Raw genomic sequence first — 115,343 nt, 5'->3', positions numbered from 1 at the left:
GCTTGACGATTAATGGCATAGTCAATGGCTTCTCGGTTGTGAACATTGTTTAGTGGCGATGCCTGCGTATTAAGTTCCATATCGGCATATCCCAACCCTGGATTTTCCGCATACCGCAACGACGTGTTCGACGCGAGGCTGTTCACATCTTGATACGGCACACTATCAATCACGTTGACCTGCCCCGTCACCAATGCATTATATTCCTGAACGGGATTGGTGATAGGTGTGTAGACAATTTTGTTTAGATAGGGTTGGTTCTTTTTCCAATACAGCGGATTGCGTTCCAAAATCATGTGATCGTTCTTAATCCATTGCACAAACTTAAATGGCCCGGTGCCGACGGGATGAAGCCCATACGCACTCCCCCATTTTTTCATGGCCGTTGGCGATGAAATCATTCCTGTTCGTCCTGTCAGCACAGAGAGAAACGCCGAATAGGGGGCCTTAAGCGTCACGACGATTTCATAAGGATTGGGCGCCGCCAAATGTGTCACGAGTGACAAGTCGCTCAGTCGCGGCGATGCGTTAGCTGGATTCATTTCCCAATCCCAGTTGTAAATGACAGCCTGCGCATTAAAGGGGGTGCCATCTTGAAACTTGACACCGTGGCGCAAGAACAAGGTGTATGTCGTGCCCCCATTGGTCACGGTCCAGTGTGTTACCAGATTGGGTTCCACTTGCATGGTGGGGGACAATTTTAGCAAGGGATCAAAAATATTGATGAAGGCTTGACGGTCAATCAAAGCCGATGACATAGCAGGATTCAACGTCACGAAATCGGAATCAATCCCCACATTTAACGTTCCGCCCCGCACGGGTGAAGCCTCAACAGGGGCTCCAGAGTGGCTAGATACCGTACTTTGCGCGGAAGATGTTCCGCAACCAGCCAGCATGCTGCCTGTTAGCAATACTGCTGCCATACCTAATCCTTGTTTCTTGTTCATGCGCTTCCCTCCCACTGTTTGCTCAGAATGATGAAACTTACGCATCCGCGTGGTCTTGCAACCGTTGCAATAGGGCTTTTCGTGTACTCGCAACATGCTGCCGAGCTAAACGCTCAGCATCGTCAGATCGTCCATCGCGAATGGCCTCATAAATCGATCGATGCTCTTCCAACGATCGCGTCACGCGTGTCTTCGGAATCCAGTCTAGGGACACCATGCGTGTCCGAAACGCCGCGAGTTCGCCTAAATAGCGGTCTAAATATGCGTTATGCGCCATATTCCGCACCGTATCGTGAAACTCCCCATGCACGGCATCAAAGGCTTTCGGTGATAGCCCTCCTTGCTCCATGGCATCCAAAGCCCGCTGGAGTTTCTGGAGATCAGCAGGGTCGTATGGATGCTCGCTAGCCAAACGTGCCGCGAGACCTTCCAGGACTTCTCTAACCATATACGCTTCTTCAATCACTTCTAGAGAAAGACGAGATACCACCAAGCCTCTTCGACCATCGACCGTCACAAGGCCTTCAGCTGCTAAATGCTTTAACGCCTCCCGCACTGGTGTGCGCGAAACGCCCAATTCGTTGGCCAAAGTATGCTCAATTAGCCGTTGGCCTGTCTAGGATCTGCTCCTAGCAAGCCGACACGGTACCCTAGACTTGGCCACATCAAACCCCTCTTAAGAATTTGGGCGTTGTGCCCAAATCTGTAGCCCCTTGCCCCATGGCTTTGTGGTACCATAATCCCACATCTCTTAAGAAGGGCGGTGCCTTATGCGCATTGGCCATCCCAATAACTGGTGGGAGGTCTCGGGTGACACGATTGATATCAGCCGGGCGGCCCCTCCCCGTCATCAAATACTTCATAGCGAGGGCTCTCTCATCTTTTCACCATCTCATTCGGCCTTGTTAATTATTGACATGCAAAACTACTTCTGCGCAACCGAGCTTAAGAGAGCACCAACATCTGGCCTTATCCCAGCCATTCAACAAGGTGTAGCCGCTGCGCGCTCTATCGGTATGCATATTGGGTGGGTCAACTGGGGAAACCGCCTCGATCTTGCCAACCTTCCTCCTAGTGTTTTGTATGCGTTTCAGCGCAATAGCGAATGGGGCGGCATTGGCGGATCGCTCCCACAAGATCTCGGCCCTGCCCTCGTGAAGGATAGTTGGTCAGTGCAGTTGGTTCCAGGATTGATCCCTGACGCTTTGGACTGGCGCATTGACAAATATCGATTGAGCGGCTTTCAAGGGACAGTATTAGATCAAATTCTTCGTAGCCACCAGATCACCACGCTCTTTTTTGCCGGGGTGAATGTCGACCAATGCGTCTTTGCCACATTGCTTGATGCGTCTGCCCTAGGCTACGATACGATTTTGCTTAGCGATTGCGCAGCCACGACGTCCCCCGCCTTTGCCGAGCAAGCAACCCACTACAATATTGCAAGGTCTGGCGGTTTTCTTACAACCAGCGCCAGCCTAAATACCACACACATTTTGCCGCACTAACACGCCCGTTATCGCCTAAGTCCACCACTCCATGCTTTCTTGCGAAAAGCGCTTCTCACAACTCCCATCTGTTCTGAATCCCATAGCACCTTGAGCCTAGGCTCAAGGTTAAAGTCTCTTAAAACTCCTGAGTAAGACCCGTGTAGCTTGCCCTGGCAGCTGCACACCCCGATAATTTCTTCGCCCCACCCCACCTCACTCAGCTTCATAAATTTTTGTCAGGTCAGACAGGTCCCTTTCGTTTAGCTCACAATAACCACCTCACCCGCTCTGCGTGAGCCTTTGGCCCACGTACTAAGAGGACACCTTATAGCAATGTCCCGTTTGGAGACTAAAACATCCTCATTGATGTCGCATAAAAACCACTTCACGGCCAACAATCGGGTCCATTAGAACCCCCTGAACTAGGCCATTTGAACGATTTCATGTTTCTGAAAAAAGGCGACAATATCCTTAAGGAGGCGGTTGGGATGAAACTGTTACAAAAAAGCATCGGTTCGCTGCTAGTCGGTTTGGGTTTGACGGGCTTAGTCTTTCGTTTTAACAGTCACGTTTCGCATAGCCCTTTGATAGCGGTTCTTTTGACTCTGGTATTAGGATATCTTGTTTGGACATTGACCCTTCTCATCACATGGGGCTATTGGGCTAGGCATCCCCACACCTTGACAACACGGCGGCCCGCTGCACCTCCCATTTCATTCGCACACCACCAGCACCACCCGCAGCACTTTCCCGGTGGGAGTCACCGCGCATCATAATGTCCTCACTCGCGCGGCAGGAATGAATCAGCGCTCTCATTCAGCCCATTCGCCACGAGGGCGCTGCCAATATCTTTTTCTTGTTGTACTTATCAGATCTTTTATTATTGACTTACTTGTTTTCGTTTAAATTCCCTTAAGGTTAGAGACCCTCGTCAAGACTTTCCTAGAACTCATTGAAGAGGAGATGGTTCCCATGACGACACAAACAGGAAATTGGATTGTTGAGGGCATTTTTCTGTTGACGTTTTTAGCTGGGCTGTTGTGGCCCAGTCGACACCATTAACATCTGTTCATTCACTACTTAATTAGGAGGGATCTACCATGGCCAATTGGACCAAGCTGTCTCGTCAGGCGTTAACCGAGGTCATGTCGATTGATACGTGGCTCCCCGAAACAATGCCCGAATATGCCCAAGGCTTCATGTACATGCTTGGCTCCTTAACGGCGTCAAGCTTTGTGGCACTGATTATCTCAGGGGTTATTCTCGCCGCCAACGGCCCTGCTAGCTGGTCATATAATGGGGCCGACCGCTTCGCCGCAGCTGTACATTTTTGGTCGGTGCAAGCCTTTTTCTTCTTCATGATGTTGCATTTGTGGCGCGTGTTCTTTACGGGAGCGTGGCGTGGAGGACGGCGTGAAACTTGGGTGTTGGGTGCCCTCGCTCTACTTATTGCCATTCCCACGGCGTTTACCGGATTCTTAATCAATGGCGATTTCTATTCACAGTGGAACGCCGTACAAGCCAAAGATGGGCTCAACGCCCTAGGCCTCGCATGGATTAACCTCCCCAATGCAGGCCAAATGATGGGTATGCATCTGGTCGTACTCCCGCTTACGTTAAGCGCCATTATATTTGGCCATATTGTTCGGGTACGCATTAAGGGTGTCGTCCCCCCCTATCCTCTCAAACAACCTCCTCACACGGCTGAAAGGAGCTGACAGATATGGCCGCTAGACCAACGCAAGACGTTGTAACGGATTACCGTTATGTCCCGGAAGACTTCATGAAGCACCTGATGGGCACCTTAGGGATTGTAACGATTCTGGTACTCGTTTTATCCGCGCTCTTTGGGGTCCCAGAAAAGCCTCCGTTAACCATTCAGAAATACGCCACACAAAATCCTGTGACCTTCGAGCAAGTTTCTCTGCGGGCCCTCGATGGTCAAGGCGCCATCGCCAATTACGGCCCTCCCTATAACAATGGTACGGGCAACGTGGAGTCTATCTTGCAAAAATGGACAGGGATAATCCATCCGGTCAACGCCGCACAAGACTTCATCCTCAAACCACTGACGATGGCCGCAACGCTTAATCCCTCCATTAAACCAGCGCTCACCCAATTTGAAAGCGCATCTCCGGCTCTTCAAACCCTTTGGGAACAAAATTATACAAAAGCTTTAGACCACGCCCGAGTCGTCAATGGGCAAGTTGTCGTGCCCAAAGGCGTTTACGGCCCCGTCGCATCCCTCATGAATGCCACGCTTCGTTTGGGGAAGAGCGGATTAATGTCTGGCGCTTTAATTCGCAATCCCAATGTTGTGAACCGCTTTGACAACCAAAACTATCTCCTTTTCCTACAGGGGCAGCCCCTGCAAACGGCTGCTGCGCCATTGCAACTCGGCGGCACTCAATGGGGTATCATCCATTCAGCCATCCCAGGCTATCCCGCTGCGTGGTGGATGACAATTCCCACATGGATCTACCAATGGCCGTTTGTGGCAAATTCGTCGGCGTCTGATGCCATTGCATTAAGCATCGGCTTCTTGTTCTGGCTAGCGCTCGCCTTTACCCCGTGGATCCCAGGATGGAATCAAGTGCCCCGTTATCTCGGACTCTACAAATTGGTGTGGAAAGACTACTACCGAACACATCGCACGCGGAAAAACCAAGGGGATCACACCCGCGGTATCTCATGATGAACACACTAACCGCCATCCGCTATTAAAAAGCGCGATGGCGGTTTCTCTTACCCCGGTCTAGCTCCAGTAGAGAGGAAACCGCTTATGGGTTAGATGAGACCCATTGCGGATTTTTCCTACAAGGGGGCAACTTTTTTCCCATTTATTGCTCAAACAAAGGACGCCACGTTTGATGATCTTTAGACGACAGTGGCGCTCTTTTTTCGCGTTCGGCCGTATGGACCCGTCTTGAAGCGAAGCCTATCTAAACGGGCTTCGCAGACAGAAAGACAATACCCGCATCATGATGATGAACCGTCCACAAAGTATTCTTCGCGCTTGAATCCCCACGTCGTATGCAGCAGCAATGTCGATGTTATAGCCCATGCCTGGCCCTCTTTAAAACTAGGCTTGGTGGGTGCTTGCCTTGCCATGAATCGAGCACCGACCAAGCTTAGCTTTTAAGCGAAAACACCTCATCGCAATTTATTGCTCTACTAATCACAACTTTATCGAAGAACCCCGTCTATAGGGCCGCCCCGGCTCACGGCGGACGGGCGACGGGGTTTTGGGTTGATCGGCAAACCACACCCGCGAGCTATGTGTCGCATCCGCAAAGAACATCCAGCGGCTGAGCGCTACCCCCAGCCACGCGCTCCCTGCGCCCCACACCAGGCCTGTGGTCCCCTGCGCGGCCGCCAGACACGGCCCCACCACGGCCAAGACCAAGACAGCGGCATAGCCACTGGTGCGAACCGCGGCCGGCAGGACCGGCCAGATTTGTGTCTGCGTGCGGTACGGCGGCCGACTCCCGCCCGCGTCTTGCAACCGGTAGGGCCGCCCCGCGAGCCCCGTCCCCGTCGCCGCCAGCACCCCGGCGGCCGCCACGCGAAACGCCCGAATTTGCAAACTCACGAGCGCGCCAAAGACCAGCGCGAATGCCGCGTCCAGCCCCGGCCAGCCGCCCCAACCCGGTCCCCCGATGATCACGGCCACCGCCCCAGCTCCGGCCCCGCCACTCAGCAGCGCGGCCGCAAAGAACACCACCACCGTGAGCGGCGAATGCCAACTCCGCATCGCCGGAATCGTCGCATATAGCATGGCGGTGATATACACCGCCACCGCGCCGAGCCCCGCCGCGAGCAGCGTCGCGGCTTCCCACAGGCCGCGCGCCTGCGGCCACAGCACACGCAGGGCGACCGCGACCGACAACACGGCCATGTATCCTCCCGTGCTCAAGGCCTCGCGACTCAGCCAGGAACTGCGTAACCGGCGTAAGACATAGCGGGCCGCCGCCAACCGGTGCATGTGAAACACCGACGCGCTGCCCCCGAGGGCGCCCGTGCCCCACGCGAGCCACTCCCATGCCTGCACCGTGCCCGTCGACACCGGCCACCCGCCCACCAGCGCCGCGGCCACGACCGCCATCACGCCCCACGACACGCCTTGCAATAACGTTAATGCCAATAATGGCCACGTCGGACGCATTACGATCCCTCCCCAAGGACCCGATCAATCGTCTCGGGATCCACGATCCCCGGCGCATGCCGCCGGGGCAGATAATGGATGGCCGGGCGCGCGCCCAACTCGGGCAACAAGACAAACCCTTGCCGCTCGGCCACCAAATGCGCGACGGCCGAATCCGGGTCCTCTAAATCGCCAAAGGTGCGGGCGTGCGTGGGACAACTTTGCACGCACGCGGGCTGCCGGTCTTCGGGCGGCAGGCTCTCATCTTCGATCCGGTCTATGCACAGCGTGCATTTCTTGACCACGCCCTCATGCTCATCAAATTCCCGCACGCCATAGGGACACGCCCACATGCACAACTGACACCCAATACAGGCCTCGTAATCGACCAGCACCACCCCGTTATCGTCGCGCTTGTACGAGGCGCCGGTCGGACAGACCGGGACGCAGGGCGCGTCATAACAATGCATGCAGGCCTTGGGCAAGTACATGACCCCGACGTGTGGGTATTCCCCCGCCTCCATGCCGATGACCCGGTTCCACCACATGCCTTCGGCCTCCCGGTACGGGTCGTGATCGGGCACGGGCCCAAAGTCGCCGGAGGTATTGTGCTCTTTACAGGAGACTTGGCAACTCTTGCAGCCCACACATTTGTTCAAGTCCGTGATAATCGTCAGTTGCATTAACGTCCTCCCCCTTTGCGGGTCGTATACCGTAAGTGCGGCAAGTTCACCATGTCCGCCCGCCGGGGTTTCAGCGGGGCCACTTTCGGCCATACCTCGTGCAGCTCCGAGGGGTACACGCGGACCTTCGTGTCATACCATCCCGCTTGCCCGGTAATCGGATCATTGTTAAACGTCACCGTGCCATCACGCGACGTCAAGGTGTCGGGCACAATATGATTGACTAAAATGGCCTGCTGGCTTTCCGGGGCGTCGGGATGCAGCCCCCAGGCCCCCGGCGCCTTGGCAATCGCATTCCACGTCCACACGGTCCCCGGTTCCACCGCATCCGAGAAGCGCAGCTTCGCCGTCATCCGCCCCTGGCGCGATTCTATCCACACCCATTGCCCGTCCGTCAGTCCTAACGCGTGGGCCGCTTGCGGATTGATAAAGAGCGGATTCTCCATCAAGAGTTGCCGCAGCCACGCATTTTGCGAGCCCCACGAATGATAGTGGGTCATGGGCCGCTGCGTAATTAATATCAACGGATACGCCGCCGCCGTCGTCTCCTGCTCTTCTAAGGGCGGATACCAAAACGGCAAGGGATCACAGTAGGTGGCCAAACGCGCGCGAAGAGCGGGATGGGTCGGCTGCTTCCCGGGCCACAGGCCTTGCCCGGCCAGCCGAAAGGTCTGTAAGGGCTCGGAATAAAATTGCAGCACAATCGGATCGGCTGTCGGCACAAACCGCACACTCTGGGCCCAGTCCAGATACGCTTGGTTGGCCATCCGGTAATATTTGCGCTCCGCGGGAATCTCGTCATACCAAAAGGCGTGATGGGTCGCATACGCCTGCAACTGCTGGGGATTGGGGGCGCCGACATACTGGTCGGTACCTTGCGGCCCCCGAAAGCCCGCTAAGAGCCCCACGCCCGAGCCGGGGGATGTTTCCCATCCTTGCAAAAAGTCGGCGTAGGTCTGGTAGCGGCGCTGCCCGTTTTCCACAAATCCCGGCAACTGCAGCCGGTTGGCTAATTCAATCAGCGTGTCGGCCGCCGGCCGCACGCCCGGCGGCGGCGCGACGACGGGCTGGCGGATCGAGTCCGCTGGGCCATCCGGTTCCGAGATGGGCCGATCCTGTAACGAGGCCGCATCCCACCGTTCGAGGTACGTCGTATCGGGAAAAACAATATCCGCAAAGGCCACGGTTTCCGAATCATACGCGTCGAACACGACCACATGGGGAATGACATAGTTGCCGTCATCATCCTGGGCCTGCAGCATCGCCCGCGTCTCCAACGTATTCCAGCTCGAATTCCACGCCAGATTCGACATGTAGATCATCAGCGTGTCAATCCCATAGGGCCTCCGGTCATAGGCATTGCGAATCACGTTTTGAATCACGCCGTGGGCCGCCAGCGGATATTTCCACGAATACGCCTCGTCAATCCGCAACGGCGTATCGCCGTCGACCAATAAATCGTCGGGAGTCTGGGGATACCCAAGTAACGGCCCCGGCGCCGGCTGGCCCGGCTGATAATCACGGCGGTTAGCGGGAGGGGTCCACGGAGGCGGCGCTGCTTTGGGATAGGGGCTCTTATACCGAAAGCCGCCCGGCCGGTCAATCGTCCCCAACATCATCATTAAATCAAACAGCGCGCGCACGGTCTGAAAGCCGTTGGTATGCGCCGCCAAGCCCCGCATCGCATGAAACGCCACGGGGCGGCCCACGGTCTGCGGATGCGTCACTCCATAAAAGTCGGTCCAAGGCTGCGGCACCACCACCGGATGCTGCAAGGCCGTCGTCCCCATTTCCAAGGCCAGCCGGACGATCGTCCGGCGGGGGATGCCCGTAATCGCTTCTGCCCAGGCGGGCGTACAGGTGGTCAACCGCTCTTGGAACACCGCAAAGGCCGGCCGATAGGTCCGACCGGCGTGGGTGTAGACCCCCTCTAAGCGGCCGTGGCCACCCGCTTGCCGAAAGGGGGTAAAGGTCTGCGCCCCGGTGGCCACCAGCACCTCCCCGTGGGCATCCTTCCACAGCAGACCATCCTCCGGCTGGCCCGGTGCCACGGTCACCAATCCCGCGGCATTCGTGTACCGCGTCAAGAATTCCCGGTCATAGAGCCCCTCGCGTTCCAGCACATGCATCATGGCCATGAGCAACGCCCCATCGGTCCCGGGACGAATAGGCACCCATTCGTCCGCCAACGCGCCATAGCCGCTCCGCACCGGATTCACGACCACAAACCGGCCCCCGCGGTCTTTCAGCCGGCCAATCGCCAGCTTCAACGGATTGGAGGGATGATCTTCCGCCACCCCCAGCAACATGAACCACCGGGCCGCGTCCAAATCCGGCCACCCAAACTCCCAAAAGCTGCCCCCGACCGAATACATCCCCCCGGCCGCCATGTTGACCGAGCAAAACCCGCCATGCGCTGCCCAGTTCGGCGTCCCAAACTGCCGCGCCCAATAGCCATTGAAGGCCTGCATTTGATCCCGGCCCGTAAAGTACGCCAACTGCGCCGGATCCGTGTCCCGAATTTGCTGCAACCACCCGGCCACCGTGCGGAGCGCTGTTTCCCAGTCGACGGGCACTAAGTCCCCGCTCCCGCGTTGGCTGCCCGGCGCCCGCATCAAGGGCGTCATCAGCCGCGCCGGCGAATATTGGGTCATGATGCCCGCGCCGCCTTTCGCGCACCACACCCCCTTATTCACGGGCGAGTCTTTGATCCCGGCAATAAAGCGAATCTGTTCCTGTTCGACGGTCACTTCAATCCCGCACCGGCAGGCACACATAAAACAAGTGGTATGGACTTTTCGCGTTCTGCCTAAACCTGAGACATTTTCGAGCAGAAAATGCATGGTGATGCCTTTAGTCAATGCCATCGTAAAACCTCCTTGCCGCCATTGGAATGTAAATGCATCATCGGCAGCCATGTTTGGAATGGACATTTATAAAGGTGTTCATAGCCCTCGCATTACGCAGAAGTCACACATTGCGGTTCACCGACATTAGCAGGTTTATAAGATGAGGGAGGCGACCAAGTATTACCTGATGACGCCTCCCTTTGGCAAACTGCATGGACATAGCCGGCCCTGCGGCTATAATTAAGCCTGTCTGGTTCCTAACATAATCGGAGCAGGGCCCGTACTCCCCAAAGGGCTCACAGCAGCTTGCGTGCTTGTAGCTCCATGACCTGTGTGGATGGGCACAACCCCCACAAATGCAGCCAATCCGGCCATGACAATTATGGCCCGTAAAATTTTATTCATTGTTCTCACCTCACGTATAATGATACTAGTACTCGAGTACAATGAAACTTACCAGAGGGTAGACAATGAGTTTAAATACCATCGTCAAACGCCGTCGGCAGAAAATGGGGCTGACTTCAACCGAGGCGGCCAGGAAAACGGGAATTTCAAAGTCATATCTTTTAGCCATCGAGGCGGGTACACGTATTCCCTCCCCCAGCGTGATGCGACAGCTCGCCATTGTGTTGACGTGGCCCGATGATGATTGGTATTTGGAATATTTGCAGGTTGAAAGAAGACCTCCCACTCTTTGTCGCCTTGCGGAATTGATGCTAGAAGCCGACAACATAAAACTAGCGGAAGCCATTGCCTTACACGCTCTAGCGTTTAGCCAAGGCTCCTACAATGGCCGCTATAATAGCAAGGTCTATTATCTCATGGAAAAGATTTCTTTAAAAAAACAAGACTTCAAACAAATGTTGCAATGGAGTCAGTTAATGGTCAATGCACTGAATCATGTAGCCATTAGTTATCGCAAAGGCGTTGCGTTGTATAATCATGCGTTAGCACTCTCTCTTGCGGAACATCATAACGGCCGTCAATGCCAACCATTGTTGGCCCAAGCGAAGGAAATTTTTTTAGCCCTTCACCGGCCTCGTGAAGCCAACCTGGTTGACTACACGAAGGCCAATATTCTATTAGCAAATAAAAACTATAAGGACGCCCTAACCCTCTATTGCCAAGTCAAACGTCATCCCTTCGCCGATCCTGTCATTAATGTCGAAACGCATCTCGGTGAACTGATTTGTTATTGGGCCCTTCACGGAAAAGACAAAGGCCTTATCCAACAATTCGAAACCCTTATCGATAAGGCCACGCCGTTACAAACTGCACGTATCTACCACAATATGGGTGTCTTGCACCGACAATGCGGGGAATTCGCCTTGGCCATTGAGCAATTAGAGAAGGCTTTGGCCTTGTACGGCGACACCCAAACCCGACAGCGGGGATCGACCATTGCCGAGCTCTGTCTCACGCACATCTTGGCGGGTCACTTGCCAGAAGCAGCTGCCTATGCCCAACAATACGCCTTAGTTCCAGACCCCAAAGACACTCAGGATACGGCATCAATGATTTTGTTGGCTCAAAAGCTAGGGCTGCCGACCCCGCCTTTTCAGACGGATAACCTAGTCCTTGACGATTATGAACAACGCTTGACATGTTGCTTTCACATCATTGCCGGTCAACCCTAAACCCTTTCCTTCCCCCAAAGGCCGTTAAGATTCATGGCCATGCTGCGATATGCGTGAAAGCGCTCGGCATAGATCCCTTGATTTTGACTGGGCTCAACGACTTTTCGCACACGCCGCGACAGCTCCTTAACGTCCCCGCCGACAGCGCGCCGGGCTAGCCATGCGGCGCCGACAGCGGCTCCCGGATCGTCCACGACGGTTACCGGTATTTGAAAGACATCCGCCAAAATTTGCATCCATAATGTGCTTTGGGCGCCGCCCCCGGTCGCCACCATGCGCTCTAATGACTTTTTCTGCGCTGGCTTCATCATTAGCCATGCATGAAAGAGACTAAACACCACACCTTCCAATATCGCTCGCACAATGTCTGCGGCCTGGTGCTCCGGTCTTAATCCCATCAACGTGCCTTGCGCTTGGGCATTCATTAAAGGAGCCCGTTCCCCTTGCAAATAGGGAAAAAACAAGAGCCCACGGCTACCGGCAGGGCTTGACGCTGCGAGTTCGTCTAAGTCACGGTAGGATAATGTGGGCGCAAAGGCGTCACGGTACCAGCGCAAAGATAAGGCGGCTGATTGCGTAACCGCCATCCAGTGCCACATCCCCGGGACCGCATGGCAAAAAGCATGAATCGACGGGTGAGGAGGCAGAGAAAAGCCCGCCCGTGGCCAAAAAATAACGCCCGAGGTACCGATAGAGACCCCTAAATCGCCTTCGTTGGTTAGCCCCGTGCCAACAGCACTCGCCTCTTGATCCCCTGCTCCGGCGACCACGGGAATAGACTGCAGTGCTTCTGGACCGCGCCTTAAGTCTCCAACCACGGTAGGAGACTCCACCGCATCCGCCCACCATTCGCGTGGAATCGATAACGTTTGCATCCATTCCCAGTTCCATTGCCTTCGTCCCACATCAAACAAATACGTCCCTGACCCATCCGTGACGTCCGCCATGAAAGTTCCCGTGACTTGATCCCGTACCCAGTCCTTAGCCACGGCCACCCGTTGAATGGTTCGGTAGTGTTGGGGTTCATGATCTTTCATCCAAAGCAAACGCAACACAGAAAAATTGGCCAGCGGTTTATTCGCTGTTTGGCGCACAAGGGTATCTAGGCCATATCGCTGCTCCAGCGCTTCCCCGTACCCAGCTGCCCGCGTATCAGACCATAATATGGCAGGGCGCACTGGGACTCCATTGGCGTTACATGCCACCGTCGTATGCATTTGCCCTGTGAACCCAATGCCCCGGTATACGACCGGCAGATGTTTTGCCATAAGGCGTTGCAACACCTCATCATAGGCCATCAACCAATCTTGCGGATTTTGCTCCTGCCAGCCAGGCGCGGGACTTTGCGTCGGATAGGGAGCATACGCCGTGTCTAAAACGCTCCCCGCGTCATCCACCACCACCCCTTTCATCCCTTGCGTTCCGACATCGAGCCCAATATATGCGTCCATACTTCTTCCTCCCTTCGCGTCTGACCATGCCGCTTCGTGCTCTATCGATCTTTGTACACTCCATGCATAACCTGAGTCTTAAATCCGGGCAATAACGGCGTCACACGCAAGAGCCGCCGCCCCGCGGACTGCGGCATCTTGATAATGGGGCGACGGCGTGACGATAAGGTCTTGGGTTGTGGCAGAAAGTCCTGCCTGACTAAGCACTGCCATCATTTCGGGTTCTAAGAACTCCCAAGCTTCGACCATCCCATTTCCGACCACCAGAGTCTGGGGGTTCAATAGGTTTGCAATATTGATGATCCCTTGGCCAAGAGAACGGCCTACCGCGCGTAAAGCCTGACGCGCGCACGGCGCCCCCTGCCGCGCCTGTTGTATTGCCCAGTGCGTCAGGTCCCCTTCGTTGACGGTGAGTGCAGGCGTGCAGCCACTCATCATTCTCTGCAAAGCTTTTTCGGAACTATACATTTCCCAGCAGCCATGGTTGCCACACGTACACAAAGGCCCCGCAGGGTCTAAGACCATATGCCCCATTTCTCCGGCCATTCCTTTGTGTCCCCGATACACGGCACCATTCATCAACATCCCGCTGCCTAAGCCATAACCCACACTCAAATAGACAGCATGATCCACATCGCGCAAGATGCCGTGTCCATGTTCATAGGCTAAGGCCGCATTCGCCTCATTATCGACAATAATTGGCACGTGAACACAGCTGGCGAGACGTTCTTGCAAAGCGAGCGGTGCCCATGTCATATTGGGTGCAGCCACGACCACGCCTTGCGCGAAGTCGACCCAACCACTGATGGCAATGCCTACCGCCATCAATCCATAACGGCTCTGAGGTAGATGGGTTCGCGCTTTACTAATGAGGGCACATAGGGCCCTAATCAGGTCGTCCCCCGCCGCTGCTACGCCAGACTCCTCAAAGGTTGCCACGACATCTCCCATCAAGTCGGTCACGATCAACCGCACGATACGTGGTGCCACTTCTATTCCCAGCACAAACCCTGCTGACTCCTTAAACGCCATGAGCATGGGTTTTCGGCCCATTTCTGCGGTCCCTAAACCCACGGCACGCAAATAACCTTCGGCCACTAAATCGTCGACGACTTCTGATACAGTCACCTTGCTTAAACGTGTCAAGCGTGCCAATTCCGCTCGCGACAATGATCCGTAGCGTCTCATGATATCGACAATGACCTGACGATTATGATGGCGCAACGTGTTAAGGTCTGCTCGGGTTGGGCGTGTCATGCATGCCTCCTTCGTAAACAGTCCTAACTATCTGCTGATGCCATCCTACCATGGACAAGACATGGTCACAAGCGATGATTACGTCAGCGCCTGACTCTTGCGTTCAAAATAAGCATGCAGACGATAATCGGCAATTTGCTCGGTCCAATTCGCTAATATCGTGAGTGTCCGAGCATCCGCCGCCCCCACACGAATTTGCAGCGTATCGCCGGTGAGCTGCACCCATCCCGCACTGCTCTGACTCCATTGTTTCATTGGCATACGCTGAATCAAATTCGCCATGCGTTCCGGGTGATAGGTTCTAAGGGGCATCGTCGTTTTGTCGGAAAAGTCTATGCGCATGCGGTGGGGCTCGGCCGTCAGATATTGGTGAAAATAAGCCGCCACATCTCGCGCGGTCACGGGTGCGGCCCACTGCAGCGGGCCACGCGCCAACATAGCCTTAAGCAAAACCATCTTATAGCTTTTCACCATCAGCGTGGATTCAACTTCGAGCAACCATTTCTGATATTTATCCCAGACCTGAACTTCGTCTGGCGTTAAGACACCTAACAAGTATTTCAGCCCAATATACGTGCCAAATTCCTGATGTTCCTGAATCACTTGATGGCGTTGCCCCAATCCCGAACCAGCATAAACCCACGTGCTGCGCACTCCCCGTTTGGCAAACTGTTCGGCCAAGAATTCGGCATGGCGGATAGAACTACAGAACCCAAGTGTACGTGTTTGATGATAGGCCTGCCATGCTTGATAGACCGCAGCAACATGGGATTCCGATAACTGGGCACGCAGAAGATCGTTCGGATCATAATGGGTGCGGCGCCACCGCAGTGCGCTGTAATCGATCGGATCATAAACCCCCACATACCAAAAAGGCGACAACCATTGACGTGTGATAGCATCGGGCAATGATACCTGAAACGCCACATTCCCATCGCATAGCGAAAAGATATCGCGTCCATCTGTCCGGTCAGGTGTCGCCGTAAGCCCTAATAAAAATTGGGGGCGAAAATACGTTAGCAGCCGTTGATACGATGCGGCTGCCGCATGATGAAATTCATCAACAACCATGAGATCAAAGGCCGTGGGTGAAAATTGCCGGCGATGCTTTTCGCTTGCCAACGTAAACACCGAAGCAAAAATACTCTCACGTCCATCATCGTGCTTTCCTGTATAGACAGCAAATGACCGCTGGTGCATCACGGACTGAAACGTCGCCAATGCCTGGCGAAGAATTTCATCACGGTGGGCCACAAACAAAATACGGCGAAACTGTTGGGCAAAAAATGCTGCCAGATACGTTTTGCCGAGTCCCGTAGGCAATACCACCAAGGCTTTAGAATAGCCTTCTTGCCGCGTGTCTGACAATGCGGCAAGTGCTTCCGCTTGCACTGGCGTTGGCAAGAGCGTCGGCGTTACCTGCGCATCAGGTGAAGGACTCTGAGCCATATCTTCCGGATCGAACATCAAGGTCAATGCCTCGCGCTCAGTCCACGTCGCCAGATGATCTGGATGCTGCTGACGAAATTGATGCCAATCCTTCACATAGTGTGCCAGAGTTATCGCATTAAGAGGCACGGTGCGATCCGCGTAGAATAACCGCATAAAATGTTCCACAGCTTGCGTTGACCGGTCGTAGGCTAAAAGATTCCATTCGATCCCACTCGTCATTGCCGATTGCGACAGATTCGACGACCCCACGATCATCGTATCCGCCGCGTTCGCATGTTCAAAGAGATAAGCTTTAGCATGAAAAGATTGGCCTTGGCTCTTCCATAGACGCAGTTCCGCGTTCGGCAGTGCGTCAAGCAGCTGGGCCAAAGCCTCGGGCTCCGTGACATAAAGATAGTCGCCCACTAAAATTTTGATATCGGTTCCGGCCGCTTCTGCGGCTTTCAAATCGCGCAACAGTAGCTCCACCCCAGACTGCATGGCAAATGCAACCAGCCAATAAACCGCTTGGGCTTCTTTCAACTGGGAACGGATAACCTTCACTAAATTTCGGGTTAAAAGCGTTACATCAGTCATCGACATCGATTAAAAAGATGCGGTCTTCAAACCCCCCGCGCATGTGATGTTTCTGGTTTTGAATCGTAAGCAACTGTTCAGGGGTGGCTCCGTGCTGTTTTGCCAGGGCCCACATGACTTCTAGCATATCCGCCAGTTCTTCTAACGCTTCCACATCGGTCGTTGCGCTCGAATATTCTTGCACTTCTTCGTGCAACTTGCGTTGCAGCATGAGTCGCATTTCTTCATCGTTGAGTGTCCGAATGCGGCATGTTTTTCCCGCTGCTTGAATGATGTCAGGGATTTTATCCCGAACCAACTTGTTATACGTCGCCACCGCAAATCCTCCTAACCGCCGATTACCACTCTATTCGTGGCACCCCGCAGGTTTTCCTGCTCGGTACCACTCGGTATTTGATTGGACTTACAGTGCGGCTGTAGTGGCTAATGTGCGCACCATAATCTTGGCATCTTCCAACCCCTCCCGCAATGCCTGGGCTATGGACCGTGCCCCAGGTGTGTCGCCGTGCACACAAATTGTGTCCACCTGTACGGGCAGATGTTGACCGGAGACGGTTGGGATAGCTTGATCTTGCACCATCTGCACAGCACGCGCCACGATTCGCTCCACATCATGGATAACGGCATGGGAATAAGAGCGCGGCACTAGCTGTCCGTTATCCAGATATTCACGGTCCGCGTATACTTCGTGCGCGACCCGCAAACCCCTTGCTTCCGCCGCACGCATAAGCTCTCCCCCATAAGCGATAACGATGAGAGAGGGGTCAAATGCCCAGATGGCATCCACAATCGCTTGCGCTAATTGAGCGTCTGTCACCGCCATATTGTTCAGTTGGCCATGTGGCTTGACATGCTGAAGAGATAGCCCCTGGCTCTTCGCTACGCCATAGAGGCTGCCTATTTGATACAGCACGTCGGCATAGGCTTCCTCATACGTCAAGGTCATGTTTCGACGTCCAAACCCTACCAAATCCGGAAAACTAGGATGCGCACCCACCGCGACGCCGTGGGTTTTGGCTAAGGCTACTGTACGCTGCATGACCTGCGGATCTCCGGCGTGAAATCCACATGCCACATTCGCCGACGTGATAAAAGGCATAATGCCGGCATCATCTCCCAAATGGTAGACGCCAAAGCTTTCGCCCATATCACAGTTGATATCAATAGTATCCCGCATCATATAGCCCCCTCTTTATTATCTCTTTGAATAACTATCCGGTCACCGGCAATCCTAGGCCTTATGGTATGCTGAGAGTAAGCACGTCCTACCCCTTTGCATAGGAGGCGATCCCCATTCTTCCCCTGCGAGAAGTCCGGTTGACATGGCCTACACCACGCCCATCAACGTATCCATGGAATCTGACCGTCCTCAAACACTTAAACGTCCTATCCTTTCCGACAGCGGTCACCTTCTTCATTGGGGATAATGGAAGCGGCAAATCTACAATCCTCGAGTCTCTTGCCATAGCTTCCGGGTTTAACCCCGAAGGCGGCAGCCGCCATGCCGCGTATCACGCCGCCCATACCGATGGGCAACTGTCCCAAGCTATGCGTCTAACATGGAACCATAAGGCGTTACACGGCTTCTTCTTTCGGGCAGAAAGTTTTTTCAGCTACGCCAGCTATCTGGAAGAATTAGAGGACGACAGCGTCTTTGCGTCATATGGCGGCAAATCTTTCCATCAGCAGTCGCACGGGGAATCCTTTTTATCCTTATTTCGCAACCGATTGCAACCGTTCTATCAGACCTACTCGAACCTGCTCAAACAGGTTCAAAGCTGATTTCCTGCTTCGCTGAGGCCGGTTTCACTCCAGTCTTACGACTAGAGCCAGAGCCTTCCTCTCCACAGGCTTCACATCCGGCGGAACTCGCCGTAGAGCCGCTTAGGGCGGCCAAGCCATACGCCAGAAGATTCCTGGCCGCATTCTCATCCCGGTCGTGGATGGTTCCACAATCCGGGCACGTCCACTGGCGTACCGCCAGAGGCATTTTGTCCTGTTTTACGGCACACACTGAGCAAATCTTGCTGCTGGCAAACCATCTGTCCGCCACCACAACGATGCCGCCGCGCCGTTCGGCCTTGTATTCCAGTTGCCGCCGGAACTCGAAGAAACTCATATCGGCGATGGAGCGTGCCAAGCGATGGTTCTTCAGCATCCCGCGCACATTCAGGTCCTCGATGCCGATGGTATGAAACCGGCGAGTGAGGTCGGACGTGAGCTTGTGCAAAGCGTCGGCCCGGATATTGGCGACACGGGCATGGAGCCTGGACAGTTTAGCCCTGGATTTTTTCGCATTCTCCGACACCGGCAGCCTTACGCCCTTTGGTATAGGCGCATTGGCTGCCAAGCCGAGCTTGGCTTTAGCGGCTCGGTGCTTACGCGACAGACTGCGGGACAACCGCCGCAACCGCTTGCGCAACGCCCTATGGGGCTTGGGGCCTATGACCTTTTCTCCCGTGGAGAGCGTTGCCAACGCCGATACCCCCCAATCCACCCCAACCGCGCCTTGGTTTTCAGCGCGGCGTTGGGGTGGTTCTTCGGGATCCACGGCGATACTGACAAACCAACGGTCGGCCACACGGGAGATGGTGGCGGACAGGAGCTTGCCAGTGAAACGCAACGACTCCCGCATCCGTACCCAGCCCAGATTAGGGATGCGGATGCGGCGGCCGTTGAGAGAAAACTGGTCGTTGGTCAGGGTGAAGCGGTCGTGTACGCCTTTCTTGCGGAACTTCGGATACTTCGCCCGTCCCGCCCAGAAATTCTTGAAGGCTTCGCCTAGCTGGATGATGGCCATCTGTGGTGCGTTTTTGGTGACTTCCAGCATCCACGGGAACTGGTCGCGCTTGATGGCGTTCAACTGGCGGCGCAACGATTGTTGCGCGGGCTGGGGTAGGCTGGGGTTGGCTTTCCATGCCTCGTACTGCCGCTGCCACTCGGCCAGCGCCCAGTTGTAGGCGAACCGGGCGGTTCCCGCGGCCTTGGCAAAGTAGGTTGCCTGCTGGTTGTTCGGATCCAGCGCGATTTTATGGGCCACAATCATGCCTGCGATTCCTCCACAACACGTTTCACGCCATCCAGTAGCTTTGGGTTTTTGCGGCTGCGCGAGCCGTACAACCGAGCACTCAACACCGTGATGATTTCGCGCACGTCCTGGGCCCAATCTTCCTCAAAGGTCGTGTCCTCGCCTTGGTTGAGAATCACGACTTCCACCTGCTTCGCCTCGCAAATGGCGAAAACCAGTTCCGCGCCGAACCGCAGCAGGCGGTCCTTGTGGGTGATCACCAACCGTCCGACCTCACCCCCGATGATGGCATCCAGAAGCCGTTTCAGGCCCTTCTTGTGGTAATTCATGCCGGAACCCAGGTCGGCAATAACCTCAAATGTCCAGCCTTGCCGCGCGCAGAACAATGCCAAAACCTGCTTTTGCCGTTCCAGATCATCCTTCTGGTCGTGGCTGGAGACTCGCGCATAGGCAACGGTGCGCCGGTTTGCCGTATCAGCACCATGAAACCACTCAGGGCGCAGCTTCGCCAAGTCATAGCGCCGGTGGCCGCCGGGCGTATGTTCGGCCATGAGCCGGCCTTCCGCCTCCCAGCGTCGCAGAGTGGTAATGGATACGCCCAAGGCTTTGGCCGCCTCCCTTATGCTAACTAATCTCTCCATTTTGTATAGTATAAGTTAGCTTTGGTTAGTTATCAACCGAACTGTTAAAGCCCCGTTCTTCTGCCCTCTACCTTTTTGACGAACCGGAATCCGCCCTCTCCATTACCGGTCAATTGGCTTTTCTTCGTCTGTTAAAGCAATGGTCCGGGACCGGCCAGACCCAAGTCATCATCGCTACCCACTCACCCATCCTCCTAGCGTTTCCCGGTGCAACCATCTACTCTTTTGACGCTGCCCCTATCACGTCTATACGCTACGAGGACTCTACGCCCTACCAATTAACGCTGTCCTTCCTGAAGTCTCCAGACGTCTTTCTCCGAGAACTCTTTCGTCATAACGACTAGCCCTCGCGAGCTTCTTCGCGAACATTGCGGTCGTGGATAGCCAAAACAGCTTGCTCCCACAACTGACGCGATGTCTCGCGGCTCACCCGCTCAAAGCGAACCTTGCGACCGGGCTTGATTTGGGCCAATCGCCCCAAATCGACGGTGGCAACCATGGCCACAACGGGATATCCGCCCAAAGTCCCTCGAGCCGGCAGCAAAACGAGTGCCGTGCCGTCAGGCGTAATCTGCACGGCTCCTGGCGCCATGCCTTCTGATATCATGGGGGCAAGAGGGTCAGGGCGAAAGGTGCCCTGAAGCCGGATACCCATGCGGTTACTGGCCGCTCCGACTACAAACTCTTGAGAAAAGAACTTCGTCCACAAATTTTCGCCCATGACCTCATCATGAGGACCTGCCAACAGCCGAACAGGAGCTAAGATCTCTTGACACAGCATCGGGGCTCGCCGAAGCATTCTCCGGTAAGCCCAGTCATCCAACGCCGTGGAACCGACCGGAATTTTGTCCCCCGCCTGTAACGCACGACCGGCATATCCCCCGATCCCTGCGACTAAATCCGTACTGCGGCTGCCCATCACGGTGGGGACTGCACATCCCCCGCGTACCGCCAAGTACGCGTACACGCCTGTGAATTTTCCCAATCGAACCGTACTGCCCGCTTGCACCCAAAAAGCACTCCATGCCGGCAATCTTTCCTTGTCATTCACTACCACTTCACAAACAGCGCCGGTTACGGCAACCCATGTACTTTCTTCAAAAGACCACTCTCCTCCTTGCAAAACTATTTCAATAGCGGCGGCCTCTGGCGCGTTGCCGACTAGTGCATTAGCCCAACGATATGCCAGGGCATCAACAGCACCGCCCGAAGCAAAACCTAGCGCCTGATATCCGTAGCGGCCCAAATCTTGAATGGTTGCTTGGACCCCTGGCTTTCGGACCACGATCATTGCCTCACCACCCCCCCTCCCATAATTGATCGGGCCACGGGCCGTTTTGAATGGCAGGATCATTCGCCAAAACCTGATACATTTTGGCGTCAATGGGCCAAAACCTCACCACGTCTCCAGGTTCATAAGGAATGGGAGCATCCAATTCGGGTCGAAATAGCCGAATCGGCGTCCGTCCGATGATTTGCCACCCTCCTGGCGTTGCAGTGGCATAAATCCCCGTCTGCTGCTCGGCAATGCCAACAGAACCAGCTGGGACTGTCGACCGCGGAGTGGGTCGGCGGGGAGCCCGTATGGCTTCGAGAACAGGGCCTAAAAAGGGAAAGCCTGGAGAAAATCCTAGACAATACACACGGTAATCCTTCCCGGCATGTGCAGCGATTACCGCATCCCGCTGCATCTGATGCATCTGAGCCACGTCATTCAAATCAGGCCCAAACTCTTCCCCATAAGCCACAGGCAACGTCACACGCCGGCCCCTTGTGTCTTGCGCAGGCATTGTGGCCAAAGCCTCTGCCACCAAACCGTTCCAATCTAGCCCTCCCATTTCCGGGGAATAGAGTACAAGAACCGTCGTATAGGCGGGGATCACATCACGAACCAACGGCATCTGTGCGCGAATCCAGTGAGCGATGTGGTGCACCTGCCTATTAATCTGCTCATCTATGGCAGAACCGAACTCGATGAGGACCGCATATTCGCCTACCGGGCGAATCCTCCAAGTCGCCAAAATGTCTCACCTCATCGTTGCTTTGCTTGAGCTGTCCTCTTTAACTCATTTTACCAAGAGGTGCCTTGCGATACCGTTTGTGTGAGCAATTCGGCACTTTTACATTGATCGCCACACGCTGATTCTGATCCACAGCACACCGAGCACAACGGCCCTTGATGAAAGGGACAACCCACCATATCTAATGCCTCGAACGCGTGATGACATTGGATACAATTTATCACCTGGTCCTGCCCAGATTCCAGTGACGCCGTTGAGCGCACATGGTAGGTGCGTCCTTTAGTCACGCCGGCAATTATTGGCGGGAGCAATAATCCTAATCCCGCCGAAACAAAAGGGGCCCAAGTTTCACCAAGAGGACCTGCCGCACCAAAGGCTAAGGGACCCGAGACCAGCAGGGCAATCACCAGCGCGCCCACGCCTACTACGTTGAATTGCGGCAAAAAGGCCCGTTTATATTCATAACCTGCGGGGCTTAGTTTGAATAGCCATTTGTTAAAAAGGGTGTCAGATACCACCGTCATCGCCCACGCGATGATAAAGACGCCCTCAAAAGTAAGAATTTGGAGCATGTGGGCAAAAATATTTCCCATCATTAACACGGTCCCCAAGACTGCCGTAAGAACTCCCCACCATTGGCGGCCGGGCGTGAAATGAAAGACACGCGAAAAGAAGTTCGAATAGGCAAGAGAACCACTGTACACATTGACCGTATTAATGCGCACTTGGGTGATCAGCACAATGAGTAGCCCGACCGGCCCTAAAATAGCCGTAAAATAATCCCCAGGATTGGTCTGATGCAGCTCTAGTCCAAAATACGAGCCAAGTAACACCACCCCTAAGAACGTGACAATCATCACGACATACCCGTTGAAGAAGGCACCGATGGCGGTATCTTTGGCACGCACAAAGCGTCCTAAATCTGCCCCTTGCGTCCCCATGCTAATCAAGGCAAACACCGTGGCAGCTAATTGCAGCAAAATCGGTCCCGCCGTAAGCGATGGAGCCTTAGCAGGCCGATAAGCCAGCCATGGTACGGGATGGAGAACATGGGCCACATGGTACCACACGAACGCCACGGCCACTGCGTAGATAGGAAGAGTCACCCACATCAACCAACTTAAAAACCGCATGCCCTTCGTGGCCAATACGATAAAGAGCAGCCCAATCAACGTTTCCCACAGCAAAGCAGGAACGCGAGGCATACTCGTCTGCAAAGCTCCTACTAAAATGGAGCCTTCAAACGCAAAGAACATAATATAATTGAAGCTATACAAAATCGAAGCAATGGCGGAACCCATAAACCCATACCCGCTGCCCCGTGTAATCAGATCACTATCGAGCCCCGTTTTGGCCCCGACCCAACTAAAGAAGAAACCAACGGATCCAATAAACAGTACGCCAAACACCATACCCCAAATTGTTGGCCCAGTCCCGTACTCTAAGGTCAATTCACTTCCCCATGACAAAAAGAACATCGCGGTGGAAACACCAATCAAGACACTGAAAATGCTCGACCAGTGCCAGATCCGAAAACTCGCTGGAACAAAACGTAACGCATAATCTTCCCGTTGATCTCTTGGTTGTGGTTTAGCCACGTTGTCGACCCCCTAACTCTGATGTGTTGTCCCCTTTGGCTACCCCATTACCGAAGAACCGCTTCGAAATACCGTTAGGAAACACCATGATAGCCCTTCCCAGTAACGCAGAAACCCTCAAGACATGTAATCAAAAAACGAAGACAAAAACAGAGGAAAACTCTTCCTTACCCCTCTAGAGTACCATCTGACAGACCCTTCAATCTCTCTCATATCTGTGCCTTTTCACAAAAACTTCTCAAATCGACCGCATTTGAGGAGAAGACATAACAGCCTCTTGGCGTTCCGGTTCATCCTTTCGTGGAACTTGCTAAATCACTCGCCGATTCGATGAGTCCATGCCCATCGTCATGAATCGGTATCCGTGCACACCGGACCTGTATGAGAAGGGAAACGAACGTCATCCCACCTTCTTTGCAGCGTTTTCGTAAAGCCAAATTGTCAACATCTTTGCCCATAGGGGAAGCTACCGGATTGGAACATCATCCCCAAATCCCCATCAATTTCCTAAAAACGCCAAAATTAGGCAGGAATTTAACGATCTTTTGACGAAAGCAACATGAGCATATATGACCCGACTTAATACAATTTGAAAATCTATAGGAGGCCCTTTGTGATACCTGCATTCAACACTTCACCCAGCACCCAAACACAACCACGTTGGTCATGGCCGCAGGTTACGACCATCGTGGTCACGTGTTTGTTTGTGTCTTTTCAACTCATCGTGTCGGTTCATAAATTTTATAATATGGAAGCCACGACCATGGATTTAGGTGCCTTTGAGCAAGAAATGTGGAATATCTCGCATGGCAATTGGTGGGCTTTTTCGAGTGTCTTTCAAGCGCCCGCGGTATCGATCGATGGATTTCTATGGATTTATCCCATCGCCTATGGCTTCCGTTTTTTGGGGGGGGCCGTCTTTTTGTTTACTTTACAAAGTACGGCAACCGCAATCAGTGCTTGGGGAATTTACCGAGCAGCACGGCTCCATGGTTTGTCGGAATGGCAGGCAGCAGTTGTCTCGATGGCTTTTCTTTTATATCCAGCCATTATTGGCGGCAGTCAGTTTGACTTTCATCCCGATTTCATTGCGCTACCGTTTTTAATTTGGGCTTATGTCGCCTATCAGGCCGAATCGAAAATTCTTTCCTACATCCTTTTTCTATGTGCAGCGCTATCCAAGAATGTGGCCATCATCTCTATTGGTGCGTTCGGTTTTGGCTTGATACTTTGGCAACACCGTATTCGCGACGGCCTGATCACTTTAGGCGGCAGCCTTCTATTCTTCTTCGCCGAAATGGATTGGATTATTCCTCAGTATTTTGACGGCGGCATGACGCAACATAATAAACACCTATACGCCTATCTCGGCCATGGATACATAGGCATGTTGGCTGGCATTGTCACTCACTTTTCCCTTGTTGCGCACCATTTATCTCATGAAGGGTCCTACTTTATTTGGATTTTAGGCCCTGTACTGGGCTTGTCACTCTTGGGGGCAGCCTCCACACCAGCCATGCTCTCCTTGCTTTTTCTCAATGCGCTCTCGTTATTCCCTAATCAACGGTACCTCACGTCTCAATATCAAGTGATACTTGCGGGCTGGCTTTTTCTGGCCTTAATCGAAGCTCTGGCGCGATTCAAAAACCGTCGATCCCGTCTCCTTTTTGGCATAAGTCTCACCACCATGATCTTAGAAACCAGCTTCTTAAGCGTCAACATCCTGCCCCTTCTGTCGGTCACGCATCCGCGCACATGGACCGCCACCCAGCAAGCCAACCGCCACCTGTCACGAAACAGTGTGATATGGACTCAAAACCGACTCGGTCCTTGGCTGTATCGCTATGATTTGCTAGGTGTTGACCGGCAAGTCGCATTAGGTCTAGCCACAGGCACCTTACCCGAGCTTTGGCATGAAGCCGGTTCCAACCATGTCACCACAGATATTGTTGCCGCCCAGCCCACCACGCCTTATTTAGCGGACGTTTTAGCTCACGCCCTGCACTCAGGCTACCACGTGTCGTTCCATCAAGGACCCTTGTTTATTGTCTCTGGAATGCGCCATTTCCGCATCCCGCCACAGGCACCGTTCGCCGCTGGATGGCAGCCACGGACACGGTCATGGGACATTCCTATTTGGACTCAGAAGATTCTACTCGGCCATTTAAATTGGAACACGCAAAGCCTGCAGGTTTCTCAAAGGACACGCGGCATGATTTTCGCCCCCATCGCCGTCGCATTTACTCCAGGACTGTACCATATTGCCGTCACTGTCCATAGCCCTAGACCTACGGAGTCGGTCGTTTTGGGCAAGATTATAGCCGGGCGTTATACCGCTGACATCATGTCGGGCATGCCCCATGACACCTTAACGATCGACGTGCGCCACCATGAGAATCTCGCTATTGCGCTTTGGACCTCTGGACACCAAAACTTTTCTCTGTCAGGTCTGACGATTAGTCAATAGAGGCTCTTACTCATCGGCAATAATACTCCCGACCCGATCAGCCAAATCGGGAATGTGGCGCAAGCGCCACAGCGCATAGGCCCAGGCCACCATCAACAATCCCAAGACAATCCACGGAAAGGCGTTAAATGGAGCGGGCTGCCCTGGCTCAATCAAACCCCATAAAGGAAGAATTAAGGCTAGGGTGCCTGCAATGGGGATAACAAGGTGACGAAGCCATGAGAACTGAGAACGGCACTCCCGCAAATAATAGACGGGAACCGCCAGATTCAACACCAAATAAACCAGCGCCACGGGAATTGTGGAGCAACTCAAATGCAAACATGGCTGCCGCCCATTTTGTGGAGATTTTGACCCCGCGATAAACTAAATACCCCACGACTAAAACAAAAAGAATCGAGAAGAACTGCCATGCTACAGTCACGTGAAGAAACTGCTGCAAAATCAGAGATGTCCACCCGCCAAGAACGGCAATGACAAAGCCCACCGCGACAATGAACCCAAAGCTCAAGGCCCATGCTGCCATTACCCCCGCAACGGGACCAAATGTTTTGCCAATATAGGAGATATATGATCCGGTACTCGGCGTAACCCGGGTAAACTCCACCAAACTATTGATTTTTAAAAGAATCACAATAGCGGCCACAACAATCGCTAAAGGGCTCGCAATACCAGCCGCCGCGGCAATCGTGGCGAAGGAAAAGAAAAAGCTCATGGCAGGTGCCGTATTAGCCATAGATACCGCGGTAATATCGGCGGTCGTTAAGCTATTCTGCTGTAGTCGCTTCACAACCTTCGTCCCGTGTCCCATCTCTCATATCCTCCCTAGACGCCCCCATAGCCTGTTTAGAATCCATATCATCGTGATGTGCTTGATATTGACAATATGGCCAAACCCCACCGACTATGCCTAACCAGACCGGCTTATATAAAAGCGAATGGCAAAGAGACTGAGAACCCTGGATATCGGCACACAGGCATGGACTTCGGATATTGGCACAACTACAGCCTACGGCCAGTACGGATGTACTGCGAAACTCCCTGCATTATCTAAGGGTTCGACCATCAGCCAATAGGCAAGGAATTCCCTCCAAGACATCCGGCTCTGAAATATCCGCCTTGGCCCGTCAGAACGAAAACGTCCGGAAATATGGCGTAAACCATATCTCCGGACATTGAAAGATGATATTAAGAAAAGGGCCAAGCAGCACATTTCTCCCAGCAGCAACCCGTATCCAATATAGGGTTTGCTATCTCTAGGACCTAATACCGTCCGCGAATGGTAGGCGCGACGGCCTCTTGATAAAATTGCTGCAATTGTGCCCGTTCCTCTTCAGTAAACGAGGGAACCGTTAACGCGGCTAGATTGTCTTCAACTTGTTTAGCCGATTTAAAGCCCGGAATGGCGCAAGTCACCCCTGGGCTATCAATAACCCAGCGCAAGGCTGCTCGGGCCATCGTTTCGCGCCCTTGCGCAATCCACTGCAACTGATGCGCAAGCGCCACCCCGGTCTCAAAGGGAATTCCTGCAAACGTTTCTCCGACATTAAAATACTCGCCATTTTTATTAAAGGCTCGGTGATCATCCGCGGCGAATTGATGGTCCACACGAAACTTGCCCGTCAATAGACCACTAGCCAATGGGACGCGGGCTAAGATTCCAACGTTTTGCGCCTGAGCCTGGGGAAACAATTGATCCAACGGCTTTTGCCGAAACAGGTTGAATATCACCTGCAACGCTTTGACTCCCGGGTACTGCAGCGCCAGGAGTCCCTCGTCTACAGTCTCGACGCTTACACCGTATGCGCGAATTTTGCCTTCTTGCTGAAGCTGGTCCAAAATAGCAAAAACGTCCCCACGCTCAATCACCCATGTCGGCGGACAATGAATTTGATATAAATCAATCGTGTCCCGCTGCAAACGCCGTAAACTCGCTTCACAAAAGGCTCGAATCGCCGGTTCTTGATAGTTGGCAGGATCTTGCCAATCTCCAGAGCGTCCAAATTTGGTGGCAATCGCGATGCGATCCGCCATGTGATGCGTCATGTCACCTAATAATTGTTCCGATCGCCCATTCCCGTAAACATCCGCCGTGTCAAAGAAATTGACCCCAAGTTCTATAGCTCGCGCAATCCCTTCTCGGGCTTGCTCATCTTCGACGCTTCCCCATGAGCCTCCAATGGCCCATGTCCCAAAACTTAACGCACTGACCTCAAGTCCCGTCGTACCCAAGGGCCGATATTGCATCAGACTCCGCCTCCCCCTATCTCATTCTATGCCGCCGTCAAAATCGTCTTCCATCTTCGGCTGTTGGAAGGCCGCCCAAGCCGCTTGATAGACATCCTTCAGTGGCACCCCAGCTTCATGAGCCTGCCTTCTACAGTCTTCATATTCAGGTGCGGCGTTCCAAATTTGACCATGGCGGCCGGCTATTTTCATCCGGACCGCTCCATAGGGAGTCGAGACCACCTCCCACGAGCGCTCCAGCACCGTGCGCTGGCGCTCCATCCGCCGCACCCCGAGTGTGGTGGTCTGACGCAGCATAACCTCGGTGAAAAATTCTTCGTGGGCAAGATCCGTCAGTGCTGATACAATCCAGCCCGGCCGTCCTTTTTTCATCACCACCGGCGTGACCCACGCATCAAGAGCCCCTTGTTTAAGCAATACGTCAATGATATCCCCCATCCACTCGGGCGACATATCGTCGATATTGGCACTTAGTTCCACTACGCTGGCATCATCCCGAGAGCGCACCGCTTGTCCCATACGAATACGAAAAACGTTGGCGACAGGAAATTCCCGGGAACCCGCACCATATCCTCCTCTTTGATCCCGCATGGGAGGCACAGGCTTTCCCAAGGTCCCCGAGTGTTCGACCAGGGCACGCAAAATCGCCGCGCCAGTCGGTGTGACCGTCTCCCCCCAATTTCCGGAGGAGTAGGTTACGAAGCCTTGCAGCAAACGGGCTACCGCCGGGGCCGGTACCGGCAACCGTCCGTGGGCGCAAGAGACCGTCCCTCCCCCGACTTCGATAGGAGACACATAGCAACGGGGCATGCCGGCCAAATACCACCCACAAAACGCGCCCACAACGTCGATAATCGCATCGTAGGCTCCCACTTCATGAAAGTGGACTTCTTCAGCAGGTACTCCGTGCACCGCCCCTTCAGCTTCGGCTAGCAGCCGAAATGCCCGCCGACTCAGAGTTTTTACGATCTCCGGAAGTCCCCCCGCTTGTGTCAGCAAGGCATCAATCTCTGCCCAATGTCGGTGGGGATGCAACGTGGACTCGGGCGCCGGATGAGTTTCATACCATGGGGCCTCCTCGTCGACCACGACATCCACGAAGGTAGCTTGAATCCCTTTGGGGTAAACGGTCGTACGATTGACGCTAACGCCTTTCAGCATCAAAGACGCCAACATCTCCCGCCACCGGTCTTCTGCGACGCCAGCATCCAACCATGCACCCAAGAACATGTTGCCACTGACACCTGCTGGGCACTCCAAATATGCCAAGAGCTCATTCATGGGCAACCCCCACGGTTAATCAGTCCAGCCAGATAGCCGGCCCCAAATCCATTGTCAATATTCACGACCCCAATCCCAGCGGCACAACTGTTCAACATCGTTAAGAGCGGTGCCACTCCCGCGAAATTAGCACCATATCCCACACTCGTCGGTATCGCAATGACCGGAACATCCACAAGCCCTCCGATGACACTTGGCAAAGCTCCGTCCATTCCCGCCGCAACAATAATCACCCGCGCGGCATAGAGGGTATCTAGATGGCCTAACAGGCGATGCAGTCCCGCAACGCCCACATCGATTAACCGGTCGACCTTCGCGCCCATTAACTCTGCTGTGACTTCGGCTTCCCGCAAGATGGGTCCATCTGCCGTTCCTGCCGATACCGCAAGCACTTGCCCTTGAGGCTCAGGAACACCTCGGCGCAGAACCACCAAATGCGCCTCGTCATCATATTCAAAATCATAGCCACGGCCTTCGAGGTGGTCATAGACCGCTCGGGGTGCACGTGTCCCCATCAATGGTCCCGATCCGACCTGAGCTTGCCGCAATAAAATGGCAACCGATTGTTCGACGGTTTTGCCTGCGCAATACACGACTTCAGGCAATCCTTGCCGCCAAGCCCGGTGATGGTCAATCTGCGCAAATCCTAAGTCATCCGCATTAAGCCGCTTGAGAGCGTCCAAGCCTTCCTCGACACTCAACTGGCCCTGTTGCACGGCTTGCAACAATTCTTTGTGATTCGTTGGTGTCCCCTCCACTTGGCAAACGCTGTTTGTCTTTGCTTATAGCTGCCCATTCGCGCCCGTTACCACGAGCGGCAGTCCTGCATTCATACTGCCACTACGGTAGCCGTTGAGATCCAGCGCAATATGATGGTAGCCCAGCGCCAAAAACTTTTCGGTGATAAGCGCGGTTAAATCTAAAATGCCCACGCGGTCTTCAGGAGGTACTTCAATGCGAGCGACATCGCCATGATGACGCACACGCACCTGACGAAATCCGAGCTGCAACAAGAACAGCTCCGCTTGGTCCACTTGAGACAAAATTTCCCGTGTAATCCGGTGTCCGTAAGGAATACGCGATGATAAACAGGCGAGAGACGGTTTATCCCAGTTGGACAGCCCCAATGCATGCGCTAAAAACCGCACTTCGCGCTTGATCAATTGGGCTTGCTGCAATGGCGCCAACACATTCTTTTCCCTAGCGGCCATCAGTCCAGGGCGAAACTCGCCTTCGTCATCAGCAATCGCACCAAACGCCACATGCCTAATCCCGCGTTCTTGCGCAACCGCCACCAATTGCGTAAATAACTCTTGTTTACAAAAATAACACCGATTAATGGGATTCTCCGCATAACCAGGAATAGCCAATTCCTCAGTATGAATCACCAACTGGGGCGCACCGATTTCTCGTGCGACCTGTTCGGCAGCCAAGCGTTCCCGTTCAGGGTACGTCTCAGACGCGGAGGTCACCGCCAAAACCCGCTCGGGTCCTAAGGCTTGCACGGCAGCATAAAGAAGCAAACTGCTATCCACTCCCCCAGAAAAGGCGATGGCCACCTGGTCTAAACGTGCAAGCATATCTTTGACCCTCTGGTATTTTTCCCAAGCCTGCTCCACAGCTCTGCCCTCCTTGACAATCCGTATTCTTTAGGGGTGTGAGAATTCCCCAAATGGCGACGCATAGCGGTCTGCTGTCGCCATCAACGCCTGTTGCTCCGCGTGCGTCATAGGCTGATACTGCTCCGCCGCGCGGATAATGCTGGGTCCTGAAGACACGCCCAAATAGACATTTTCAACCTCCTGGGCTTGGCGAATAATGGCCATGGGCTCAAAATCCTGGTGGTTTAAGCTATACGCCGTAGCTAACAAGGCCAGTGACAAAGCCGCCGACGAAGACAACCCACTGGCCACCGGCACATCTGTCGCAATCCACAAATCCGCGCCCATTGCGCACTTTGTGATCTCCCATGTCGCGCTTAAAAAGCCGGTCAATCCCGATAGCGTGGTCGCGCTCGCCACCAAAGCGCGGCGCTTCGCATAAGGCAGAACCAGCTGCTCTTGATGGTAGTCGGTCGCCACATGAATGTCTTGATCCGACCGAGTCCGACTCGCCACCCATGTGGCATAAGGCAACGCGATGGGCAACGCTAATCCGCCTTGATAGTCCGTATGATCGCCAATTAAGTTCACCCGGCCAGGCGCCCGCCAGATATATTCGGGTTCTCGACCATATAATCGAACAAATTGTTCTGCCATGCTGTTGGGCGTGATCTGCATGTTATCCATTCGTCTCCCCCTTGGCTATTTCACGGTCAAGAAATGGCTGAAGCCGCTCTTGCACCTGTTCGGGCACCATATCCACCACAAAAGCTTCCATCGCCAACTCCGATCCCGCTAAGTACTTGATCTTGCCCCCGCCTCGGTCTATCGGCAAAAATTCCCAACGAAAATGATAAGGCACAGGTGGCGTCGGCCTTTGATACAAAGCCATCACCAAGGCCGTGCGAAATCCAAAAAATCGGTCATAGGCGCGAATCAGACTTTGCATCAGTCTAGCCCCTTCTTGTCGCTCCTGTTCGCTGAGGTCAACAAAACTTGCCAGGTGTCTTTGGGGCACCAAGCGCACCTCATATGGCATGCGCATGGCATAGGGCACTTCGAGTCGCCAATATTGACCATTAAAGAGCAACGGGTTCTCAGCACGGACGTCGCAAAGTGGACACGCATCCACAAAGTGAGGCAGCTCTTTGACGAGGCGCGGAGGAATATACGGATAGGCATAAATTTGGCCGTGCGGATGGGCAATGGTCGCACCCACTTTCTGGCCGCGATTCTCAAAAACAAACACAGACGCGGTGCCTGGCTCTTCTTCTAAGGCTTTAATACGCTCAGCCCAGACATTCCACACTAGTTGCACGCGGTCTTTGGGCAGGTACGCTAAATCATCGTGATGGCGCGGAGAGTACACTACCACTTCGGCATTTCCAGGATTGTGAAACGACGGGTAGCGATTGTCAAAAACCGCCACATCAAACAGTTGGTCCCCCACCTCTGCATGAGGCCCGGGACAAAACGGACACGCATCGTGCAATTGGGTGAGCGGACGGGATTGGCGGTTGGCATTTAAACTCACCCAATCCCCAGATAGCGGATCTTGCCGCAATTCGATCATGCGTCACCCTCCGGAGGTGTGACCACACCACTTTCCGCAGGGATGGCGCCGTCGTCGGGCCACGAGTTGCGGTGCTGCAAGGTAATGTCCATAACGTGTGACGCGCCTCCTGTCTGAAGATATGCATGAGCTCGGATAATACCGTCAACTGCGTTCCCCAAGGCGATTTGGTCACGCTCAGTCCGTTTTTGGACAATGCCCACCACAGTCCCCCATAAATCCGTGTAGCGCTGACCTTGAGCCACGACCACCGGAGGCAGTCGTAAGATCACGAACGGGATTCCAAGGCCGTCCGAAGTCAGCATCAGCTGCCGTGCAAATTGATGGACACTGGCCGCATACGCTGTTTCTTGCTGCGAACCTTGGAGATGGTCAGACACCCGCGGTTCAACCGCCGCATAGACGAAAGATTTGGGCGGCAGCGTCTTCAGCCACTGGAGCATGGCCATTCCCTCAGCCACAATCTGCGTAAAACATGCGTAAGGATTATGGGGATCGATCTCGTCGAACGCGGCCAAATGCATCACATGGGCAATGGTATATTGATGAGCAATAGCATTCCATACATCACTCGACCCCACCGTTCCGAAATACACCCTGTCTTGGGAGGGCGCCGGGTTCATGGCTGTTTGTATTAGGATTACGCGCTCTCCCTGCTCTGTTAAAACCCGCGCGGTCTCTGTCGCCAGCATATTGCTCCCGGTCACCACCGTCACAGACTCTTTGGCTACCTCCAGTGGGTGAGGCAACTGGTACTGAATAAGGTGGCGACCATCAGACAGGGGTTCCTGGGTGCGATAGATGGTCATACGGGCTCCTCCTTTGAACCCTGATCAGGCAAAGTCGCTGTAAAGACCTCAATGCCCAAGCGCTCGCACGCCGCAATATGTGCTTGTACATGGGGTGTGCGCGTGGTAATAATGGCATCAACCATTTCGATCGGCGCGATCCGCGCCAGCGCTTTAATGCCCCATTTGCTATGATCCATGACGACGACAACTTTTTGGGCCTGCTCGATCAGAACACGGTCAATGGCCGCCTCCTGAATATTAGGTGTCGTCATGCCCGCCTCTACGTCCAGCCCATGAACGCCTAAAAAGAGCACATCGGTATGCAAGTGCCGCGCTGTGTATTCGGCAAATGGTCCCACCAAAGCATCGGACGGCGTTCGAAAATTACCCCCGGTCAAGACAATCTGTGTCCAACCATTTTGCTGTAATTCCAAGGCAATATTCGTGGAATTCGTCACAAAGGTCAGCTGTTGAAAGCCGCGTATACGGTGGGCCACAGCCCATGTAGTGGTGCCCGCCGAAAACGCAATCGTCATGTCGGAGTCAATCAGTTCTAAGGCTTTAGCCGCAATCGCTTCTTTCTCGTCTCGATGCAGACGCCGTTTTACGTCAAAAGCCAGCTCCGTGGCACTTTTCTTGACTTCGGCACCGCCTGGAATACTCTGTAGCAGATGGGCTTGTTGTAAAATACGTAAGTCTCGGCGCACGGTCATTTCTGACACATGCAAGACCTGCGCCAACTGCTGAATCGACGCGGTGCCGTGGCGCGCAATCCATGTTAACAGTTGTTCCCGCCGTTCCTGAGGGTTCAACGCGGTTCCCCCCTAATTAGCTTGTCGCCTTGGCTATATCCCAATAGCTCTTTTAAAAATGATAGTTTTTGTTATCCATTTTCGTTATACCCCATCTTGCCAGATGTCCCGAATCATCTCGTCAATGTGTTGGGAATGCTTCGGATCAAAATCTGTCATACCCCGCCTCCTTGTTGCTGGCATAAAAATGATAGGCTGACCGTGTCAGCCTATCACAATATAACATATTTTTGTTTCAATATGATATTTAATCTAAGACCCTATCACCGGATTGACCAGCGTTCCAATGGACGTTACGCGCGCTTCCACTACATCACCCGCATGAATCACCGCCGCCCCAGGCGTTCCCGTGCTCAGCACTGCCGTCGCCCCCACGGTCGCGGCCGTCGTAATGAACGCCACTAATCGGTCCAATCCATAGGTCATATGGGCCAAATCGCTTCGCGCCTTAACGACACCGTTCACCACCGTCTCGATGACGATAGATGTCCAGTCTCCTAGCTCATCGATCGTGACGATCCATGGTCCGAAGGCGAAAAAGGCATCATAGCCCTTAGAACGCGTCAGAAATCGCGGATTCTTGCGCAAGATGTCTTCGGTTGTCATATCCAACACCGGAACCACCCCGAAAATGACATCTCGCCAAGATCCGAGAGGTACGTCTCGGCACATCTGCCCAAATACCAAGGCGATTTCTGCTTCAGCCGTCGTGCGTGTGGATACGGGCGGAATACGAATAGCCTCTTCGGGTCCAATAATGGTATTGTTCGGTTTGATAAACGTCGCCGGTTCTTCCGGCACGTTTTCACCCAAGTCCTGCGCATGGTCGCGGTAATTGAGCCCAATGCCGACAATACGCTCTGGATGCGCTAAAGGGGCCGCCACCCGAACTGTTTCCAACGGCAAGGCCGCAACATCTTTTCCCAATGCAACGACGTCAAGGCTTAGCCGCTGTGTAATGATCGACTCCAAATCGGATGGATAATGAGTATGATATTGTTTATTGATCTGTTCGACAGTGACTACGCCGTCTTCTCGCAAAAACGCGGCCGTTATCGCTCCGCTAGGCAACACCACGGTCCCCCACCGCATATCTCCACTCTCCTTTGCGCCTTCATTATACACACCCCGCGGTCTAAATTTGGACAAAATAACTGTGTTTACGTTCACGTAAATTTGCTGTATATTTTGTTAATAGGAGGGCTCTGTATGCCACGGTCAAAATCTGCAAGACCTCGGGTCTATTCCATTAATGAACTCAGCACGCTCTGCGACGTTACCCCACGCACCTTACGTCACTACGAAGATATGGGTTTATTAAATCCCGAACGCCAGGGGGCCAAGCGCCTATACCATGAGCGCGACCGTGTACGCCTTCAGCTGATCTTGCGCGGACGCCGTTTGGGTTTTGGACTGAAAGACATCCAAGACATGCTGGATCTGTACGATGCAGATCCCACAGAAGTCACACAATTAAAAGACGTCATCCGTCGCGGAGATGCAAAACTTCTTGAACTGCAGACACAAGTGGAAGCACTACAAGCCATCATCACGGAAATTAAAGAACTCCGGTCCGTGATGAAAAACCGCCTCGATCACATCACAAAAGGAGGAGAGTAATATGGAAAGCATTTCCTATGCTTATGGCACCAATCATTTCGACAACGACCGCGAATTGCAGGCCGTCCTTCGTCACTTTTGGCCAGCTTCTCAAGAACAATGGCCACGCCTGCAGGAGTTCGGAGCATGGGCGGGCCGTGACGTCTATGAAGCGTGCTACCATATTGACCATGATGCACCGCCAGTATTAGTCGCCCATGATCTCGATGGCCGCCGCATTGACCGTGTGCGTCTTAGTCCTAGTGAACGCAGCGTTTTATCGCAAAGTGCATGGATTACCTCCCCCCCTTACCAGCACCAAGGCTGGCCTTTTCACTACGCCCTTCTCTATTTGCTTGGAGACCCCGGCATAGGCTGCATTTTGACGATCACCGGTCAAACCGCTTATGCGCTGCACAAATATGGCGACGACAGCATTCCCGGCAAAGACGCCATCATATCCCACTTGCTATCGGGTGCAGCATGGGGAGCCACGTGGATGACAGAATCGCAAGGCGGCAGCGACTTAGGTGCCAATGAAACCCGTGCCAATGGATGTCTGATATCACGGTGCATGAGGGTGGTCTTGAATATGAGTCACTGATTGACGAGGGTAAATTCCAAATGCCGCGCGCCGCATCCCATGTGCGACCCGAAGACATCTACTCCATCTTTTATACGACAGGGACCACAGGCCAACCCAAGGGTCTACGATATAGCCATCAACAGATGCTGATGGGGTCCTTACAAATTGCGCACCACCTAGCACTCCATGATACCGGTGCCACCCTAAGCGCACAGGACGTCATGATGCCCTTGATTCCCTTCTTCCACATTCATGGCTGGGGCACTCCATTTGTCGCCCCCTACCTCGGCACCCCCTTAATCCTCCCCGAACGCAGTAATGCGCTTGAACAAATTAGCCTAATCCAGCGCCACGGCGTGACATGGATTAATATGGTGCCCACTCAATTGTTCATGCTTCTTGAAGCGGCCCAGAGCGCTGGTGTGCAAGACCTTCCCCTCAAAATCCTCACGGGAGGAAGTCCCTTGGCAATGGGTCTGGCGCGCAGGGCCGCGCAATTTCACGTTGGTTCCGGTCAGGGGATTTAGCTATACGCTATCCCGATGGCAGCATCAGCGTCGTGGACCGAATGCGCGATGCGATTAAAAGTGGCGGAGAATGGATTGCCTCAAGTACCATTGAATCGATCTTATCGGAAGTCCCCGGTGTCAAATCGGTGGCTGTTATCGCGGTTCCTGACGCCCAATGGGGCGAACGACCCAAAGCCATTGTAGAAGCCTCCCCGTCAGTGACCGAGAGCATACTGCAAGAATTTCTTAGGCAAGCGGTAAAGCAGGGCCAATTGGCCAAATTCGCGGTTCCGGACGTTTTTCAGTTTATCCACCAGATGCCCGTCACAAGTGCAGGAAAAATCAATAAAGCGGCTTTGCGAACCCAATAGAGAGATTACAAAGCGCGTCAGGAGGTTTTCCCCATAGTGGAGGTGTGAGCCCTCCTGACACGATCACCATAATTTCTCTCGAGTAAATTCATTCAGCACACTCCGTATGATTCCTCTTCATATGCACTAAAAACCCCTAATTGACACTAGGCAATTGAGCCCCTTATCATAAATTATCCCCAAGAGCCCAAAAAGTTTTCTGGTGATACGGTATGCCTATCTGCCCACATGGGACTTTTGGCTAGGGCCCGTCACTTTATGGCGAACAATGGTTTTAGGAGGAAAATAACATGTCAATATGGGCTCAATTCATTTTTTAGGGTATGCGGATTTTGTGATGGATCTCGGCTAGTTTTCCCGGGATCACAAGCGGATCCATAAACGGAGTTTGTGATGGATCTCTCGCTGTTGTTGTGTTAAAGTAAAAACGGATTTTATGATGGATCGAATAGATGGCGTAATTAGTTGGAGGCATAATGGATGATCGTATGGCGGCACCCGTGCCGAACCTGCTCAACTTGCCCGACTACCGCGTCATCGCGGTGGATGAAACCGATGACGCCTATCATATTGCCGCCGAGACTCTGGTAGCCCCGACGATGTGTTCCCATTGTGATGGTGCGGCCATCGTGGGTTATGGCCGTCGTGAGCAATGGATTCGGGATCTGCCCATGCATGGGAAGCGCGTGGGTCTCTATTTTCAAACGCGCCGCTTTCGCTGCAAAACGTGTGGGAGGACCTTTTACGAGGATTTGCCCGGCGTGGATGCCCAGCGGTTTATGACAGAACGGTTAGTCGCATGGGTCGGACCGACGGCCATCCGACGGCCCTTTGCCCACGTGGCGCAGGAGGTTGGGGTCTCGGAGCGGACCGTACGCGATATTTTTCACGATCATGTGACCGCGTTAGAAGCCCATCGGCACGTCGAGACTCCGCAATGGCTGGGCCTCGATGAAATTCATCTCATCCGTCCTCGGGGCGTGGTGACCAACGTCCAAGAATGTACGCTGGTCGATTTGCTAGTGAACCGCAATAAGGAAACCGTGACGGCGTACCTCATGCGATTGCCGCATCGACAGCGCGTGCAACTGGTGACGATGGACATGTGGCGTCCCTACCAGGAGGCCGTCACATCCGGGCCCATGATCCTTGTAATTTCGTTGGCCATGGTATTCCGACGCCGAGTCAATACGTGCTGCAGGCGTTGCCGTTGCTCCTCCCAGCTACCCATGGCAATCAATCTCTCAGCGATGACCTGGCTAAGAGAACTCACACCGAGGTCCATTTGTTATTTCGCTCCGGCTAGACGTTCGATTACGTTATGGGGACCGGTAATCCAGCCAATTCTCAGTCCGGGCGCAAAAGTCTTGGAAAGAGTACCGACGTGGATGATCTGCCCTTGGGCCTCAGGAAGTGTGGCCAGCGGCGGGGGGGTGGCAGGTGCCCTTTCGAGTTCAAGACCTCCGTAAGCATCGTCTTCCACAATCGGTATTCGACTGTCTGTACAGATGGCCAGCAAACGCTGTCGTCGGGACTTCGTCAATGTTGTGCCAGTCGGGTTTTGAAAGGTGGGACTTACGAAGATCATTTGGATCTTGTGGTGTCTGTGTAATGACTTAACGGCTTCGGGTTGTAGCCCTTCGTTATCTACGGGGATTGGGAACAATCGTAACCCCGCCGACGCGAAGAGCGATAACGAATAGGCGTAAGATGGCTTCTCAATGGCCACGGCATCCCCAGGTTTTAACAGAAACTGCGATATTAGCAAAAGACCTTCCTGAGCCCCGACCGTAATGAGGATTTCGTCTGCGGACACGTGTAAGCCTAATCGATGAAGTAGATGTCGCCCTAGCGTCGAGCGCAATTTGATCAAGCCCCGTGGGTCACTATAACCCATGGGAATCGGAACGTCGGTAGACGTCAGCAGATCCCGAATGCTCTCATGGGGCCAAAGATCGGGAGAGATTTCACCACGCGCCAGGTTGACAATGTCTGGATTACTATTCGCCTCCCAGATTAGCTTGAGAATTGATAACGTAGGTCGAAACAATCCTTGGGAATTATACTTGTTCCAGTCCGGAAGCCCGGGATTGAGTCCCCATGCGTCTTCACTGACGTGTGTGCCGGACCCTTGAGTCGAGCGAATCAACCCCACTGCACGTAATCCATCATAGGCTGCTGTTATCGTGCTCCGATTCACCCCAAGCTTCCTTGCCAACTCGCGCTCGGTGGGTAATTTTTGCCCGGGAATAAGGCCCCCGCTAAGGATGAGACGTTCGAAATGCCGCCGAATCTGACGGTACATTGGTTCATCGTCGGATGTGTCGATTTGCCACAAGGAAGAGGCCTCCTTGCCTCATATCTTAGCACAATTGCCTGGGAAAATTTTAATCCAATTGGTTGGATCCCAAGCCGAACCAAAATTCTATTATTGGGAAACGCCAAAGGTTAGGAGGTCATTGTAATAACATCTCAGAATGTAATGATTGTCGACGGTTGGCAAAAGCATTACGTGGAAGAAACGCACATCGAAGAGGGAGTTCTAGGCCCAGACGTAAACGTCTCTCTTGTGCGTGTTGATGATCCCGGAGAATTGGAAGGGCAGATCGATGAAGCGGATGTCGTAATTTCTTGGCATACCGTGCCATTGACCGCACAGACTCTGTCCAAGCTGAAGCATTGTGCAGGGATTGTCCGTGCCGCCGTCGGGTTCGATAATATCGACATTCGGTACGCAGCTGAACATGGAATCCCCGTGTGTAATGTGGCGGATTACGGTACAGAAGGAGTGGCAGACCATACAATCGCGTTGATTTTGTGCGGTGTACGCCAGCTGAAAAATCTCGACCAACAATTTGAACCGCCCAATTTACGAGAAGACAGCCGTCTTCGGCCATTTCGGCCGTCAGGACGTGGATTTGCCTTGGGAACAGGTTGATCGTCAGAGTGACCTCCGTCAGGCTGCGCAGAGCCGAATTGGCTAGAACTACGGTCGGATTTTTCCGTAGGTACCGATCATCAGAGAAACATGCTGTTTATATAAGAAAGCGGGGAACGTGTGGTGCCTCATCTAAGTCGTGAAGCCCAGGGAATTGGGTTTGGTATTTTAGGAGTTGTCGGGTTTAGCTTAACATTGCCAGCATCCCGGGAAGCCGTTCCCTACTTTGGGGCTATCATTGTTGCATTTGGGCGTGCGGTAATCGCTGCCATCTTAGCAGCGGGCGTTTTGCTGGCTCGGCGGGAACCATTGCCTAAACGTAGACAATTACTAAGTCTCGTGGTTGTCGCTGCGGGGGCGATTGTGTGTTTCCCGCTGTTGTCCGCATGGGCTATGGACCGACTTCCCGCGTCTCACGGGGCGGTTATTTTGGCCTTGCTTCCATCGTTTACCGCCGGTGCGTCGGCTGTTCGGAATGGCGAGCGTCCCTCGGTAGCCTTTTGGATCGCCAGTGTGGCGGGGGCTGCTACGGTTCTTGGTTATGCCATCTTCACGGGCTTTGGTCGGCCACAACCCCCGGATTTAGCGTTGATTCTCGCCGACCTCATTTTAGCGGTCGCTTATGCGGAAGGTGGGCGATTGTCTACCCAGTTGGGAGGGTGGCAGGTGATTGCCTGGGCTCTTGTCCTTGCGGGACCGTTTTTGCTGGTTCTGGCCATCATGGCTATTCCCGCGCATATAGAGAGTATTCCTGTCAAGCCTTGGGTGGCCCTCTTATACCTGGGTATCGGGAGTCAGTTTCTGGCCTTCGTAGCGTGGTATACGGGTATGTCGTTGGGTGGCGTGGCCCACATCAGTCAGATGCAGTTCCTACAGCCGTTTCTTACTATTGTGTTTTCGGCCCTGTTGTTGCATGAGCGGATTACCGCCGTTACTGCAGCCGCTGCGGTGGTTACGGTTGGAGTCGTAGTCTTAGGCAAGAAGACGGCTGTTCGAACTTCGATACTTCGTGATACGAACGGTGTCACTGTCCCCCCGACTGACTGCAATACATTTCAGTGTGGAGTCGAATCGGAGACGTTTTTATTCACCCTGTATACTGCTTCGCTATGCTTCATCCGTTATTGTGATTCTGAAAGCCGATGAACGTCAGCGTAGAAAAAGGGGGAGCTCAAATGAATCAATGGACGGAACGACATACGGCCTCATTAGTACCAGGTGTGAAGCCGTATTACAAGCAACCGCTGGTATTGACACGCGGTAACGGTCGTCAGGTCGAGGATGATCAAGGGCACATTTATCTGGATTTTTTCGGCAGGGTTCTAACCGTCTCGGTTGGCCACGCTCATCCTATCATTACCAAGGCGGTCATTGAACAGATTCAAGACATTGTGCACACGTCAACATATTACATCAGTCCCTCAATGGTTGAGCTGGCAGAACGTCTTGGAACAATAACGCCGGATGGGCTCAACCGCGTCTTTTTTACCAATAGTGGTACTGAAGCTAACGAGACGGCAATTGCCATGGCTCAAGTCGCGACACAACGACAGGAAGTGGTAGCCTTGCGCTACAGCTACTCCGGTCGTTCGCATTTGGCGATGGGGCTAACGGGGCAGGCTCCATGGAAGATGGGAATTGGAGGGCTTGGGGTTTCGGTTAGACATGCCCACAATGCCTATTGCTACCGTTGTCCATTCGGCAAGGAGCCTCGTACCTGCGGTCTCGAATGCGCCAAGGATTTCGAGGAGTTCTTTAAGACCTCAACGACTGGTTGCCCCGCTGCCTACATTGCCGAACCGATTCAGGGCGTTGGGGGATTCATCACACCGCCCAACGCGTTTCTTTATGAGACGGTGAGAACAGCCCGACGTTATGGTGCTCTTTTCATTGATGATGAAGTACAAACGGGATTCGGGCGCACGGGTAAGCGGTTCGGTATTGAGCATGCAGGAGTGACTCCGGATATTATGACGTTCGCAAAAGGATTGGCCAATGGATTTCCCATTGGAGCGACGATAACACGCAATAAGGTGGCAGAAGCCTATGGTGGTCCTACATTCTCCACATTTGGCGGCGACCCTCCAGCGATGCGGGCTGCATTGGCAACACTAGATGTTATCGATGAAGAAGACCTGACCACCCGCTCTGCTGATTTGGGAGCAGTACTTCGCCAAGGGCTCGAGGAACTATCTGACCGTTTCCCGATGATGGGAGATGTACGCGGCAAGGGATTGATGCAGGGGATCGAGTTCGTGAAAGATGAGAAAGAACCAGCTCCTGATTTAGCATCGGAATTTCTCGAGGGTACTAGAGATCACGGGCTCCTTGTGGGGATGGGCGGGCTCCTTGCAAACACGATTCGCATTGCCCCACCGATGACTGTTACCCGTCCGGAAATATTCCAAGCTCTAGAAGCGGTTAAGGCCGCTTTGGTGCAAATGCAGACCAACCACCCAGAGTTAAGCCACTTAAGGCCAACGAGGGTACATCTGCCGGAGTAGTCACAGCACGGGGCTGTTCCAAAAAGGTTGTCGCTGAGCTGTCAATGGGAAACCCGCCCAAATATTAGGCTTGGACCTGTGCCTTAGGTCCCTTGGTTTGGGGAAGGCACGACCCCTCCCCAAACGGGCCCGATCGGGAGAAATCTGTCTTGCTTCGCAAGACCCGGTCAATGATTCTGGATGGACGGCCAAGCTAGTTTCCCCCCTTCTGGCCAACCGACCTCCGACGATTTTACCTCTGCGCGCAAGAGCAACTCTTCGCCTCATGGAGTTTGTCCGATTTCGTCGTCCAAGCGATGAACAAGCTCAGTGATGTGCTGCTTAACGATGTCTATCCCAGCGGCGGGTAGCAGTCGCAATCAAGGGTTCTAGTTTCACTTCCGGTCGGGTGCTGCAGGAGCCCCGAGTCTACTCCCCCAATCAACCACTTATGATCGATCGTTATTCGTGCGCAAACGGGTTCGGATCAACACGAATGGTGCTAACGCTTCTTGAACTTAGATCTCAACCGTCCCATCACAAACTCCGCATACCCGCCCATTCTTGTCGCAGGGTGGTTAGTCCCATAGGGAATTCCTCCTCGTTTTCGATTTATCCTAAGGACCGCAGAAATTGGAGGGGCATTCGAGGTGTGGAGTATTTGACGCATACGCCTTACCTGAGTATGATTGGATTATCGTCGATACAGCGCCGTCGGAATCACGATGGGTCCATGCACTATTAGCGTGCGCTGATGCGGTTCTTGTGCCTGTAGACTTTTCGTTGTATTCCATCGAGGGAGTCGCAGAGCTTATGTCAGAATTCGATCGGTCACGCGTCATTGGTATCGTACCGGTACGATATGATTTACGGAACAATCGTTCAATCGAACTGTTGGATGTATTAAAGCACGCGGGTGGAGATCTGGTATCGCCCCCGATTCGCATTGGGGTGGATGTGGATCGAGCTGTGGAGCAAGGAAAGGCCATCATGGAATATAATCCACGCTCTGTGGTTGCCATTGACTATCAGACGTTGAAAGATTGGGTGGTGGAGACTCTTGCTGAACGGCAGTGATAGTGAAACGACACAAATGCGTCTAGAGTCGGGTAGGTCGGGAGCCTTGCGGCTCCCTTCCCCCCTAAGAACCGGACGTGACAGTTTCCCGTCATCCGGCTCAAGCCACTCGGCAGCATCCACGCCTCAATGGTGGGTCGGCGAGGATTCGGCACGGACGACGTGGCCATCTAAGATGGTCTCGCCCGACGTCAAGAAGCGCGCCGGGTCGCCCGGCATATGATGGTGTCCGTAGCGTCGGTGATATTGCTGCTGGCACCATCGGTGTGTGACGAACATGTTGGCCAGCGTTGCCTGTCCCCCCAACGTGGCGGGAATCATTAAGTGGAACCGAATTCCGCTCTCCCGGTTGGACTGCCCGGGGTTCGCAGGTTCCGCAATGGGTCGGGTACACAGAGCACAGCGTCCTTGGGTTTTGGCCGCGACTCGCTGCTGAAAGACGGTCCAGCGTTTCGCCAGGAGCTGGTGACGCCGGCGCTCAAAGTAGGCGGCGTCTGTCGGCCGGTAGGGTGACCGTCGCCCTTGCACCTTGACATGGCTTTCCACGACGGGGGTCCATGATGGGAGCCTCAAGAATGCGTCGGATGTACGTACGGTCCTCTGGCGCCAAGCGCGCCAGTAGTAGATGATGCTGTACGTTATCGAAGAATCCTTTGATATCTCCTTCAATGACCCATTGGGGAGCGCGTCGGGGTGCCAGTAGCTTGAACAATTGCTCGATGGCGTCCCATGCGGACCGATTCGGACGGAACCCGTAGGAATTGGGTTCGAACTGCACGTCCCATTCCGGTTCCATGGCGAATTTGTGTAGGGCCTGCGCGACGCGATCCGAGATCGACGGGATGCCGAGAGGTCGGAGTTTTCCGTTTTTCTTCGGGATGAACACACGACGGACGGGCAGAGGTCGACGCTGTAGGTCCACTTCCTGCAACAGGAGGTCTCGTTCGTCCGGTGTGGTATACGTACGACCGTCCACACCGGGCGTTTTGCGCCCCGCGTTCTCTTGGGTGACCATGCGAATGGCGAGAAGTTTGGCGTGGTAGCTGTGGCGCAAGAGCCACTTGTAATGGCGAATTGCTGGGCGATGGTGCTGTTCGACTGCGTGGGCGAGTTGGCGCTGTAACCGGGCCACGTGGGCCTCAATGGCTTCCCAGTCAATGCCCGTAGCGAAGGACTGACCCGAGGCGACATCGGCTTCCGTTCGGAACTTCGGCGCGTTTCGGGGTATCGTAGGAGCCTGACCGAGGGACGCTGTGGGCTCGCTTATCGCGGTTAATGGGTTCATCACAGGCCCTCCTAACGTGGTTCTGCTAATCGTTTCTCGCTGAGTGACCTCGGGCAAGTCAGCACGCTTTCGCGTCGGAGTACGTGCCGAGTCCGGCGGGGCTCCTATCCATCCCGTTACGGGGTGGCGTTCGCTTCTTACCCATTCCGTTACCCCCTGTGGACTTACGTCGGCCTTACGGCCGACCTACTGTCGTTCAAGGACAGACCCCATGGGGCTTACCACGTTGTGACGGTCGTCCCTACATGACGTGTATCCACGAGTTATCGCTCGATAAAGGCTGTGTGTATGGTTTGTTGCGCTTGTATCGTAACGTGCCATTACGTGTGGGGATTGATGATGGCACCATTAACGGCAAGAAGATTCTCAAACCGCTCAATCGCTTAATCACGGACACGGGGGACGAACGCTATCCGGGATTGGTCGATAAGTCGCTACGGCTGATAGCCCAACAACACCCGTCGGTCGCGGCATTAAATGCGGCGATCGACGATTGGATCACAGAGCTTGATTACAATCTTACTGAGTTCAGCCGAAGACGGCGCAGTCCGGGATCAGCGTGGGAACGAGAACGTCGCCGCGTCCAAGAATTCGTGGCTAAATCCGTGAAAAATCTCGATCATGAGGCCATTATGGAAATAGCGAGGGTGTACGATGAGGTAGCAAAGGATTTGCAAAGACTGGCAGCTGAGAGCAATAGATCTGTGTCAACCATCTCCACTTGTCAGCCGGGGTAAATCAAGAACGGGGAGTAGGACCGGTTCTACAAGTTCTAGTCTTTAAACGGATGAACCCTTAGTTGTGAGATGACTCCATTATTCTCCTTGTCGTTTGCATTTCGGTTGTGACCACAGAAAGAATTGCTGAAGCGTGGTAGTCAAAACGCCGGCAACAGCCAGAGGGATCGGTATAGGCGAGCATTTTAGGAAGGGGAGATTATCGTAGATATTTATCTGTCATCTGTATCGTTTTGGTACTCTGACGAAGATATCGTTCTGGACGGAGTTACGGCATCAATAAAGCAAGGAGACCGGGTTGCGCTCATCGGTAGGAACGGAAGCGGAAAGTCGACGTTACTACGTCTACTTCTTAGTCACCTCACTCCGATATCCGGTTATGTCAAGAATGAATTCGTGCCTCATGCGGCTTTTTTTAGTCCTCAAGAGGAGGATGTATCATGGGGGCAGGCGACATGGAAGCAAATCTCGGACCTCCTGATTGAAAAGCCATCGTTTCTCGTGTTAGATGAACCAACGCGTCATCTCGATCTTTCTCGACGCCGTCAATTATCTCGATGGCTCAACCAAACGGGTTACACCATGGTGTTGGTTAGTCACGACCTTGATTTTTTGGATGCCGTAGCCAACCGCACTTGGCACCTCGACGGCGGAAAGTTAAGGACTAGCGATGGTCCACCCTCCGATTATCTTGAGACGTTGCAATTAGAGCGCGATTCCTATAAACGGCAGTACAGTCAGCAACAACGGCGGATACGAGCGTTGAAAGAGGACATTGCAGAGACTAAGAGGCAAGCACAGCGTACGGAATCAGAAACGCACAGCGCCGGATCTAGAAAGAAAGCAAAAAAAGTTGCGCAAAAAGCTCGCGCTCGTGAGTCGAGACTCAACCATTATGCAAAGTCTGGTGAACAACTAGAACCCCTAAAGGAGGACCATTCCTTGCGGTACACGTGGGATCATGTCGCGGCGTCATCGGGCGTCATCGCGAAATTAGAAAGCGTCTCTTTAGACTGGTCTTCTCCCTGTTTAGAGAACATCTCGCTCGAAGTCCGTGCTGGGGAACGAATTGGGATTACCGGCGACAATGGGTCCGGAAAATCCACCCTACTAAACGCCATTTTAGGCCGCTTTCCGGGCACGATATCTGGTTATGTAAGACCTGTTAAGGAGTACGGATATATTGGTCAAGTCTTCCATCGTCCAAGATGCCAGACTTCTTGGGAATTTTTCCAGGACCATTCTTCTTTACCGCACGGTATGGGGCGGGCGTGGCTCCAGTCATATGGATTTAAGGAACGTCAACTGTTCTCTTCCCTCGCAACTCTTAGTGATGGTGAGTTGGTTAAGCTCCAAATTGCTGCATGGAGTGCTGCAGGAGTCGGGGTTTTGGCGTTGGATGAACCGGAACATCACCTTGATATGTTGAGTCTCGACACAATATCGCACGGGCTGCGACAGTTTCCAGGAACCATGCTGGTCGTCTCTCATCATCCCCGTTTTCTTACGGAACTCGGCGTGAACCTTATATGGCACGTGGCAGACAGGAGAGTGACTATCGAGTCGTTTTGACGATTCCCGTATGAATGGTTATAACAACCGGTCGAATAATGTAGAACAATGTCGAGAAAATTTTCCCGAAATTTCCCTGCCATGGGAAGGATTTTTACTAATGTTGATATAATTAACTAGTGCGGAAGAATTAGCCTAATGGGACACACGCCGCGCAGGAGGTGCAAAATGGACGAACGTTTGCGTGATGGGTCACGTTGGGGCCGATGTTTGGTTGATGGGCGTCGCGGGTGTACAGATCGAAGAACAAGGAAGTACGATGACGTGGACTAGACCAGATATCAAAATATCGTTTCGATCCAATCCTAGAGCAGTTGGAATCGCCTTAAAGATTTTTCGTGAACCGTTGCCGCGAAACCATTTCCCAGCAAATGACAGCGTGGTCGGGACTCTTATATCGCACGGATTCTTGGTGGAAGGTACGAATCCGGCCGAGACGCTTGCGTTGTCCATGCATTACCATGCCACAATTCCACTCAACGAGTTTCGTGCCTATTTCCCTGATACGATAAAAAGTCTCCAGGAGCGTGCAGCCGCAAAGACATGGGTTCCACAGCCACAGTGCTCGACGCCGTTGACCTCGACCGGGATTTTACGAGCTTCTGGCTTTATTCCCGTCCAGTCTTATTACGAGGCAGTATCTGATTCGTTGGTTGATGCCATACTTTCAAGTCTTTATGATGGTGCAAACCACAAGTTTCCGTCAGCCGGGGGGTTGTATCCTGTATATGTGGTTGCGGAACAACAGTCTAAAGATGGAACATGGCATTCACGCCAAACACAAGAAAATGGCTCGACGGAGTACCTGGGGCCAGACCTAGAGAACGATGGAAGTTTTGACGAAAACTTGTTGCGAGCATCTACCCGGTTTTGGGTATGCGCCAATTTGTCTGATGTCACGTTTAAATATGGGTCCCGAGGATACCGTTATGCGTTGCTTGAGGCCGGGCATGTGGCACAGACGCTCGTGCAGATCCTAAACGTAAACAACATCGATTGTCGTCCGTTCGGCGGCTTTCGTGATGACGTGATGCGCCGGCGCCTAAAATTACCAGCGTCTCACATCGTCATCTATGCTATAGGGGCTTTCCCTTTTCGACGATCGCGTCAGTGGATCGTCGGTGAGCAGTCGCGATTTGCTCGATTCGGGGCGACAACGATTCACTATTTTGAAGCGCACGGCGAGCGCGACAAGAGGGGTCGGAGGACTATAGGGTTTGCGGTCAATCGCGATTTCGCGTTGGCCCGGACAAAGGCGCATGCGGAATTGGCTGAGAGGATAGTTTTGGTGGAAGATGACACCTTTGGAAACAGCAATGGAATAGCGGCTCATGCGACATATGATGCTGCAGCGGCCCATGCAATTTTAGAACTGTACGAGCGCCATTGTGTTCTTCGCGCGTGGCATACGATGGTCGAAGTCCGACCGATAAAATTTCCGAAAAATGAAGTGACGAATGTAACTTATACATTAGCCGCTCGAGACCATGGACTAATTCGCTTATTGGATATCCGAGATCCCAAGTTTGACATTCCGTGTGTTTTGGCAGTAGTTTTTTCTCCCAGTCATGGAGGCATTCTGACCGCCTCTGCAGCAGCTCTGTCAGAATATGATGCTTCTGTCCAAGCCCTGTATGAATTAATTGTAGATAAATCTGAGACTGAGTTTCTGACTCGCTCGCAAAGGCAACCACGATCGATTTCCCCAAGATGGACGTCGCTCGAACGACTAGTCAGCGTCGCAACATTCACTGACTTATCGTTTAAGAGTCCGAGCAGCCTATATCACGTAGTTCGCGCCGAATCTGATCAACTTGTTCCGCTGTATTTTGGAGATCCTCCAAACGGTTTCTTTCAACTGGCCGAGCGTATCTTTGGAGAGCCGATTAAAAACGCACGCTTTCATCCGATTGGGTAGATTAGGAGGGAAAAACCTATGGCTAGTCATTCACTGTTGCAACAAAAAGACCGAATGGCCTGTGTGGATAATCTGTTGTCGTACCATGAAAGCGGAAATCAGGCGTGTGTTTGCGGGTTCCATCCTCCAAATGTGGTGCAGGCAATCATGGCAGAGGGAAAACGTCGTACAGTGTGCCGGGATATTCCTCGGATAAAGCAAACTCTCCCTAACACCGTAGCCCGAATTCCTGGAATCTCTAAGGCCGTCTTGGACTTTCTACGCGTATTGGCAACTGGTGAATTTGATGGATCGGGCCTGCCCATAGAAGTTGCCTTCGCGCGATATATCGTTTTATCTCCTCTATTTACTGCGGAGGTAAAGCAATATGCTGACTTTGAGGGAACATGTCGATATCTGGTTTCAAAACCCGGGATTACAGTTCGGATCCAGTGCCTAGGGGAAGTAGCGGTTCAATGCGTATCACAGTTAGCCCGATTGATCAAGCCTACAGATTTTATCACATTGAGGATCAGCAGTAAAAGCCATACCTTAAAGTTTTGGATGGAGGCTCGCCAATGAAATTGACCCGACTCTTTCACTCCTTCTTTAATATAAGCGAAGGAGCTCACAACATATTGATTGATCCGGCTATAGACTTCGAGTTTGAGTTTTGGTTGACCCGCGAAACCACGTATCCGGACCCTGCGGGCTATTTTGTCAATGCCGACGCAATAGTCCTTAGCCATGCCCACAGTGACCACTATCACATACCATCGCTCCTTAGTGTCGACCGTAGCGTTCCGATATTCGTGCCCGATGTGGATTGGGAAACCCCTCTCCCCATAGCTGAGGAACTTGTTGTGATGGGGTTTCAACATATCTACCGACTCAAGACTTGGGAGCCAGTGGCTATCGGCACGTTGCATGTGATAGGTATTCCGGCAAAGGCGTCCGTAGAAGGCACGCCTCAAATTTCTGTCGCGGTATTCTGCGAAGATCACGGTAACGTTTTTTATGATGCAGTAGACACCCTAGAGGACAAGAATATATTGCGCCAGATAAATGAAAATTTCTCAGCGGTAGATGTTGCAGCACTACCTGTTGGTTGCAGCTTTAACTTTTTAAATGTTCGCAATCAAATGTCCCCAAGCGTGGCGGCGCAGGTTTTGGACCTTTTACGTCCGCGCTTTTTCATTCCCACAGGTTTGAACACGGCACCCGTCCGATATGTTTCAACGGACTTTCCGATGTTTCCGTTCGACAACTCATTATTGGAGTTGCGATCTTTCGTATCCACTATACCCAGCGGCTGTTCGATTGCATGCATAGACCCTGGGACAACTCTCAACCTCACTAATACCCAGGAAGAAGCCTGGGTTGGTCGTACGCTCGTGGAATCCTCGTTTTATGCGACCGGAAGGTTGGCTAGCGCGTTAATTCGACGGAACGTCCGAGACACGGAGTACTTTGGTATACCTGCGACCCGCAACGTCCAACAATGGGTCACTGGAATCAAACGAATATTTCGAGACTTTGGTAGCGAAAAAGCATGGTCCCAGTCACTTGAGGATATCGTACGCCGTGTCCCGCCTACATGGATCGTTACACCACTCAATATGTACTTTCCTAGGACAATGGAGGCATTACTCGGCGACACCGCCGCCTATGACGATTTTGCCGTAGCTTTAGTGAACGACCTGGTGCATAGTAATGTGGAGTTTTCCGGTGTTTCGATGATTCAGCACTGTCTATCATTTATACAAATGTGGTTTTCGGCTTCGCAGTTTGTGTGCGAAATGGCATTGCTTGAGGCAATACAAGAGCTGCAAATGGTCCACCAATCGAACGTTCCGTCATTCAAGGACGCCACATGGGAAAAGGCGTTCCAAATTTACCTCGACCATTTGACGTTCTATCTTGATGAGAGTCCTCAGCACATTTTTCCCCGTTTTAACCCGTTATTCGGTCCGGTTACTGTGATGAAGTCAACGGTTCTATCGTTCATTGGGCAATCAACTAAGGTGGAAGGTGGCGACCTCCAATATCTTGCATTTATCTCACCTTCTTATTTCGATGATAAGCCGGTGAGTCTCCACATAATGAGCATCAAAAAACAGGAAGAAATAAGGCTTATTGAGGAGATAAGGAGATCACGAGGACGAATGTCATTGGAACAAATCGTACAGGAACATGGCCGTTCGCTGTTTACGAAGTTTGCAAAGAAATTGTTTAGGTTCACCCCTTTTTCCTTAGAGTATCATTGGCTGCCCGAAGCAGGATACGCCGATGACGATTGGTATACAAGTGTCGGCCTATGAGAAAAGGCAACCTGTTGGGTCTCAGCACTCCCTTCCTTTCCTTCGTTGGAGCCGAGGCCTTGATTGCTCTTGGTACCGGGATGGATATGGTGGTCTACTCGTTGTGGTTATTTCACCTCACGCGGTCGCCCTTGTTTGTTTCATTTGCGTTACTAGTTATCAGTTCTTCGCCGATGGTGTGGGGTCATGTCATTGCTCGGTTCATAGATCGCTCAAGGCCTTTCGCTCTTGTCTTTGTAGCGTATATGATGTTTGCTGTAGGAAGCCTCATTCCTTCATTCATCGATGCCTACAATGCTTGGCTATGGCCGGCACTAGTCATCGGGATGATGTTGAGTGGTTTTGGGTATTCAATCATCGGAGCGGTGTGGCCTGTACTAACGCGGCGTACATTGGATCCGGAGCAGTTTGCTCGTGCTGACGGAGTGCTCGGTATGGTATCGAACGCGAAGCTTTTCGTGGGGCCAACTCTCGGCGGTATTCTATTTTACAGTATAGGTCCTCATAACACTTTCAGACTTGAGGCGTTTCTTTCCTTTGCCGCTGCGGCTCTGGCAGTATACCTGCTTAGGCGGTTCCCTCTACGCTCTTCCGACGGTGCCGACATAGGATTTAAGACACCGAACGATAGGGACCGACACAGTGCCCGGGAGTGGTTGTCGCGTAACCCCGTTTTGCGGCTGTCCTTGGTCATTGCAATCCTTTCTGCCGTAGGGTTCGGCATAGTTAACGCGCTATGGACGCCTCTGTTGGTAGTGCGCTACCATGCCAATAGCTTGATTATTGGGGGAACCTATTTGGCGCAAAGTGTCGGCGGTTTAGGCGGCAACACCATGGTTTTGCATCGGTGGGGCAGAGCGCCGCAATTGCGGCGGATTAAATGGCTCTATTTGATTCTTACAGCAACTACTGCAATTTACACACTAACAGCTAGTAATTATTTTCTCTTTCCCGTGCTAATAATTGAGGGGATAGCCATCGAAGTCTTCCAACTGCCACTACGGTTAGTATGGATGAGCGTACCACCGGACCAATTGGTCGGGAAAATTACGTCCTATAGGTTGGCCATCACGAGTGGAATCTCGGCAGGTACGACATTGCTCGCAGGGTGGTTAGCACAACGAGTTGGGCTTCAGTGGGTCTTTTTAGGTGTTGCGACCACATTCTTGAGTGCGGCATTGATATCCTTTAAATACCATTCCCCAGCCATGAAAACATGGGACGAGCAGTTATCTTTAGTGGGTAGCGATGTCTGAAGATGATGCGAGCATGTTACAATCCCCAGGACCCGCCTCACAAATGTCCGCTATGGTCCTTTGGCTCAGAAGCTTGGGATCGGCTATGCTGCGTCGGTAATTAATTACGGATCCGATCCGGTTATAATAGCGATCCATGGATGGGAAAACCCATGATTGGTAGTGGCCCTGATCAACCGATTTTTGACCAGTTACCCTTCTTGAAGAAATGGCTCCGATCAACACGCGCCGTCCGAGTTTTGCTCAAGATGGAAAGTAGGTGATCCATCACAAAATCCGCATACCCATTTTTTATTATCCTTTGGTCATGAGTGTCATTTGGATAGTCGGTTCACTGATATTTTATTGGAGGCGAGAACGATCCTCGTCATTGCCTTCTATTGCCCATACCCCTCGGGTTTCCCTTCTGATACCGACCTTCAATGAACAAGACACTATTGTAGAGACCGTTGAAAAAATGCAGAACTTACACTATCCCAACTACGAGATTGTGGTTATTGACGATGGTAGTCAAGACAACACTCCTCAGTTATTGCGTCGCCTCATCGACCATGTCAGCAACTTGCGCGTTATTCGTACCCCGGCTAACCGTGGTAAGGCACACGCCTTAACCGTAGGACTACTGGCAGCACAAGGAGAAATTCTTGTTACGGTCGATTCGGATGCAATATTGGATCCTGATGCGCTAACCTTTCTTGTTGCGCACTTTGATCCCTCCCAGTCAGGCGAACGCGTCGGCGCTGTCACGGGCAATCCACGGGTGCGTAACCGCAATTCGTTGTTGTCCAAGATCCAATTAGTGGAATACGCCAGTATTATCGGCCTCATTAAACGTTCCCAGCGTATTTTAGGAAAAGTCATGACCGTTTCCGGTGTCATTGTGGCATTTCGTAAGCGTGCACTCCTCGACTGCGGCCTTTGGGATTCGGACATCATCACCGAAGACATTGCTGTCACCTGGAAATTGGAACAACGTTTCTGGGATATCCGGTACGAACCACGTGCGATTTGTTGGATGCTGGTCCCGGAGACCTTGCGGGGTTTGTGGAAACAACGCGTCAGGTGGGCGCAAGGAGGCTTAGAAGTGCTGTCTCGACATTGGCATGCCTTGTTCATCTGGAAACAACGGCGGTTATGGCCAGTCATTATTGAGCAATACACAAGCATCGTTTGGGCGGTCGTGTGGGTCGTGTTTACCCTTATTTTAATGGGAAGGATGATCGTTACCCATGGTTTCTATGTACCCATTTTTTGGATGGGAACGTACTTGGCCGTATTATCCTTAATTCAAGCCGCTGTTGCCCTAACGATAGACCATCATTATGAGCACGGTGTGATTAAATACTACTGGTGGAGCGTATGGTATCCGAGCCTATATTGGTTTATCAATGCGGTCGTTATCGTTTTTGCTTTGCTGCGATCCCTAGTCCACCATTAATCGTCCCCCAAATATGCGGTGTGGACCAGTCCCGACCGCGGAATAACAGAAGGAATGTCCCGATGATTATCAACGGTCGCCAATCACGAGGCAAGCGCCTTTTGGAATACCTCACAACCGTAAGCGGATGGATTTTGATGTTGTCCCTGGCCACGCAATTTTTACTCTCATTACTTTTGTGGGGTCTCGGCATTACCTATGTCAAACGGTATCTTTGGGTGACTGCCGAGCCCGCTTTAACGTGGCATGTTCTCGTCGTCACATGCGTTGTTGCCATCGTGGCAGGTATAGTCATGGGCTTGTGGGGACATTACAACCGCACGCGCTATGGCCTGTTACACCGCCGCCACATGCCCGAGCCAGTTAGCCTACAAGAGCTCTCTACGCACTTTGGTATTCCCCAAGAAACTCTTAACCAACTGCAATCAGCGCGGTGGGTAGAATATGATGACGATGTGACTCTTCTCTCCAACCCTTAAGGCCACTGCCCTTGTCACGCTTCCTTGGGCATATCAGGAGCAAGAAGCGACTGAGTCATTGTACTATTGCGCCATACAATCTCGGTCGGAATGGTTAAATGCTGCGGAAGAGAGTGTTGGCCGTTACGCAGCATCTCTAACAGCAATTGGGCGGCAGCCTGTCCTAGTTCTACCATTGGCTGTTTAACCGTGGTGAGTGCCGGGTACACAATGGTGGCCGCATCCACATCGTCGAATCCCGTAACACTAATGTCTTCAGGGATGCGCAAGCCGTGCTCTTGAAACGTTTGCATGGCTCCAATCGCGGCTAAATCGGCCGAAAATAACACCACTTCTGGCCGCTCTGTCATGCGCAGAATCGTCTCAGCAGCCGCTCGCCCGCCGGCGTATGTGAAATTGTCATTCCATATCCAGTCGGGCCGGGGTACCAATCCCACGTCCCGCAGTCCACTATAAAAACCTTGCAGACGCTCCATCGCCGGCAGCATGGTAAGCGGGCCATGGGCAAAGCCAAAGCGGCGATATCCTTGCTGATAGAGAAGATGAACTAACTGCTGCACACCCTGCCGGTTATCCGACATGACACTGGCCGCCGATGGCCCGGTCAGAGTGAAGTCCAGCCCGACCATGGGGACGGCGGTTTCCATGAGGGCATCGAGATCCGGCGGCTTCCCAATCAGAAAAAGCCCATCCACCGCACGGTGTTTAACCCGTTCGACAAAGCCCCAATGGTCGAAAGGTTTACGGCTGTTGCTAAACATGAGCAAGTCATAGCCTTGTGATCCAATCGCCTGCGAAAATGCCGTTAACACCTTGGCAATATAGGGATGCATCAGCCCAGATTGATCATGGGTTTCAAAAATAAGGCCAATCATGTGCGTCTGATTGGTTACCAAATGGCGGGCCGACGCTTTAGGATAGTAATGTAATTCCTCCACGATCTTGAGTACCTTTTGACGGGTTTCCGCGCTGATATCGGGATAGCCGTTTATGGCGCGGGAGACACACGATACAGAAACCCCCGCGCGCTTGGCAATATCTTTGATCGTGGCCATGGTTCGTCGCTCCCTCTTTCCTGTCCGCCCAATTTCTCTTCACCAGCCTATACCCGTCAAGCCATTTCTCAAAATATACCGAATCTGGCAAAATACGTCGAGCGCTGTCCTTTAGGACAAATATCCACTCCACCACGTATGCGGGGCTAAGGTCACGCCTTGCGGACACGGCGTCCCGTCTTGGTCCCGTAGCGATCCGGCGCGGCTTCGCAGACCAGATGGCCGCTCCCCGTGATTCATCGCGATGATCCGTCCGGTTGTAGACCGTGCTAACTGAGTGCTCGTACCCACAATTTGAATGTCGGGATAAATGTTCAGTGCCGCCAAAAGGCTCTGGTATAACGCCAATAAGCTTTCCAGACGAACGGGAGATGCCTCCCAACCCACGGCGTTTGTTACGATGGACCCACGGCCTACTTGATAGCGAAAGAGCACGGGGCGCTCGTCTTCTAGGTGAGCCCATACTTCTGCCCCTTGTGCACCTAGCGTCACAAAAGGAACCGACATTCCCGGGGGCAGCGTAAAATCAATCGTATCGCCGAAATGGCATGTTAGGCGTTTTGGTCCAGACAGTGTCTCGATGACGTTGTACCGTCCTTCATAACGTACGCCCAACTGTTCTTTCATTTGCGGAAACCAAAAGGTGTGGGAGTACGCCACATAAAGGTGTCCTCCACGCTCGACCCAGTCCCATAAGCGCTGGCGAAGAGGCTCGCCAATGCGCGGAGCTACTAAAAAGATGACGCTGCAGTCGTCTAGTTCGGGTAAGGTGGGGATAGTCTCTATTATCGCCGTTTGAGAGGGCATAGGTTCGCGCAATACGCGGGGATTGAATCCCAGCTGCGCTAAGGTCATGAGCATGGCCTGCGCAACGCGGGTTTGCAATACGCCTTCTGGGCCGCGCGCAAAAGGTACCATCGCGGTTTGCAAGGCAGGCACTAAAATCCCGGTGGCGTCATGCTGTACGGCGCCAAAGCCTTGACTGACTTCTGCAAACTGGTGCATTACATCTCCTGTGGCCTTACGCTGGCCTGTGGTGGTCATAAGCCCAAACGTTAACTCAAAGGGATGGTGGGCATACGGCAATTGTTGGGGTAAATCAAAGTCCGTCAAGCACCATGCCCATGCTCCAACCGCGCCCGCCATCAAAGCGCCGGTTAACTGGGAACGATAAAAAGCTGCTTGCCCATCTGCCGAGCCAAATGCGTCTGTGGTGCCAAACTCTTCGAGCAACACCGGGTTTTCTCCCTGCGCAAGCGCACAATGGACATAAGAGGCCATGGCCACGGCTAACGCGTCCTCGTTTTCAGGATACACATGCGGCCCCACAATATCCACGGCCCGGGACAATAACTCCACAGCAATCCCGTTATCAACGCCCATGGCATTCCATAAACCATCCCCCATGGTAATCGGGCGGTTTTGCATGTCATGATCGCGCACCGCTTGGACCATGCGCCGAATCCAACCGTCAAAGACCTCGGGCGTCGTCTTCCCCGCGTAAAGCGGCCACTCGTTCGTCAACACCCAGCCAGCTACGCTATCATAGGAACTTAGCCTTGTCACAGCACGGCGGATAAAGCTTTCTTCGTGGTCTAACATCCAAGGGTCTGTCCACAAATCCCGGCCTTCGCGCCACAGCGGATCCCAATTTTGACCTGACATATGGCCAACCAGCAATGTGGGAAAGGTCTTAAGACCCGCCTCTTGCACCAACGATAGAAATTCATCAACATGGGCCCAACACGCCTCGTTATCCACGCCCGGGCTCGGTTCAAAATCTGGCCAGTAGAGAAACCATCGCAAGGTGGTCAGGCCCATACTTTTTGCCGCCTTGAGCTCTTCCCTTACCACTTGTGGATTAAACTGCGTCCACATCAACGGCCCACCTTGCCGGCTCCAATAATTCGCACCTAATGAAAATCCGTCCATACTGTCTCCTCCCCCCTTTACCCCTGCCCGTGGCCCCGGCGATGTCGGGCAATCAGCTCTTTGTACCACTTGGCGCTGTCCTTTAAGATGCGCTCTTGCGAAGCAAAGTCGACATAGACGATCCCAAAGCGTTTGGAGTACCCGTAGGCCCATTCAAAGTTATCCATTAAGGACCACAAATAATAGCCTTTCAATGCCCCACCTTCCTCTACAAAACGCTGTGCCGCTTGTAAATGGCTTTGTACGTACGCGGTGCGCAGAGGATCATGCACCTGGCCATCAGCATCTACCGCATCCGGATACGCTGCGCCATTTTCGGTAATATATAAAGGTAAGGCTGTATATTCACCCGCTAAGCGTTTGAGCAGTCGGTACAAGGAGTCTGGATGCACTTCCCATCCCATTTCCGTGACCCGGTCCTTAGGCGGTACCACATGGCCTAGCTGCAACAAGGACGTCCCCGGCTCGTCAAAGACCACGGAGCGTGTGTAGTAATTCACCCCCAGAAAGTTCATGGGTGTAGAAATGGTTTCTAAATCCCCTGGGCGGATAAACCGAAAATTTTGCACATAGGGCCTGAAGATATCCAGCATATCCTCCGGATAGGCCCCACGAAATAAGGGGTCTAAAAACCAGCGGTTGGAAAAGCCATCGCCCCGGCGGGCTGCCGCCCGGTCCGCATCGGTGTCAGTCTTTGGATCTGTCACGTTGAGATTGAGGGTAATGCCAATTTGTCCTTTAAGTCCCATAGCACGGTACAGCTTAACCGTTTCTCCGTGAGAGAGGAGAATATGGTGGCTTGCCAACACGGCTTCACGCCAGTCACGGTGCCCAGGCGCATGCTCCCCCAGTCCGTAGCTAAGAAACGACGCACACCACGGTTCGTTATGCGTAATCCACTGGGGAATGCGGTCTCCAAACGCCTGAAAGACCATTTGCGCATAATCGGTAAAATAGCGCACGGTATCGCGATTGGCCCATCCTCCACGGTCTGCAAGCCATTGCGGCAAGTCCCAATGGTAAATGGTGGCGGCTGGTGTCACATTTCTTTCCGCCAAGGCATCAAGCAGTCGGTGGTAAAAATCTATACCGCGGGTATTCAAGCGATTGTCTTCGGTCACAATGCGCGGCCATGCCAATGAAAACCGGTAAGAGGACACCCCTAAGTCGGCGATCAGGTCAACGTCTTGGCGATAGCGATGATAATGATCACAGGCGATATCTCCGGTTTCCTGTCCCAACACCTTACCTGGCGTATGGGAAAAGGTATCCCAGTGCGATGGCGTCCGCCCATCTTCGGCCACAGCTCCTTCAATTTGATACGAGGAGGTTGCCACCCCAAAAATAAAGTCTGCAGGGAAAGTCAAATCGTATTTGTCGGTCACAATGTCACCTCATTAGAGAATTTCCTATCTCGGGTTTTACGGAAGCGGCTTTACACTGATAAGAGCGTCGGGATGATAGCATGCCACCGAACGCTCCGGAGCCACAACCGTCATAGGCGGCATGCTGTTTGTGCATTCGGTCGTCGCTGACAAACATCGGGGGGCAAACGGACACCCTACCCGCGCTTCACTCAGGTCTGGTGGTTGATTGTCCTTTTCCGGCAACCGGTGGCGTGTGGAACTGCCCGGTGTCGCGGCCAACAACAGTTTGGTATAGGGATGCAAAGGATTGCGAATCAGGTCCCGAGACGGAGCGGATTCCATAATCTTTCCCGCATACAAGACCATAATGCGGTCCCCAAAATAGCGTGCTGAGGCCAAGTCGTGGGTCACATATAAAAATGAGAGGTGAAAATCACGCTTGAGCTGGCCCAGCAATTGCAAGATGCCCGCGCGAATGGAGACATCCAGCATTGAAATCGGCTCATCCGCCACTAAGAACTGCGGCTGAACCGCTAAGGCTCGGGCTATGGCCAGACGTTGGCGCTGACCGCCCGAAAGTTCATGCGGAAATTTCTTTCGCGTCTCATTCACCGGGGTAAGGCCCACGCGCTCCAAGAGGTCATCAATCAGCTGGTCGACGCTCTCTTTATTGCCCCCTTGGTGTTTGCGAATCGGAAAGACTAAGTGATTCTCCACGGTTTTGACAGGATTAAGCGAGGCAAACGGGTCTTGGAAAATCATCTGCGCTTGACGCCGATACGCAGTGAGCTCCCGGCCTTTGATATGACTAACATCGGTGCCAGCTACGCTAATACGGCCGAAAGAAGGTTCTAAAATCCGTAAAAGCGCCCGCCCAATTGTAGTCTTGCCACTCCCGGATTCCCCCACTAACGCCAGAACTTCGCCTGACCCTATGGTAAAGGAGACATCGTCCACGGGACGGATAAATTGGCGTCCCCCTCGCAGAGGAAAGCGCACAACCAAATGATCGACCGTCACTAAGGGAGCAGCCGCTAATGGCTCAAGAGACATGAGAGAACTCACCTGCCTTCTGGGGATCAAAACGGTGGCATGCAATCAAACGTCCTTGCCAATCGCGCGGTTCTGGGCGTTCTACCGTACACAGCGGCACGGCATAGGGACACCGGGGATGGTACGCACACCCCGTGGGCAGCGTGACCAAATCCGGCGGATGACCCGGGATACCTTCGATCACGACATCTTCATGCGTAAGGCGCGGAATAGCCCGCATCAGTCCTTGGGTATAAGGGTGATGGTCTTGATCCGAGACGGTTAAACCGCCACTTTCCGTGACCTCGACAAATCGCCCGGCATACATAATGGCGACGCGTGATGCCAATTCGGCGACCAGGCTGAAGTCATGGCTGATAAAGAGGACCGCAAAATGCCGTTCTTGCTGCAAATCTTGAATTTGTTCCAAAATCGATCGCTGAACGACTACATCTAAGGCGGTGGTCGGTTCGTCCATAATCACCAATGCCGGATCCAATGCCAAGGCAATGGCAATGACAATGCGTTGTTTCATACCCCCAGACAGTTCATGCGGGTAGCTTTTCCCGTGTTTCCGGGCAATACGCACCAGATCCAGCAATGCGTAGGATTTTTGCAAGGCCTCCGCTTTCGACATCCCGGGCCGATGCGCCAAGAATACGTCTACCATTTGCTGCTCCACGGTCATGACCGGGTTCAACACTGTCATGGCGCTTTGAAATACCATCGACATGGCCTCCCAGCGAAACTTCCGCAAGGTTTTGGCGTCCATGTCATAGACGTTTTGCCCTTTGATCAGAATTTCTCCGTGGGTAAGGTGGGCACCTCCTCGCAAAAGGCGCATAATTCCGGTGGCCAAAGTGGATTTGCCGCTGCCCGATTCTCCGATTAATCCCACGATCGTATTGGGCATCAGTTCTAGGTTCACATGTGAAACCGCTTGCACCGGACCTGCTGGCGAATCATAGGCAATCGACACATCGCGCAGAACCAAAACGGGTTGCTCGCTCACCATATCACCTTCTTTTTGGCCTTGGGCAGTTCCCGTAAGCGCGGATTAGTCAGTTGGTCAATCGCGTAATTCATCAACACCAAACTGAGTCCCACCAAGGCGATTCCCAAGCCCGGCGGAATGAACCACCACCAACCGCCTGTCAGAATGGCATCACCTTGGGAAGACCAATACAGCATTGTCCCCCAGGAAATTGATGACACGTTTTCTAGTCCTAAGAAGGCCAGCCCGGATTCGGCTAAAATCGCCGCCAAGCACGCATACATGATGTTCGACGCAATAATCGACGTCATATTAGGCATGATTTCCATCACCATCACGCGCAGATCTGACGCCCCCGTCAATTTGGCCGCGGTCACAAAATCCCGGTGCGCCAATGACATGGTTTGGGACCGGAAGACGCGAGCACCCCAGGCCCATCCCGTCAAGCCAATAATCAATCCATTGAACACGGGCGTGCTGTTGTGCACATAGGACTCGATTAAGATCAATAACGCTAACCCTGGCAGCACCAGAAAAATATTGCTCAGAAAGTTGAGAATCGTATCCGTCATCCCGCCGCGGTAACCAGCCGTCACCCCAATTAACAAGCTTAAAGCGGTGGCCAGCATGCCAGCCCCGATTCCTACCACGAGCGTCGAGCGAGCTCCGTACAAAAACTGAGAAAAAATATCCTGGCCCTGCGCGGTAGTGCCAAACCAGTGCTGGGCACTCGGATGCAGCGAGGGCGCAAATTGGGTCGACGTGGGACTATACGGAGCAATCCACGGAGCCAACACGGCGAGTGCCACAAAGAACAGGAACAGGCAAAACCCTACCGCCGATTTGCGATTAGAAAACATGATTTGCACCACGCGGCGCATCGCCCCGACCTTCCGCGGGCGGGTCGCAGGTGAATGGCTGGGCGGCACACCGGGCCGCTGCACTGCTGAATTTTGAGCCATTTAGTGTGTCTCCCCTCCTTGGCGCACTCGTGGATCAAGCCGGGCATACAGCAAATCGACAATCAGATTAACCACCAGCACGGAGACGGCAATGATGAGGAACGACGCCTGAATCAACGGCAAGTCTTGTGACAAAACGGCGTTGGTAAGTTGAAACCCAATGCCCGGATAGGAGAAAACGACCTCTGTTAATATCGAGCCGCTGACAATCAATCCCATAGCCAAGGCAAAACTGGTTACTTGCGGCAATATGGCGTTGCGCGCCGCATAGCTTGACATGACGCGCCAAGTGGAGACACCTTTTGCTTCAGCAAAAATCACGTAATCCTCTCCTAAGGTATTGACCATGTTATTGCGCATGCCAATCACCCACCCGCTTAACGATCCCAAGAAGACAGTCAGCCCTGGCAACAGCCCATGGCGCAGTACACTCGCAATAAATGGGCCATTAAATCCCGGCGTAACCGTGTTAGAGTACGCATGGCCTAAAGGAAACCAATGGAGTTCAAAGGCAAAGACAAATAACAGGATGGTTCCTGTCCAGAAGTAAGGCATCGCTTGCAAAAACATTGTCGCTACTGGCAACGTATTGTCTAATAGCCCTCCGCGCCGCCACGAAATATAAATACCTAAAACCGTTCCCACGACCACCGCAATAAACGTGGCAGTTCCCACCAAACCAATGGTCCAAGGCAAACTGTGTGCAATCACGGTGGCAACCGGCGTGGGATAGTACGTATACGACAATCCCCAATGCAAGGTCAAAAAGCTCTTAAGATAATTGACATATTGCAACAAAATGGGCTGATGCGAAAACCCAAATTGCAGCTCCAAAGCATGCAACGCCTGAGGATTTAACTGGCCCTGAAACTTCGCAAACATGGCTAATGCTGGATTGCCTGGAATCATTCGCGGCAGAATGAAATTCAGGGTCATGGCAGCCCATAAACACACGACAAAAAAGAGGACCTTTTGAGTCACGTACCGCATTCTCTGTCCCGCCTTTCCTCACCACATCCCCGCTGTGTCCAAGGCGGTCCAAGGCGTCACGCCTTGGACCCCGCGACAGACATCTTTTCGTTAGGATTTGGGCGTTAGGTGCTCTACGACAATTTCCGGCGCGGGCCAGCTATACGGCGCATTCGTCACATAAGGATCAGATTGCGTAGGCCACCCCGTGTAATTGGCTGTGCTGTATTCATCCCATAGCGCACCGTCCAGTACCGGAATAAATGGCAGGTCATTGACCATAATCCCTTCTAACGTCTCAATCGCTTGTTTCTGCACCGCCGGATTCGTACTTGAGGCATAAGCGTTTAAGGCGTTGTTCGTGGCGGCATTGTTCCAGCCTTCAATATTCCAGTCACCGGTCGAACCTAAAGAGTTATACAACGCGTAGTACGGTGTTGGCCCGGGATTGGTCCAAGACATGGCCAAATCATATTTGCCGCCTTGCAAATTAGCCACGTACTCTCCGTAGGCATCTTGCGTGACCGTAGTTTGAATGCCAATGGCACTTAATTCTTGGGCCATGATGGCACAGTCTGCATCCCAGTCAGACCATCCTGCTGGCACCTGAATGGTCAAGGAGAGCGGCTGGCCCGATGGTGATACAAACACTCCCGACGCATTTTTCTTAAATCCGGCTTTCTCTAAGATCTGTTCCGCTTTTGTGGGGTTGTACGTTTCCGATACAGGCAGACTCGGGTTTAAATAGCTTTTTTGAAACGGTAGCACCAATGCCGTGGGGCTGGCGGCTTTCTCGTAGCCATATTCGCCTTTTTGGCCCAATTCCGGTCGATTGATGGCGAGATTAATTGCTTGGCGAACCGCCAATTGGCTTAACAAGGGGTTTTTCAAATTGGGAAACAGGCCTACCACTTCATAAGGGGCAAACCAGTAATGGTTATTAGGGCTCTTGGAGGTATATACGCCCTTGATATCCGGGATAAACTGTCCACTCCATCCTACTTGTCCCGCAGCCAGTGCCTCATTAAGCGAGTTGTTGCTATCATACGCGGGCACCTCAATCACCGGCACTTTGGGCTTGCCTAAATAGTAATGGGGATTCGCCGTGAATTTGTAGTCTTCGGCATTGAAAGAACTTAAGAGATAAGGCCCTGTACCTACCGGCTGGCTATTCATGTATTTGGCTGGATCAGAAATTTTCGACCAAATGCTTTCGGGCACAATATACGTTTCTAACACATAGACACCGAAAGGCACATCAGTTTGGTTGAACTGAAAAACGACGGTATGCGCATTGGGCGCAGTGACCGACTGGAGTTTCGTCCACACACCGGACGTGTCTAACGCCGGGTTTTGCTTCAGCAAATTGAACGTGAACACGACATCTTTTGAGGTAAAAGGCGTCCCATTGGTCCACTTGACATTGGTGCGCAAGTCGACGGTAAGCGTCTTGCCGCCGTCGCTCCATTGATACGACTGCCCCAACAGCCCGTATTGATTACTGCTAACGGTGCTAAAGTAAAATAACGGTTCATAAATAAATCCATCCGTCCCGGGGTTATTGGATGTCGAGAACGGGTTAAAATTGTCAGTATATGACCCATAGGGAGCGGGAGCCATGATTAAAGGCTGCGCCGTGCTAGAAGCCGCGGACGTTGTGCTGGCGTTCGAGCTGGATCCACACCCAGCGAGCGCTCCCATCATCAACACAGCGGAGCCTGCAGCTAATGTTGTTTTACCGATGCGCTTCATATTTTTCCTCCTCGGGATGACCCTTGGGTTCCACTGTCACCCTGCATGCAGCAAACCCACATCGTTAATTGACACTATATTTAGATATTTCTCCACCCGAATGTCTTGGCGAAGAAATTACTCCAAAAACGTTTTCGGGAAATCGCATGATGACCTCGTTATCTGTTAATTCAGTCGCATGCGACTATTAAATAACAACCCATTATTGGCTTATATACGGCATTTTTGCAAGAGATTTTTTCTCTCTCGATAAGAAATTTCCTCATCTCCCACTCGGCTTCAAAAACGTTTTTGACTGTTGGCAGACGTCACGCCATGCGGCACTTGGATATCCAGGAGAAGGGATTCCTGTCGCCGAAACAAACCGCTATACTGATGCACGAGATACACCTTCACTATAAGGCGGCGGATATTTTGAATAGGCTGCTGAAGGCGGAACCGCGCATTTGGTATGGTGGGAAGATGGCACAGCAAACGACTTAAGGTGGGTTTACATTTGGTATTAACGATTTTAAGCATTATCGGCAGTGCCGCATTTGCGATGAGCGGCGCACTGGTAGCCATTGAAGAAGACTATGACATTTTCGGCATCATGGTGCTGGGCTTTATGACTGCTTTCGCAGGAGGCATGATTAGAAATCTGATTGTTGGTCTTCCCATAGCCATGGTTTGGCACCAAAATGGCGCTTTCATCGCTGCGCTCATTGCCATATTACTGGCCATTCTATCGCCCTCGGCTGTGGTAAAATACGGGCTCAAAACCATGCTCATCTTTGACGCGCTTGGGTTGTCGACCTTCGCCGTGGAAGGCGCATTGTACGCCGCCCGTATTCATGCCCCCTTGAGCACAGTGATGGTTGCCGCCGTCATGACCGGCACCGGCGGAGGGGTCATTCGCGACATTTTAGCACAGCGCAAGCCGCTTGTTTTGCGTGCCGATATCTACGCGATGTGGGCTTTATTAGCGGGCGCCATCATTGGATTTCAATGGATCCAAACCCAAAGAGATTGGCACATCTATACTTTGATTATCGCTATTTTCGGCCTGCGCCTATTGTCCATGAAGTTTCACTGGAGGCTGCCTCATGCTCGCGAGTCTTTAAACTCTACCCCTTGATATCATAGTAAAGATTCATCCAGTGATACCTTCGAAAGTAGTCATTGCTTTTAATCACCACATGTAAGAAGATGCTTACGCTAACGCCGCTAGAAAATCGAAGTTCTTGCAGTATTCGCAGGACATAATCTAAAAGCTCACCATAGCGCCTTTATTTGGTCGAGAAATGGAATTCCTCCGGTAAGAGAAAATGTTTATCCCGATATATTAACCCGGTCCGCAGGCATAAATGTGGGGAACTCCTCTAAGTATTTCTGGTAAACCTCTTGATATACGCCCATTTGTTCAGACGGCTGGATAATAGGCCATGCGACACTTAAATCGTTAAGTTGCGAAATATAACCATCTGCCTTAGCCGCTAACATCGCAGCCCCCCGTGTAACTGAGTCATTATCCGCAATCTCGAGAGGTAGGCCGCAAATGTCGGCAATAATTTGTAACCATAGCCGACTATTTGTCCCCCCACCCGACGCCACGATTCGACGAGTTGCCCCCATTTTTAACGTGTCCATTATGCGCCGTATGTCTGAACTGGTTCCCTCATAGACAGCGCGGATAACGTGGGCAACACTATGGCCAAGCGACAATCCGTGAATCGCCCCCCGAGCACGATCATTGGGCCATGGACTGCGTACTCCTTGGAAGGCTGGAAAAACTCGAAGTCCACCGCATCCTGGTTCAATTTCACATGCCAGTTTGTCTAACTCATCCAAAGAACGTGACGCTCCCATATTCCGTTCAACCCATCGAACGACAGACCCTGTCGATGGTTGCCCTGCTTCAAGTACATCTAATCCCACATGATACACATCATCAAACGGTCCCCATAACCCCGCTGTAGGCTTAAAGGAATAGTCATGAAACAACTCACAGGTAGACGACCCTAATATGAGTGCCATCGAACCAGGCTGAATCGCTCCCGAACCAATGGCCCCCGCATAAGCATCAATAATGGGTCCCGCAACAATAACATTGGACTCTTTGACCCCAATCTGCTGTGCAGCACGTGAAGAAACTACACCTAAGAGTTCTGCGACTCCGACAGTTGTTTTCGGTAGGCACTTAACAATTTCCGGGAACAAATTAGCCCACTCGGGAAGGTCCGATTTTGTTGTCGCATGCCACTTGAGTAAGGCACTAGCACGTGAACGTGTCCATTCACCCGTTAAGTTCCAGTTAATCCAATCGGCCACCTCGATAAGATAATTGGATTCATTGAAAAGATGAGGGTAAGTGTCATAGAGCCACAGGGCCTTTGACCATGGTAATTCAGCTGATTCCGAACGGCCTACGAGACCGCCAATGGTTTGAGCATATTTCCCAGCCCGCACATCCATCCACAACATCACTTCACTTTTAGGTGTACCATCTCTGCCGACCATCATAATGCTAGATGTCGCATCTAAACCAATTCCTCTCAATTCACCATACGGCTGACACTGTTCTACGGTTAGTTTAACGACTTTCACAAACGCATCCCAAATTTCAGATGCATCTTGAACAGCCCATCCACTTCTGGGATTTAGTGTTGTCAATGATATAGAGTTTCTCGCGATAATACTACCGTTTTGCCATCCAATACATCGTAACCCTTGTGTTCCGATATCCACCCCAATGTAAATAGGATGCTGAGCCATCGTAATCCCCCCACTATCTAGTCTGGTAACACCATTATCCGAGAATACTCTAAACCATTAATAGGTCTATCCTGATAGAATCCTCCCTCGTGTATCAATGTTTCTACGGCATTGGATAATGTCATTCCTGACTCGACCGCAGTAATTAACCATCCTATATACAAACCAAACACAAAATCATCGAGATCTTTTTCCATCGACAGACTGCCATCTCCATACCACGAAACTGTGGTCCCACTATATAATGCAACGTCAGCTGTCGATACTAAGGTGCAGATTGTCTTCATACCCAGCTTAGCAATCTGAGTCAATGCAACGGATAAATCATCGCGTGACACCACTTCTTTTCCCCACAAAATCTCTACTTGCGACACGGTCAAAAACACAATACTCGCTTTCTTAAGTAAATGATAATTGGAAATGGGCATAAAACTTCCTGATATATAAAGGGCAGAAAATTTTTCGGCGCTCTCTATAACAGTTTGCAATGTGTTAGTACCCATATTTAAACTGAGACAAACAGCCTCACCCCAATTTTCAAGGTTCGCACTCACCATGGATTGAGATAGAAGCAAATTGTTACTTGAATCAGTGACTTGGCATTTCACGGTCCCGTCAGGGTTGATTACCTTGACACGACGACCGGTTCTTTCGACCACCACAGTTGGCACTAAATCGAATCTTTGCGTTGCATTCCACTCACGAATTCGTTGAGCTCCAACATCTCGTCCCATAACCGTAATCAGTCGCGTCGATTGATGACTAAGTTGGCTATACATCGTGGCTACGATCGCACCCACACCGCTCACCATGTCGAAATCTCTACGACCAATAATTTCCTTTTCCCCTGGTGAAACCTTTCGTATTTCCCAACGTTCTTGAACATAGAGGTCCCCGATAACAATCATCGCATGGTAGCCACTAAGACCGTCGACTCGTTCGACACGGGGATTAAACATGCTGCTGACCTCTGTGAACCAAGTGCTGAATAGCGCTAGCAACGCGATGTCCTTGTTGTGCGGCTATCGCTAAGAGCAACACAATACCAACTGTTCCGCCCTCATAGACCGAATTGATATTAGCCAGTCCAAAACTGTAACTTAGCCACGTGATAGCTAGTGTGGCAAGAATCGTTCCACTAAGACGCCCTTCACCTCCCTGCAATTTGGTTCCCCCAAGCACGGCAATGGTAATCGCGGCCAAATTCATAGTACTGCCAGCATCTGGACGGGCCGTGACTAGACGCGAAGCGTCAATAACGGCGGCCAAAGAACACAATAGGCCCGTAATCGCGTAAGTGACTAGACGCGTTTTCATTATCGAAATTCCATTGAGCATAGCCGCCGTTGCATTGGTGCCAACCAAATACAATCTCCAACCAAATGCCGATCGTGATAGTAACAATGCCAAAATCACAGCAACAGGAAGATAAATTAAGAGAAGTTGTAGTGGCCATCCTGCAATTAGCCCTTGGCCAATGATATCAAAGGAGGCAGGAAAAGGAGATATGTCTATCCCGTGGGTCAATACCAATGCTATGCCACCGTATGCATACATCGTCCCCAACGTGGCAATAATGGCGGGAATGTTCATCACCGTAACAAGAATTCCATTTATTAAACCTAAGATAATACCCCCGAAGAATACCACAAACACGGCTATCCAAACATTTAACCCATGCAACACCAGCACTCCAAGAATCACTTCAGAAAGGGCAAACATCGCGCCGACGGAAAGGTCAATCCCCCCATTTCCCGACAAGATCACCATCATTTCTCCAAAGGCAACGAGGCCAATTTCAACGCCATAGACACTCATGGCACTAATGCCCTGAAGGCTCAATGCAGAAGGCGCAATAAAGACCGATAAGACGATTACTGCTATCATAATGATGGCAAGCCAGACGATCCTGTTGACGCTTGCACTAAAGGACTTAAGCCTAAATGCACAATGGCTGCGATAGCTGAAAACATACCTAGCAACGTGTACGAAAGAACAATGGTTTTATTGACGGGAAGCCCAAATATCCGGGAACCCTCGGCGTTATTACCAATTGCATATAAATAACGCCCCCACGGTCTATGGCTAAGAATCCAACTAAAGGCAATCACTAAGGCCAATGCTACCCACATCGACAAAGGAATTCCCAAAACCTTATCTGTTACGGCCACGGAGGTATAGGATGCGGGTATATTGGTAATCCAATTCCCACCCAAAACAAGATACAGCGCCGCACTCCAAATACTTAGAAAACCTAACGTTGTTATAATGGGAGGAATTTGGATAAACGCAATAAAAAACCCATTAATGATTCCCATCACAGTGCCAGCTATTATTCCAACAAGCGCAGCCGTCCACGGCGATAGTCCATGATTATAAGCAATCCCAGTTAAAGCCGCCGATAGTCCAAGGATCGCACCGACAGAAACATCAATGCCCCCTGTGATGATGACAAAAGTCATCCCAATAGCCGGAATTGCCGTCAACGCTGCATCCACCAAAATGCTATTCAAATTGGCAGCACTCCAAAAATTCCCACCCGAACCAATTGTCGTAGCAACAACTACTACAATAATCATCCCGAGCAACGCATATTCATATCGTGATGAACGTAAAATGGGCGGGGCAGCTTGTTCAGTAGATGTCGACGGAGGGATCTGAGCCGTCATGCTTTAGCGCCTCCTTCAAGTGTGGGAGAATCCGATAGACCAATCGACAGTGCCAAAATATCCTCATGTCTACTTGTCTTTGCGTCAATTTCCCCCATCATGGTGCCTTGGCGCATTACATAGATCCGAGAACAGAGATCCATAATCTCAGGAAGATCTGATGATACAACAATCACCGCCATCCCTTGGTTGGCGAGTTGACGTATTAGGTCATGAATCTCGCTTTTTGTTGCCACATCAATGCCTCGCGTAGGCTCATCTAAAATCATGACGCTCAAGTCATCCCGGGCGAGCCATCGAGCAAACAAAACTTTTTGTTGACCGCCCCCTGACAAACTGGAAACCGGGCCATTCACACTTGACAACTTTATCTTGAGTTCGTCGCTCAGCTCGCCAGCGTGATGCTTTAATGAAGCGACTCTCAATAAGCCACCCACATGCTTAAATTTTTCAATAACGCTAACCATCATATTCTGCGTAATTGGTCTGGGCATAAAAAGTCCTTGGTCCTTACGATCCTCTGGAAGATAAGCGATTCCGGCACGAATTGCTTGTGCCGGAGACTTAATAGCTAAGGGGCGTCCTTTAAGAAAGATTTGACCTTTGCGAGCCGTTCGAGCGCCAAAAATGGTTTGCATCACCTCAGAGCGACCAGCCCCTACCTGCCCGTAAAATCCAACAATTTCCCCTTGTCGAACGTAAAAGGAGACATCTTTGTAATCGCTTGGTCTGGTAAGACCTCTGACCTCTAAAACTGTAGACCCGTCTCGACTCACCGTCTCTTTGCCAGTCGCCGGTCGACTGGGCTTATAAATACGATTTCCTGACATCTCTGACACTAACTGCTGCGGATCCCATTCTTTATTCTCGTGCTCCATAACCACGTTACCATCCGTCAGCACTACAGCTCGATCTGCCACAATTGACAGTTCATCCAGCCTATGGGACACGTACAAAATAATTTGCCCATCATTTTTAAGCTGCTTAATAATAGAAAAGAGTCGCTCGGTTTCGCTTCCCGACAATATCGCTGTGGGTTCATCAAAAATAATGAGCCTCGATTTAAAGACTAGTGCTTGAGCAATCAACACAAGCTGCTGAAATCCAAGGGAAAGATGCATCATGGACTCATTTAACAAGGCCTCCGGTATATTTAATTGCTCAAAAACAGGAGTAACCTTGGCGAGCATCTGGGCTCGGCTAATGTTGCCCCACCGTGTCGCGGGCAATTGGCTCATGAAGATATTTTCTAGTACCGATAGTTGCGGAAAAACCATCGGCTCTTGATATACTGCCGCAAACCCTAAGTTGCGCGCATGCGCCGGGCTGCCAATATGGACGCTTTTGCCATCAATGGCAATATCGCCTGAATCCGGAGCCACTACCCCCATTAGAATCTTTATCAGAGTAGATTTTCCTGCTCCATTCTCTCCCACGATTGCGGTTACCGCGTGCGCGGGAAACTTCAAAGACACATTGTTTAACGCCTTAGTGCCTCCATAGGTTTTTGAAAGCCCGCGCACACTGACCGTCTGCATTTCTGCGGCTCCCTCCTCATGTTAGAAATTCAAGTTGTCGTTTGCCTTGTCAATAATTAATGGCGGGCCAAGCAACAACATCTTACGTGACGGGAAGTATTCAACTTTCCCCAAGCCAGGAACGTTATTCCACTTATGAAACGGATGGTGCTCCAAATGTTGCAAGACACCCCAAACCGTTAAATATCCCAAATTGATCGGATTCCATAGAACAACCTTTTTAATAACACCATTGTTCAAGTACGCTCGAACTGAATTCGGATCACTAATACCCGTTACGATAATCTTTCCTTGCATGCCCGCATTTTCGACAGCTTGCGCTTCACCCGGAGGGATAGTCGTGGCAACGCCAATAAAGCCTTTAATGTGAGGATATGCCGCTATCATGCGAGTCGCAATTTGTTCAGCTCCTGTAATACTTTCGCCAGCATATTGGATTGGAAGCAACTGAATATTCGGGTATTTCTTGAGACGCTGTTTCATATACATGATCCACGTATTGAGGTTCGTTGCGGTCGGGCCGGCAGATATAATCGCCAGCTGTCCAGAGTAATTCATTTCCTTGGCAGCTATATCCACCACGTCATAGCCCAGAGCTTGACTACGTGCTTGTTCTACCCACAACTGATTGTAAGGACTCGATACATTTGAGTCAGCAGCGTAAAACATAATATGGTTATCTACCGCTTGCTTAATTAACGGGTCCAATGCCGTAGGACTATTAGCAGAAACCCCCACCGCGGAAACGTGTTGTTGAATTAGACTGCGTACATACTCCGCTTGGCCCGAAACCGAGGCAGTCGTAGGACCTTCATATATCCACCGAGCACCAAACCTTTTAGCCGCTGCCTGCCCCCCCTGATCCATCGCCGAAAAGTATGGTATCCCCACCAACTTCGGCACGAAGGCAATAGAATATTGTTTATGCGTTGCCGAAGAGGCCGCGGTTGTCGAAGACGCCGTTGTGACCCCACATCCAGCAATCGACATTGTCGCCGCAGCCATGGCAACCGCTATTTTTGCTTTCGCCTTGCTATTCATGGTCTCGCCTCCAATCATTGTTGATATTGCAATTGTCTTTTACTTGTGATTAGTATTCAAGATTTTTAACGATGCCATTTTATAAGTGATATTAGTATTTTCCCTTTTTGAGCGTTACAATCATTTTATTGAATTATTTATTTACTGTTGTGACCAGAGAGGAGGACTATGTGTATGAAACGCTCGGAAAATTTAGCTATAAAAGAATCTAAACGCCACCGTGACATGCTTGCTTTTATAAACTCTCGTAGCAAAGTTACCGTCAATGACCTAAGCCTCACCCTAGGCCTAAGTGTTCAAACCATTCGCCGTGAATTGCGCTACCTGGAACAACAAAATCTAGTAATTCGAACGAAAGGAGGGGCCATGGCAATTGATCCCTCCCCTCTCCATCATCAATTAAAGGGCAACGACTTGTCACTTAGCGCGTCGGCCATTACTTTAATCAATGACCATGACGTTATTGCTCTTGACTCTTCCTCCTTCTCTCGAGCACTAGCCCGTCAAATCCGACAAACCGGTATAAAGGCGACCGTATTAACAGCGAGTCTGGATGTGGCGAACGAATTAATTAATGCTTCAAACTGTCGTCTCGTCGTAACAGGCGGCATTTACCGAAGCACTTCACAGAGTCTAGAAGGCACCTTAACGCTACAAGCCATTAAATCTTTCCGTATAGAGAAAGCGTTCCTGACATGTGATGGTTTCACCCTTCAAGACGGCCCCACAGAATCTGACGACTATCAAGCGCAGTTCAAGTCTCTGTTAATGCAAAACGCCAGCCAAACCATTCTAGCTGTTCCAAGTCAGGTCATCGGAAAAAACTCCCTTATCCCACTATGTTCGCTTAGTGCGCTATCATGGATTATTCTTGTCGACCCTTTAGATATCCGGCAAATGGAAGCCCTTCAATCGTTAGGCATCAAAACACTTGTCGATCCCTTTGCTTATAGGAAGAAGAACAGTAGTTAAAAAACTAACCGCAGAATTTATAAAAAACATCTAAGCATTAGCACTGTCTAGAAGATGTCCTTGATTACGGTTAATTCATCACAATCTTGTCGAGGGAGCAAAAGATTATATACCTTCAGTATGTGGACACGCTCGAACATTCGACATCATCAGAAACTTCAGCCTCAACTCGACGATTGCGGGTCCTCCCGGACGCAGGGATTTCCCCTGGATGCAAAGAATAGGGGCCGCGATTACACAATCTGAGACATGTTTTTTGCGGCGCGTTCCTTGGTGGCTATGGCCGAGTCGATCCTCGTGGATTTTCTCGAAACATCTAGACCACCCATTATTACGTTTAGTTCGCATTATCTAGTCGATGCAATTCCAATTCGCGGACGTAGCTTGATTTCAATTCAGTTTTGAGGACTCTCTTAACGGCCCCTCGGCGGACCTGGTTGTCGGTATACCCACAACACCACAAAAGGGAGCACGGACAGGGTAAAGGAGGAGGTGCCCCACCACTTCAATTCGCTACAGTAACGAATACGTATTGGAAAATGTTGCAACATTGTTATCAATTGGTGATAGTGATAAATTTAATTTGTTTTACTATATTATCCAAGGACTGATCTGAGAATGGCAAAATGGGATACCGTTCCGGATGGCATTGTATTTGGTCCACATGAATCGATAGTGGATAGGCACTCGACAAGCATTGTGGGAATATCAAGGGCTTGCAGTGCATCCGTGTCGTTGATCTGCTCGTAGCGGGGAAGCGTTCTTCGGCGTTCTAGCATCTCTCGGTACATAAGTCGAAAGGCCGCGCGACTTTCTTTGCTTATACTCTCTTCTTTGCCGTTGATGCCAATAAGCCAGATGATCTCAGCGGCATTTACGAGTCTTGTCACGTCATGCGCTGCCAATGCCGCCTCATACTCCGCATAGATAGCGGAATCGGGGCCATCGATTTTGGGTTGAAATCCAAAGAGACCCGTTCCCAACAAAACCAGTGACGATACACGAGCCGGGTACCGTTTGCCCGCATGAATGGCGACAGCGCCTCCTAACGAAGATCCCACCAAAGTGGCTGTCTCCACTTCCAAATAGTTCAAAAGAGCAACCAGCGTGTCCGCGGGGTCATGGCGTTGAGAGCTCTGATCAGTTAGCCCATCTGCCCACAAATCATAGGTGATGCAACAATAATCATTGGACAACCGGTTCACTTGGATATTCCACTGCCGGTGGTCGGTCAATGCGGAATGCAGAAAAACCACCGCGGGACCGGAGCCATGGGCCGTGTAGCAAATGGCACCTTCAGACGTTACGAATTTGGGCATACCCAATGCCTCCTCTGCTCTTGATAAATATTTTTATTTTAATATCACACTGAGCCCTGGTTGCTCGCCACAGCTGCACCCTAACCAATTCACCACCTACGAATCCCACGGCAAAGACTCTGGCAGGAGTGCTGCCCTTTAGGCCGGAGGCGTTAACGCCTTATGTCTATGGGACTGCTTATGTCTCGCAATATGATATGATGATGGATAAATGGGCAACAAGGGGCGAGTTTCACGGGCAGGAAAACCATTTACGTACGACCCAATGACGAACCGTTATGGCAGCAAGCCGAACGTGAAGCCGGCACAGAGAGTCTCTCCACGGTTTTGAATGAAGCACTACGAAAACACCTTCAGGGGCGGCCCGCTGGGCCGGCCCATCTTTGGCTGGATCACGCCGAACGCCCAATGACTGTAGAGGTCGAGCCATTAGAGGGGGGATGGCAGATTCGCATCCCCCGTGCCGATGAACCCAAGCTCAGTCCGCGGTCCGATGTTATCAAAACCTTAAGACGCGTGATTGGATGGGATGACGAATTTAATCGCACCCTCGCAGCCTCTCCAAAAGAATCTATCTGGGTTTGGATTCCCGCATCTTCGGTCTCTGGCATCATGTGGCGGCCCCACACGCCCGCCACAGGTATAGACTACGTTGCGAAGGCCCGGGCTGCATGGCCTCTTCTTCGTGAACGGAGCCGCAATCAGTTGACAATGACCTACGGAGACTTAGGCCATGCCTTAGGCGGTCTACATCCTCTCCATGACGTACCTCAAGTGCTGGATGTCATTCAAGCGTGGTGTCATGAACACAAAATGCCAGACCTCACAGGGTTAGTTGTCAGTCAGCGTACCGGACTTCCCGGTCGCGACTATTGGCGACAAAATGGTTGGAGTGATTTATCCCCAGAAGAACAACACACGCAATGGCAAGCTAGTCTCAGAACACTAGCGGCAAACCCTGGGCCCGAAAAGCCGCCCTTCTAGATCCTATCATCCCTCAGGACAATTCCTCAGCGCGGTGACAATCGGCGCTTGAAAACTGCGGACTTTCGCAATGTCCGTTTACTTTCCCCTTGCTACGACACGAATGGCACCAGAGACCAATTGCTAAAGCATGTATCCTAGACCCTGGAGTAAGCCTGCTCATCATTGGAGGGACCCCATGAGCGCCAAAGAACATCCTTCCCAGTTGCAGGCGCAACACTATTGGCACACCACACACTCGATTGCTGTACCGCTTTGGGTCCTATTGTCTTTGAAGTCACTATCTTATTCTGATGCAGTAGTCACCCTTGCAAGAAGAGCGTGTCGCATAAGACCGAGACATGCCGCGCGCAGACCACCCCACCACACAGCCCCTCTCGTACATGCCTCATACACAGCCCAGCTCACCACGGACAAAAAATATTATGTTGAAACGATGTTTACCAGTTGACCGAATCTTTACATGATCATATTATACGTATGTAAGTCATTATTGATCCCTTGAAACGGAACCATTAACGACCAAGAACAGCGCCTAATCTAAAATTTGATGGCTAGCACAAGAGTTCTGACGGAAAGCCTTAAGCCAAACAAGGCATCAGGAAATAAAAACGCCGTGGCAAAACTGCTGCAGAAGCATCTGCCATCTTGACAGATGACTCCTAGCACCGAAAATAGGAGGGCATCATGCGAAAAAAGCGAGAGAAAGATCATGACAGCGTGTGGTCGGTGGACAACGAAAGGAACCCTGCCAAGCCCACGAGTTTTCTGAAGAAGTTAGCGCACGGCGCCTGGTTCATTGTCGTTCTCGTATGGCAACTCATCCGTCTTATTTTCCGAATCGTTTGGCGTATCCTCATTGTTTTATCGATTATCGCCACGTACGTTTTAGCTTTTGTCGCAATATTCTCCGTCACGTCCGAAGAGGCGGAAAAACAGATGAAGCGTTATTTATAGTTGGAAAACTCTTCGTTCTACCGGTGCAAGCACAAGAAATTTCGTAACGCAAGTTAGACCCATTTTAGAAACACAGCAGAAAACACCCTTGTCTTTCTGGTTTTTACACCATTTATTCCCTAGGAGGTAAGCATGATGGATTTTCTCACATTATGGACGTCTGATTCTGAACAGGAGTGGAAACAAGCCCTCAACCGCTATTGGAGCTTTGTCCAGCCCGCCAATTATGCGCTAGAACAAGACATGGATCACTTAGACCGCGCCGTGGTGCAGTCTCTCACTGCTGCCGACTTCTATGACTGGCTCTATAACAAATACTTTGTGTGGAAATACACGCAGAAAAACCGCTTAGCCACCACACGGCGTGCACTGGCCAAACGCCATCAAGATGCCGCGGGACTTAAGGAACTGGAAGAAATCCAGCACCAAATCTTTACCATCGATACGTACGCGCAACCCAGCCAAGCATTAGACAATGTCACCCGAATCGGGGGTCTGGGAACGGCCGGGGCGTCAGGATTGTTAGCGGTTCTATTTCCAGAACACTTCGGAACTGTCGACGTGTTCGTTGCCGAAAATCTCCTTCAAGTGCCTGCCTATGTTAATCAATTGCCAACAATAAAGCCTAATGGCACCATAAATATCACAAAAGACCAAGCCGTATGGATGGTCAAGGTATTTCGCCAAAAGGCCGACGAACTAAACGCCATGTTTCGGACAGATTTTTGGACCCCACGCCGTATTGATATGGTTTTGTGGGGTACGCGGTCTTAAGACCATCTCATGCCGAAATAAGCCAGGAGCTATGGCTTCTTTGCCCGAAATATCATAGCCCATGAAGTCGTCATAGGTTCCCTTCCCTTAGGTATGAGTAACTGTCCCATGATATATGGTCGGCAATCATATTGCTCTATGCATTGCCGACCATATAGTAGTCTCCGAACGATCTGAAGATGTTCGGTCATTTACGTCTCCCACATCTGAGTTTAAGACTTTGTCCAAAGAGAGCTGTTTGGCTGAGCAGGATTATTTGACTATCCCCTATCATGGAATCGTGAGCCCATGGATGATTGTTTCCAAGAGCGAGATGTGTGCATGGCCATTTTTCATGGCCATGATGCGATAATGGTGATGGTACTCGTGAACGGTCGTTGCCATGAGCGTTGACAATGTTTCAGGGGCAGGATAGACCACCAACGAAATCTTAGTCCCCTCCCAATTGGTCCATCCAGAAACTCCGCCCAATTTACCGCGGCCAAATGTGTCAGCAAGATCCATTGGAAAGACTTCGACACTTAACGTATGATCCAAAGGAAACCGTCTCTGAAGATTAAGAAGGGTGTCGCGCACCCGAGATTCAATCCCAATCCGGGCCATGTTGGCAAGCGTTCTCTCCCAGTCATCCACCGAAGCCTCGATCGTTAAGAGCCCGTTGCCTTAGAGATCATCTACCTCCTCTAAGCAGAGATCCGTCAGTCGGGCAAACAAGGCACGTCCTCCATTTGAGGGATCCGTTCGCAGTGCCTGTATGAATTGCGTCAGCTGTTTCCAACGCGGAATCATGATTAATTCGCTCATGTCATTCTCCATATTCCTCTACCAGTTCGTACCTTCAACTGAACGCCCTCATCATTTCTACGGTTCGAGCTTCATCACCACAGTGATGCTTCGACCGTCTAATGCTCACGAATCGGCCCATCTGGCGATCCCAAGTCTGTTAAAAACCTTGGAGTTACTGCGCCAGGAGACGTTCGGTCTCCTTGACAGTATGCGCGAGGAACGTGGGATTGGCCTCCCGCAACTCGCTAAGCGAGCCATATCCATAGGTCACCGCAACCGAATCAATACCATTATTGTGAGCGCCCACAATGTCATGAGCCCGGTCGCCTATCATCACGGCATCAGACATGCCGGGATAGCATTGCAGAGCCTGGGCGATAATTTCGGTCTTCCCCGATCGACTCCCGTCAAGATTGCTCCCAATGACCGTATCAAAGAATGCCCGCAACCCAAAATAGTCCAGAATTCGTTCAGCAAAGATACTCGGCTTAGATGTCGCAACCACCAAATGTCGCGACGTAACGCGCAGCGCTTCAAGTAGAGACGGAATGCCTTCATATACGTGATTTTCATAGAGTCCATAGCTCGAAAAATACTCCCGGTAATATGAGACGGCTTGCGACACGGCATGCGAATCTAGATGATACTGCTGGGAAAATGTCACATGTAAGGGCGGTCCGATAAATGCGGTTAAGGCGTCCGGACTTGGGGAATCGATTCCAAGTTTTTGGAGAGCATACTGTAGCGACTTGGTGATTCCGATCTTGGGGTCTGTTAAGGTGCCGTCCAAATCAAAGAGGATTACGCGATATACGGCCATAGAAGCCATCCCCATCCCTCCGCGCGTTCTATGTATTCGCAAGCATTCAACCGATTTTCTGTTGGCCCCCCACCCTACTGCAAGGTACGAAACGGTAAAAACAAATCTCTTTTCAGATAAGGAAATGCAGAAGCGAGTACTAATCTAGACCTGTGGCTAGACCACTAAGACGCGGGATTCCTATGAACCCACGCCCCTCTTTCCGAGTCATTTTTTCTCGGCAACGACGCGAAGACGCTGATAATCGATATACCATTGGCCACCACGATATAATACTGGGCGACACTGTTCAATTACCTGCTGAACTACCTTGTCTCGTGTTAGATGGTCAAGACCAGACAAAAAACTTTCGGCAAATCCAATTAGCCAATGCTCAATGCCCTTGTCACCATCGGGCATCGGAGTAGGACGCGCGAAATGAACTGCATAGGTTGTTTTAAAGCCTTGGTGTTCTAATAATGTGGTGTATTCGCCAATGCTCGGAAAGTACCAGGGATTTCTGTCTTGGGCATTAATGCCCAGATCCCCTATGGCCCGGTCTAACGCATCAATGACCGTCATCACGTTTCCTTTTCCCCCGAATTCCGCAACAAATCGCCCACCTGTGTCTAGTGCATCCCACACGCATTTGATAACCTTGGTAGGCTGCCTCATCCAGTGCAGGGCGGCATTTGAAAACACCGCATTCATAGGCCGTTCCACTTGAAAGGCTTCGGCATTGCCCACCCTAAAGGTCAACGCTGGGTACTTTTGGCGGGCCCGTTGAATCATGGATTCCGAAAGATCCATTCCGATCACAAATGCTCCCGCCGTGGCTATTTCCTGAGTCAACTCCCCAGTCCCACATCCTAAATCGAGGATATGTTCGCCTGGTTGAGGCTGCAATAACGCCACTACGCCTTTGCCGAACTCCGCTACGTAACCGAGCTTATCATCGTAATGGGTGGCATTCCACGTGTGTTCCATAGTGTTCAACTCCTTTTCTGCGTATTGTTTTGAACGACTCTTTAGCGTCGTCTATGGACTTACTTTGTCGAATGCGGTCCTTGCCCAATTACCCCTGTTTACCATATTTACGCGTGGCAGCTGTGTGGAACATGGGTAATATCTAGATGGTCTCCATGATTGTAAGAAGACTTTGGTAGCTGTCGACCTCATGATACTTGACTCCAGTGGTAGAAATTTCGTTGAACAGTTTCTTGGCACAGGCAATCTTTGCCTGCTCAATCGGCCGTAGTTCAAGGCTGTCTATCGTGCCTTTGGTCTCGGCAATAAAGAAAATATGCTTCACCGAGCCCTTTTTAAACGTAATCGCCCAGTCCGGGGAGTAATTGCCCACGGGTGTGGGAATGTAAAAACCCCGCGGCCCCTTCGGCAACTTGGCGTAGACCACCACCTCTTCGGCTACATCCAAATCCTTAACAAAACGCCGCTCAACACTTTCCGCTGCCGTCCCGTCCGTGAATACGTAATCTTGAATCGCGTGCCTTGCCTTAAATGCCCTTGCGTATTCGTTTGAAGCGCGACTCATTGTGAATATCTCCGGCGAATAGGGATCTTCCGCACTTGGGGAATACGTAATATGTTCCACAACCACTGAAGCTTTCTGACGGTTAATGACAGCGCAGACTCTCGCAATAAATTCTTCCGGGTTATCGCGGAATTGCCATAACTTTTGGGGGTTTAGGCCTTTAAGGATTGCCACAACCGTTCGCCGGGTAAGTGTCGTTCCTTCGGCGATCTTACCAACAAGGTCATATTCGACAGAACTTCCTGCTGCACGGTCGAGCTGTTTCGTTTCGGTACCCTCGACAGTGAACTCTGCGCCTTCTTGTCGACCTCTTGTACTGGTATAAGACAGGGTGCCGACATGCAGTTCGTTATTGACAGCAGCGATGGACTTTGCAATGAGTTCGTTGCTGTCAAATTCGACGGTATAGGCATATTTTTTGTTGATACGCTGCCACAGCTCGTGGAAGTTCTTCCAGTTCTCGTTCAATGGATTTTCTTTAATCTTGGTCTCGTGTCCGTTGTCCACCATATCCTTCAGCGCACTCGGATCAAAGATAGCCTGTATGAGCTGATGAATACCGTTAGTAAGTGGTGCCAGATCGGCACTCAAAGGGGTCGGGGTGCTGAGATCAACAGCATTGCGATATGTATCCGTGATTTCACCATTGTCATCTACATAGTCGTTGCGGACCAGGTAATGGTAAATAGCCCGAGCTTCAGCAGCTGTAACGACGTGAATTTCATCCCCAACCTGCACCATTTTATCCGTGAAGTATTCAATACTAGCCCTTGTGGGGCGCTCATAAAGGTCGGACTGAATTTCCTTTTGCAAATCCGCCACAAATTCGGCGTAGCTCTCGCTAGCAACAACCGTCAGCAGATTCACGGCGTGCACTAAACTTTCGCCGCAGACCTCCATGTCCTGTCGTTCACCCTTACTGTTCACGCAAAGACGCAACCCGCGTCCGACCTCCTGCCGCTTGGCTGTTGCGTTATCCGAATGCTTCAGCGCGCAGATCTGAAATACATTCGGGTTGTCCCACCCTTCGCGAAGTGCAGAGTGTGAAAAGATGAACCGGGTCGGCTCCTCAAAGGACAAGAGCCGCTCCTTATTTTTAAGAATAAGATCGTAGGCGGAAATATCATCCGAAAACTCGCTGCCGCGCTTGACGGGGCTATCCGTGACCCGTCCCTTTTTGTCGATAGAAAAGTACCCGCGATGGGTCGCGGAGGTTGCTATGCCACGCAAGTAGGCTTGATATGCTGCTGGGAAAAGTGCCATCCGTTCGTTTAGCGCGGCTGTATATTCCTCTTCGAACAGACGTCCGTATTCCCCAAGGATTTCCTCCCCATCGTCCCCGTATTGCCGGTACTTGGCCACTTCGTCGATGAAAAAGAGCGACAGGCACTTAATGCCCTGCGCAAACAGCGTTTCCTCCTTATCCAAATGAGACGCGATAGTTTCCCGAATTTGTATCCGACGTATATCGTTCTCGTTGACGTCGCCCGTGGCTTCTCCCGTGCGCAGGCTTTCTCCGTTGGTCAAGGTCACCCGGGCCCGAATCGGATCAATTTCGGCGATCGAGACACCCTTATATTCTTCCAAACCCTGTGATGCGGTGTACAGGCTGTCGCCTACATCCAGTAATCGCGTTTGACGCTGCGGCACGCCGCTCTTGCGACGGACCTCAAATTCCAGCCGGGCGCGTGGCGGTTTTCGCTTATCCAGCACAATTTCCGACAGATAGAGATAGCCGTTCGTTCCACTCAAATTCTTCAGTTCAAACCCCTTGACCTCGATTTTTTTGACCAGCTTTTTATGGAAAGCGTCTAGTGCATCAAGGACATAAATCAGGTTATGGGAGGTTTTGTGCGTTGCCGAATAATTCAAGGAAAACAATGGCGCAAAGTTCTTTTTCAGCGCATTTTGCGTCGCCACACCTCCCATTTTCTGCGGCTCGTCGAGAATGATAATGGGACGATTCGCCTTAATCACGTCAATGGGACGACGTGACCCAAACTCGTCGCGTTTACTGTAGATAATGCGGGCTGCGTCGTTGCCGCGTCGGCCTTCGATATTTTTGTCTTCGTTCATCGTGGCGTTGAACGCCTGGGTGTTAATAATCATGACGTTGATGCCGCTGTTCTGAGAAAACTCGTCCAACTGGTGCAGATTCGCGGAATTGTACACAAAGAACCGGGCCTTGAGGCCATAAAGCTCCATGAAGTGGTCCTGCGTCATCTCAAACGCCTGCTTGACTCCCTCACGAATCGCGATACTGGGCACGACCACGATGAACTTGCTCCACCCATAGGTTTTGTAGAGTTCGAACATTGTCTTGATGTAGACGTACGTTTTGCCGGTGCCTGTCTCCATCTCGATATCCAAAGACACTGTGCCCAAGCCAGCGACAAGCTCTGGCGACCTTTGGATATGGTTTGCCGTCTGCACGGCATGGATATTTTTTAGCAGCTGTTCTCTGGACAACTCCACGTCGGCATTGCGGTAGGCGGTTTCAAAGTCCGGATCGAATTCGTCCAGCGTGCCTTTTAGCTGGCCAACATCGCGGCGAAACTTGGACAGGCCATGATTTGACTGCCCAGCAAACACCTTCACCACGCTCTCAGCAGCTTCGGTCTGGAAGGGCTGTATCTTGAATTGAAACGGCATTTACAGCACCCTCCTGATGGTCGACGGACTGTAGGTAGCGAACACCTGCTCGATGTTCACCATGGCACTGTCGCTGACGAAAGTGGCGTCACGGAACACGGCGTAATAGGGATGTTTCTTCGCAATGTCCGTAATAAGGGCGGTATCCACCCGGCCAAAGCAGGCAATCAGATAGGTGTCATTGACATAAAACAACGGGCCGTCCTGGGTGATTTTTGCGGACAACGGAATACCGAGGTCCAGCATTGCCTGAAGCAGCAAGTCCTCATCGGTGCGGTCCGGCTTGATGTTGTCGATCAGGCCATCAGGGTTAACTTTAATCTGCATGATTTCCTCTGGCCTGTAGTACACGTCTTTCATATTGGAACTGTCGAGCTTCAGCACGCGAAAACCAATATCAAGGTTTAGCGCGGTCGGTCCCGCCTCCTCCTTGATCTTGCGACCTGCCCGACGAATGCGTTCTTTGCCGATTTCGCAGATGTTTTTATATCCCGCCCTGAACGCCTCGCTCTTGTCATTGCAAGCTTCGGGAATTTGTACCATGATAAACTTGCGCTTGCCGCCGTCTTCGGCGTTGAGTTGCAAGACCGCGTGAGCCGTTGTGGCAGAACCGGAGAAGAAGTCGAGGACTAAATCGTCTTTACCGGTAGCGATTTTCAAGAGATTATATATCAACTTTGAAGGTTTCGGATGCGTGAAGAGTTTTCCTTGGCCGAACAGGGCACGGATTTCCTCTGTGGCATCCGCATTCATGCCGTGGCTATCCCACCATGATTCAGCACGAATTTTTCCATTAAGCCTTTCGGCGGCGAAAATTTTTTGAACCGGGCGGGTTGTTCCTGTTTTTCCAAAAATAATACGGCCATCCGCAATTCGGCGTTGCACCTCAACTTCATTGAATACCCAATATCGCCCTTCCGGAGGATTGAAAGTCTGCCCCGTTGAAGGATTAGTAATCGGGAAATGCGGACCTTTGTGATTAGCCGATAAATCCATTGTTGTCCATGCTCCGCGCGGGTCATTATCGGGGTTTGAATAAGTCTTAGCAATGAACTCTTCGGTAATCTCGTATCCAATTTCACCGATATCATCAACGTGTTTAGCATAGGCGATAATGTAATCATGGACGGGTGGAATCATCCCCATATTATTTCCATTGGTTTTCTTTTTCCAGAGGATGGTTCCTACAAAATTATTTTCGCCAAAAACTTCATCGCAGAGTTTACGTAAGTTATACCCTTCACTATCGTCAATACTGATAAAAATTACTCCATCACCGCTTAGTAAGTCCCTTGCCACACGCAAGCGCGGATACATCATATTCAACCAGTCGCTATGGAAACGTCCATTGCTATCGAGGTTTGGCGTGAGGCGATTACCCTGCTCGTCGTACTGCCCATCACGACGTAGAAAGTCGCCCGACTCCTCCGAAAAATTATCCTCGTAAATGAAGTCATTTCCTGTGTTGTACGGCGGATCGATATATATCATTTTCACGCGGTTAAGGTAGGTTTCGCGGAGCAGTTTCAGCACGTCGAGATTGTCCCCCTCTATGTAGAGGTTTTCGGTGGTGTCAAAGTCCACGCTCTCTTCACGACAGGGCCGCAACGTGGCGGCAATGGGCTGATTGGCCAGCAGTATGCTCTTACGCTTGTCCGGCCATGTAAACTGATAGCGCTCTTCCTTGCCGGATACGACGTGCACATTGATCTCCTGGGCCAGCACGTCGGCATCGACGGCTCGGACCACCGCCCCGTTTTCATCAATCGTCTCCGTCACGGCGTTGGGGAACAGTTGTGCCAGCTTCGCGAAATTTTCGTCCGTGATGGACGGCGTGTGCATGGGGAGTCGGTCGGGTTTATTCATGGGTCTGTCCTCCTAATTCTCTTTTCAACCGCTTTATTTCTTCGGCATATTCCCACTTCCGGCGGGATTGTTGTTCCGCCCGCGCTTTTCTTTCGAGCGCAGCAATTTGGTTGGATAGTTTTTCGCGGCGGTCATTCTCCGCGAGGATCGCATCAAGGTCTTGTCCGCTCGCCAGGTCAATCTGCGCGATTTGGGCAACAACGTGGTCCCATGCCTCTCCTAGGTCAAGGCCACTCAACTTTAGTTGCCATGCGTCTATCGGCTTGTCGTCCGACACCAGAACCTTTGCCGTGCGGTACACGGCCAGTCGTGCATGATCCCTATATTGCAGGACAAAGACCAATCGCTGGGCAATGAATTGCGCGAGGAGCGCAATGTTCTTCGTGTCGCAATCGGGGGTTTTTAGCGTCACGGCAACCACATAGACCGCCGACACCTCCTTGCTTGCCGCAAGATTGACCGTCTGCGGCGAGATTTCCGCGACAATTGCTAGGCGACTAATCTGCTCATCAAACCGTTTGCGGTCAGCGGCCGGTGGCTTGAACTTCTCAAACAACGCCTTTTTCGCCAGCGGTTTGTTAATCGCCGTCGTGCTGGGTAAGCCTAACATCTTGCGATCTCACCTCACCGTCACAAAACATACCAACTCGAAATCATCCAATCCCTCGATCGTATGGGCCGCCAACGATATCGGCTGACCCGAGAGGAAGCTGTCCAGGGTATCCTCCTCATTCAAATCCACGATGGACTTCACCCCCACGTAGAGCAAGTCGGAATAGCGCCGCATATCGCGTCCATCTTGCGTTTCCGCGTTAAACTCGTCACACAGTGCACGATCGGGCTCAGGCTGACCTCGACATAGCTGACGGAACACATCAAGCAGTTTTTTCGGCTGCAAGTGGTCGATATATACGGTGGATCCATCGCCAACATAGACCATATAAAAGGGGTGCAACTGATTCTTGTTCTTCGCGTTGATGTGCGCATTGCGGTTTTTCAAGATAAAAATTGTCCCTGGGGGTGCGTCGGCGTGGCCCTTCACCACCGCATGAAGCCCGAAGGGAACTTTGTCTAAATTGCCGTGATGCTTGACGTACTCGAGCAAGTCCAGCCGAAATTCGTTCAATCCCAAATCCATAATCGAAATCCCGGACTGCATATCCTCGATGTCGACCACGTCATTTTGGAGCTTTTCAAGCTGCGCCATACGATATTCCAAGTCACCCCGCTCCTCCGGATCGATGGGGTTATCGTCGCCCGTCGCCGTCATGACCGAGGCCTTCATTCGGGTTTCCACGCGTCCTTTGAGTTCCAAATACTTATCCAAGGCAATGTTTGGCCAAAAATTTACCAGTTGGATTGTTTCATTGCGGCTGCCAATCCGGTCAATCCGCCCGAATCGTTGAATAATACGGACCGGATTCCAGTGAATGTCATAATTGATACAGAAGTCCGCATCTTGCAGATTCTGCCCTTCCGAGATGCAGTCCGTCGCAATCAAAATATCGATGTGATCCGGGGTGTAGGGCATGAGCACGCCCTTATCCTTCGATAGCGGAGAAAACAACGTCAGAATGGTGTTCATATCGACGTGCTTCAGCTTAACCGTCGTCTTGCCATCGGTGGTCCCGGTGACGATCGCGGAATCCAGCTCAAACCGTTCTTTGGCGAACGGTGCAACATGGTGATACAGGTACTCGGCCGTATCCGAAAACGCTGTGAAGAGCAATATCTTTTTGTTGCCCCGATTAAACGGCTGCTGCACCTTGTCTGCAATCAGCTGCAGGAGCGTTTGCAACTTCGTATCGTGTGCCGGTGTGATGTCTTTGACCATCAGGGCCAGCAACTCCAGGATTTCGGAATCCGCGACCAGCTTCTCGCGCCACGATACGTAGTCCATATCATTGAGGTCGATGTCCAGCTTCTTTCCCTCGGTTGGAAATACGCTGGTATTGAGATCATCGTCATCAAAGTCGCCGGGGTCATACTCGCGCGTATGAATCGTCCGGTTCATACCTGTTTGAAAGGCATCGATGGCCGCAATTGTACCATCAATCAGGCTTTTCACGCGTTGCAGCGTAATATTGAATGATGCGATAGAGCTTTCGAGTCGTTTCAACAGGTTAATGCACATTAAACGCCGTATCCCATTTTCGCGTCCCGCACGGTCGATATTCACACTAGGGTCGATGTATTTGGCACGTCGGCTCTCCAACAAAAAGTCGGTTGGCACATACACGGCGAGATTTAAGAGCATTAGCTGCTCGTAAATCTCATCGTAGTCGATTGCGGATGAAAGATCCGTCAGCTTCGGACGCAGAGAGATGGGAGGCCTTCGCTCGGGAAATTGTCCGATTTCCTCGGTATTATAGTATTTTTCAATGTGCTTCCGAGACCGTGCGATGGTCACACTATCCAACACGGTAAAGAAGTCAAAATCCAAGGCACGTAGGAGGCTTTCGGTCGTGCGCTCTTGGGGATCCAGTTTGCTCCACCGATTAAAAGCGGTTTGGGCATTGCGGAAAATCACATCAATAGGTTTGGTCGTGTCAAGTTTGTCGTTAATCAGTGCTGGAGTGCCTTCGTAGGCCAGTTCTAGCTGGTGGCGTAGATCGGAGAACCCGTTATTCACAGGGGTAGCGGAAAGCATCAACACTTTGGTCTTGACGCCTTGTCGAATCACCTTGTTCATTAACTGCAGGTACCGGTTTTCCCGCTTGTCGTCGCCGCGCCCGGAATAGTCCCCACCGTTACGAAAATTGTGGCTTTCATCGATCACGACCAGATCGTAATTGCTCCAGTTCAGCTTGGACAGATCGACTCCGCCGGAGGACCCGTGCTCGCGCGAGAGATCGGTATGATACAGCACATCATACCGCATGCGGTCGGAGGCAATGGGGTTATTGCGATAGTTTTCTTTGAACGTGCGCCAGTTGTCTCCCAGCTTTTTCGGACAGAGGACCAGCACGGTACGATTGCGCAATTCATAATACTTGATGACGGCGAGGGCGGTAAATGTTTTACCCAACCCCACGCTGTCGGCAAGAATACAGCCGTTATACATTTGCATATCGAAACAGGCCGCCGCTATCGATAGTTTGTCGCCCTTTGTAATGGTGGCCCCTCATATACGTCGATAGATGCTTCCCCTCATATACGTCGATACACGTTATTTTACACTCCTGCACTTACCCGGAAATATCTTGCAGCGTTTCATGATAAAACGTTACCATAGATTTCAAATTCCCAACCTTTGTCATATATTCGGGGATGCGTTGGTCAATTCCTGCTGCATTGAGACAACAATGATATTTTAATCGAATATCATGCAAGCTTTTTTGGCGGGTTGCAATGAGTCCACCATCTTCGCAAAAATTATACCAGTGGTTCCTGTGTTCCACTCACTACTCTTCATTCCAGCACTTCCGGGATAACAGCGCGCTCTGCCCATGCACTTACTTAACGCTGTATAGCTTGACAATCCAACTCACGTCGAAGCAGGGCTCCACTAAAACACCTCCCGTTCGCACGAAATTTTGTTCTGCTCGATGATTCGACAGATAAAACCACATATAAACATCCACAGGAGATACCGGATCATCTATTCCTCCCCATAATTTTCCAGTTAAGGGGTTTCATGGTGACGGTTCGCGTAATGGCTGTTTCCGTAAAGACGCTGAGGGGGATGTGGAGCGCATCCAGGATCCCGAAGGGTCGCGTGGAAATTTTCGGAGTGGTCACGGTACGGGTGCCTGTCACGTCACGCGTGACCCGCAGACTGGCCAAATCGCACCAGTTCGGCCGGGGTATAGTGGATGTGGGGACAAGATGCCATGGGTGCGGCGTGGTGGCCATCCAGTGATCTAGGCCGCGTTGTGTATCCGCCTCACACGCAAACTGTATATGGCCAAATAGAAATGGCTCTTCCACACTTTTGGTGTAAGCCTTTCCGTTTATCCAACCATGGCGAATTTTGTCACGCAGCGCCCGTCACGTAATGGTGCTCGTCTGTGGTCATCTCGCTGCCGCCGCATTCGGCGACGGGTCCTAGAGCGACCGTAAAAAAGGCTAGGCTGAACCAACCATGTGGCCTGACGCATGCGGAGGCTCTTAGCCGGCATGGGTGTGGAGCGTGCGTTGGCGTAGGAGGAAATCCCCCGGCCCCCCATACAAGATCCGTTTCAATCGCTTAATTTTGTTGTTAAATCCTTCCACCATCCCTTGGCTTCAAAAGCTACGAACGCCGGCGAGTACGGCCACCTCATCGTCACTGACGCCTTTGGCAAAGCTGACGAGTTCCGGAATGCCACTCAGCCGGAAGAGTTGCAGGATACCCAAAGGCAACTCACTTTGCAAGTCGGTAGGAAGCCGAGCTTTTACGTCACTTGACGGGACGTGATCGCACTTTCATAACCCCTTACGCGCCGCAAAGGGGTATCCTATTTACAAAACTTCGTATAAAATCTTACGGTTGGAATTCACCGATATTCACCAGCACCCCCACAGTAGCTTACCGAGGTACTCGACGCTATGACGAATCCTAAGGTCGTCTGATCGCCCGATGCATCCAAAATTCTGGCCGACGATTCCTTTGTTTCCCTTTTCAGTAGCTATGGTTCCGATGATCGTCCGAATGGCACAACGTTGCGCCCCATAATTGAGGGAAGTCCGGATACTCAGAACACCTCGGCCTTTATAGTAAATAATCGGATAACATGGTTTGGGCTTGTAAAGCAAAATTGGGAACCGTTTTTTGAAGTGATGTTAGGATTCCGGAAACTGAATTCATTGGACTATGTCTGTTTGATGCGAGGTCCTTAAGAGCGTAAAAAAACTCCTGTGGGGCAAGCTCCAATTGATAGCACAAAAAATCGTCCGGATGCTGCACGTCCGTGTCACAGAATCCGGCGGGCACACGGAAATCTTTAAGGTTAGCGGTAACCAATACATCAGCCCTGCTAGCAATAGCTGCAGCTAGCACATGTCGGTCTTTCTTATCATTCGGCATCGCGGGAATCGCATGTACATAATAACTGCGATCTACCATGGCATCGGGGAACGCATCGGTCATGATATCGAGCAAATATTTCACACCAGCCTCTACTTTGGCAGTATCTCCCTTCGCTTTTTTGATATAGGTCCGTTGCAACTCATCCAAAACATCCGGGCTCCACCGGATTTGACAGATGCCGACTTCCGCAATGGTCAAAATGACATCGCGGAGATTCGTAGGAAATAGGACGCATGCGTCGAGAAACGCAACGAAAGCCATATTTATGGCTCCCGTTCGTCGAAATCATCCGACTCGTATAACCCTAAAGACTCCGACACCCGCACCATTTCATTGACATTGGCTTTACGTAGACTGTCCCGTGTGCTCTTGAAGTCCAAAAGATCACCCAACCGTACCCGGCGGTGAGATCCCACGAGGTGATAGCGTATCTTCCCCTCTTCCAACAAACGAATCAAATACGGACGGGAGACTTGCAGCAAATCCGCAGCCTGCTGTGTCGTCAGCTCCTGTTCGTAATGCAGAATGGACACAGAATTGCCCTTAGCTAGTTGTCTCGCTGCCTCCATTAAAACGCGCACCAGCGGAGTAGGAAGCTTTACCTCAACATGCTGATCATCCACCAAGACATAGTTCGTATTCGGATGTGCAACTAAGTCGCCAGCCACTCGCTTAATGATTTCGAGATCTTGCTCGTCTGGCCCAATTAATATTTGATCAGCCAAAAGGATCCCTCCTCTCCGCGAATTAGTCTACTCGTTCTCAATCACATTATACGAATTAAACGAAATAACCGCAAAAGGCTTTTGGGGAACCGAGGCACAATATCTTCGGTAATCCTTGTGTTGACTAATGTCATCCATCCCAAATGGAGTCTCTGCAGAAGACCTTATCTGCCCTTTTATCTGACATTCTCATCATGAGGGGATTACTTGGCTAAACGAATAAACGACGAAACGTCACTAATGCGCATTAAGGGCCCTTAAACGCTCAGCAGTAATTCGACCATATTGTGAACAATACAGCGGATTATTCTGAGGCACAAACTAGACCGCATCGCCCGCGATGCACAGTGTTTCTCGCCCGCGAGGATAAAAGACCATTAAAAAAATGGAAACCAAAGCAATAAAAAAACTTGCGGTGAACGGGTTCGAAGGATACTCGATGGACAAATGCCGGAAACCGCATACAGCAAATGTGAACACAGGTGGCGTTGTCATTCCCCGTTTCGGTCCCATCAATTCACCCATTCCACCGAAACCTCCGCAATCCGCAGAGTCACATAACTGTGGTCCTCCATTGGTGATAATGAGGTTTTGAGTGAGTGGGGTAGACAAAAACGCGTTTGTCCTTGGAAATATTTGATGTATTCATTTTCTATCTCATGGCATTTTGGCCCGGTTTGTTCTGACATGACTCGGAAGAGCCATTCCATCTTGACGAAAACGATTTTTCTTGTTCAAGACTAATTATTGTATAAGTAATTATTTAATAACAACTAATAATAAGCGAGGCCTTATGGCGTTAACAGAAGCTGAATCGGAAGTGTTCCTCATCCAGCCCAAGGCGTTACACGACAAAGTCAAATGGAAACAGAGATCCGAGGCGCCGTTCCTCTACAGAGCAGATGCACGAGTGCTTCTCACGGAATCGGGTGATGTTCGACCCTTGGACCTTGTGTTACCATACAACGATAAGGCAAAAACGTTTACATTTATATTGAGGTACGGAAAGAGTGAAAATATTCGACGGCTGGACTTTAATAAACCACACAGGAATCCAGGCGCAAATTCCCGAACAAAAATCGATAAACTACACAAGCACAAATGGACAGATGCATACCAAGATCAATGGGCCTATGAACCAGGAGATATTGAAGACCCATCGGACGTGCAGAAGTCGCTGGGGAATTTTCTTCATGAATGTCACATTGACTATGAATCTAAACAATTGGGTAACTTGACAGTGCAAGGCAGGTGGGTCTGAAGTGACATGCAGTGTGATCGATCAAGTGGTAAGTTCAATGCCATGGTTGTTCACTTGCCACTACGAGGAACCTATAAATAAATATGTCATGGAAACTCCGTTTCTATTACCCGACGGAGATGTTTTAACGTTCTTTTTCGACCCTGAGTCAGGCAGACTGTCTGATTTGGGGGAAACGGTACATCGGTTCGTAGCCCTGGGGATTTCACTGGAGGCAAACAAAGCTTGGGTTCAGAAATCCCTTATCGACCCGGAGGTTCATTTCGAATACGGCGAGCTATTTATTGAAAAACTCCACCGGCCTGCGGCACTTGCTGGGTTGATTAATACTGCGATTAGACTCGCAGACCTTGAGCTAGTCAAGACACAACGCCGCCCAAAGACATTTCCCGAAGATGTCAAGGCCTACCTGTCGACGTTGCCGATAAAATATTTTTCAAAACACAGGATAATGATACGAGATGCGCAGTTAACGTTTGACTTCTATGTCGAGTCTCCGCGTCGAGCGTATATAGAGACGGTACATGCACACCCCAAATTCGAATGTGTTAGGAAAGTGGACCATCGTCAAGAAAAATGATGCGAACACCTTACTTATTACAGTTATTCGCCCTGGCCTGCACCTACCAGCTGTTTTCTATGAACAACTCGACGATATATCTGTCATGGTCCCTTAGGAGTACCGCACAAGGCTAGCAGGCATCCTTATATCCTAGGATTGAATTTTACGTTATCTATTGTCGGCCGCGGATCCCTCGAGTTCTACATTATCAGACCGCATCCGAGTCTGAATACCCGATCCGGTTAGAGTCTCAGTGTCTGGTGTCCGACATACATCCACTGAACACGTGTGCCAAAGCAAAAACATCATGCAGCGACGTTCAAAGCCCAAGCGTTGCCGGAGATGCTAGCTAAAGGAAGAGAAGCCGGTCGTTCAGATTGCGGCTGAACACCAGATACATCCCAGTCAACTCCAACGGTGGAACCGTCAAACCCTAGAACTTCTGATCCACATGGCCGTAGAACGCCTCCAAACAAACACTATTGGGTCACATTCCAAATATTCGCCTCATCTGGCGCCCTTACGGTAATTTCGCCCCCGTTATCGCCACAGTGGATTCCTATCAGCTATAGTAAGATCAGCACAATTTAAACTAAAAACAACAGCGGAGGGTCCCATGCGCACGGATACGGATATCTTCGACATCGGCCGCTTTGGGTGGCCACCTGACCTACAGCTCTATGCGGACTTATCGGCCACCACGTGGCTGAATGATCCTAGCCTATGGTCAGGCGGAGACCATCGTTTCATCGGAAAACTTATCCCGCGCGGCTATGCTCGCTATGTGCGATTGAATCATCCAGCATGGAAGAATCCCGGTCCGAGCGTGGAGCGGCTCACGTGGGATCAGCACGAACGACGGCTGATCCCCGTATCATGGGCCACCGTCGCCCAGTGGTCGAATCAGGACCTTGACGAGGCCTTGAGATTCGAAGACCTATTGCCCCCAAAAGCGAGACCCCAGGATCCGCCCTTCGACGAGGAACCACACTGGCACTTGTCGCCCGTGGTCCTGGAAAAGCTCATTCCTGTGCTGCGCCGCTTGACCACGACCCCAGAGCATATCTGGATGGGATTTTGCGACACCACCGGGGAATGGAACGCGAATCAGTGCGGGTGGGCGGAGGTCCATGACGACCGTACACGCCCCGACATTGACGAGCGGCGGCGATTACGCCAGCAATTTTGCCAGGAGATTGCCCGGTTACCACGGTGGGCACCGCCGGGCTGGGCCCCCAGTGGCCGCACCTATTGGTTAGCCTCTGGCCCCATCGAGGCCGTGTATGATGTTGCACGCGGTATTTATTCAGTGACACCCTTCCTCTGGTGGCCTGAAGACCACGCCTGGTGTGTCTTCCGCGAGATCGATTTCGACTTTTCCTTAGTAGCCACGACCGACGACGGTTATGAACGGATCATGAGACTGTCCGGCGTGGAGGCGTACGAGGCCGAGGTGTGGTAGCAGGCCGGGGATCTCAAACGGAAGAGATAGTACCTTGCGGATTAACGCCGGCTGGGACAAACAACCTCTGCATAGGCCCTCAAACACCGTTTCCCACGGGGCGGATCGTAGTATAGCATCCCGGCGCTGGGACGGCTAAACACAACCGTCCGACATCTTCAGTGGCACCCCGCGAGACTCTCGCCCCCGGTCGTCCTCCGGGACGTTACCCGTTAGGAAGATGGCCTTGTGTCAAAGCCCACGGACACGCGAAATTCGTAGCAATGTCAAACAAGTGGAAGCGGTGTCATGCTTCAGAAGGGGAGGATTGTTGATGTCCGTCGTCGCCCTAAGGGGGCGGCTGACGCCGTCCTCGCACACTGCCGCGATGGTGAACCGGTAGCAAGGTACGTGCGCATGCAATTGGGCTCGACGACAACCGCCTGCTCGGCAGCCTCAGCGGGAACCGGCGGCGACACCGTATGGTCCCCGTCGACGGTGCCTGTGGCTGCACCCAGCTCTTCATAGTTCGCCCCCACGTTCCCGTGATGCGCCCAAAATAGGCTTCGAGCCTTTGCACGCTGGTCGTGGGATGAGGTACGGAGGTTCCATCGTGAAGTAAAACAGATGGCATTCTGATCGTTCTGGTCACAAATCACGTTCGTGAAGGTCGACAGTCAAAACGGTATCCGCGACAATTCCGGTTAGGGGCTTCCCTGCCCCGTCGCTAATCTCATTATCACCGCGTCATGCCCACACACTCCGCTTGCGACGGGCCGTGTGGGCATTTTGCCGCGAAGTCATGCCAACCGCCTTAACCAATGACCGGGCCTACGATGGCAGCCATTGGCCAACCCCTGCCAAAATGAATTAGTACCAACACTTGAGGCGGGCGAAGTAAGAGTTCACTCTCTCTTGACTGGTGGAGGACGTTTTATATCCATAGATACGATGGCCACCGGACGCCCCGTCAAATTCCTCTTCAGGGCTATTCCTCATCGGGCTCGAAGAATGCCTCCTTGTCCCTATTAGCCCACTCATCCCAATATGGCCACCGTCGTGCTCGCTAGGGCTAAGTTTCTTTGTCGCGATATCGTGCGTGTTGGCAACAGCTTTTTGCTTGTCCTTAACTGGCATAAGCGACCGCCATTCTAGAGCCGATTTTGATTGTTGGTTGAATCATGACTGCGTGGTAGCCGTATTTATCCACTTGAGCAGTCACGGCGTCGCTAAGTTGTAGAGTCGGACTCAAGGAATCCCACGCCATGAACCGCTCATCGAATGTTGACGAATGGCCGCCTAAGTTGAATTCTCCACGTCAGCGCGACGACCATATATGAGGAGGTATCGCTTCTCGAATGCCCGTTACTTAATGAGGGCTTTCCATGTGGGTAATTGCTCTTCACGAGTTTCTTTTGGACAAAACAAGGAGGTTCCCGTTTCCAGAGCAACGTCCTTGTGAAGGCCGCTTCGCAATTTGCGCATTCCTTCCATAACTTTGTAAAAGCACAGAAACTGGTAAAAGGGGTTCACTGTCGATCCCCCTTCCCGATACAAAGCATAAATAGGCCACATACTGCGCGTGACGGCTTTGTTGGTGGGCCAAGGCTTGATTCCGGCGGAAATCAACATGCGGACCCATACGCTGCTAGTGGAGATGTGACTGAGGGTGGTGCCCACGAGGTTCAATCCTTGGATTTCCGCCGCTTCACGACTATCTGCTGAAACATGTTCGGCTTTTATATGAATGTCGTTGAATTAGTGCTCATCATCCATCATTCTCCAAAATATATTCCTGCTGTCCATTTGCAACTACCATACGCATCCATTTTACCGAAAATCCTGATAGGCCGCTATCCGACCCGAATGTGCATGATGCAGAACATTAAGGATCGAAGGAATTGGGCCTACGGGTTTCATTCGGCAGAATTGCTCCATGTTGGCACATCGGGGACCGAAAATCCCGCGTTCACGCGTCCATTTCGTCACTACGATAGTCTGGGGCTGGCGCCATCACCGCTCTCCCCCAACGGATCGTCTCCCATCGGCTCTGGGTGACGCTGCGGTGAACGGCCTGGCGGAACACAAACACAAAAAACCTGCAATCGCTTGCGGTGTCTCAAATTTTTGTGGTGTCCCCGGCAGGATTCGAACCTGCGATACGAGATTAGAAGAATCACGCTCAGGTGTCTACCATGTCATTCCGATGCGCTGGAATCCTTGAGCATCAAAGGATTTGGGGTGGCTGAGTGTCCACGGTGCCGCTCCCAAACACCCATCCATTCCATCTCTTCCTGATGACGCGCCCCAACCGGTTAAATACCTTCCAGTCCGGCACCACCGGGTCAGGGCAAGACTTAAGCATCAGCTCCCACGCCTTCCGTCCATCTGGTAGGTCATGGGATCGCTACCCCACGTCCATTTGAACAAATTCGCGCGCCGTCATGATGTGCGGCGTCGTAATGCCTGCTTCCAGAAAATCCTTGTCTCCGGTAATGAGTATGTCCACATGCGCGGCAACGGCAGCGCGAAGAATAGGACGATCCGAAGCGTCGCGCACGAGGACTTCGTCGGCAATTCCGCCAACGGGTGTCTGAACGACCTCCACAACCGTCAAGACCAACGCCAAAAAACGTTCCAAGGCCGGAATCTTGTGCGGAAACTTACGATTAAACACCCGCCGCAGTTCGTCAATGTTTTGGTCAGTTATGAATCCATAATTGGGATGAGTAACCGCTTTTACGTAGGCTTGATACGGAACCCCGGACGGAATTAGCGAGGCTGAAAGAAGAATGTTGGTATCAATCAACACCTTCACAGTCAATCGGTTTCCTTTCGCACCACTTTTACCAGATCCATGACCGCGTCGTCCGAACCTAAGCCGACTTTCTCAGCCTCTCCAACCATGTCCTGTTGCAGCATTTTCATCGCATAAACGGCCGAATTCATCAGAATGACGCGATCATCCTCACAGATGAGCGTTACCCGGTCGCCTGTCGACAACCGTAACTGGGATCGAATATCTTTCGGGAGTGTGATCTGTCCCTTGGCCATCACTTTAGCATTATCAATGATGGGCACTGCCATGTCTTCGCCACCTTTCTGCCCAACAAGAAACCATCCCTACTTTCCCTACCATTATGATAAGCGATTTGCACGGAAAAATATACCCCGTTGCCAGCCCGTACTCTTTCCCGCATCAATCTATCTTAGACTCCGCATGTCAGCCCGAGGAGTTTTAGGGATTTAAATATCCCGAATCTTTCGCAAAGGAGGCGGGTCCGGCCATCACGGAATACTGTCGCATGGACACCTCATTTACCGAAAATCCTGCTAGGCCGCTATCCGGCCCGAATGTGGATGATGCAGAATCTTAAGGATCGAAGGAATTGGCCCACGGGTTTCATGCGGCAGAGTGCTCCATGTTGGCGCACCGGGGACCGAAAATTCCGCGTTCACGCGTCCATTACGTCGCTACGATAGTCTGGGGTCTGGCGCCATCACCGTTCTCCCCTGATGGATCGTCTAGTACGTCTCTTGGGTTGAACCGCATCCATCGGCTCTGGGCGCCGCGGTGAACGGCCGGGCAAAACACAAACACAACAAAAAGCCCGCAATCGCTTGCGGTGAAATGGATTTAGGATGGTGTCCCCGGCAGGATTCGAACCTGCGACGCCGGGATTAGAAGTCCCGCGCTCTATCCACTGAGCTACGGGGACGCTCTGGGTGGTGGCGTACTCCTTGACAATAAAAATGGTCGGGGCGACAGGATTCGAACCTGCGACCCCTTGCTCCCAAAGCAAGTGCGCTACCAAGCTGCGCTACGCCCCGACATAAAGCATTTAATAATATACCATAGGGATAAAGGGCCGTCAATGACGCCGTTAAGACCGGCGTAAGCTTATAAAAATAGACGCCGCAATAAATATAAACAACACCAAGCCAGACAACTGGGCTAAACCCACATGCGACAAGATAAAGGCAATGAGCAACGAGCCCAATCCTAAAACGGCCAGCAGGGGGTCTTCCACAAAGAGTCCATAGACTTTTTTCACCCACTTCATGCGGATGCCTGCCCCCTTGCCTTAAGCATTTTCACATACCAGCCACTCATGGCTAAATATCCCGAAATCAAGACTAACAACGTCGCTTCCGACAACGGCCAATGCACGCCTAAGGCAGCCCCGGCCCAAAACGTTCCAAAACTGGTCAACATCACACCGACGACAAATTTCAGCGTGTTTTCGGGAACCCGAGACAAGGGCGCACGCAGTGCAAGGCCAAGCGCTAATACCGCCACCAGCCCAATAGCCGATCCTAAAATCGCGCTGCCAAATGCATGAGCTCCCGATCCCATGGTCAAAATAATGACGACCACTTCCAAGCCCTCGAGCAACACGCCATTAAAGGCCGTGGCTTGTGCTTCGAACGCGGCATTGCCACTGGCCTCTAATTTTTTTACTTGCCGGGCATAGGCTTCTGCTTCGTTATGCAGTGCCTTAAGGCCAGCATAACGCAAGATCGCTTTGCGAATCCACTTCAGACCGAATAACAAGAGTAAAATACCGACAACCCCTTGCAGTACATGCAAGGGAACCACGCGCAAGATGCCCTCACCTAAGATCAGCACCAAGAGCGCCAAGGTGAGGACCGCATAAAACACCCCACGCATGGCAGGGCGCACCCCAAACACCGCAGCCGCTAACACAATGGAGAGCGCCTCTACGAATTCCACAGATGATGCTAAAAATGCCGCTAGCAAGACATAAAGATTCACAAGCTCCCTCCATTCTTCGGGTCTTCGCACGATGTTGCCTTCATTCTATCGTCGTTCAGCGTCTAGGAAAGCACGTCCCACGAAAAATTCAGGGAACCTTCAGCATCATACGTCAACCAACCGAAACTCGGCGGGGACTGCACCGGCCGAAATCCTGCACCCGGATTCACAATCCACGTCTCTGATGTGTGATAGGACTCCCGTTTGTGGCTGTGGCCAAAGACTAAAACCTGTAGAGTAAACTGGTGAGCCAAGCGCTGTAAAGCCGCCAATCGCTGCGAAGCAGGCCATTGGTGGCCATGAATGACCCCGAAACGCACGCCATGGGATTGCCAAAACGTTGCCCATGGAGCGTGGACGTCATGGTCATTGTTGCCTTGAGCCCCGTAATAGGGCACCCCCATTTTCTGTGCCAACCATAAGCCATCGCGGTAAAAATCGCCGGCACAGATCAGGCCATCCACGTCAGATAAATTCACAAGTTGGTTAGCCCATTTCGCTATCCGGCCATGCGTATCGCTGATGACCACATAGCGCATTATAACGCCATGACCTGCTGAATCACCGGAATAATACCTTGCACTGCCATAGCGCGGTGCGAAACCCGGTCTTTATATTCCTGGGGCCACTGTGCAAACGATGTTTCGCCATCAATGCTGAAAATGGGATCCATGCCAAAACCCTGTTGACCCCGCGGCCAGGTGAGAATCCGCCCTTCGACCACGCCTTCTGAGAAAAACACGAGACCATCGGGTGATGCTAAACACAAGACGGCACGCATGCGTGCCGTGCGTAACGCCCACGGCACCTCCAACAAACGCAGGAGAATCTCTCGGTTGTTTTCCCAGCTGTTGGTACTGACAAAACGCGCCGAATGAATGCCTGGCAATCCCCCTAACGCGTCGACTTCGACCCCGGAATCGTCGGCCAGCGCCCAGCGTCCTGTACGAGACGCGACCGCCTGGGCTTTTAATTGCGCATTGGCCCGGTAACTATCCCCGGTTTCTTCAATGATTTCCTTTTCGCCATAGTCATCCAGCACCAAAGGGAGATCGACACTAGCAAAGAGGCGGCGGAACTCTTCGAGTTTGCCACGATTGTGGCTGGCCAAAATAATGGGGTGTTCATGAAAATTAGCCAATCAACAACGCTCCTTCTGGCAACGCTTGCCGTTCCAGCGCCACCAGTTCATCAATACCGGGCTCCACAAAATCCAACAGCAAGTCCAATTGTTGGCGACTGAATAACCCGTGCTCGGCGGTGCCTTGAATTTCAATCAGCTGGTGCTGACTAGTCATCACCACATTCATATCCACGCCAATCTGTACATCTTCGTGATAGTCCAGATCTAAATAGACTTCGCCCATCGATAGTCCCACGCTAATCGCCGCGATCCAATCTTTCAGCGGCTTCCCGGTAAATGGCGTCGCCTTATGTATTTTCAATAGCGCCTGGGTCAGCGCCATAAAACCCGCGGTAATAGCCGCAGTCCGCGTGCCCCCATCAGCTTGAATCACATCACAATCGAGAAGAATACTCTTTTCTCCCATCGCCTTGAGATTCACCGCGGCCCGCAATGAGCGCCCAATTAATCGCTGAATTTCCACCGTCCGCCCTTGTTGTTTGCCGCGTGTGGCTTCCCGAAAGGTGCGATCATTGGTCGCCCGCGGCAACATCCCATATTCCGCGGAAATCCAGCCTTGGCCCGTGCCCCGAACAAAGGGGGGTACACGGTCCTCCACCGTCGCCGTCACCAGGACGCGCGTGTGTCCGGCCGTAATTAAACACGAACCTTCTGCCCACTCATTAAAACCCATTTGCAATTCGACCGGCCGAATCGCATCATTACTGCGTCCATCGCGGCGCTGAATGGCCACCATCTCCTTTCGAAAAAAAACTCCCACCCAGGAAGGCGGGAGAAAACTTGGTGGAGGCGGGGACGTACTGCCCGTCCCGTCCGAAGATACGTCATGTTAGACCCCTACGAGCGTAGCCGTGGAATTGATCTCATTTGACAAGATCGCCACAGCGCGGTCGTTGCCAAACCAGTCCTAGTTTCCCATGGCATATCGGACACTATACCAGGTATCCTGCATTTTTTACGCCAAAAGTCGCCGGGCAGGAACCAGAGGCTTTGGCGTTAGCTGGGATTTAGGCAGCTAAAGCGTAGTTTTCTTCGTTGTTCTTGGCACTTAATGGTTTCCTGCTTTTTAACGAGGCTCAGGCCCTCGGCTCGCGTTCCAACATCCCGTTCATCCCCGTCGAATCTAGTTCGCCCCCATACAATACACCGCACAGGCTAAAAATGCTGTTCCCACAATCACCACCGTTTGCCCATTTTGGCCACACCACCAAATATGCGAGCCCTCTTGCAAACGAGTCCATGTCACCTCTTCTTGCTGCCAGAACAGCCGTCCCTCAATCCATAACGGGGCCGAACCGAACGTGCTCCACACAATACGGGTCTTGTTAAACGCCAGCGCAATATGGGCTTGAAACGGAGTCATAGCGCGTTTCGGATTGCCGATGTACCAGTTTCGCCATAGCCGCATATTTTTCACCTCTACCAGCAATAACGCCGGACAGGGCAAAAGGTTTCATGGATGATAAGAAACGCATGAATTTTTTATGAGAAAACTGCGCCATTTTTCACAGCGGTCGTCCAAAGCCTTCTCGTCTTCCGCCGGTCTTCAATACCTAAACCCAAAGGGCTAAACTTTTTGGCGACGTTTTGCTGGCATCCGTGCTTCACCTTCTTGAACCAAACGAAAGTCAATCCGCTTCATGGGAATATCCACCCGCACCACTTCGGCGGTCACCGGCTGCCCAAGTTGATATTCACGCCCTGTTCGCTGGCCTTTCAGGCGATAGTGGACCGGGTCATGTACCCAGTAGTCCGGCGGAAGATCTTCCATCCGCACTAGTCCCTCAATCAAATTGGGCAGTTCCACAAACACGCCAAAATTAGTCACGCCCGAAATCACCGCATCATACCGTTCTCCGAGCTTGTCCGCCATATATTGGGCCTCTTTTAAGGCGACCGAATCGCGTTCCGCCTCCATCGCGGCCCGTTCTCGCTGGGATGCGATTTCCCCAATTTCCGCCACTTTCGCCTTCCAACGCGCCAAGGTGTCTCCCGTCGCTCTCTTCTCCATCCATCCTGTGAGAATGCGGTGAACCCATAAGTCGGGATAGCGGCGAATCGGCGAGGTGAAGTGCGTGTATTCGTCGGTGGCCAAGCCGAAGTGGCCCGTGTTTTCGGGTTGATAGCGAGCTTGCTTCATCGTTCTCAACAAAGCACTATTGACCACCCGCTCCTCTGGCTTGCCTTTGACGCGCGCGATAAGGTCTTGCAAATGCTTGGGCGTCACTTTTTCTGGTAAGCGGTAGCCTAAAGCGCCGATCATTTCCCGAAATTGCTCCATGCGGTCCCCTGGCTCTTCATGAATTCGAAATAGACCCGGCAATTTGTGCTCCAAGAGCGTATGCGCGACCGTCTCATTGGCCAACAGCATAAATTCCTCGATCAATGTCTCAGCCAGCCCTCGCTCCCTAGGCACGATATCCACAGGAAATCCATTCACATCGAGCACCACTTTGGATTCTGGCAAATCAAAATCAACAGCGCCCCGCGCTTGCCGCAATTCCCGCAACAGATGGCGCACATGGACGGCTGTCTCTAAAAAGGGACGCAGATGTTCGACATCGTCTTGCTTTCCTGCCAAAATCGCGTTGACGCCTTCATACGTTAACCGGTGGCGCGAGCGAATAACGGAGCGGTGAAATTCCGCATGCACCCGCCGCCCCATCCGGTCTAGGCGAATAATTGCAGAGACGCACAAGCGCAGCACCCCAGGATTAAGACTGGCGATGCCGTTGGACAGGCGTTCGGGCAACATCGGAATGACCCGGTCCACCAAATAAACACTGGTTCCCCGCTGCATGGCTTCCAAATCCAGCGGGGATCCTTCTTTTACGTAATAACTGACGTCGGCGATATGGACCCCCACTTCAAAACCCCCGTCGTCTAAAGCCCGCACTGAAATCGCGTCATCCAAATCTTTAGAGTCCGCCCCGTCTATCGTGACAATCAGCTCATCGGTCAGGTCTAGCCGTCCTACCCAATCCGATTCTTGCACGCTATCTGGCAGACGATTAGCCTCCTCTAGCACCGGACGGGGAAATTCGAGCGGTAAATGATGCTCTAATGCCACCACCGACACATCCACCCCGGGCTGCAATGGACTGCCCAGTGTGCGCGTAACCTCGCCCCTGACCGGTCGTCTGGGATCTAAAGGCCACTCGGTAATCGTCGCCTGCACCATATCGCCCGGCCGCGCCTTATGGCCGCTCGGTAGCGTGACGTCCACCACGGGCTTGCGGGCATCATCCGGGATCACCCGCCATCCTAGGCGATTGCGCTCAAGCCGTCCCGTCACTTCGTGAGTGGCTCGCGACAACACGTTCATGACACGGCCTTCTAACCCATTGGGCGTGTCATGGTACCAAATCAACACGTCATCATCATGGCGGGCACCAAAAAACCAGCGTTCGGGAACAAACACATCGTCGCCCGGAAATTCGGTATTCATAACAAAACCAAAGCCGCGCGGATTGATACGCAAGTGGCCGTGGCGCGTGCGAATGGTCATACGGCCCTCATCGTCACGCACTAACCACCCCTCGCGGCGATATTGCCCATATAACTTGAAAAGACCTTTACCAGGACTCCTTGCAATATTCAATTTTTTTAACAACTGATCCTCAGGCAAGGGCGGCCGGTCGGCCAACAACGCAAAAATTCGTTCTGGCAACCTTTTTAATCGGTCATGATATGCCGACTCTTTGCCTGGCATCTTTCGTACTCCCGCCGCCTTGTTCTTTTTCCCTGCAACAGTCAAGCGCGACTACTACAAGGCGGCGGATCAAAGCCGACGATACCGCCAATACGGCCAATTCCCATAGCCCATCCGGACCCCGTTCCCCGTATCATCGTTGGGTATTGCTCCACGGTATAAGCATACGTGACACCCCACGCCCCGAGATTGAAGAACGAGAGCATGGATCCAAATAACAAGATTTGCGCCGTGCCGTGGCCATGCCCAAAGAGATAGGCGGAAACGGCCGAAAGCAGAATATATACCACCAAAACGGGCTTGCGGCCAATACGGTCCACTAAAAGACCGGCTGAAAAATATCCGGGCAATTGCACGATGGTCACAATCAACGTGTATTTCAACGAATTGACGAGGGAATATCCGTGTGTCACCAACACCGAGGGCAACCACAAAAACATCCCGTAATACGCAAAGTTCATGGCCGTCCACAAGATCCAAAGCATGATCGTTTTCGGGCTTTGCCCGCCTCGAAACAAGTCGGATACCCGCGTTTTGGTGACACGGCTAGGCGCTCTCAACGTGGTCGCCGCCACTTCATGCCCTGCTGCCACACTCATCACTTCCGCAGCCTCTTTCACATGGCCCGTACGCAGCAAATACCGGGGACTTTCCGGGATATTGCGGCGCAAATACAAAATATACAAAGCGGGCAACATGCCCACCAAGAACCCGCTGCGCCATCCGTATTGCGGAATCAACAAATACGCCACCAGTGCCGCCACCAACCAGCCCACAGCCCAGAAGCTTTCGAGCAGCACAATGCCGCGGCCTCGGTCCTTTCTAGGCAAAAACTCCGTTACCATAGTGCTAGTGACCGGCAACTCCCCGCCTAAGCCCAATCCGACAATGAAACGAAACACAATCAGCATCCATAACGCGACCGACGCAGCCGACAAGCCCGTCGCCAAACTGTAGATCGCTAGGGTCAACATAAAAATCTTGCGTCGACCCAGACGGTCCGCCACTGTTCCGGCCAACGCCGCCCCAATCGCCATGCCCACCAAACTTATCGACCCCACCACGCCGATCATCAGACTGTTAAGCCGCCATGCACCAATCAATGCGGCCAATACAAACGAAATGATGCCGACATCCATGGAATCAAATAATGTGCCCAAACCCGCCACCGTGATGAGGCGGTAGTGAAACCGCGTCATCTTCAAATTATCTAAGTGCTCTTCTGCCTGCATAATTTTTAGCCCTCCTTCGGCGATACTGCATGATACAAAACCGCCGAAAGGAATGTTCCAGGGGCATTTTGGCAGCGAAAGCAAAAAATCCCGGGCCATAGCCCGGGGCAGGAATTTTCTTGTTAAGCCGTGCGCTGGCGGCGCCGTGTCAGCCATGTCAACAATTGGCTCACGCTATGTGCCATCAAATCCACGCCACGCTCTTGAAAAAGTCCGTACGCCATGGGACCGGGAGATCCATTCAGCATGCCGCAAAATAAGCACGGCGGATCATCTAAAGAACGCTCCGCCTCGTAGCGCGAAGCCGCCTGCCAGTCATCTAGATTGTCCCCCACATAAATCATCAACCGCGGCGACAGCGCACGCGCAATATTGACCAAGCCTTGCGGATCGGGTTTGTGAACTCCCCTATCCTCCGTCATCATGGCCTCTGGTGTCCAAATGCCTTCAAGTCCGGACGCGCGCATCGCCATCTGGGCCTCGCCAAAATTCCGCCCCGTATAAAGTCCGTATCTAAAAGGCGCCCTCAACAATTCCTCGCGAGAAATCAGGGCATGCTCTTGGTGCATAAGCCCTTGGCCCTTCACCGTTTCGTTCGGTACGCCAAAGACCTCAAGCATTTCATCCCCGGCATAATACTCCATCGCCAATTGCGAAATCCGCTTGCGGTCCCAACGCTGCAAGATGTCCTCAAAGTCCTTTTCATCGACCAGCCCTTGCAAGGCGCGGCTCAATCCCTCAAGCCCCCCGCCTTGTTGTGCCACGGCCCGGGACAGACTTAAAAAGCTCGGATCCACGTGACGCAACCCTGCGATTTCCCGGCTCCCAGCCATAACCGCCTTGACCAAGAACACGAGCACCAGACCTTGAGACAGTGCCCAATCGCTGTTAAAGCCGCCTGCTGCTTTAAAATAGGCAGTTTCATCAGGCGTGACGGCCAGCTCATCGCCCACAAAGCCTTGCTCGTGCAAATAGGCGGTGACGGTTTGACAAATCACGACGGGGTAACTGCCATGGACGTTAATCAACACCCCATCCATGTCAAACACGATGACATCCGCGACTTCCGCCTGCATGGCGGCACGATTGGTCGCGAACACACCGTCACCAACTTGAGCCAGCTCGAGATTCATCGCCGAAAGGCCTCCCATCCCGCATAGGTCAACGCTGAATCGGACTGCTCAATCGTCAACAAACGATTGTATTTGGCAATGCGTTCACCCCGTGCCGGCGCCCCGGTTTTGATTTGTCCACCATTCACGCCAACCGCCAAATCCGCAATCATCGTATCTTCGGTCTCTCCTGATCGGTGCGACACCACCGCATTCCACCCGGCACTGCGTGCAAGACGAATAGCCTCGAGCGTTTCGGTCACCGTGCCAATCTGATTGGGCTTAATTAAGACGGCATTGGCACTCGCCTCATCAATGCCGCGGGCAATGCGCTCGGGATTGGTCACAAATAAATCGTCCCCCACCAATTGGATCCGGTCGCCTAAACGGTCCGTCAGGAGCTGCCAGTGGTCCCAATCGTCCTCCGACAATCCATCTTCTATGGAAATAATCGGGTAATCCCGCACCAAAAGCTGATAGTAATCAATGAGCTGCATCCCCGTGAGCAATTGGCCTTCAAATTGATAGCCATCATCTTTTTTCAATTCCGTGGCCGCAACATCTAAGGCCAACACCATATCCTCGCCTGGTTTCACATGGGCTTTCTCCATGGCTTCCACGAGGAGATCAAGCGCCTCCCGGTTGGATTCCAAGTCGGGTGCAAATCCCCCTTCATCCCCAACCGCCGTCCGCAATCCCTTGGCTTGGAGCAAAGACTTCAAAGCTTGATAGGTTTCTTGGGCCATTTGCATCGCTTCGCGGAATGTCGAGGCACCAACCGGAACCAACATAAACTCCTGAATATCCACATTGTTATCGGCATGAGCGCCACCATTCAACACATTGAGCAGCGGCACCGGCAATAATGCCGCATTGAGTCCACCAAGGTAGCGATACAAGGGCTGGCGCCGACTGTGGGCTCCCGCCGCGGCCACCGCTAAGGACACAGAAAGAATCGCATTGGCCCCTAAACGCGCCTTTTGCGGATCGCCGTCCATTTCAATCATGCGCTGGTCGATCGCGACTTGGTCAGTGGCCGACATCCCTTTCAACGCGGGAGCAATAATGGTATTCACATGGTCAATGGCCTTTAATACGCCCTTGCCACCATAACGCGCCTTGTCATGGTCCCGTAGCTCAACCGCTTCGTGCGCGCCCGTCGACGCTCCTGATGGGACCCGCGACACCACGGCCGATCCGTCCGCTAACTCCAGCTGGACCGCCAGCGTAGGATTGCCGCGCGAATCCAAAATTTCCATTGCATGAATACTACGGATGGCATCATCCATCATCGTGACTCCGACCCCTTTGCCTGCATTTTCACGACCATCAACAGTGCAGCCACGTCTTGGCAATGCAGCGGCTGCCCGCCTCTCAACACGTTAGAATGCCCACCTGCCCTCAACACCACTCCCGAAAGCTGGACGGAGCTACTCTTCGCAACACGGTCCGTGTCGATTCGTCCGTTCAACCATATCACGATTAGCACCTTTCAACAAAAAATACGGGCCGGTTCGTTGAAGAAAAGTTTCTGGACGTCCCCCAATACATCACAAGACTCCGCTCTTAGAAGACAAAAAGGGAACGGGCGGCCCATTGTCGCCGCCCGTTCTTGTCGATTACCCAGTCGTTTGTGAAAACGCCCCACAAAATCGACCCTTCTTTCTCGCGTCAGCAGCTGTTCCGGGCCATTGCCAGAAACTCTTCCACTTGCAATGATGCCCCGCCGACTAGAGCTCCGTCAATATCCTTCTCGCCCATAAACGGTCGAATATTTTTTGCGTTGACACTGCCCCCATACAATACGGGCACGTTTTCCCCTGACCCTGGCGCCATACGGTCCAACACCTCACGAATAGCGGCGGCCACATGGTTAGCTTGCCCGGGCTCGGGAACTTCGCCCGTCCCAATCGCCCAAACGGGTTCATAGGCCACGATCAAGGTTTGCATCATCTTGTCATCCACGTACGGCGCTAGAGCCTGCAATTGCCGCTCCACCACAGACAACGTACTGCCTTGACGATATTCTTGAGCGGACTCTCCAACACAGAGAATGGGCCGTAGACGCGATTGATATGCTTGCGCCACCTTCTGGCCAATCACATCATCCGTTTCGTGGAACACTTGCCGCCGTTCGGAATGGCCGATGATGACAAACTGGGCGCCCGCTTCGCGCAGAAGATAGCCTGACACAGCCCCCGTCAAAGCGCCTTCGCGTCCTAAGTCCAAGTTCTGGGCCCCGACCCCTACCGGTGTACCCGCAAACTCGCGGGCCAACGGCCAAAGTCCCGGCAACGTCGGGCAGACCACCAAAGTCGGAGGTTGGTCCCCCGCTTCAGAGAGACGCCGAATCAAGTGGCGGCCAAACGCCCGTCCTTCTTCGACGGTTTTATGCATTTTCCAGTTCGCGATGAGAAACTGTTCCCGCGTAGATGTCCCCCCCTTTCTCTCATGCCTCTGCAGGCTGGCGCAGGGCCTGAATGCCAGGCAGTTCCTCCCCTTCTAAGTAGCGCAAAGTTGCGCCTCCGCCTGTCGAAATGTGAGTCATCTTGTCCTTGACGCCCGCCTTGCTAACAGCCGCCACGGAATCACCGCCTCCGACAACTACGGAGACATTTAGGGCAGCTAAGGCCTGGGCCACCTGAATCGTGCCCTGTGCAAAGGCTTCAAATTCAAAAACCCCCATAGGCCCATTCCACAACACGGTTTGAGCTGGCTGAAGCGCCGCGATAATGGTTTCGACGGTTCTTGGTCCAATGTCTAGCGCCATCTCATCCGCGTGAATATCCGTCACCAGCGCGGCTCGGTAGGGCGTATCCGCACGGAACTCCTTGGCAACCAAGACGTCTTTGGGCAGCACCACCGTCACGCCCTTAGCCTGAGCTTGTTCCAACAGCCGTGTCGCTTCGGGAATGACGCCCTCTTCCACCAATGACGCCCCCATGGAGTATCCTTGTGCCGCCAAAAACGTGTTCGCCATTCCGCCGCCGATAATAATGCCGTCCACCAGCTCCAAGAGACGGCTCAGCAATTTGACTTTGTCTGACACTTTGGCCCCGCCAATAATCGCCCAATAAGGACGCGTGGGATGGGCCAACACGCGGTCCAGATGATCGAGTTCCTCGGCCATCAACTCCCCCGCATATGCGGGAAGATATTTCGGCACCCCTACAATGGAGGCATGCTGCCGATGCGACGTACCAAAAGCATCGTTGACATAAAGGTCGGCAAAGGAGGCCAAGCGCCTTGCCAGTTCCGGATCATTGGCTGTTTCGCCTGGGTCAAACCGCAAGTTCTCGAGCACGAGTAATTCTCCCGGCTGCAGGGCTTCTACGGCTTGGACGGCTTCATCACTTCGCGCCTCACCCGTAAGCTTCACGGGATACGTCCGCAGTTTTTGCAAATAGGCTACGACAGGCGCCAAACTGTCTTTGGCGGAGGGACCTTTGGGTCGGCCTCTATGGCTTACGGCAATCACCCGAGCCCCTTGTTCCACTAACGCATCCAACGTGGGAAGCGATCCTTGAATCCGGCTGTCGTCCGTAATTTCGCCGGTTGCCGCATCAATGGGCACATTAAAGTCGACGCGCACTAACACACGCTTTCCATAAACGGGTCCAATATCGGTAATTCGGCGAAAAGGCGTCGTCATGCGGACACGCCCTTTTCTGCAACCATTTGGCACAAGTCTGCAAGCCGGTTCGCGTAACCCCATTCATTGTCGTACCACGCCAAAACCTTGACCATGTGATCGCCCATTGTCATGGTTTCCCGACTGTCGAAAATACTGGAGTGCGGATTGCCCTTGAAGTCGGAGGAGACCAAAGGCGCGTCGCAATACTCCAAAATGCCGCGCAACTCGCTCGCCGCCGCTTCCTTAAACGCCTCATTGACCGCCTCTTTGGATAGAGGTTTGGTGGTGTTGACCGTCAAGTCGACAATGGACACTACAGGCGTTGGGACCCGCAAGGACATGCCGTTGAGTTTACCTTTCAACTGCGGTAAGACCAAATGCAAAGCTCTCGCCGCTCCCGTGCTGCTGGGAATAATATTCATAGCGGCTGCTCGTGCCCGTCTTAAATCGCTGTGGGGCAAATCGAGAAGCCGCTGGTCGTTCGTATAAGAATGCACGGTAGTCATGAGCCCGTTCTCAATGCCAAACGTTTCATCCAGCACTTTGGCGACGGGTGCTAGGCAGTTGGTCGTGCACGAAGCATTGGAGATAATTTGATGACGGGCGGGGTCATACGTCTTCTCGTTGACGCCCAACACAATGGTCGCATCTTCATGGGACGCCGGTGCGGAAATAATGACCTTCTTGGCGCCGCCACCCTCGATGTGGGCCCGAGCTTTGTTGGCATCGGTGAACAACCCGGTCGATTCAATGACAATATCAACTCCCTCATCACGCCAAGGAATCGACGCCGGATCGCGTTGCGCAAAGACTTTAATGGCGCGGCCGTTGACCACCAGATCTGATCCTTCAGCCCGCACATCCGCATTAAAAATGCCATAGTTGGAATCATATTTCAGCAGATGGGCAATCGTTGCCGCATCGGTTAAGTCATTTATCGCAACAATCTCAAATACATCCTGTTTTTGCGCAATTCGGAAAAACCTCCGACCAATGCTCCCAAATCCATTGATGCCCACTCTTATCATGGTATACCCTCCCAAGTATTGTGATAAAGCGACGCTCGTGAATATTGTAACGAAAAGAGCCGCGAACTGCACCTATTCGGACGCGAAATGAATAGAGTTTTGCCAATTTTGTGGACTGACAGGGGTGAACGGTCAGTCGCAATGACTTGTCTGGCCAACACTAAATTGCGCTCCGTTAAAGACCGCACCGCCCGGCGCAACTGATCTTCCACTAAGGCGCCCATACGAATCAATTCTTGTTCCAATTGCATTAATTCTTGATGGAATGACTGTCGAATCATACCCTGCCTCCCATACCCCCAAGCTTATTCAAAACGCCCTGTCAAAAACTCTTCCGTCCGGCGTTCTTGCGGGGCGGTAAAAATATCGTGCGTGGGCCCCATTTCCACGAGGTGGCCCTGTTCAAAAAATGCCACGAGATCCGAGACGCGCGCCGCTTGCTGCAAATTGTGCGTCACGATGACCATGGTATACCGTCCTTTAAATTGCACAATCAATTCCTCAATTTTCGCCGTCGAAACCGGGTCGAGACTCGCGGTGGGCTCGTCCAATAACAGCACATGCGGATGCACCGCCAACGCCCGGGCCATACACAGCCGCTGCTGCTGTCCCCCGGACAGCGTCATCGCGCTACGCCGCAGTTTGCCGCGCACTTCATCCCACAATGCCGATTTTTTGAGACTGTCCTCCACAATTTGGCGGAGCTTGGTCGCAGACCGCACGCCCGCCAAACGCGGGCCATAGGCCACGTTATCAAATATCGTCATGGGAAAGGGATTCGGTTGTTGAAACACCATGCCGACGGTGCGCCTGAGCGCGGTGACGTCAATGTCATCGTCCAACACATTAAATGCTCCAATGTGTACCGAACCTTTCACCCGCACCGTTGGAACCTGATCAATCATCCTGTTTAAAACCCGCAAAAAGGTCGACTTGCCGCAGCCTGACGGGCCAATGAGCGCTAACACCGCTCCTTGTTCAAGGTGCAAGCTGACATTTTCCAGCGCCTTAGCCGGCCCATACCACACCTCTAATTCTTGCACGCGAATATCCGGGATCGTGCTGACTCCCTCCCTTTTCGTTAGGCGTTTTTCAACCATTGTGCCATACGCTTGCTCCCCCACAGCACCAATACGACGAAAGCCAGCAACACCACACCCGTTGCAGCAGCTTGAGCTTGGGCATTTTGCCCCACCCCTTCTGTACGCAAAAGCCACAAATGCACAGCTAACGATTCTCCCGGCCCCCACAAAGACCAATGGACAGCGGCATTGACCCCTGCTGTATAAATCAGCACAGCCGTCTCACCCATGAGACGGGCCGTGGCTAGGCCCGCTTGTTCGACCATCTGCGGCCAGGCCAAGGGCAAGATTAAATAGCGCACCGTTTGCCAGCGCGAAGCCCCTAAAGCCCAAGATCCTTCGCGATAACGTCCGGGAATTTGCTGCAGCGCTTCCACCACATAGGCTACCGACAAGGGCCAGTTCATTAACGCCAACGCGACAATGCCGGTCATCGTTGATACCGGCCAATGCCACCGGGCGATCGCCACATCCACCACGACAAGGCCTATCACAATACTCGGCACGCTCAGCATTGTTGTCGCAAATTGATCAAAAACACGCAGCAATGGACCTTGGGACTTGACCCACTCCACCCGGTACAACCCCACCAACAGGGCTAGGGGAAAAGAAAGCAGTTCGCTGCCCCCCACCAAACTCAGGGTGTTGAGGACTTCAGGCCCTATAGCCCCCTGTCCTTTGCCCCACAAAAACGGCGCCGTAAGCGCCGGCAGCGCCTGCCAAACCAAAGGCAACAGGACCGACAATAACAGCAGCAATGCCACTATGGCCAAAGCGGCAAGTAGTCCATGCGCCGTGCGACCGTGACGCGTCGGATGAAGGCGCTTGAGATTTAATGGTTGCTCATTCATCCCCTAAGTCCCCTCCTCATCCGGTACTGCAGTCCCACTAAAACGGCCATGAGTAGCACCAACCAAATGGCCATAAAGTCCAAAGCATCATGGCCGGGCGTTTTCGGTGGCATCAGCGCTAAATCGGTCAAAAGCTGCGACGTCAACGTTGCACTAGGCTTTAGCAACGACGTCAAACGGCTTTGGCCGCCAATGACCATCTGCACGGCAATCGTCTCCCCCAAGGCTCGTCCCACTGCCACCAAAAAAGCCTGCGCCAGCGCTGGCCAAGCACTTGGCAAGACCATATGCCACAGCGTCTGATCATCGGTCGCACCTAACGCCAAAGATCCCTCCACCAGCGCGGATGGGACTTGACGCACCGCATGCAGCGCCATAATGCTGAAAGTCGGCACAATCATAAGCGCCAATACCACCCCTGCGCTGAGGGGCCCAAAGCCCGAAGTCCCGCTCAGGCGCCGCACTAGGGGCACGATGATCGTGAGTCCCCACCACCCATAAATCACAGACGGCACCGCCACAAAGACCGTCAAAAGCTGAATAAAGGTTTGCTGCATTGTTCCGCGCAAGATGCGCCCACCCGCGACGGCCAGTGCCAACACCCACGGAGCGGCCAAAATCAGCGCCAATGCGGTGACCGTGATGCTCCCTAAAATAAAGGCCAGCATACCGTAATGCCCTGCCAAGGGACTCCAATGGGTCGACAAGAGGGGCGTAATCCAGCCATTAATGACGACAAAATGCCAGGCGCCTACCGCAATCACCGCAAGAAATACAGTCCAGACGGCGATAAACAGGCCAAACGCCGCTTGAAAAATCCCTTGCGCCCACAGATCCCCACCATATGACTCCCCACGTCCAGCGCCATACTGACTGTGATGAGTCCTCCCGCAGGTGTATACTGCACGGCATTGGCCACCAAATTCATTAAGACTTCGGCCAGCAAATCGGGATCGCCTGACACTAGTGGCATGTGCTGCGGCACGCGGTTATCCAGTGTCAACTCGGCCGCTTCAATGCGGGGCGCCAACTTGACCGCCATGGACTCCACTAAGACAGGAATATCGACAGGCTGTCTGGTCATCGGCATCGAATGATGCTCCATCCGTGACAGCGTCAGCAAGTCATCGACCAGGCGGCTCATGCGTCCTGCTTCTTCATGAATGAGTTCCAAAAACCGTCTGGCAGACGGGTCATCCGGATTATCCAAAAGCGTCTCTGTAAAACCGCGAATTACGGTCAGAGGCGTTTGCAGCTCATGACTGACGTTCGCCACGAAATCCTGGCGCATACGCTCCACTTGCTTTTGGGCGGACACATTGCGTGCGACCAATACCGCCCCCAACCCGCCAATCGGTTGGTTGAGCGCCCCGGCTGTCACTTCCACCACAAGACTGTCATTATCCGGTGGGCTCCATAACACCGTTTCCGTCCCGCCTTCTTGAGTGACCTTGGCGACGGCGTCATCGAGCGCCATATCCCGGACCACTTCCAAGAGATGGCGACCAATCACGTTGCCCGGGGGAATTCCAAAGAGTTCATACGCCGCTTGATTAATCAAGGTAATTGTGAGCCCGTGCCCTAAAATGATAATGCCATTGGCCATACTACTCAGGATGGCTTCGAGCCGCTCCTTGTCTTGCTGCAAATCCTCGGTCCGCTCCGCTAGCACCTCAGCGACGCGGTTCATTCCGTGGGCCAAAGAGTCTAGCGGGTCGGCTTGATCTAAATACACACGCGCTTGTAGATCGCCTGATGCCCACCGGTCCACCGTCTCCGTTAACTGCACCACCGTCTCATCCAACAACCGGTCTCGCTGGCGCAACCAATCTGCAAAGCGCAAGGCCCATAGCCACGCAGCAATATATAAGATCAGGGCTTCCACGGGGCCATGTGCCGTCGGCATTACAATCCCCGCTAGCGTCGCCAGCCCTAAAATCCCCAGCGGCAATAA

Annotated in this window: 107 protein-coding genes, 2 tRNA genes, 1 other RNA gene and 2 pseudogenes (2 of these 112 cut by a window edge); 34 read left to right on the top strand and 78 right to left on the bottom strand. The window is 52.2% G+C overall.

Going from position 1 to position 115,343, the window contains the following annotated elements; translation table 11 throughout:
• Both ORD20_RS10995 and ORD20_RS10990 read right to left on the bottom strand, forming a co-directional pair.
• On the bottom strand, positions 1–947 hold the 5' portion of the coding sequence (locus tag ORD20_RS10995; RefSeq protein ID WP_103376030.1) for an ABC transporter substrate-binding protein. It extends 616 nt beyond the left edge of the window; the window shows 947 of its 1,563 coding nt (coding positions 1–947); the start codon lies at positions 945–947; the stop codon falls past the left edge of the window.
• 37 nt (positions 948–984) lie between these two features.
• Positions 985–1,548 carry a GntR family transcriptional regulator gene (locus ORD20_RS10990; RefSeq protein ID WP_430626713.1) on the bottom strand — a complete coding sequence of 188 codons (564 nt, stop codon included), beginning with the start codon at positions 1,546–1,548 and terminating at the stop codon, positions 985–987.
• 169 nt (positions 1,549–1,717) lie between these two features.
• Here ORD20_RS10990 and ORD20_RS10985 point away from each other — a divergent pair, with 169 nt between their 5' ends.
• The 4 genes from ORD20_RS10985 to ORD20_RS10970 all read left to right on the top strand — a co-directional run bounded on the left by ORD20_RS10985 (position 1,718) and on the right by ORD20_RS10970 (position 5,129).
• A complete protein-coding gene (locus ORD20_RS10985; protein ID WP_103376032.1) occupies positions 1,718–2,452 on the top strand; it encodes a cysteine hydrolase in 735 nt (244 codons plus the stop codon).
• 470 nt (positions 2,453–2,922) lie between these two features.
• Positions 2,923–3,210: a hypothetical protein gene (locus ORD20_RS10980; RefSeq protein ID WP_103376033.1), complete on the top strand. Its 288-nt coding sequence runs from the start codon at positions 2,923–2,925 to the stop codon at positions 3,208–3,210.
• Positions 3,211–3,534: 324 nt separating this feature from the next.
• A complete protein-coding gene (locus ORD20_RS10975) occupies positions 3,535–4,152 on the top strand; it encodes a cytochrome b N-terminal domain-containing protein (protein ID WP_103376034.1) in 618 nt (205 codons plus the stop codon).
• 5 nt (positions 4,153–4,157) lie between these two features.
• A complete protein-coding gene (locus ORD20_RS10970) occupies positions 4,158–5,129 on the top strand; it encodes a cytochrome B6 (protein ID WP_103376035.1) in 972 nt (323 codons plus the stop codon).
• Between the two features lie 483 nt (positions 5,130–5,612).
• Here ORD20_RS10970 and ORD20_RS10965 read toward each other — a convergent pair whose 3' ends face one another.
• The 4 genes from ORD20_RS10965 to ORD20_RS10950 all read right to left on the bottom strand — a co-directional run bounded on the left by ORD20_RS10965 (position 5,613) and on the right by ORD20_RS10950 (position 10,515).
• A complete protein-coding gene (locus tag ORD20_RS10965; RefSeq protein ID WP_430626175.1) occupies positions 5,613–6,599 on the bottom strand; it encodes a dimethyl sulfoxide reductase anchor subunit family protein in 987 nt (328 codons plus the stop codon).
• A complete protein-coding gene (locus ORD20_RS10960) occupies positions 6,599–7,261 on the bottom strand; it encodes a 4Fe-4S dicluster domain-containing protein (protein ID WP_103374507.1) in 663 nt (220 codons plus the stop codon). Before ORD20_RS10960 ends, ORD20_RS10965 begins: the two co-directional genes overlap by 1 nt.
• Complete coding sequence (locus tag ORD20_RS10955) at positions 7,261–10,128, bottom strand: molybdopterin-dependent oxidoreductase (RefSeq protein WP_430626174.1); 2,868 nt, start codon at positions 10,126–10,128, stop codon at positions 7,261–7,263. The genes ORD20_RS10960 and ORD20_RS10955 overlap by 1 nt, the downstream gene beginning before the upstream one ends.
• 222 nt (positions 10,129–10,350) lie before the next feature.
• Positions 10,351–10,515 (bottom strand): hypothetical protein, encoded by a 165-nt coding sequence (locus ORD20_RS10950; protein WP_158246267.1) that lies wholly within the window; start codon positions 10,513–10,515, stop codon positions 10,351–10,353.
• Between the two features lie 65 nt (positions 10,516–10,580).
• On the opposite strand from ORD20_RS10950, the gene ORD20_RS10945 reads away from it, so the two are divergent.
• A complete protein-coding gene (locus ORD20_RS10945) occupies positions 10,581–11,747 on the top strand; it encodes a helix-turn-helix domain-containing protein (RefSeq protein ID WP_103375599.1) in 1,167 nt (388 codons plus the stop codon).
• On the opposite strand, the gene xylB is transcribed toward ORD20_RS10945, so the two are convergent.
• The 5 genes from xylB to ORD20_RS10920 all read right to left on the bottom strand — a co-directional run bounded on the left by xylB (position 11,744) and on the right by ORD20_RS10920 (position 17,663).
• Positions 11,744–13,198: a xylulokinase gene (gene xylB / locus ORD20_RS10940; RefSeq protein ID WP_103375600.1), complete on the bottom strand. Its 1,455-nt coding sequence runs from the start codon at positions 13,196–13,198 to the stop codon at positions 11,744–11,746. The genes ORD20_RS10945 and xylB overlap by 4 nt on opposite strands.
• A 78-nt stretch (positions 13,199–13,276) precedes the next feature.
• Entirely contained in the window at positions 13,277–14,455 is a 1,179-nt protein-coding gene (locus ORD20_RS10935) for an ROK family transcriptional regulator (RefSeq protein WP_103375601.1), read from the bottom strand.
• A gap of 78 nt (positions 14,456–14,533) precedes the next feature.
• Positions 14,534–16,483 (bottom strand): DEAD/DEAH box helicase family protein, encoded by a 1,950-nt coding sequence (locus tag ORD20_RS10930; RefSeq protein WP_430626173.1) that lies wholly within the window; start codon positions 16,481–16,483, stop codon positions 14,534–14,536.
• Positions 16,476–16,799 carry a nucleoside triphosphate pyrophosphohydrolase gene (locus ORD20_RS10925; protein WP_103375603.1) on the bottom strand — a complete coding sequence of 108 codons (324 nt, stop codon included), beginning with the start codon at positions 16,797–16,799 and terminating at the stop codon, positions 16,476–16,478. The genes ORD20_RS10930 and ORD20_RS10925 overlap by 8 nt, the downstream gene beginning before the upstream one ends.
• 87 nt (positions 16,800–16,886) lie before the next feature.
• A complete protein-coding gene (locus tag ORD20_RS10920; RefSeq protein WP_369825251.1) occupies positions 16,887–17,663 on the bottom strand; it encodes a LamB/YcsF family protein in 777 nt (258 codons plus the stop codon).
• Positions 17,664–17,800: 137 nt separating this feature from the next.
• Between ORD20_RS10920 and ORD20_RS10915 the strand changes: the two genes are divergently transcribed.
• Positions 17,801–18,265 carry an AAA family ATPase gene (locus ORD20_RS10915; RefSeq protein WP_158246269.1) on the top strand — a complete coding sequence of 155 codons (465 nt, stop codon included), beginning with the start codon at positions 17,801–17,803 and terminating at the stop codon, positions 18,263–18,265.
• Here the strand turns inward: ORD20_RS10915 and ORD20_RS10910 are convergent.
• Both ORD20_RS10910 and ORD20_RS10905 read right to left on the bottom strand, forming a co-directional pair.
• A complete protein-coding gene (locus ORD20_RS10910) occupies positions 18,246–19,529 on the bottom strand; it encodes an RNA-guided endonuclease InsQ/TnpB family protein (RefSeq protein WP_430626172.1) in 1,284 nt (427 codons plus the stop codon). The genes ORD20_RS10915 and ORD20_RS10910 overlap by 20 nt on opposite strands.
• Positions 19,526–20,152, bottom strand: a complete 627-nt coding sequence (locus ORD20_RS10905; protein WP_430626171.1) for an IS607 family transposase — start codon at positions 20,150–20,152, stop codon at positions 19,526–19,528. The genes ORD20_RS10910 and ORD20_RS10905 overlap by 4 nt, the downstream gene beginning before the upstream one ends.
• A gap of 41 nt (positions 20,153–20,193) precedes the next feature.
• Here ORD20_RS10905 and ORD20_RS10900 point away from each other — a divergent pair, with 41 nt between their 5' ends.
• Positions 20,194–20,496 carry an AAA family ATPase gene (locus tag ORD20_RS10900; RefSeq protein ID WP_146039009.1) on the top strand — a complete coding sequence of 101 codons (303 nt, stop codon included), beginning with the start codon at positions 20,194–20,196 and terminating at the stop codon, positions 20,494–20,496.
• Here the strand turns inward: ORD20_RS10900 and ORD20_RS10895 are convergent.
• The 3 genes from ORD20_RS10895 to ORD20_RS10885 are packed head-to-tail and all read right to left on the bottom strand — an operon-like array spanning position 20,493 to position 23,771.
• A complete protein-coding gene (locus ORD20_RS10895; RefSeq protein ID WP_158246199.1) occupies positions 20,493–21,443 on the bottom strand; it encodes a biotin-dependent carboxyltransferase family protein in 951 nt (316 codons plus the stop codon). The genes ORD20_RS10900 and ORD20_RS10895 overlap by 4 nt on opposite strands.
• Before the next feature lie 4 nt (positions 21,444–21,447).
• A complete protein-coding gene (gene pxpB, locus ORD20_RS10890; protein WP_158246200.1) occupies positions 21,448–22,173 on the bottom strand; it encodes a 5-oxoprolinase subunit PxpB in 726 nt (241 codons plus the stop codon).
• 50 nt (positions 22,174–22,223) lie between these two features.
• Positions 22,224–23,771 (bottom strand): purine-cytosine permease family protein, encoded by a 1,548-nt coding sequence (locus ORD20_RS10885; protein ID WP_430626170.1) that lies wholly within the window; start codon positions 23,769–23,771, stop codon positions 22,224–22,226.
• Between the two features lie 613 nt (positions 23,772–24,384).
• Between ORD20_RS10885 and ORD20_RS10880 the strand changes: the two genes are divergently transcribed.
• Positions 24,385–26,238: a DUF2079 domain-containing protein gene (locus ORD20_RS10880; RefSeq protein WP_103374827.1), complete on the top strand. Its 1,854-nt coding sequence runs from the start codon at positions 24,385–24,387 to the stop codon at positions 26,236–26,238.
• Between the two features lie 6 nt (positions 26,239–26,244).
• Here ORD20_RS10880 and ORD20_RS10875 read toward each other — a convergent pair whose 3' ends face one another.
• The 11 genes from ORD20_RS10875 to ORD20_RS10825 form a co-directional block, all read right to left on the bottom strand.
• Positions 26,245–26,394 carry a hypothetical protein gene (locus tag ORD20_RS10875; protein WP_430626169.1) on the bottom strand — a complete coding sequence of 50 codons (150 nt, stop codon included), beginning with the start codon at positions 26,392–26,394 and terminating at the stop codon, positions 26,245–26,247.
• Positions 26,387–27,049, bottom strand: a complete 663-nt coding sequence (locus tag ORD20_RS10870) for a hypothetical protein (RefSeq protein ID WP_430626168.1) — start codon at positions 27,047–27,049, stop codon at positions 26,387–26,389. Before ORD20_RS10870 ends, ORD20_RS10875 begins: the two co-directional genes overlap by 8 nt.
• 452 nt (positions 27,050–27,501) lie before the next feature.
• Complete coding sequence (locus ORD20_RS10865; RefSeq protein WP_103374829.1) at positions 27,502–28,485, bottom strand: aldo/keto reductase; 984 nt, start codon at positions 28,483–28,485, stop codon at positions 27,502–27,504.
• A gap of 21 nt (positions 28,486–28,506) precedes the next feature.
• The gene (larC, locus tag ORD20_RS10860) at positions 28,507–29,766 is read right to left on the bottom strand and encodes a nickel pincer cofactor biosynthesis protein LarC (RefSeq protein WP_103374830.1); all 1,260 of its coding nucleotides are present in this window, start codon (positions 29,764–29,766) and stop codon (positions 28,507–28,509) included.
• A complete protein-coding gene (gene larB, locus ORD20_RS10855) occupies positions 29,763–30,524 on the bottom strand; it encodes a nickel pincer cofactor biosynthesis protein LarB (protein ID WP_103374831.1) in 762 nt (253 codons plus the stop codon). The genes larC and larB overlap by 4 nt, the downstream gene beginning before the upstream one ends.
• Positions 30,525–30,548: 24 nt before the next feature.
• Complete coding sequence (gene larE, locus ORD20_RS10850) at positions 30,549–31,385, bottom strand: ATP-dependent sacrificial sulfur transferase LarE (protein ID WP_173677073.1); 837 nt, start codon at positions 31,383–31,385, stop codon at positions 30,549–30,551.
• A gap of 30 nt (positions 31,386–31,415) precedes the next feature.
• Positions 31,416–32,054, bottom strand: a complete 639-nt coding sequence (locus tag ORD20_RS10845; RefSeq protein ID WP_430626167.1) for a galactokinase family protein — start codon at positions 32,052–32,054, stop codon at positions 31,416–31,418.
• A complete protein-coding gene (locus ORD20_RS10840; RefSeq protein ID WP_103374834.1) occupies positions 32,047–32,940 on the bottom strand; it encodes a galactose-1-phosphate uridylyltransferase in 894 nt (297 codons plus the stop codon). The genes ORD20_RS10845 and ORD20_RS10840 overlap by 8 nt, the downstream gene beginning before the upstream one ends.
• The gene (locus tag ORD20_RS10835; protein WP_103374835.1) at positions 32,937–33,749 is read right to left on the bottom strand and encodes an NAD-dependent epimerase/dehydratase family protein; all 813 of its coding nucleotides are present in this window, start codon (positions 33,747–33,749) and stop codon (positions 32,937–32,939) included. The genes ORD20_RS10840 and ORD20_RS10835 overlap by 4 nt, the downstream gene beginning before the upstream one ends.
• On the bottom strand, positions 33,746–34,543 hold the full coding sequence (locus ORD20_RS10830) for a DeoR/GlpR family DNA-binding transcription regulator (protein ID WP_103374836.1): 798 nt from the start codon (positions 34,541–34,543) through the stop codon (positions 33,746–33,748). Before ORD20_RS10830 ends, ORD20_RS10835 begins: the two co-directional genes overlap by 4 nt.
• A 252-nt stretch (positions 34,544–34,795) precedes the next feature.
• Positions 34,796–35,635 carry a fumarylacetoacetate hydrolase family protein gene (locus ORD20_RS10825; protein WP_103374838.1) on the bottom strand — a complete coding sequence of 280 codons (840 nt, stop codon included), beginning with the start codon at positions 35,633–35,635 and terminating at the stop codon, positions 34,796–34,798.
• Between the two features lie 117 nt (positions 35,636–35,752).
• On the opposite strand from ORD20_RS10825, the gene ORD20_RS10820 reads away from it, so the two are divergent.
• The 5 genes and pseudogenes from ORD20_RS10820 to ORD20_RS10800 form a co-directional block, all read left to right on the top strand.
• Positions 35,753–36,163 carry a MerR family transcriptional regulator gene (locus ORD20_RS10820; RefSeq protein WP_103374839.1) on the top strand — a complete coding sequence of 137 codons (411 nt, stop codon included), beginning with the start codon at positions 35,753–35,755 and terminating at the stop codon, positions 36,161–36,163.
• Position 36,164: 1 nt separating this feature from the next.
• Entirely contained in the window at positions 36,165–36,746 is a 582-nt protein-coding gene (locus tag ORD20_RS10815; protein ID WP_430626166.1) for a hypothetical protein, read from the top strand.
• A gap of 20 nt (positions 36,747–36,766) precedes the next feature.
• Entirely contained in the window at positions 36,767–37,255 is a 489-nt protein-coding gene (locus ORD20_RS10810) for an AMP-binding protein (protein WP_430626165.1), read from the top strand.
• A gap of 41 nt (positions 37,256–37,296) precedes the next feature.
• The gene (locus tag ORD20_RS10805) at positions 37,297–37,608 is read left to right on the top strand and encodes an AMP-binding enzyme (protein ID WP_430626712.1); all 312 of its coding nucleotides are present in this window, start codon (positions 37,297–37,299) and stop codon (positions 37,606–37,608) included.
• Positions 37,609–38,084: 476 nt separating this feature from the next.
• Positions 38,085–38,729: pseudogene (locus tag ORD20_RS10800) on the top strand (helix-turn-helix domain-containing protein); the annotation flags it as partial.
• Positions 38,730–38,896: 167 nt separating this feature from the next.
• Here the strand turns inward: ORD20_RS10800 and ORD20_RS10795 are convergent.
• Positions 38,897–39,913: a PLP-dependent aminotransferase family protein gene (locus ORD20_RS10795; RefSeq protein WP_430626711.1), complete on the bottom strand. Its 1,017-nt coding sequence runs from the start codon at positions 39,911–39,913 to the stop codon at positions 38,897–38,899.
• A 177-nt stretch (positions 39,914–40,090) separates the two neighbouring features.
• Between ORD20_RS10795 and ORD20_RS10790 the strand changes: the two genes are divergently transcribed.
• The 4 genes from ORD20_RS10790 to ORD20_RS10775 all read left to right on the top strand — a co-directional run bounded on the left by ORD20_RS10790 (position 40,091) and on the right by ORD20_RS10775 (position 44,106).
• A complete protein-coding gene (locus tag ORD20_RS10790; protein WP_103374843.1) occupies positions 40,091–40,546 on the top strand; it encodes a hypothetical protein in 456 nt (151 codons plus the stop codon).
• Positions 40,547–40,666: 120 nt separating this feature from the next.
• A complete protein-coding gene (locus ORD20_RS10785) occupies positions 40,667–41,692 on the top strand; it encodes a DMT family transporter (RefSeq protein ID WP_207654625.1) in 1,026 nt (341 codons plus the stop codon).
• A 29-nt stretch (positions 41,693–41,721) separates the two neighbouring features.
• Positions 41,722–43,050: an aspartate aminotransferase family protein gene (locus ORD20_RS10780; protein ID WP_103374844.1), complete on the top strand. Its 1,329-nt coding sequence runs from the start codon at positions 41,722–41,724 to the stop codon at positions 43,048–43,050.
• Positions 43,051–43,662: 612 nt separating this feature from the next.
• Entirely contained in the window at positions 43,663–44,106 is a 444-nt protein-coding gene (locus ORD20_RS10775; protein WP_103374845.1) for a ParA family protein, read from the top strand.
• Positions 44,107–44,232: 126 nt separating this feature from the next.
• On the opposite strand, the gene ORD20_RS10770 is transcribed toward ORD20_RS10775, so the two are convergent.
• Together ORD20_RS10770 and ORD20_RS10765 are read right to left on the bottom strand one after the other, a co-directional pair.
• A complete protein-coding gene (locus tag ORD20_RS10770; protein ID WP_430626164.1) occupies positions 44,233–44,634 on the bottom strand; it encodes a hypothetical protein in 402 nt (133 codons plus the stop codon).
• Positions 44,585–45,391 (bottom strand): reverse transcriptase N-terminal domain-containing protein, encoded by an 807-nt coding sequence (locus ORD20_RS10765; RefSeq protein ID WP_430626163.1) that lies wholly within the window; start codon positions 45,389–45,391, stop codon positions 44,585–44,587. The genes ORD20_RS10770 and ORD20_RS10765 overlap by 50 nt, the downstream gene beginning before the upstream one ends.
• A gap of 245 nt (positions 45,392–45,636) precedes the next feature.
• Between ORD20_RS10765 and ORD20_RS10760 the strand changes: the two genes are divergently transcribed.
• The 9 genes and pseudogenes from ORD20_RS10760 to pgaD all read left to right on the top strand — a co-directional run bounded on the left by ORD20_RS10760 (position 45,637) and on the right by pgaD (position 55,091).
• Positions 45,637–46,128, top strand: a complete 492-nt coding sequence (locus tag ORD20_RS10760; RefSeq protein ID WP_430626162.1) for a hypothetical protein — start codon at positions 45,637–45,639, stop codon at positions 46,126–46,128.
• Between the two features lie 198 nt (positions 46,129–46,326).
• Positions 46,327–46,503, top strand: a pseudogene (locus ORD20_RS10755) (ATP-binding cassette domain-containing protein); the annotation flags it as partial.
• 21 nt (positions 46,504–46,524) lie between these two features.
• Complete coding sequence (locus tag ORD20_RS10750; RefSeq protein ID WP_103374848.1) at positions 46,525–47,700, top strand: ATP-binding cassette domain-containing protein; 1,176 nt, start codon at positions 46,525–46,527, stop codon at positions 47,698–47,700.
• Between the two features lie 187 nt (positions 47,701–47,887).
• A complete protein-coding gene (locus tag ORD20_RS10745) occupies positions 47,888–49,618 on the top strand; it encodes a YcaO-like family protein (RefSeq protein ID WP_430626710.1) in 1,731 nt (576 codons plus the stop codon).
• A gap of 18 nt (positions 49,619–49,636) precedes the next feature.
• Positions 49,637–50,179 carry a hypothetical protein gene (locus ORD20_RS10740; protein WP_103374851.1) on the top strand — a complete coding sequence of 181 codons (543 nt, stop codon included), beginning with the start codon at positions 49,637–49,639 and terminating at the stop codon, positions 50,177–50,179.
• The gene (locus ORD20_RS10735) at positions 50,176–51,918 is read left to right on the top strand and encodes an MBL fold metallo-hydrolase (protein ID WP_103374852.1); all 1,743 of its coding nucleotides are present in this window, start codon (positions 50,176–50,178) and stop codon (positions 51,916–51,918) included. The genes ORD20_RS10740 and ORD20_RS10735 overlap by 4 nt, the downstream gene beginning before the upstream one ends.
• Positions 51,915–53,174, top strand: coding sequence for an MFS transporter (locus ORD20_RS10730; protein ID WP_103374853.1), 1,260 nt, complete (start codon positions 51,915–51,917; stop codon positions 53,172–53,174). Before ORD20_RS10735 ends, ORD20_RS10730 begins: the two co-directional genes overlap by 4 nt.
• 259 nt (positions 53,175–53,433) lie before the next feature.
• Positions 53,434–54,612, top strand: a complete 1,179-nt coding sequence (gene pgaC / locus ORD20_RS10725) for a poly-beta-1,6-N-acetyl-D-glucosamine synthase (RefSeq protein WP_255398095.1) — start codon at positions 53,434–53,436, stop codon at positions 54,610–54,612.
• Positions 54,613–54,674: 62 nt separating this feature from the next.
• Entirely contained in the window at positions 54,675–55,091 is a 417-nt protein-coding gene (gene pgaD, locus ORD20_RS10720; protein ID WP_103374854.1) for a poly-beta-1,6-N-acetyl-D-glucosamine biosynthesis protein PgaD, read from the top strand.
• Positions 55,092–55,105: 14 nt separating this feature from the next.
• On the opposite strand, the gene ORD20_RS10715 is transcribed toward pgaD, so the two are convergent.
• The 8 genes from ORD20_RS10715 to ORD20_RS10680 form a co-directional block, all read right to left on the bottom strand.
• The gene (locus tag ORD20_RS10715; RefSeq protein WP_103374855.1) at positions 55,106–56,146 is read right to left on the bottom strand and encodes a LacI family DNA-binding transcriptional regulator; all 1,041 of its coding nucleotides are present in this window, start codon (positions 56,144–56,146) and stop codon (positions 55,106–55,108) included.
• 111 nt (positions 56,147–56,257) lie between these two features.
• On the bottom strand, positions 56,258–58,078 hold the full coding sequence (locus ORD20_RS10710; RefSeq protein ID WP_158246203.1) for a cellulase family glycosylhydrolase: 1,821 nt from the start codon (positions 58,076–58,078) through the stop codon (positions 56,258–56,260).
• 17 nt (positions 58,079–58,095) lie between these two features.
• On the bottom strand, positions 58,096–59,463 hold the full coding sequence (locus tag ORD20_RS10705) for a GH1 family beta-glucosidase (RefSeq protein ID WP_242968349.1): 1,368 nt from the start codon (positions 59,461–59,463) through the stop codon (positions 58,096–58,098).
• 36 nt (positions 59,464–59,499) lie between these two features.
• Positions 59,500–60,498 (bottom strand): ABC transporter ATP-binding protein, encoded by a 999-nt coding sequence (locus ORD20_RS10700; RefSeq protein ID WP_103374857.1) that lies wholly within the window; start codon positions 60,496–60,498, stop codon positions 59,500–59,502.
• Positions 60,488–61,492 carry an ABC transporter ATP-binding protein gene (locus ORD20_RS10695; protein WP_103374858.1) on the bottom strand — a complete coding sequence of 335 codons (1,005 nt, stop codon included), beginning with the start codon at positions 61,490–61,492 and terminating at the stop codon, positions 60,488–60,490. Before ORD20_RS10695 ends, ORD20_RS10700 begins: the two co-directional genes overlap by 11 nt.
• Complete coding sequence (locus ORD20_RS10690) at positions 61,486–62,433, bottom strand: ABC transporter permease (protein ID WP_207654626.1); 948 nt, start codon at positions 62,431–62,433, stop codon at positions 61,486–61,488. Before ORD20_RS10690 ends, ORD20_RS10695 begins: the two co-directional genes overlap by 7 nt.
• On the bottom strand, positions 62,434–63,423 hold the full coding sequence (locus ORD20_RS10685) for an ABC transporter permease (protein WP_103374859.1): 990 nt from the start codon (positions 63,421–63,423) through the stop codon (positions 62,434–62,436).
• Positions 63,424–63,513: 90 nt separating this feature from the next.
• Positions 63,514–65,154, bottom strand: coding sequence for an ABC transporter substrate-binding protein (locus ORD20_RS10680; protein WP_103374860.1), 1,641 nt, complete (start codon positions 65,152–65,154; stop codon positions 63,514–63,516).
• 496 nt (positions 65,155–65,650) lie between these two features.
• Between ORD20_RS10680 and ORD20_RS10675 the strand changes: the two genes are divergently transcribed.
• Positions 65,651–66,271, top strand: coding sequence for a trimeric intracellular cation channel family protein (locus ORD20_RS10675; protein ID WP_103374861.1), 621 nt, complete (start codon positions 65,651–65,653; stop codon positions 66,269–66,271).
• Positions 66,272–66,465: 194 nt separating this feature from the next.
• Here ORD20_RS10675 and ORD20_RS10670 read toward each other — a convergent pair whose 3' ends face one another.
• Genes ORD20_RS10670 through ORD20_RS10645 form a run of 6 tightly spaced genes read right to left on the bottom strand, consistent with a single transcriptional unit; the run spans position 66,466 to position 73,156 of the window.
• Positions 66,466–67,908 carry an FGGY-family carbohydrate kinase gene (locus ORD20_RS10670; RefSeq protein ID WP_430626161.1) on the bottom strand — a complete coding sequence of 481 codons (1,443 nt, stop codon included), beginning with the start codon at positions 67,906–67,908 and terminating at the stop codon, positions 66,466–66,468.
• A gap of 17 nt (positions 67,909–67,925) precedes the next feature.
• On the bottom strand, positions 67,926–68,867 hold the full coding sequence (locus tag ORD20_RS10665; protein WP_103374863.1) for a hypothetical protein: 942 nt from the start codon (positions 68,865–68,867) through the stop codon (positions 67,926–67,928).
• A complete protein-coding gene (locus ORD20_RS10660) occupies positions 68,860–69,795 on the bottom strand; it encodes an ABC transporter permease (protein WP_430626160.1) in 936 nt (311 codons plus the stop codon). The genes ORD20_RS10665 and ORD20_RS10660 overlap by 8 nt, the downstream gene beginning before the upstream one ends.
• On the bottom strand, positions 69,792–70,577 hold the full coding sequence (locus ORD20_RS10655) for an ABC transporter permease (protein WP_430626159.1): 786 nt from the start codon (positions 70,575–70,577) through the stop codon (positions 69,792–69,794). The genes ORD20_RS10660 and ORD20_RS10655 overlap by 4 nt, the downstream gene beginning before the upstream one ends.
• On the bottom strand, positions 70,574–72,115 hold the full coding sequence (locus ORD20_RS10650; protein WP_103374866.1) for a sugar ABC transporter ATP-binding protein: 1,542 nt from the start codon (positions 72,113–72,115) through the stop codon (positions 70,574–70,576). The genes ORD20_RS10655 and ORD20_RS10650 overlap by 4 nt, the downstream gene beginning before the upstream one ends.
• Before the next feature lie 21 nt (positions 72,116–72,136).
• On the bottom strand, positions 72,137–73,156 hold the full coding sequence (locus ORD20_RS10645; protein WP_242968351.1) for an autoinducer 2 ABC transporter substrate-binding protein: 1,020 nt from the start codon (positions 73,154–73,156) through the stop codon (positions 72,137–72,139).
• A gap of 174 nt (positions 73,157–73,330) precedes the next feature.
• Between ORD20_RS10645 and ORD20_RS10640 the strand changes: the two genes are divergently transcribed.
• Positions 73,331–74,128, top strand: coding sequence for a DeoR/GlpR family DNA-binding transcription regulator (locus ORD20_RS10640; RefSeq protein ID WP_158246204.1), 798 nt, complete (start codon positions 73,331–73,333; stop codon positions 74,126–74,128).
• Positions 74,129–74,724: 596 nt separating this feature from the next.
• On the opposite strand, the gene ORD20_RS10635 is transcribed toward ORD20_RS10640, so the two are convergent.
• Positions 74,725–75,447 carry an alpha/beta fold hydrolase gene (locus tag ORD20_RS10635; RefSeq protein ID WP_430626158.1) on the bottom strand — a complete coding sequence of 241 codons (723 nt, stop codon included), beginning with the start codon at positions 75,445–75,447 and terminating at the stop codon, positions 74,725–74,727.
• Positions 75,448–75,855: 408 nt separating this feature from the next.
• Between ORD20_RS10635 and ORD20_RS10630 the strand changes: the two genes are divergently transcribed.
• From ORD20_RS10630 to ORD20_RS10620, 3 genes are all read left to right on the top strand, one after another.
• A complete protein-coding gene (locus ORD20_RS10630; protein WP_430626157.1) occupies positions 75,856–76,431 on the top strand; it encodes a hypothetical protein in 576 nt (191 codons plus the stop codon).
• 687 nt (positions 76,432–77,118) lie between these two features.
• Entirely contained in the window at positions 77,119–77,388 is a 270-nt protein-coding gene (locus ORD20_RS10625) for a hypothetical protein (RefSeq protein WP_103374871.1), read from the top strand.
• Between the two features lie 132 nt (positions 77,389–77,520).
• Positions 77,521–78,162 carry a hypothetical protein gene (locus ORD20_RS10620; protein ID WP_146038997.1) on the top strand — a complete coding sequence of 214 codons (642 nt, stop codon included), beginning with the start codon at positions 77,521–77,523 and terminating at the stop codon, positions 78,160–78,162.
• 270 nt (positions 78,163–78,432) lie between these two features.
• Here the strand turns inward: ORD20_RS10620 and ORD20_RS10615 are convergent, their stop codons facing one another.
• From ORD20_RS10615 to ORD20_RS10575, 9 genes are all read right to left on the bottom strand, one after another.
• A complete protein-coding gene (locus ORD20_RS10615; protein WP_146038998.1) occupies positions 78,433–78,795 on the bottom strand; it encodes a DUF2268 domain-containing putative Zn-dependent protease in 363 nt (120 codons plus the stop codon).
• A gap of 325 nt (positions 78,796–79,120) precedes the next feature.
• Complete coding sequence (locus ORD20_RS10610; protein WP_369825230.1) at positions 79,121–79,777, bottom strand: HAD family hydrolase; 657 nt, start codon at positions 79,775–79,777, stop codon at positions 79,121–79,123.
• Positions 79,778–79,975: 198 nt separating this feature from the next.
• Positions 79,976–80,734 carry a class I SAM-dependent methyltransferase gene (locus ORD20_RS10605; protein WP_103374874.1) on the bottom strand — a complete coding sequence of 253 codons (759 nt, stop codon included), beginning with the start codon at positions 80,732–80,734 and terminating at the stop codon, positions 79,976–79,978.
• A gap of 142 nt (positions 80,735–80,876) precedes the next feature.
• Entirely contained in the window at positions 80,877–83,951 is a 3,075-nt protein-coding gene (locus ORD20_RS10600; protein WP_173677074.1) for a type III restriction-modification system endonuclease, read from the bottom strand.
• Positions 83,952–85,817, bottom strand: a complete 1,866-nt coding sequence (locus ORD20_RS10595) for a site-specific DNA-methyltransferase (RefSeq protein WP_207654627.1) — start codon at positions 85,815–85,817, stop codon at positions 83,952–83,954. It lies immediately after the preceding gene.
• A complete protein-coding gene (locus ORD20_RS10590) occupies positions 85,810–86,427 on the bottom strand; it encodes a DUF4391 domain-containing protein (protein WP_103374875.1) in 618 nt (205 codons plus the stop codon). The genes ORD20_RS10595 and ORD20_RS10590 overlap by 8 nt, the downstream gene beginning before the upstream one ends.
• A gap of 9 nt (positions 86,428–86,436) precedes the next feature.
• Entirely contained in the window at positions 86,437–88,887 is a 2,451-nt protein-coding gene (locus tag ORD20_RS10585; RefSeq protein WP_430626156.1) for a helicase-related protein, read from the bottom strand.
• Between the two features lie 1,623 nt (positions 88,888–90,510).
• On the bottom strand, positions 90,511–91,089 hold the full coding sequence (locus ORD20_RS10580; protein WP_103374878.1) for a PIN domain-containing protein: 579 nt from the start codon (positions 91,087–91,089) through the stop codon (positions 90,511–90,513).
• 2 nt (positions 91,090–91,091) lie between these two features.
• On the bottom strand, positions 91,092–91,553 hold the full coding sequence (locus ORD20_RS10575; RefSeq protein WP_103374879.1) for an excisionase family DNA-binding protein: 462 nt from the start codon (positions 91,551–91,553) through the stop codon (positions 91,092–91,094).
• Positions 91,554–92,346: 793 nt separating this feature from the next.
• On the opposite strand from ORD20_RS10575, the gene ORD20_RS10570 reads away from it, so the two are divergent.
• From ORD20_RS10570 to ORD20_RS10560, 3 genes are all read left to right on the top strand, one after another.
• Complete coding sequence (locus ORD20_RS10570; protein ID WP_103374881.1) at positions 92,347–92,814, top strand: DUF6978 family protein; 468 nt, start codon at positions 92,347–92,349, stop codon at positions 92,812–92,814.
• Between the two features lie 13 nt (positions 92,815–92,827).
• Positions 92,828–93,394: a hypothetical protein gene (locus ORD20_RS10565; RefSeq protein WP_146039000.1), complete on the top strand. Its 567-nt coding sequence runs from the start codon at positions 92,828–92,830 to the stop codon at positions 93,392–93,394.
• Between the two features lie 598 nt (positions 93,395–93,992).
• Positions 93,993–94,838 (top strand): hypothetical protein, encoded by an 846-nt coding sequence (locus tag ORD20_RS10560; protein WP_103374883.1) that lies wholly within the window; start codon positions 93,993–93,995, stop codon positions 94,836–94,838.
• 1,344 nt (positions 94,839–96,182) lie between these two features.
• On the opposite strand, the gene mauJ is transcribed toward ORD20_RS10560, so the two are convergent.
• The 24 genes from mauJ to ORD20_RS10440 all read right to left on the bottom strand — a co-directional run.
• Positions 96,183–96,392 carry a methylamine utilization protein MauJ gene (gene mauJ / locus ORD20_RS10555; RefSeq protein WP_430626709.1) on the bottom strand — a complete coding sequence of 70 codons (210 nt, stop codon included), beginning with the start codon at positions 96,390–96,392 and terminating at the stop codon, positions 96,183–96,185.
• 832 nt (positions 96,393–97,224) lie between these two features.
• Positions 97,225–97,635 (bottom strand): putative toxin-antitoxin system toxin component, PIN family, encoded by a 411-nt coding sequence (locus ORD20_RS10550; RefSeq protein WP_103374887.1) that lies wholly within the window; start codon positions 97,633–97,635, stop codon positions 97,225–97,227.
• 2 nt (positions 97,636–97,637) lie between these two features.
• Positions 97,638–97,904 carry an AbrB/MazE/SpoVT family DNA-binding domain-containing protein gene (locus ORD20_RS10545; RefSeq protein ID WP_103374888.1) on the bottom strand — a complete coding sequence of 89 codons (267 nt, stop codon included), beginning with the start codon at positions 97,902–97,904 and terminating at the stop codon, positions 97,638–97,640.
• Positions 97,905–98,460: 556 nt separating this feature from the next.
• Positions 98,461–98,536 (bottom strand) — tRNA-Arg (locus ORD20_RS10540).
• A 35-nt stretch (positions 98,537–98,571) separates the two neighbouring features.
• A tRNA-Pro gene (locus ORD20_RS10535) sits at positions 98,572–98,648 on the bottom strand.
• A gap of 53 nt (positions 98,649–98,701) precedes the next feature.
• Entirely contained in the window at positions 98,702–98,881 is a 180-nt protein-coding gene (locus ORD20_RS10530) for a hypothetical protein (RefSeq protein ID WP_103374889.1), read from the bottom strand.
• A complete protein-coding gene (locus ORD20_RS10525; protein WP_103374890.1) occupies positions 98,878–99,594 on the bottom strand; it encodes a COG4280 domain-containing protein in 717 nt (238 codons plus the stop codon). Before ORD20_RS10525 ends, ORD20_RS10530 begins: the two co-directional genes overlap by 4 nt.
• A 62-nt stretch (positions 99,595–99,656) precedes the next feature.
• Positions 99,657–100,133: a metallophosphoesterase family protein gene (locus ORD20_RS10520; protein WP_103374891.1), complete on the bottom strand. Its 477-nt coding sequence runs from the start codon at positions 100,131–100,133 to the stop codon at positions 99,657–99,659.
• Positions 100,133–100,735 carry a non-canonical purine NTP pyrophosphatase gene (locus ORD20_RS10515; protein WP_103374892.1) on the bottom strand — a complete coding sequence of 201 codons (603 nt, stop codon included), beginning with the start codon at positions 100,733–100,735 and terminating at the stop codon, positions 100,133–100,135. The genes ORD20_RS10520 and ORD20_RS10515 overlap by 1 nt, the downstream gene beginning before the upstream one ends.
• Entirely contained in the window at positions 100,728–101,474 is a 747-nt protein-coding gene (gene rph, locus ORD20_RS10510) for a ribonuclease PH (RefSeq protein WP_103375060.1), read from the bottom strand. Before rph ends, ORD20_RS10515 begins: the two co-directional genes overlap by 8 nt.
• A gap of 45 nt (positions 101,475–101,519) precedes the next feature.
• Positions 101,520–101,874, bottom strand: a transfer-messenger RNA (tmRNA) gene (gene ssrA, locus ORD20_RS10505).
• Positions 101,862–102,146: a hypothetical protein gene (locus tag ORD20_RS10500; protein WP_430626155.1), complete on the bottom strand. Its 285-nt coding sequence runs from the start codon at positions 102,144–102,146 to the stop codon at positions 101,862–101,864. The genes ssrA and ORD20_RS10500 overlap by 13 nt, the downstream gene beginning before the upstream one ends.
• A gap of 159 nt (positions 102,147–102,305) precedes the next feature.
• Positions 102,306–104,450, bottom strand: coding sequence for a ribonuclease R (rnr, locus tag ORD20_RS10495; RefSeq protein WP_103375061.1), 2,145 nt, complete (start codon positions 104,448–104,450; stop codon positions 102,306–102,308).
• A gap of 41 nt (positions 104,451–104,491) precedes the next feature.
• Positions 104,492–105,682 carry an MFS transporter gene (locus tag ORD20_RS10490; protein WP_430626154.1) on the bottom strand — a complete coding sequence of 397 codons (1,191 nt, stop codon included), beginning with the start codon at positions 105,680–105,682 and terminating at the stop codon, positions 104,492–104,494.
• Between the two features lie 122 nt (positions 105,683–105,804).
• Positions 105,805–106,815, bottom strand: coding sequence for an HAD family hydrolase (locus tag ORD20_RS10485; RefSeq protein WP_103374897.1), 1,011 nt, complete (start codon positions 106,813–106,815; stop codon positions 105,805–105,807).
• Positions 106,812–108,086: a phosphopyruvate hydratase gene (gene eno, locus ORD20_RS10480; protein WP_103374898.1), complete on the bottom strand. Its 1,275-nt coding sequence runs from the start codon at positions 108,084–108,086 to the stop codon at positions 106,812–106,814. Before eno ends, ORD20_RS10485 begins: the two co-directional genes overlap by 4 nt.
• 379 nt (positions 108,087–108,465) lie before the next feature.
• A complete protein-coding gene (tpiA, locus tag ORD20_RS10475) occupies positions 108,466–109,206 on the bottom strand; it encodes a triose-phosphate isomerase (protein WP_255398106.1) in 741 nt (246 codons plus the stop codon).
• A 37-nt stretch (positions 109,207–109,243) separates the two neighbouring features.
• The gene (locus ORD20_RS10470; RefSeq protein ID WP_103374900.1) at positions 109,244–110,446 is read right to left on the bottom strand and encodes a phosphoglycerate kinase; all 1,203 of its coding nucleotides are present in this window, start codon (positions 110,444–110,446) and stop codon (positions 109,244–109,246) included.
• Positions 110,443–111,456 (bottom strand): type I glyceraldehyde-3-phosphate dehydrogenase, encoded by a 1,014-nt coding sequence (gene gap / locus ORD20_RS10465; protein WP_103374901.1) that lies wholly within the window; start codon positions 111,454–111,456, stop codon positions 110,443–110,445. The genes ORD20_RS10470 and gap overlap by 4 nt, the downstream gene beginning before the upstream one ends.
• The gene (locus tag ORD20_RS10460; protein ID WP_430626153.1) at positions 111,453–111,737 is read right to left on the bottom strand and encodes a hypothetical protein; all 285 of its coding nucleotides are present in this window, start codon (positions 111,735–111,737) and stop codon (positions 111,453–111,455) included. The genes gap and ORD20_RS10460 overlap by 4 nt, the downstream gene beginning before the upstream one ends.
• Positions 111,738–111,761: 24 nt before the next feature.
• Positions 111,762–112,556, bottom strand: coding sequence for a phosphate ABC transporter ATP-binding protein PstB (pstB, locus tag ORD20_RS10455; protein ID WP_103374903.1), 795 nt, complete (start codon positions 112,554–112,556; stop codon positions 111,762–111,764).
• Positions 112,538–113,389, bottom strand: coding sequence for a PstA family ABC transporter permease (locus ORD20_RS10450; RefSeq protein ID WP_103374904.1), 852 nt, complete (start codon positions 113,387–113,389; stop codon positions 112,538–112,540). Before ORD20_RS10450 ends, pstB begins: the two co-directional genes overlap by 19 nt.
• Positions 113,386–114,153, bottom strand: a complete 768-nt coding sequence (locus ORD20_RS10445; RefSeq protein WP_430626152.1) for a PstC family ABC transporter permease — start codon at positions 114,151–114,153, stop codon at positions 113,386–113,388. Before ORD20_RS10445 ends, ORD20_RS10450 begins: the two co-directional genes overlap by 4 nt.
• Positions 114,150–115,343, bottom strand: partial view of a sensor histidine kinase gene (locus ORD20_RS10440; RefSeq protein ID WP_430626151.1) — the 3' portion only. It continues 24 nt past the right edge of the window; the window shows 1,194 of its 1,218 coding nt (coding positions 25–1,218); its start codon lies off the right edge, out of view; the stop codon is at positions 114,150–114,152. The genes ORD20_RS10445 and ORD20_RS10440 overlap by 4 nt, the downstream gene beginning before the upstream one ends.

Origin of the sequence: Sulfobacillus thermotolerans (genome assembly GCF_039623705.1) — a bacterium.
Taxonomy (GTDB): Bacteria; Bacillota; Sulfobacillia; order Sulfobacillales; family Sulfobacillaceae; genus Sulfobacillus; species Sulfobacillus thermotolerans.
This window is presented reverse-complemented; position numbering and strand designations above follow the sequence as displayed.

What these genes read in the sequence shown, in the direction of transcription:
- ORD20_RS10730 (WP_103374853.1), top strand. Translation starts at nt 51,915, where the DNA reads ATGAGAAAAGGCAACCTGTTGGGTCTCAGCACTCCCTTCCTTTCCTTC.
- mauJ (WP_430626709.1), bottom strand. Translation starts at nt 96,392, where the DNA reads ATGTGGCCTATTTATGCTTTGTATCGGGAAGGGGGATCGACAGTGAAC.
- ORD20_RS10735 (WP_103374852.1), top strand. Translation starts at nt 50,176, where the DNA reads ATGAAATTGACCCGACTCTTTCACTCCTTCTTTAATATAAGCGAAGGA.
- pstB (WP_103374903.1), bottom strand. Translation starts at nt 112,556, where the DNA reads ATGGTTGAAAAACGCCTAACGAAAAGGGAGGGAGTCAGCACGATCCCG.
- ORD20_RS10975 (WP_103376034.1), top strand. Translation starts at nt 3,535, where the DNA reads ATGGCCAATTGGACCAAGCTGTCTCGTCAGGCGTTAACCGAGGTCATG.
- ORD20_RS10865 (WP_103374829.1), bottom strand. Translation starts at nt 28,485, where the DNA reads ATGCAATATCGGCCCTTGGGTACGACGGGACTTGAGGTCAGTGCGTTA.
- rph (WP_103375060.1), bottom strand. Translation starts at nt 101,474, where the DNA reads ATGGTGGCCATTCAGCGCCGCGATGGACGCAGTAATGATGCGATTCGG.
- ORD20_RS10745 (WP_430626710.1), top strand. Translation starts at nt 47,888, where the DNA reads ATGGGTCACGTTGGGGCCGATGTTTGGTTGATGGGCGTCGCGGGTGTA.
- ORD20_RS10835 (WP_103374835.1), bottom strand. Translation starts at nt 33,749, where the DNA reads ATGACCATCTATCGCACCCAGGAACCCCTGTCTGATGGTCGCCACCTT.
- ORD20_RS10840 (WP_103374834.1), bottom strand. Translation starts at nt 32,940, where the DNA reads ATGATCGAATTGCGGCAAGATCCGCTATCTGGGGATTGGGTGAGTTTA.
- ORD20_RS10665 (WP_103374863.1), bottom strand. Translation starts at nt 68,867, where the DNA reads ATGTTTAATCCCCGTGTCGAACGAGTCGACGGTCTTAGTGGCTACCAT.
- ORD20_RS10545 (WP_103374888.1), bottom strand. Translation starts at nt 97,904, where the DNA reads ATGGCAGTGCCCATCATTGATAATGCTAAAGTGATGGCCAAGGGACAG.
- ORD20_RS10670 (WP_430626161.1), bottom strand. Translation starts at nt 67,908, where the DNA reads ATGGCTCAGCATCCTATTTACATTGGGGTGGATATCGGAACACAAGGG.
- ORD20_RS10960 (WP_103374507.1), bottom strand. Translation starts at nt 7,261, where the DNA reads ATGCAACTGACGATTATCACGGACTTGAACAAATGTGTGGGCTGCAAG.
- ORD20_RS10605 (WP_103374874.1), bottom strand. Translation starts at nt 80,734, where the DNA reads ATGGAACACACGTGGAATGCCACCCATTACGATGATAAGCTCGGTTAC.
- ORD20_RS10815 (WP_430626166.1), top strand. Translation starts at nt 36,165, where the DNA reads ATGGAAAGCATTTCCTATGCTTATGGCACCAATCATTTCGACAACGAC.
- ORD20_RS10490 (WP_430626154.1), bottom strand. Translation starts at nt 105,682, where the DNA reads ATGCAGGCAGAAGAGCACTTAGATAATTTGAAGATGACGCGGTTTCAC.
- ORD20_RS10685 (WP_103374859.1), bottom strand. Translation starts at nt 63,423, where the DNA reads ATGCGGTACGTGACTCAAAAGGTCCTCTTTTTTGTCGTGTGTTTATGG.
- ORD20_RS10485 (WP_103374897.1), bottom strand. Translation starts at nt 106,815, where the DNA reads ATGAATCTCGAGCTGGCTCAAGTTGGTGACGGTGTGTTCGCGACCAAT.
- ORD20_RS10805 (WP_430626712.1), top strand. Translation starts at nt 37,297, where the DNA reads ATGCGCGATGCGATTAAAAGTGGCGGAGAATGGATTGCCTCAAGTACC.
- ORD20_RS10680 (WP_103374860.1), bottom strand. Translation starts at nt 65,154, where the DNA reads ATGAAGCGCATCGGTAAAACAACATTAGCTGCAGGCTCCGCTGTGTTG.
- ORD20_RS10710 (WP_158246203.1), bottom strand. Translation starts at nt 58,078, where the DNA reads ATGGACGGATTTTCATTAGGTGCGAATTATTGGAGCCGGCAAGGTGGG.
- ORD20_RS10970 (WP_103376035.1), top strand. Translation starts at nt 4,158, where the DNA reads ATGGCCGCTAGACCAACGCAAGACGTTGTAACGGATTACCGTTATGTC.
- ORD20_RS10760 (WP_430626162.1), top strand. Translation starts at nt 45,637, where the DNA reads ATGACGTGTATCCACGAGTTATCGCTCGATAAAGGCTGTGTGTATGGT.
- ORD20_RS10965 (WP_430626175.1), bottom strand. Translation starts at nt 6,599, where the DNA reads ATGCGTCCGACGTGGCCATTATTGGCATTAACGTTATTGCAAGGCGTG.
- ORD20_RS10700 (WP_103374857.1), bottom strand. Translation starts at nt 60,498, where the DNA reads ATGTCTCTTGAGCCATTAGCGGCTGCTCCCTTAGTGACGGTCGATCAT.
- ORD20_RS10765 (WP_430626163.1), bottom strand. Translation starts at nt 45,391, where the DNA reads ATGAACCCATTAACCGCGATAAGCGAGCCCACAGCGTCCCTCGGTCAG.
- ORD20_RS10585 (WP_430626156.1), bottom strand. Translation starts at nt 88,887, where the DNA reads ATGCAAATGTATAACGGCTGTATTCTTGCCGACAGCGTGGGGTTGGGT.
- ORD20_RS10470 (WP_103374900.1), bottom strand. Translation starts at nt 110,446, where the DNA reads ATGACGACGCCTTTTCGCCGAATTACCGATATTGGACCCGTTTATGGA.
- ORD20_RS10450 (WP_103374904.1), bottom strand. Translation starts at nt 113,389, where the DNA reads ATGAATGAGCAACCATTAAATCTCAAGCGCCTTCATCCGACGCGTCAC.
- ORD20_RS10945 (WP_103375599.1), top strand. Translation starts at nt 10,581, where the DNA reads ATGAGTTTAAATACCATCGTCAAACGCCGTCGGCAGAAAATGGGGCTG.
- ORD20_RS10635 (WP_430626158.1), bottom strand. Translation starts at nt 75,447, where the DNA reads ATGCCCAAATTCGTAACGTCTGAAGGTGCCATTTGCTACACGGCCCAT.
- ORD20_RS10950 (WP_158246267.1), bottom strand. Translation starts at nt 10,515, where the DNA reads ATGAATAAAATTTTACGGGCCATAATTGTCATGGCCGGATTGGCTGCA.
- ORD20_RS10595 (WP_207654627.1), bottom strand. Translation starts at nt 85,817, where the DNA reads ATGAATAAACCCGACCGACTCCCCATGCACACGCCGTCCATCACGGAC.
- ORD20_RS10870 (WP_430626168.1), bottom strand. Translation starts at nt 27,049, where the DNA reads ATGGGACACGGGACGAAGGTTGTGAAGCGACTACAGCAGAATAGCTTA.
- ORD20_RS10790 (WP_103374843.1), top strand. Translation starts at nt 40,091, where the DNA reads ATGATTGTCGACGGTTGGCAAAAGCATTACGTGGAAGAAACGCACATC.
- gap (WP_103374901.1), bottom strand. Translation starts at nt 111,456, where the DNA reads ATGATAAGAGTGGGCATCAATGGATTTGGGAGCATTGGTCGGAGGTTT.
- ORD20_RS10645 (WP_242968351.1), bottom strand. Translation starts at nt 73,156, where the DNA reads ATGAATAGCAAGGCGAAAGCAAAAATAGCGGTTGCCATGGCTGCGGCG.
- ORD20_RS10560 (WP_103374883.1), top strand. Translation starts at nt 93,993, where the DNA reads ATGCGCACGGATACGGATATCTTCGACATCGGCCGCTTTGGGTGGCCA.
- ORD20_RS10600 (WP_173677074.1), bottom strand. Translation starts at nt 83,951, where the DNA reads ATGCCGTTTCAATTCAAGATACAGCCCTTCCAGACCGAAGCTGCTGAG.
- ORD20_RS10905 (WP_430626171.1), bottom strand. Translation starts at nt 20,152, where the DNA reads ATGGAGAGATTAGTTAGCATAAGGGAGGCGGCCAAAGCCTTGGGCGTA.
- ORD20_RS10640 (WP_158246204.1), top strand. Translation starts at nt 73,331, where the DNA reads ATGAAACGCTCGGAAAATTTAGCTATAAAAGAATCTAAACGCCACCGT.
- ORD20_RS10845 (WP_430626167.1), bottom strand. Translation starts at nt 32,054, where the DNA reads ATGGATAACATGCAGATCACGCCCAACAGCATGGCAGAACAATTTGTT.
- ORD20_RS10620 (WP_146038997.1), top strand. Translation starts at nt 77,521, where the DNA reads ATGATGGATTTTCTCACATTATGGACGTCTGATTCTGAACAGGAGTGG.
- ORD20_RS10930 (WP_430626173.1), bottom strand. Translation starts at nt 16,483, where the DNA reads ATGACTGATGTAACGCTTTTAACCCGAAATTTAGTGAAGGTTATCCGT.
- eno (WP_103374898.1), bottom strand. Translation starts at nt 108,086, where the DNA reads ATGATGGATGATGCCATCCGTAGTATTCATGCAATGGAAATTTTGGAT.
- ORD20_RS10985 (WP_103376032.1), top strand. Translation starts at nt 1,718, where the DNA reads ATGCGCATTGGCCATCCCAATAACTGGTGGGAGGTCTCGGGTGACACG.
- ORD20_RS10580 (WP_103374878.1), bottom strand. Translation starts at nt 91,089, where the DNA reads ATGGCTTTCGTTGCGTTTCTCGACGCATGCGTCCTATTTCCTACGAAT.
- ORD20_RS10895 (WP_158246199.1), bottom strand. Translation starts at nt 21,443, where the DNA reads ATGATCGTGGTCCGAAAGCCAGGGGTCCAAGCAACCATTCAAGATTTG.
- ORD20_RS10795 (WP_430626711.1), bottom strand. Translation starts at nt 39,913, where the DNA reads ATGTACCGTCAGATTCGGCGGCATTTCGAACGTCTCATCCTTAGCGGG.
- ORD20_RS10935 (WP_103375601.1), bottom strand. Translation starts at nt 14,455, where the DNA reads ATGACACGCCCAACCCGAGCAGACCTTAACACGTTGCGCCATCATAAT.
- ORD20_RS10690 (WP_207654626.1), bottom strand. Translation starts at nt 62,433, where the DNA reads ATGGCTCAAAATTCAGCAGTGCAGCGGCCCGGTGTGCCGCCCAGCCAT.
- ORD20_RS10980 (WP_103376033.1), top strand. Translation starts at nt 2,923, where the DNA reads ATGAAACTGTTACAAAAAAGCATCGGTTCGCTGCTAGTCGGTTTGGGT.
- ORD20_RS10650 (WP_103374866.1), bottom strand. Translation starts at nt 72,115, where the DNA reads ATGCAGACGGTCAGTGTGCGCGGGCTTTCAAAAACCTATGGAGGCACT.
- ORD20_RS10660 (WP_430626160.1), bottom strand. Translation starts at nt 69,795, where the DNA reads ATGATAGCAGTAATCGTCTTATCGGTCTTTATTGCGCCTTCTGCATTG.
- ORD20_RS10520 (WP_103374891.1), bottom strand. Translation starts at nt 100,133, where the DNA reads ATGCGCTATGTGGTCATCAGCGATACGCATGGCCGGATAGCGAAATGG.
- ORD20_RS10955 (WP_430626174.1), bottom strand. Translation starts at nt 10,128, where the DNA reads ATGGCATTGACTAAAGGCATCACCATGCATTTTCTGCTCGAAAATGTC.
- larC (WP_103374830.1), bottom strand. Translation starts at nt 29,766, where the DNA reads ATGAATGAGCTCTTGGCATATTTGGAGTGCCCAGCAGGTGTCAGTGGC.
- ORD20_RS10810 (WP_430626165.1), top strand. Translation starts at nt 36,767, where the DNA reads ATGCCGCGCGCCGCATCCCATGTGCGACCCGAAGACATCTACTCCATC.
- ORD20_RS10920 (WP_369825251.1), bottom strand. Translation starts at nt 17,663, where the DNA reads ATGATGCGGGATACTATTGATATCAACTGTGATATGGGCGAAAGCTTT.
- xylB (WP_103375600.1), bottom strand. Translation starts at nt 13,198, where the DNA reads ATGGACGCATATATTGGGCTCGATGTCGGAACGCAAGGGATGAAAGGG.
- ORD20_RS10460 (WP_430626153.1), bottom strand. Translation starts at nt 111,737, where the DNA reads ATGATTCGACAGTCATTCCATCAAGAATTAATGCAATTGGAACAAGAA.
- ORD20_RS10695 (WP_103374858.1), bottom strand. Translation starts at nt 61,492, where the DNA reads ATGGTGAGCGAGCAACCCGTTTTGGTTCTGCGCGATGTGTCGATTGCC.
- ORD20_RS10500 (WP_430626155.1), bottom strand. Translation starts at nt 102,146, where the DNA reads ATGCGGCTATGGCGAAACTGGTACATCGGCAATCCGAAACGCGCTATG.
- ORD20_RS10910 (WP_430626172.1), bottom strand. Translation starts at nt 19,529, where the DNA reads ATGATTGTGGCCCATAAAATCGCGCTGGATCCGAACAACCAGCAGGCA.
- ORD20_RS10740 (WP_103374851.1), top strand. Translation starts at nt 49,637, where the DNA reads ATGGCTAGTCATTCACTGTTGCAACAAAAAGACCGAATGGCCTGTGTG.
- ORD20_RS10610 (WP_369825230.1), bottom strand. Translation starts at nt 79,777, where the DNA reads ATGGCTTCTATGGCCGTATATCGCGTAATCCTCTTTGATTTGGACGGC.
- ORD20_RS10570 (WP_103374881.1), top strand. Translation starts at nt 92,347, where the DNA reads ATGGCGTTAACAGAAGCTGAATCGGAAGTGTTCCTCATCCAGCCCAAG.
- ORD20_RS10655 (WP_430626159.1), bottom strand. Translation starts at nt 70,577, where the DNA reads ATGACGGCTCAGATCCCTCCGTCGACATCTACTGAACAAGCTGCCCCG.
- ORD20_RS10625 (WP_103374871.1), top strand. Translation starts at nt 77,119, where the DNA reads ATGCGAAAAAAGCGAGAGAAAGATCATGACAGCGTGTGGTCGGTGGAC.
- ORD20_RS10590 (WP_103374875.1), bottom strand. Translation starts at nt 86,427, where the DNA reads ATGTTAGGCTTACCCAGCACGACGGCGATTAACAAACCGCTGGCGAAA.
- ORD20_RS10825 (WP_103374838.1), bottom strand. Translation starts at nt 35,635, where the DNA reads ATGCGGTGGGGGACCGTGGTGTTGCCTAGCGGAGCGATAACGGCCGCG.
- ORD20_RS10530 (WP_103374889.1), bottom strand. Translation starts at nt 98,881, where the DNA reads ATGAAGTGGGTGAAAAAAGTCTATGGACTCTTTGTGGAAGACCCCCTG.
- ORD20_RS10780 (WP_103374844.1), top strand. Translation starts at nt 41,722, where the DNA reads ATGAATCAATGGACGGAACGACATACGGCCTCATTAGTACCAGGTGTG.
- rnr (WP_103375061.1), bottom strand. Translation starts at nt 104,450, where the DNA reads ATGCCAGGCAAAGAGTCGGCATATCATGACCGATTAAAAAGGTTGCCA.
- ORD20_RS10630 (WP_430626157.1), top strand. Translation starts at nt 75,856, where the DNA reads ATGACTGTAGAGGTCGAGCCATTAGAGGGGGGATGGCAGATTCGCATC.
- ORD20_RS10715 (WP_103374855.1), bottom strand. Translation starts at nt 56,146, where the DNA reads ATGGCCACGATCAAAGATATTGCCAAGCGCGCGGGGGTTTCTGTATCG.
- pgaD (WP_103374854.1), top strand. Translation starts at nt 54,675, where the DNA reads ATGATTATCAACGGTCGCCAATCACGAGGCAAGCGCCTTTTGGAATAC.
- ORD20_RS10820 (WP_103374839.1), top strand. Translation starts at nt 35,753, where the DNA reads ATGCCACGGTCAAAATCTGCAAGACCTCGGGTCTATTCCATTAATGAA.